This window comes from Streptomyces sp. NBC_01268, from assembly GCF_036240795.1.
Classification (GTDB): domain Bacteria; phylum Actinomycetota; class Actinomycetes; order Streptomycetales; family Streptomycetaceae; genus Streptomyces.
In genome coordinates, this window is sequence record NZ_CP108454.1 from 5,444,766 (window position 1) to 5,559,729 (window position 114,964).

General features: G+C 72.9%; 100 protein-coding genes, 2 tRNA genes and 1 riboswitch (2 of these 103 only partly in view). Of the genes, 64 read left to right on the forward strand and 38 right to left on the reverse strand.

Features of this window, described 5'->3' with window-relative positions:
* From OG309_RS24665 to moeZ, 7 genes are all read left to right on the forward strand, one after another.
* Positions 1-326: the end of an ABC transporter permease gene (locus OG309_RS24665; protein WP_329423807.1), read on the forward strand. Its footprint begins 664 nt before the window's first position; the window shows 326 of its 990 coding nt (coding positions 665-990); the start codon falls outside the window, past its left edge; it ends in the stop codon at positions 324-326.
* Positions 323-2,032, forward strand: a complete 1,710-nt coding sequence (locus OG309_RS24670; protein ID WP_329423809.1) for an ABC transporter ATP-binding protein — start codon at positions 323-325, stop codon at positions 2,030-2,032. The genes OG309_RS24665 and OG309_RS24670 overlap by 4 nt, the downstream gene beginning before the upstream one ends.
* Before the next feature lie 191 nt (positions 2,033-2,223).
* Positions 2,224-4,005, forward strand: a complete 1,782-nt coding sequence (locus OG309_RS24675) for a DUF3492 domain-containing protein (protein WP_329423810.1) — start codon at positions 2,224-2,226, stop codon at positions 4,003-4,005.
* 13 nt (positions 4,006-4,018) lie between these two features.
* The gene (locus OG309_RS24680; protein WP_329423811.1) at positions 4,019-5,263 is read left to right on the forward strand and encodes a hypothetical protein; all 1,245 of its coding nucleotides are present in this window, start codon (positions 4,019-4,021) and stop codon (positions 5,261-5,263) included.
* Positions 5,264-5,390: 127 nt separating this feature from the next.
* Positions 5,391-6,350 (forward strand): NAD-dependent epimerase/dehydratase family protein, encoded by a 960-nt coding sequence (locus OG309_RS24685; protein WP_046910969.1) that lies wholly within the window; start codon positions 5,391-5,393, stop codon positions 6,348-6,350.
* Positions 6,338-7,090, forward strand: coding sequence for a spherulation-specific family 4 protein (locus OG309_RS24690; protein ID WP_329423814.1), 753 nt, complete (start codon positions 6,338-6,340; stop codon positions 7,088-7,090). The genes OG309_RS24685 and OG309_RS24690 overlap by 13 nt, the downstream gene beginning before the upstream one ends.
* A gap of 71 nt (positions 7,091-7,161) precedes the next feature.
* Positions 7,162-8,340 carry an adenylyltransferase/sulfurtransferase MoeZ gene (gene moeZ / locus OG309_RS24695; protein ID WP_329423816.1) on the forward strand — a complete coding sequence of 393 codons (1,179 nt, stop codon included), beginning with the start codon at positions 7,162-7,164 and terminating at the stop codon, positions 8,338-8,340.
* 107 nt (positions 8,341-8,447) lie between these two features.
* On the opposite strand, the gene OG309_RS24700 is transcribed toward moeZ, so the two are convergent.
* The 4 genes from OG309_RS24700 to OG309_RS24715 all read right to left on the reverse strand — a co-directional run bounded on the left by OG309_RS24700 (position 8,448) and on the right by OG309_RS24715 (position 14,618).
* Positions 8,448-10,013 carry an alpha/beta hydrolase gene (locus OG309_RS24700; RefSeq protein ID WP_329423817.1) on the reverse strand — a complete coding sequence of 522 codons (1,566 nt, stop codon included), beginning with the start codon at positions 10,011-10,013 and terminating at the stop codon, positions 8,448-8,450.
* A gap of 54 nt (positions 10,014-10,067) precedes the next feature.
* Positions 10,068-11,642: an alpha/beta hydrolase gene (locus OG309_RS24705; RefSeq protein WP_329423819.1), complete on the reverse strand. Its 1,575-nt coding sequence runs from the start codon at positions 11,640-11,642 to the stop codon at positions 10,068-10,070.
* 119 nt (positions 11,643-11,761) lie between these two features.
* Entirely contained in the window at positions 11,762-14,404 is a 2,643-nt protein-coding gene (locus OG309_RS24710) for a lysylphosphatidylglycerol synthase domain-containing protein (protein WP_329423821.1), read from the reverse strand.
* A gap of 46 nt (positions 14,405-14,450) precedes the next feature.
* A complete protein-coding gene (locus OG309_RS24715; protein ID WP_329423823.1) occupies positions 14,451-14,618 on the reverse strand; it encodes a hypothetical protein in 168 nt (55 codons plus the stop codon).
* 71 nt (positions 14,619-14,689) lie between these two features.
* Between OG309_RS24715 and OG309_RS24720 the strand changes: the two genes are divergently transcribed.
* The 6 genes from OG309_RS24720 (at position 14,690) to nudC (ending at position 25,626) form a co-directional block, all read left to right on the forward strand.
* Complete coding sequence (locus OG309_RS24720; protein ID WP_329423825.1) at positions 14,690-15,040, forward strand: MGMT family protein; 351 nt, start codon at positions 14,690-14,692, stop codon at positions 15,038-15,040.
* Positions 15,041-15,198: 158 nt separating this feature from the next.
* Complete coding sequence (locus tag OG309_RS24725) at positions 15,199-18,717, forward strand: UvrD-helicase domain-containing protein (RefSeq protein ID WP_443067591.1); 3,519 nt, start codon at positions 15,199-15,201, stop codon at positions 18,715-18,717.
* 142 nt (positions 18,718-18,859) lie between these two features.
* A complete protein-coding gene (locus tag OG309_RS24730) occupies positions 18,860-19,675 on the forward strand; it encodes a hypothetical protein (protein WP_329423827.1) in 816 nt (271 codons plus the stop codon).
* 52 nt (positions 19,676-19,727) lie between these two features.
* Complete coding sequence (locus tag OG309_RS24735) at positions 19,728-23,150, forward strand: ATP-dependent DNA helicase (RefSeq protein WP_329423829.1); 3,423 nt, start codon at positions 19,728-19,730, stop codon at positions 23,148-23,150.
* Between the two features lie 10 nt (positions 23,151-23,160).
* Positions 23,161-24,579, forward strand: a complete 1,419-nt coding sequence (locus OG309_RS24740) for a dipeptidase (protein WP_329423831.1) — start codon at positions 23,161-23,163, stop codon at positions 24,577-24,579.
* A gap of 90 nt (positions 24,580-24,669) precedes the next feature.
* The gene (nudC, locus tag OG309_RS24745; RefSeq protein ID WP_329423833.1) at positions 24,670-25,626 is read left to right on the forward strand and encodes an NAD(+) diphosphatase; all 957 of its coding nucleotides are present in this window, start codon (positions 24,670-24,672) and stop codon (positions 25,624-25,626) included.
* A 117-nt stretch (positions 25,627-25,743) separates the two neighbouring features.
* Here nudC and OG309_RS24750 read toward each other — a convergent pair whose 3' ends face one another.
* Positions 25,744-25,986 carry a mycoredoxin gene (locus OG309_RS24750; RefSeq protein ID WP_329423835.1) on the reverse strand — a complete coding sequence of 81 codons (243 nt, stop codon included), beginning with the start codon at positions 25,984-25,986 and terminating at the stop codon, positions 25,744-25,746.
* Positions 25,987-26,147: 161 nt separating this feature from the next.
* On the opposite strand from OG309_RS24750, the gene OG309_RS24755 reads away from it, so the two are divergent.
* From OG309_RS24755 to OG309_RS24775, 5 genes are all read left to right on the forward strand, one after another.
* Positions 26,148-28,331 (forward strand): ATP-dependent DNA helicase UvrD2, encoded by a 2,184-nt coding sequence (locus tag OG309_RS24755; RefSeq protein WP_329423837.1) that lies wholly within the window; start codon positions 26,148-26,150, stop codon positions 28,329-28,331.
* 171 nt (positions 28,332-28,502) lie between these two features.
* A complete protein-coding gene (locus OG309_RS24760; RefSeq protein WP_329423838.1) occupies positions 28,503-28,886 on the forward strand; it encodes a hypothetical protein in 384 nt (127 codons plus the stop codon).
* Between the two features lie 173 nt (positions 28,887-29,059).
* Entirely contained in the window at positions 29,060-29,428 is a 369-nt protein-coding gene (locus OG309_RS24765; RefSeq protein WP_046910982.1) for a WhiB family transcriptional regulator, read from the forward strand.
* On the forward strand, positions 29,425-29,748 hold the full coding sequence (locus OG309_RS24770; protein ID WP_329423840.1) for a hypothetical protein: 324 nt from the start codon (positions 29,425-29,427) through the stop codon (positions 29,746-29,748). Before OG309_RS24765 ends, OG309_RS24770 begins: the two co-directional genes overlap by 4 nt.
* Before the next feature lie 107 nt (positions 29,749-29,855).
* A complete protein-coding gene (locus OG309_RS24775; RefSeq protein ID WP_329423842.1) occupies positions 29,856-30,038 on the forward strand; it encodes a hypothetical protein in 183 nt (60 codons plus the stop codon).
* A 24-nt stretch (positions 30,039-30,062) separates the two neighbouring features.
* On the opposite strand, the gene OG309_RS24780 is transcribed toward OG309_RS24775, so the two are convergent.
* A complete protein-coding gene (locus OG309_RS24780) occupies positions 30,063-31,418 on the reverse strand; it encodes an ABC1 kinase family protein (protein ID WP_329423844.1) in 1,356 nt (451 codons plus the stop codon).
* A gap of 38 nt (positions 31,419-31,456) precedes the next feature.
* Positions 31,457-32,581, reverse strand: coding sequence for a ThiF family adenylyltransferase (locus tag OG309_RS24785; RefSeq protein WP_329423846.1), 1,125 nt, complete (start codon positions 32,579-32,581; stop codon positions 31,457-31,459).
* A gap of 187 nt (positions 32,582-32,768) precedes the next feature.
* Here OG309_RS24785 and OG309_RS24790 point away from each other — a divergent pair, with 187 nt between their 5' ends.
* The 4 genes from OG309_RS24790 to OG309_RS24805 all read left to right on the forward strand — a co-directional run bounded on the left by OG309_RS24790 (position 32,769) and on the right by OG309_RS24805 (position 36,582).
* Entirely contained in the window at positions 32,769-33,344 is a 576-nt protein-coding gene (locus OG309_RS24790; RefSeq protein ID WP_329423848.1) for a M48 metallopeptidase family protein, read from the forward strand.
* Between the two features lie 115 nt (positions 33,345-33,459).
* Entirely contained in the window at positions 33,460-35,112 is a 1,653-nt protein-coding gene (locus tag OG309_RS24795; RefSeq protein WP_329423850.1) for a TerD family protein, read from the forward strand.
* Between the two features lie 14 nt (positions 35,113-35,126).
* Positions 35,127-35,807, forward strand: a complete 681-nt coding sequence (locus tag OG309_RS24800; RefSeq protein WP_329423852.1) for an AIM24 family protein — start codon at positions 35,127-35,129, stop codon at positions 35,805-35,807.
* Between the two features lie 19 nt (positions 35,808-35,826).
* On the forward strand, positions 35,827-36,582 hold the full coding sequence (locus OG309_RS24805) for an AIM24 family protein (RefSeq protein ID WP_329423854.1): 756 nt from the start codon (positions 35,827-35,829) through the stop codon (positions 36,580-36,582).
* A 92-nt stretch (positions 36,583-36,674) separates the two neighbouring features.
* Here the strand turns inward: OG309_RS24805 and OG309_RS24810 are convergent, their stop codons facing one another.
* Positions 36,675-37,199: an NUDIX hydrolase gene (locus OG309_RS24810; RefSeq protein ID WP_329423856.1), complete on the reverse strand. Its 525-nt coding sequence runs from the start codon at positions 37,197-37,199 to the stop codon at positions 36,675-36,677.
* Positions 37,196-38,644: a zinc-dependent metalloprotease gene (locus tag OG309_RS24815; RefSeq protein ID WP_329423858.1), complete on the reverse strand. Its 1,449-nt coding sequence runs from the start codon at positions 38,642-38,644 to the stop codon at positions 37,196-37,198. The genes OG309_RS24810 and OG309_RS24815 overlap by 4 nt, the downstream gene beginning before the upstream one ends.
* A gap of 211 nt (positions 38,645-38,855) precedes the next feature.
* On the opposite strand from OG309_RS24815, the gene OG309_RS24820 reads away from it, so the two are divergent.
* The 4 genes from OG309_RS24820 (at position 38,856) to OG309_RS24835 (ending at position 42,088) form a co-directional block, all read left to right on the forward strand.
* Entirely contained in the window at positions 38,856-39,965 is a 1,110-nt protein-coding gene (locus OG309_RS24820) for an SDR family oxidoreductase (RefSeq protein ID WP_329423860.1), read from the forward strand.
* A 118-nt stretch (positions 39,966-40,083) separates the two neighbouring features.
* Positions 40,084-40,557: a molybdenum cofactor biosynthesis protein MoaE gene (locus OG309_RS24825; protein ID WP_329423862.1), complete on the forward strand. Its 474-nt coding sequence runs from the start codon at positions 40,084-40,086 to the stop codon at positions 40,555-40,557.
* 159 nt (positions 40,558-40,716) lie between these two features.
* Complete coding sequence (locus OG309_RS24830; protein ID WP_329428759.1) at positions 40,717-40,956, forward strand: hypothetical protein; 240 nt, start codon at positions 40,717-40,719, stop codon at positions 40,954-40,956.
* Positions 40,957-40,999: 43 nt separating this feature from the next.
* Positions 41,000-42,088 carry a YlbL family protein gene (locus tag OG309_RS24835; RefSeq protein WP_329423864.1) on the forward strand — a complete coding sequence of 363 codons (1,089 nt, stop codon included), beginning with the start codon at positions 41,000-41,002 and terminating at the stop codon, positions 42,086-42,088.
* An 11-nt stretch (positions 42,089-42,099) separates the two neighbouring features.
* Here OG309_RS24835 and OG309_RS24840 read toward each other — a convergent pair whose 3' ends face one another.
* Positions 42,100-42,654, reverse strand: coding sequence for a PPA1309 family protein (locus OG309_RS24840; protein ID WP_329423866.1), 555 nt, complete (start codon positions 42,652-42,654; stop codon positions 42,100-42,102).
* Positions 42,655-42,853: 199 nt separating this feature from the next.
* On the opposite strand from OG309_RS24840, the gene OG309_RS24845 reads away from it, so the two are divergent.
* The 4 genes from OG309_RS24845 to OG309_RS24860 all read left to right on the forward strand — a co-directional run bounded on the left by OG309_RS24845 (position 42,854) and on the right by OG309_RS24860 (position 48,199).
* Positions 42,854-45,814, forward strand: coding sequence for a UPF0182 family membrane protein (locus tag OG309_RS24845; RefSeq protein ID WP_329428528.1), 2,961 nt, complete (start codon positions 42,854-42,856; stop codon positions 45,812-45,814).
* Positions 45,815-45,865: 51 nt separating this feature from the next.
* Positions 45,866-45,939, forward strand: a tRNA-Met gene (locus tag OG309_RS24850).
* A 205-nt stretch (positions 45,940-46,144) separates the two neighbouring features.
* Complete coding sequence (locus OG309_RS24855; protein WP_329423867.1) at positions 46,145-48,079, forward strand: tetratricopeptide repeat protein; 1,935 nt, start codon at positions 46,145-46,147, stop codon at positions 48,077-48,079.
* A gap of 46 nt (positions 48,080-48,125) precedes the next feature.
* Positions 48,126-48,199: transfer RNA gene (locus tag OG309_RS24860), tRNA-Met, on the forward strand.
* Positions 48,200-48,350: 151 nt separating this feature from the next.
* Here the strand turns inward: OG309_RS24860 and OG309_RS24865 are convergent.
* Positions 48,351-48,770, reverse strand: a complete 420-nt coding sequence (locus OG309_RS24865; protein WP_329423869.1) for a Fur family transcriptional regulator — start codon at positions 48,768-48,770, stop codon at positions 48,351-48,353.
* A gap of 154 nt (positions 48,771-48,924) precedes the next feature.
* Between OG309_RS24865 and OG309_RS24870 the strand changes: the two genes are divergently transcribed.
* Positions 48,925-50,376 carry a catalase gene (locus OG309_RS24870; protein WP_329423870.1) on the forward strand — a complete coding sequence of 484 codons (1,452 nt, stop codon included), beginning with the start codon at positions 48,925-48,927 and terminating at the stop codon, positions 50,374-50,376.
* Between the two features lie 66 nt (positions 50,377-50,442).
* On the opposite strand, the gene OG309_RS24875 is transcribed toward OG309_RS24870, so the two are convergent.
* The gene (locus OG309_RS24875; RefSeq protein ID WP_329423872.1) at positions 50,443-50,832 is read right to left on the reverse strand and encodes a CBS domain-containing protein; all 390 of its coding nucleotides are present in this window, start codon (positions 50,830-50,832) and stop codon (positions 50,443-50,445) included.
* Positions 50,833-51,036: 204 nt separating this feature from the next.
* Between OG309_RS24875 and OG309_RS24880 the strand changes: the two genes are divergently transcribed.
* Positions 51,037-51,561 carry a hypothetical protein gene (locus OG309_RS24880; protein ID WP_329423874.1) on the forward strand — a complete coding sequence of 175 codons (525 nt, stop codon included), beginning with the start codon at positions 51,037-51,039 and terminating at the stop codon, positions 51,559-51,561.
* 90 nt (positions 51,562-51,651) lie between these two features.
* Here OG309_RS24880 and OG309_RS24885 read toward each other — a convergent pair whose 3' ends face one another.
* Complete coding sequence (locus tag OG309_RS24885) at positions 51,652-53,088, reverse strand: AfsR/SARP family transcriptional regulator (RefSeq protein WP_329423875.1); 1,437 nt, start codon at positions 53,086-53,088, stop codon at positions 51,652-51,654.
* A 169-nt stretch (positions 53,089-53,257) separates the two neighbouring features.
* Here OG309_RS24885 and OG309_RS24890 point away from each other — a divergent pair, with 169 nt between their 5' ends.
* The 4 genes from OG309_RS24890 to OG309_RS24905 all read left to right on the forward strand — a co-directional run bounded on the left by OG309_RS24890 (position 53,258) and on the right by OG309_RS24905 (position 59,076).
* Positions 53,258-56,518 (forward strand): AfsR/SARP family transcriptional regulator, encoded by a 3,261-nt coding sequence (locus OG309_RS24890; protein ID WP_329423876.1) that lies wholly within the window; start codon positions 53,258-53,260, stop codon positions 56,516-56,518.
* Positions 56,519-56,645: 127 nt separating this feature from the next.
* On the forward strand, positions 56,646-57,548 hold the full coding sequence (locus tag OG309_RS24895) for a CAP domain-containing protein (RefSeq protein WP_329423878.1): 903 nt from the start codon (positions 56,646-56,648) through the stop codon (positions 57,546-57,548).
* 5 nt (positions 57,549-57,553) lie between these two features.
* The gene (locus OG309_RS24900; RefSeq protein ID WP_329423879.1) at positions 57,554-58,420 is read left to right on the forward strand and encodes a peptidoglycan-binding protein LysM; all 867 of its coding nucleotides are present in this window, start codon (positions 57,554-57,556) and stop codon (positions 58,418-58,420) included.
* A gap of 59 nt (positions 58,421-58,479) precedes the next feature.
* The gene (locus OG309_RS24905) at positions 58,480-59,076 is read left to right on the forward strand and encodes an RICIN domain-containing protein (protein ID WP_329423881.1); all 597 of its coding nucleotides are present in this window, start codon (positions 58,480-58,482) and stop codon (positions 59,074-59,076) included.
* A gap of 37 nt (positions 59,077-59,113) precedes the next feature.
* Here OG309_RS24905 and hisN read toward each other — a convergent pair whose 3' ends face one another.
* Positions 59,114-59,908, reverse strand: coding sequence for a histidinol-phosphatase (gene hisN, locus OG309_RS24910; RefSeq protein ID WP_329423882.1), 795 nt, complete (start codon positions 59,906-59,908; stop codon positions 59,114-59,116).
* Between the two features lie 105 nt (positions 59,909-60,013).
* On the opposite strand from hisN, the gene OG309_RS24915 reads away from it, so the two are divergent.
* The 3 genes from OG309_RS24915 (at position 60,014) to OG309_RS24925 (ending at position 67,527) form a co-directional block, all read left to right on the forward strand.
* Positions 60,014-60,700 carry a TetR/AcrR family transcriptional regulator gene (locus OG309_RS24915; RefSeq protein ID WP_329423883.1) on the forward strand — a complete coding sequence of 229 codons (687 nt, stop codon included), beginning with the start codon at positions 60,014-60,016 and terminating at the stop codon, positions 60,698-60,700.
* A 159-nt stretch (positions 60,701-60,859) separates the two neighbouring features.
* Positions 60,860-67,210 (forward strand): DNRLRE domain-containing protein, encoded by a 6,351-nt coding sequence (locus OG309_RS24920; RefSeq protein ID WP_329423885.1) that lies wholly within the window; start codon positions 60,860-60,862, stop codon positions 67,208-67,210.
* Positions 67,211-67,287: 77 nt separating this feature from the next.
* Complete coding sequence (locus OG309_RS24925) at positions 67,288-67,527, forward strand: hypothetical protein (RefSeq protein ID WP_329423886.1); 240 nt, start codon at positions 67,288-67,290, stop codon at positions 67,525-67,527.
* On the opposite strand, the gene OG309_RS24930 is transcribed toward OG309_RS24925, so the two are convergent.
* The 4 genes from OG309_RS24930 to OG309_RS24945 all read right to left on the reverse strand — a co-directional run bounded on the left by OG309_RS24930 (position 67,493) and on the right by OG309_RS24945 (position 70,967).
* Positions 67,493-67,816: a DMT family transporter gene (locus OG309_RS24930; RefSeq protein WP_132913642.1), complete on the reverse strand. Its 324-nt coding sequence runs from the start codon at positions 67,814-67,816 to the stop codon at positions 67,493-67,495. The two genes, OG309_RS24925 and OG309_RS24930, sit on opposite strands and share 35 nt — an antisense overlap.
* Positions 67,817-67,908: 92 nt before the next feature.
* Complete coding sequence (gene rsgA, locus OG309_RS24935) at positions 67,909-68,919, reverse strand: ribosome small subunit-dependent GTPase A (protein ID WP_329423889.1); 1,011 nt, start codon at positions 68,917-68,919, stop codon at positions 67,909-67,911.
* Positions 68,920-68,922: 3 nt separating this feature from the next.
* On the reverse strand, positions 68,923-70,251 hold the full coding sequence (gene aroA / locus OG309_RS24940) for a 3-phosphoshikimate 1-carboxyvinyltransferase (RefSeq protein ID WP_329423891.1): 1,329 nt from the start codon (positions 70,249-70,251) through the stop codon (positions 68,923-68,925).
* Positions 70,252-70,271: 20 nt separating this feature from the next.
* The gene (locus OG309_RS24945) at positions 70,272-70,967 is read right to left on the reverse strand and encodes a M50 family metallopeptidase (RefSeq protein WP_329423893.1); all 696 of its coding nucleotides are present in this window, start codon (positions 70,965-70,967) and stop codon (positions 70,272-70,274) included.
* 51 nt (positions 70,968-71,018) lie between these two features.
* Between OG309_RS24945 and OG309_RS24950 the strand changes: the two genes are divergently transcribed.
* The 8 genes from OG309_RS24950 (at position 71,019) to def (ending at position 78,391) form a co-directional block, all read left to right on the forward strand.
* On the forward strand, positions 71,019-71,834 hold the full coding sequence (locus OG309_RS24950; RefSeq protein ID WP_329423894.1) for an SOS response-associated peptidase: 816 nt from the start codon (positions 71,019-71,021) through the stop codon (positions 71,832-71,834).
* 125 nt (positions 71,835-71,959) lie between these two features.
* Entirely contained in the window at positions 71,960-72,592 is a 633-nt protein-coding gene (locus OG309_RS24955) for an alpha/beta hydrolase family protein (RefSeq protein ID WP_329423896.1), read from the forward strand.
* Positions 72,593-72,845: 253 nt separating this feature from the next.
* Positions 72,846-73,499, forward strand: coding sequence for a sigma-70 family RNA polymerase sigma factor (locus OG309_RS24960; protein ID WP_046907349.1), 654 nt, complete (start codon positions 72,846-72,848; stop codon positions 73,497-73,499).
* Positions 73,496-73,798: a mycothiol system anti-sigma-R factor gene (gene rsrA / locus OG309_RS24965; RefSeq protein WP_329423897.1), complete on the forward strand. Its 303-nt coding sequence runs from the start codon at positions 73,496-73,498 to the stop codon at positions 73,796-73,798. The genes OG309_RS24960 and rsrA overlap by 4 nt, the downstream gene beginning before the upstream one ends.
* Positions 73,799-73,953: 155 nt before the next feature.
* Positions 73,954-75,375 (forward strand): HD-GYP domain-containing protein, encoded by a 1,422-nt coding sequence (locus OG309_RS24970; protein WP_329428529.1) that lies wholly within the window; start codon positions 73,954-73,956, stop codon positions 75,373-75,375.
* Positions 75,372-76,631 carry an HD-GYP domain-containing protein gene (locus tag OG309_RS24975; protein ID WP_329423899.1) on the forward strand — a complete coding sequence of 420 codons (1,260 nt, stop codon included), beginning with the start codon at positions 75,372-75,374 and terminating at the stop codon, positions 76,629-76,631. Before OG309_RS24970 ends, OG309_RS24975 begins: the two co-directional genes overlap by 4 nt.
* A gap of 79 nt (positions 76,632-76,710) precedes the next feature.
* Complete coding sequence (locus tag OG309_RS24980) at positions 76,711-77,691, forward strand: tetratricopeptide repeat protein (protein WP_329423900.1); 981 nt, start codon at positions 76,711-76,713, stop codon at positions 77,689-77,691.
* A 67-nt stretch (positions 77,692-77,758) separates the two neighbouring features.
* Complete coding sequence (def, locus tag OG309_RS24985; protein ID WP_329423902.1) at positions 77,759-78,391, forward strand: peptide deformylase; 633 nt, start codon at positions 77,759-77,761, stop codon at positions 78,389-78,391.
* Between the two features lie 76 nt (positions 78,392-78,467).
* Here the strand turns inward: def and OG309_RS24990 are convergent, their stop codons facing one another.
* Genes OG309_RS24990 through OG309_RS25005 form a run of 4 tightly spaced genes read right to left on the reverse strand, consistent with a single transcriptional unit; the run spans position 78,468 to position 81,019 of the window.
* Entirely contained in the window at positions 78,468-78,821 is a 354-nt protein-coding gene (locus tag OG309_RS24990; protein ID WP_329423904.1) for an ASCH domain-containing protein, read from the reverse strand.
* Positions 78,818-79,933, reverse strand: a complete 1,116-nt coding sequence (locus OG309_RS24995) for a hypothetical protein (protein WP_329423906.1) — start codon at positions 79,931-79,933, stop codon at positions 78,818-78,820. The genes OG309_RS24990 and OG309_RS24995 overlap by 4 nt, the downstream gene beginning before the upstream one ends.
* Positions 79,934-79,943: 10 nt before the next feature.
* Entirely contained in the window at positions 79,944-80,396 is a 453-nt protein-coding gene (locus OG309_RS25000) for an ATP-binding protein (RefSeq protein WP_329423908.1), read from the reverse strand.
* 23 nt (positions 80,397-80,419) lie between these two features.
* A complete protein-coding gene (locus OG309_RS25005; RefSeq protein ID WP_329423910.1) occupies positions 80,420-81,019 on the reverse strand; it encodes a hypothetical protein in 600 nt (199 codons plus the stop codon).
* Positions 81,020-81,185: 166 nt separating this feature from the next.
* On the opposite strand from OG309_RS25005, the gene OG309_RS25010 reads away from it, so the two are divergent.
* The 3 genes from OG309_RS25010 to OG309_RS25020 all read left to right on the forward strand — a co-directional run bounded on the left by OG309_RS25010 (position 81,186) and on the right by OG309_RS25020 (position 84,807).
* Positions 81,186-81,830, forward strand: coding sequence for a hypothetical protein (locus tag OG309_RS25010; RefSeq protein ID WP_329423911.1), 645 nt, complete (start codon positions 81,186-81,188; stop codon positions 81,828-81,830).
* A complete protein-coding gene (locus tag OG309_RS25015; protein ID WP_329423913.1) occupies positions 81,827-82,645 on the forward strand; it encodes a class I SAM-dependent methyltransferase in 819 nt (272 codons plus the stop codon). The genes OG309_RS25010 and OG309_RS25015 overlap by 4 nt, the downstream gene beginning before the upstream one ends.
* 200 nt (positions 82,646-82,845) lie before the next feature.
* Positions 82,846-84,807 carry a zinc ribbon domain-containing protein gene (locus tag OG309_RS25020; RefSeq protein ID WP_329423915.1) on the forward strand — a complete coding sequence of 654 codons (1,962 nt, stop codon included), beginning with the start codon at positions 82,846-82,848 and terminating at the stop codon, positions 84,805-84,807.
* 16 nt (positions 84,808-84,823) lie between these two features.
* Here OG309_RS25020 and OG309_RS25025 read toward each other — a convergent pair whose 3' ends face one another.
* The 6 genes from OG309_RS25025 to OG309_RS25050 form a co-directional block, all read right to left on the reverse strand.
* Complete coding sequence (locus OG309_RS25025; protein ID WP_329423917.1) at positions 84,824-85,834, reverse strand: ribonucleotide-diphosphate reductase subunit beta; 1,011 nt, start codon at positions 85,832-85,834, stop codon at positions 84,824-84,826.
* Positions 85,834-88,197: a ribonucleoside-diphosphate reductase subunit alpha gene (locus OG309_RS25030; protein WP_329423919.1), complete on the reverse strand. Its 2,364-nt coding sequence runs from the start codon at positions 88,195-88,197 to the stop codon at positions 85,834-85,836. Before OG309_RS25030 ends, OG309_RS25025 begins: the two co-directional genes overlap by 1 nt.
* A gap of 128 nt (positions 88,198-88,325) precedes the next feature.
* A riboswitch (cobalamin riboswitch) is annotated at positions 88,326-88,450 on the reverse strand.
* 58 nt (positions 88,451-88,508) lie between these two features.
* Complete coding sequence (locus OG309_RS25035) at positions 88,509-89,024, reverse strand: GNAT family N-acetyltransferase (RefSeq protein WP_329423921.1); 516 nt, start codon at positions 89,022-89,024, stop codon at positions 88,509-88,511.
* Positions 89,025-89,111: 87 nt separating this feature from the next.
* Positions 89,112-90,737, reverse strand: a complete 1,626-nt coding sequence (gene mctP / locus OG309_RS25040; protein WP_329423922.1) for a monocarboxylate uptake permease MctP — start codon at positions 90,735-90,737, stop codon at positions 89,112-89,114.
* Positions 90,734-90,988: a DUF3311 domain-containing protein gene (locus OG309_RS25045; protein WP_132913612.1), complete on the reverse strand. Its 255-nt coding sequence runs from the start codon at positions 90,986-90,988 to the stop codon at positions 90,734-90,736. The genes mctP and OG309_RS25045 overlap by 4 nt, the downstream gene beginning before the upstream one ends.
* A gap of 103 nt (positions 90,989-91,091) precedes the next feature.
* Positions 91,092-91,856 (reverse strand): GntR family transcriptional regulator, encoded by a 765-nt coding sequence (locus OG309_RS25050; RefSeq protein ID WP_329428531.1) that lies wholly within the window; start codon positions 91,854-91,856, stop codon positions 91,092-91,094.
* A 292-nt stretch (positions 91,857-92,148) separates the two neighbouring features.
* On the opposite strand from OG309_RS25050, the gene OG309_RS25055 reads away from it, so the two are divergent.
* The 4 genes from OG309_RS25055 (at position 92,149) to OG309_RS25070 (ending at position 96,906) form a co-directional block, all read left to right on the forward strand.
* Positions 92,149-93,432: an extracellular solute-binding protein gene (locus OG309_RS25055; RefSeq protein ID WP_329423924.1), complete on the forward strand. Its 1,284-nt coding sequence runs from the start codon at positions 92,149-92,151 to the stop codon at positions 93,430-93,432.
* A 75-nt stretch (positions 93,433-93,507) separates the two neighbouring features.
* Positions 93,508-94,497 carry a carbohydrate ABC transporter permease gene (locus OG309_RS25060; protein WP_329423926.1) on the forward strand — a complete coding sequence of 330 codons (990 nt, stop codon included), beginning with the start codon at positions 93,508-93,510 and terminating at the stop codon, positions 94,495-94,497.
* Between the two features lie 23 nt (positions 94,498-94,520).
* Entirely contained in the window at positions 94,521-95,375 is an 855-nt protein-coding gene (locus OG309_RS25065; RefSeq protein ID WP_329428533.1) for a carbohydrate ABC transporter permease, read from the forward strand.
* Between the two features lie 10 nt (positions 95,376-95,385).
* Positions 95,386-96,906, forward strand: a complete 1,521-nt coding sequence (locus tag OG309_RS25070) for a glycoside hydrolase family 3 protein (protein WP_329423928.1) — start codon at positions 95,386-95,388, stop codon at positions 96,904-96,906.
* Between the two features lie 89 nt (positions 96,907-96,995).
* Here OG309_RS25070 and nagB read toward each other — a convergent pair whose 3' ends face one another.
* Both nagB and OG309_RS25080 read right to left on the reverse strand, forming a co-directional pair.
* A complete protein-coding gene (gene nagB, locus OG309_RS25075; protein WP_329423929.1) occupies positions 96,996-97,781 on the reverse strand; it encodes a glucosamine-6-phosphate deaminase in 786 nt (261 codons plus the stop codon).
* 169 nt (positions 97,782-97,950) lie between these two features.
* Positions 97,951-98,703 carry an SDR family oxidoreductase gene (locus OG309_RS25080; protein ID WP_329423931.1) on the reverse strand — a complete coding sequence of 251 codons (753 nt, stop codon included), beginning with the start codon at positions 98,701-98,703 and terminating at the stop codon, positions 97,951-97,953.
* Positions 98,704-98,785: 82 nt separating this feature from the next.
* Here OG309_RS25080 and OG309_RS25085 point away from each other — a divergent pair, with 82 nt between their 5' ends.
* Positions 98,786-99,388 (forward strand): TetR/AcrR family transcriptional regulator, encoded by a 603-nt coding sequence (locus OG309_RS25085; RefSeq protein WP_329423933.1) that lies wholly within the window; start codon positions 98,786-98,788, stop codon positions 99,386-99,388.
* A gap of 368 nt (positions 99,389-99,756) precedes the next feature.
* Positions 99,757-101,223, forward strand: coding sequence for a sensor histidine kinase (locus OG309_RS25090; RefSeq protein ID WP_329428534.1), 1,467 nt, complete (start codon positions 99,757-99,759; stop codon positions 101,221-101,223).
* 199 nt (positions 101,224-101,422) lie between these two features.
* Here the strand turns inward: OG309_RS25090 and OG309_RS25095 are convergent, their stop codons facing one another.
* A complete protein-coding gene (locus OG309_RS25095) occupies positions 101,423-101,680 on the reverse strand; it encodes a WhiB family transcriptional regulator (RefSeq protein ID WP_003953983.1) in 258 nt (85 codons plus the stop codon).
* A gap of 319 nt (positions 101,681-101,999) precedes the next feature.
* On the reverse strand, positions 102,000-102,968 hold the full coding sequence (locus tag OG309_RS25100; protein ID WP_329423935.1) for a diacylglycerol/lipid kinase family protein: 969 nt from the start codon (positions 102,966-102,968) through the stop codon (positions 102,000-102,002).
* An 85-nt stretch (positions 102,969-103,053) separates the two neighbouring features.
* Here OG309_RS25100 and OG309_RS25105 point away from each other — a divergent pair, with 85 nt between their 5' ends.
* A complete protein-coding gene (locus OG309_RS25105) occupies positions 103,054-103,518 on the forward strand; it encodes a hypothetical protein (protein WP_329423936.1) in 465 nt (154 codons plus the stop codon).
* A gap of 9 nt (positions 103,519-103,527) precedes the next feature.
* Here the strand turns inward: OG309_RS25105 and OG309_RS25110 are convergent, their stop codons facing one another.
* The 3 genes from OG309_RS25110 to OG309_RS25120 all read right to left on the reverse strand — a co-directional run bounded on the left by OG309_RS25110 (position 103,528) and on the right by OG309_RS25120 (position 105,483).
* Complete coding sequence (locus OG309_RS25110) at positions 103,528-104,622, reverse strand: SigB/SigF/SigG family RNA polymerase sigma factor (protein WP_329423937.1); 1,095 nt, start codon at positions 104,620-104,622, stop codon at positions 103,528-103,530.
* Complete coding sequence (locus tag OG309_RS25115) at positions 104,619-105,032, reverse strand: anti-sigma regulatory factor (RefSeq protein WP_015036094.1); 414 nt, start codon at positions 105,030-105,032, stop codon at positions 104,619-104,621. The genes OG309_RS25110 and OG309_RS25115 overlap by 4 nt, the downstream gene beginning before the upstream one ends.
* Positions 105,033-105,222: 190 nt before the next feature.
* Positions 105,223-105,483, reverse strand: a complete 261-nt coding sequence (locus tag OG309_RS25120; protein WP_329423938.1) for a UBP-type zinc finger domain-containing protein — start codon at positions 105,481-105,483, stop codon at positions 105,223-105,225.
* Between the two features lie 78 nt (positions 105,484-105,561).
* On the opposite strand from OG309_RS25120, the gene OG309_RS25125 reads away from it, so the two are divergent.
* Positions 105,562-107,157, forward strand: coding sequence for a Na+/H+ antiporter (locus tag OG309_RS25125; RefSeq protein WP_329423940.1), 1,596 nt, complete (start codon positions 105,562-105,564; stop codon positions 107,155-107,157).
* Here OG309_RS25125 and OG309_RS25130 read toward each other — a convergent pair.
* Positions 107,136-108,044: a 1-aminocyclopropane-1-carboxylate deaminase/D-cysteine desulfhydrase gene (locus OG309_RS25130; protein WP_329423941.1), complete on the reverse strand. Its 909-nt coding sequence runs from the start codon at positions 108,042-108,044 to the stop codon at positions 107,136-107,138. The genes OG309_RS25125 and OG309_RS25130 overlap by 22 nt on opposite strands.
* A 41-nt stretch (positions 108,045-108,085) precedes the next feature.
* Complete coding sequence (locus OG309_RS25135) at positions 108,086-108,676, reverse strand: N-acetylmuramoyl-L-alanine amidase (RefSeq protein WP_329423943.1); 591 nt, start codon at positions 108,674-108,676, stop codon at positions 108,086-108,088.
* 293 nt (positions 108,677-108,969) lie between these two features.
* Here OG309_RS25135 and OG309_RS25140 point away from each other — a divergent pair, with 293 nt between their 5' ends.
* The 5 genes from OG309_RS25140 to OG309_RS25160 all read left to right on the forward strand — a co-directional run bounded on the left by OG309_RS25140 (position 108,970) and on the right by OG309_RS25160 (position 113,192).
* Positions 108,970-110,385: a family 2B encapsulin nanocompartment shell protein gene (locus OG309_RS25140; protein WP_329423945.1), complete on the forward strand. Its 1,416-nt coding sequence runs from the start codon at positions 108,970-108,972 to the stop codon at positions 110,383-110,385.
* Between the two features lie 129 nt (positions 110,386-110,514).
* Entirely contained in the window at positions 110,515-111,564 is a 1,050-nt protein-coding gene (locus OG309_RS25145; RefSeq protein ID WP_329423946.1) for a family 2 encapsulin nanocompartment cargo protein polyprenyl transferase, read from the forward strand.
* Positions 111,565-111,668: 104 nt separating this feature from the next.
* The gene (locus OG309_RS25150; RefSeq protein ID WP_329423948.1) at positions 111,669-112,253 is read left to right on the forward strand and encodes a dihydrofolate reductase family protein; all 585 of its coding nucleotides are present in this window, start codon (positions 111,669-111,671) and stop codon (positions 112,251-112,253) included.
* Positions 112,254-112,279: 26 nt separating this feature from the next.
* Positions 112,280-112,588: a hypothetical protein gene (locus OG309_RS25155; protein ID WP_329423950.1), complete on the forward strand. Its 309-nt coding sequence runs from the start codon at positions 112,280-112,282 to the stop codon at positions 112,586-112,588.
* Positions 112,589-112,769: 181 nt separating this feature from the next.
* Positions 112,770-113,192, forward strand: a complete 423-nt coding sequence (locus OG309_RS25160) for a DUF6304 family protein (protein ID WP_329423951.1) — start codon at positions 112,770-112,772, stop codon at positions 113,190-113,192.
* Between the two features lie 168 nt (positions 113,193-113,360).
* Here the strand turns inward: OG309_RS25160 and snpA are convergent, their stop codons facing one another.
* The gene (gene snpA / locus OG309_RS25165) at positions 113,361-113,999 is read right to left on the reverse strand and encodes a snapalysin (RefSeq protein ID WP_329423953.1); all 639 of its coding nucleotides are present in this window, start codon (positions 113,997-113,999) and stop codon (positions 113,361-113,363) included.
* A gap of 178 nt (positions 114,000-114,177) precedes the next feature.
* Here snpA and OG309_RS25170 point away from each other — a divergent pair, with 178 nt between their 5' ends.
* Positions 114,178-114,964, forward strand: the 5' portion of a protein-coding gene (locus OG309_RS25170; protein ID WP_329423955.1) for a LysR family transcriptional regulator. It continues 167 nt past the right edge of the window; 787 of the gene's 954 nt are visible here — the first part of the coding sequence; the start codon lies at positions 114,178-114,180; its stop codon lies beyond the right edge, outside the window.

Below are 114,964 nucleotides of genomic sequence, written 5' to 3' on the forward strand. Positions count from 1 at the left end.
CGCTCGCCGAGGACCACATCCGCACCTTCCGCGCGTACGGCGTGGGGGAGCGGGCCGTCGTCACCCGGCACGCCCTGCGCGGAGCCGTACCGCCGGTGATCGCGCTCAGCGCGCTCGACCTCGGCACGATGTTCGGCGGCGCCGTGCTCACCGAGTCGCTGTTCGGCATCCCCGGGCTCGGCAAGACCCTGATCGACTCCGTCCGGCACATCGACCTGCCGGTGGTCGTGGGCGTCGTGCTCCTCATGGGAGTCGCCGTGGTCGTCGCGAACGTCGTCGCCGACCTCCTCTACGCGCTCGCCGACCGAAGGGTGGTCCTGACATGAGCGTCCCCGACCCGCACCTGCCCGACGCCGGTGCCCCGCTGGTCACCGTCGACGGCCTCACCGTCGAGTTCGAGGGTGGCGTACGCGCCGTGGACGGGCTGTCCTTCACCCTGGAGGCCGGCCGGGCGCTCGCCCTCGTCGGCGAGTCCGGCAGCGGCAAGTCCACCGTGGCCGGCGCCCTCCTCGGCCTGCACCACGGCACCGGCGCCCGCGTCGGCGGACGCGTCACCGTCGGCGGCGTCGACGTCGGCGCCGCCGGACCGGCCGAACTGCGCCGGCTGCGCGGCGGAGTGGCCGCCATGGTCTTCCAGGACCCGCTCTCCGCGCTCGACCCCTACTACGCGATCGGCGAACAGATCGCCGAGGTGTACCGGATCCACCACCAGGGCTCCCGGAAGGCCGCCCGCGCCCGCGCGGTGGAGGTGCTCGACCGGGTCGGCATCCCCGACGCGGCCCGCCGCGCCCGCTCCCGCCCGCACGAGTTCAGCGGCGGCATGCGCCAGCGCGCCCTCATCGCGATGGCCCTCGCCTGCGCGCCCCGCCTCCTCGTCGCCGACGAACCCACCACCGCCCTCGACGTCACCGTCCAGGCCCAGATCCTCGACCTGCTCCACGAGCTGCGCCGCGAGACCGGCACCGGCCTGCTGCTCGTCACCCACGACGTGGGCGTCGCCGCCGAGAGCGTGGACGAGGTCCTGGTGATGCGCGGCGGACGCGAGGTCGAACGCGGGCCCGTGGCGCGGGTGCTCGGCGCACCCGCGGAGCCGTACACCCGTGAGCTCCTCGCCGCCGTGCCCCGCCTCGACGGGCCGGCGCGGCGGACGGTCCCGGTGCCCGCGCCCGCCGCACCGGCGGCCCCGGCCGGTCCGGCACCGGGCGAGGTGCTGCTCGAAGCCGTCGACCTGCGGCGGGAGTTCGGGCGGGGCAAGGACCGGTTCACCGCCGTCGACGGCGTGTCGCTGACCGTGCGCGCCGGGGAGACGCTGGGCGTCGTCGGCGAGTCCGGCAGCGGCAAGACCACCCTGGGCCGGATGCTGGTGCGGCTCCTCGACCCGACGTCCGGCGGACTCCGTTACGGGGGTACGGAGATCGGCGGACTGTCCGAGAAGGAGCTGCGCCCGCACCGGCGGGAGCTCCAGATGGTGTTCCAGGACCCCGTCTCCTCGCTCAACCCGCGCCGCTCGGTGGGCGAGTCCGTCGCCGACCCGCTGCGCGTGGCGGGCGACCTGGACGACACGCGGATCCGCGACCGGGTGCGCGCACTCCTCGACCGGGTGGGGCTCGACCCCGACCGCTACGACGCCTACCCGCACGAGTTCAGCGGCGGCCAGCGCCAGCGCGTCGGCATCGCCCGCGCACTCGCCGCCGAACCCCGCCTGATCGTCTGCGACGAGCCCGTCTCGGCCCTCGACGTCACCACCCAGGCCCAGGTCACGGCGCTGCTCGCGGACCTCCAGGCCGAACTCGGCCTGGCGCTCGTCTTCATCGCCCACGACCTGTCCGTGGTGCGGCAGGTCAGCGACCGGGTCGCCGTCATGCGCGCCGGCCGGATCGTCGAGCAGGGCACCGTCGACGCGGTGTACGGCAGCCCCCGGGACCCGTACACCCAGCGGCTCCTGGCAGCGGTCCCCTCGCTCGACCCGGTGCTCGCCGCGGACCGCCGGGAACGGCGCCGGACCCTCGGCGAGGAGCTGGCCGCAGCCTGACCGAGCGTGACCGAAGCACCCCGTAGCGCCACGGAACGCTACCGGGGCGGGAAAGTTACGTGCATTCACCCCTTCCGGTGGCGCGACGGACAACCGTCCATCGCGCCACCGGCATATCCGCTTACGTTCTTCCCGCTGCGGGTCACCGGACCGAAAGGTGGCCGCCGACACGGGAGATCGGGGGTGTGCACATGCGGATCGGACTGCTCACGGAAGGTGGCTATCCGTACGCCACGGGTGAGTCCGGGCTTTGGTGCGACCGGCTCGTACGCGGCCTCGCCCCGCACGAGTTCGACGTCTACGCCCTCAGCCAGGACGCCCGCCACGAGGCCGCCGGCCGGCTGCCCCTCCCGCCCAACGTCCGCGAGGTGCGCACCGCCTCGCTCTGGGCCCCCGACGACGACGGGCGCGGCCACGGCCGCCGCGAACGCCGCCGCTTCGAGGCCGCCTTCCGCGAGCTCGCCGCCGGCATCTGCGCCGACCGGCCGGTCACTGCGGCCGGTGCCGAAGAGGCCGGGGCCGGTGCGGCCGCCGGGGGACCGCGGGCCGCCGCGACCGGCGAGAGACCCGGGACCCGACCCGTCGCGGGGGAACCCTGGGGCGAACGGGCCGCCCGGGAGCCGCGGGCGGCGGACGCCGCCGCGGACGCCCCCGAGCGATTCGCCGCCGGGCTCTACGGACTCGCCGAACTCGCCCGCTCCCACGGCGGACTGCGCGCCGCGCTCCGGTCCGAGACCGCCGTGCGGGTCCTGGAGTCCGCGGGCCGGGCCCCCGGAGCGCGCCGCGGCCTCGCCGCCGCCACCGTCCCCGATCACCTCGCCTTCCTCGACCGGCTGGAGCGCGCCCTGCGCCCGCTCTCCCTCGACTGGTACGACGAGGAGGGCGCGGGCCTCGGCCGGGCGGACCTCTGCCACGCCGCCTCGGCCGGGGCGGCGGCGCTCCCCGGCCTCCTGGCCAAACGCTTCTTCGGCACCCCGCTGCTCGTCACCGAGTACGGCGTCCAGCTGCGCGCCCACTACCTCGCCGCCGCCGACGCCCCGCTCGCCACCCCGGTCCGCGCCCTGCTCGCCGCCTTCCACGGGCGGCTCGCCGGCGAGGTCTACCGCCAGGCCGCCCTCCTCACCCCCGGCAACGCCCACGCCCGCCGCTGGCAGGAGCGCTGCGGCGCCGACCGCGCCAAGCTGCGCACCGTCCACCCCGGCATGGCCGCCGAACGCTTCGCCGAGGTCGGCGAGGACGAGGAGAGCGGCGACCCGGCGACCCTCTCCTGGATCGGCCGCGTCGAGCCCGCCAAGGACCTCATCGCCCTGTTGCACGCCTTCGCCGACGTCCGCCGCCGCCAGCCCGACGCCCGGCTGCGGATCATCGCCGCGCCGCTGCGCGAACCCGGCGCCGCCGCGTACCTCGCGCACTGCCGCAACCTCGCCGAACAGCTCTTCCCCGACGAGGCCGCTGGCCGGCACGCCATCGGCGAGAACCCGGTCTCCTTCGAGGAGCTGGGCGGCCCCGAGGCCCCGACCCTGGAGGAGGCCTACGCCTCCAGTGCCGTCGTCGTCCTGTCCAGCGTCGTCGAGGGCTTCCCCGTGAGCCTCGTCGAGGCGATGTTCTGCGCCCGGGCCACCGTCTCCACCGACGTCGGCGCGGTCGTCGAGGTCATCGGCGGCACCGGACTCGTCGTCCCCCCGCGCAACCCCAAGGCGCTCGCCGACGCCTGCCTCGCACTGCTGCGCGACCCCGAGCGCCGGCACCGCCTGGGCGCCGCCGCCCGCGCCCGCGCCCTGGAGCTCTTCACCGTCGAACAGAACCTCGCGGCGTTCCGCGGCATCTACCTCGAACTCCTCTCCCGCGCACCGGTGTGCCGCCGCACCGCCCGGGCCGTGCCCTTCGCACACCCGGCCGAGGCGTACGTGCCGGGCAGCTGGGCGGACCAGCCCGTCACCGCCGCGGCCGGTACGGGAGACCCCGATGCCTGAAGGAGGCACCCCCATGCGCGGCCCCGCCGCACCCACCAGCCCGGGTCCCTGGGATCCCCGCTCCGAGGCCCTGCTCCGGCTCGCCGCCCCGGCCGCGCTCGCCCCGCCGGTCCCGGCCGGCCCCGCCGAAGCGATTCAGCAGCCCGCCCCCGCACTCGGCCCGCGCGCCCCCCGGCGCGCCACCGCCGACCCGGTCAAAGCCCTGATGCACCGCCACCGCGAGCTGTGCGAACGGGCCGTCGACCCGCTGGAGATCGCCGCCGGACTCGAAGCCCACGGCGTCACCGACCGCACCGCCGCGCGCTTCCGGCACCGCGACGTCTTCTCGCTCGCCGAGGAGCTGTACGCCCGGGTGCCCCGCGGCGACTCCGCGCCCGCCCGCCCCGCCCCCGAGGCGCCCGCCCCCGGCGGAACGGCGGCCTGGGCGCTCGCCGCCTGCGCCCCCGGCACCGTCGCCGTGCTCACCACCGCGGGCCTCGCCCTCACCCAGGGGGCGCTGCGCGGCGCGGTCGGCGCGCTCGGGGCCCTCGGCCTCGCCGCCGCCCTCCTCGTCGCCGTACGCCGCGGCCCCCTGCACGCCGACGGGCGCACCGCGCCCGCCGCCCGGCTCTGGACCCTCTGGCTGCTCGCCTACGCGGTGGCCGGCGACGGCCTCCTCGACCAGCTCCTGACCGGCGGCCCCGACGGCGCCGCCTGGAGCCTCGTCACCCCCGGCGGCCCCGCCGCCCCGGCCGACGGCGCCTGGCTCCTCGACACCGGCCCCCTGCTCGCCCTCGCCCTGGCCGTCGCCCCCGCCGCCTGGTGTGCCCGGCTCTTCGCCGTCCGCGCCCGCCGCCGGCTGGCCGCCAGCCGCGGCCTGGCCGACTTCGCGGCGGGCGTCCGACCCCTGCTGCTCTCCACCGTCGCGCTCCCCCTCGCGCTGCTCGCCGGGCTCCTCGCCCTCACCGGCTTCAGCCCCGGCGCGCTCGCCCTCGGCGCCCTGCTGCTGCTCGCCCGGCTCCTCACCGTGCACGGGCCGCCGGAGACCGCAGCCCACGGCCTCGCCGCCGCCTGCGCCGCCGAGGCCCTCTCCCTCGCCCTCGTCCTCGCCGCCCGGCTCCCGGGCTGTGCCTTCCTCGACTCCCCGGTCCGCGCCGCCGTCGACACCTGGGGACCCGCCGCCGTGCCCGCCCTCGCGTGCGGCGCCGCGGCCCTCGCCCTGCTGGCCCACGCCACCACCGCACTCTCCCGGGCCTCGGCGCACGCCACCGCCCGCTGATCCCCGGCGCACCCGCGGGGCCGACGCCGCGGGCGCTCCCCCCTCCACCTGGACCATCCCAAGGAGACCCAACAGACATGACGCGCCAACCCCACGCCACGGCCGGTCGGCACGAAGGGGCCGCACGATGAGGGTGCTGCTGCTCGGAGCCAACGGATTCATCGGCCGCTTCGTCGCCGACCGGTTGCTCGCCGACCCGGCGGTGCACCTCACCGCCCTCGGTCGAGGCGACGACGCCGACGTACGGTTCGACCTCGCGACCGGCAGCCCCGGTGCCCTGACCCGGTTCCTCGACGCCGTCCACCCCGGAGTCGTCGTCAACTGCGCGGGCGCCACCCGCGGTGGAGCCCGCGAGCTGACCCGGCACAACACCGTCGCCGTCGCCACCGTCTGCGAGGCCCTGCGCCGCAGCGGCTGCGGCGCCCGCCTGGTCCAGGTCGGCTGCGCCTCCGAGTACGGGCCCAGCCAGCCCGGCTCGTCCACCGCCGAGGACGCCGTGCCCCGCCCCGGCGGCCCGTACGGCGTGTCCAAGCTGGCCGCGACCGAACTCGTCCTGGGCTCCGGCCTGGACGCCGTCGTCCTGCGGGTCTTCTCACCCGTCGGCCCCGGCACCCCGGCCGGCTCCCCGCTCGGCCGGCTCGCCGAGGCCATGCGCCGCGCCATGCAGGCCGGCGACGGTGAGCTCAAGCTCAGCGGCCTGGGCGTGCAGCGCGACTTCGTGGACGTACGGGACGTCGCCCGCGCCGTCCACGCCGCCTCGCTCTCCGCCGCGCAGGGCGTCGTCAACATCGGCACCGGCCGCGCGGTCCGGCTCCGGGACGCCGCCGCCGTCCTCGCCCGCGTCGCCGGATTCGCCGGCACGCTCCACGAGTTGGACGGGCCGCCGCCGCGCCCGGTCATCGGCGCCCCGCGCACCGAGACCATCGCCGAGCAGCTGGCCGCCGCCCCCTTCCCGTACCCCGACGGCTGCGGGCCCTGGCAGCAGGCCGACGTGCGCACCGCCCGCGACCGGCTCGGCTGGCGGCCGCGGATCAACCTGGAGGAGTCGCTGGCGGACATCTGGATGGAGGCGGCATGCCGCATCTAGCCGCCACCGGCACGGCCCTGGCGATGGGGGTGGGCGTGCCCGGCTACGCCCACCCGCTGCTCGCCCCCGTCGAGTGGGCCGAGCTCACCCGCCCCGGCACCCCCGTCCACTGGGCCGTCCTGAACGTCGCGGAGGGGCCCGGCGCCCGGCCCGACCCGCACTGCCTGGAGGCCGCCGGGAAGCTGCGCAACGCGGGCGTCCGGGTGCTCGGCCACATCGACCTGCGGCACGGCTCCCGCCCCTTCGGCGAGGTCGTCTCGGACGCCCAGCGCTTCCTGGACTGGTACAAGGCCGACGGCTTCTACCTGGACCGCGCCCCCGCCGACCGGGCCGACCTGCCGGCGGTGCGACGGATCTCGGCGACGCTGGAGGCGCTGCTCGACGGGGAGCGGGGGAACCGGGGCGCCCATCTCGTCCTGGGCCACGGCACCCACCCGTACCCCGGCTACGCGGAGGCGGCCGACCAGCTCGTCACCTTCTCCGGGGCCTGGGCGGACTACCGCTGGTCGCAGGTGGCGGAGTGGACGGCCGACTACCCGGCGGGGAAGTTCGTCCACCTGGTCCACGGGGTGCCCCGGACCCATCTGGAGGAGGCCCTGCGGATCGCCCGCTGGCAGGGCGCGGCGACGGTCTTCTTCACCGACCGCCGGGGCCGGCCGGGACAAACCGACCAATTCCACACGCTGCCCGGCTACTGGGACGAAATCGTCTCGCGTATCGGACGGGGTGTCTCGGAATGAGGAGGGGCGTGGCAGTGTTGTCGACAGAACCACCGTAGTGAAATACCGACCAGAGTATTGATGAGGTCTCCGTGTCGCTGCCACCCCTGGTCGAGCCGGCTGCCGAGCTCACCGTTGACGAGGTCCGCAGGTACTCCCGCCACCTGATCATCCCGGACGTCGGGATGGACGGGCAGAAGCGGCTCAAGAACGCGAAGGTGCTCTGTGTGGGCGCGGGCGGCCTCGGCTCGCCCGCTCTCATGTACCTGGCCGCGGCCGGTGTCGGCACGCTCGGCATCGTGGAGTTCGACGAGGTCGACGAGTCGAACCTGCAGCGCCAGATCATCCACAGCCAGGCGGACATCGGCCGTTCCAAGGCGGCGTCCGCGAGGGACTCGGTCCTCGGCATCAACCCGTACGTGAACGTGATCCTCCACGAAGAGCGGCTCGAGGCCGACAACGTGATGGACATCTTCAGCCAGTACGACCTGATCGTCGACGGCACCGACAACTTCGCGACCCGGTACCTGGTCAACGACGCCTGCGTGCTGCTCAACAAGCCGTACGTCTGGGGCTCGATCTACCGCTTCGACGGCCAGGCCTCGGTCTTCTGGTCCGAGTACGGCCCCTGCTACCGCTGCCTCTACCCGGAGCCCCCGCCGCCGGGCATGGTCCCCTCCTGCGCCGAGGGCGGCGTGCTGGGCGTGCTCTGCGCGTCCATCGGCTCCATCCAGGTCACCGAGGCCATCAAGGTCCTGGCCGGCGTGGGCGACCCGCTGGTCGGCCGCCTGATGATCTACGACGCCCTGGAGATGCAGTACCGCCAGGTCAAGGTCCGCAAGGACCCCGGCTGCGCGGTCTGCGGCGAGAACCCGACCGTCACCGAGCTCATCGACTACGAGGCCTTCTGCGGCGTCGTGTCCGAGGAGGCCCAGGAGGCGGCGCTCGGCTCGACGATCACTCCCAAGCAGCTCAAGGAGTGGATCGACGACGGCGAGAACATCGACATCATCGACGTCCGCGAGCCGAACGAGTACGAGATCGTCTCGATCCCCGGCGCGCGCCTGATCCCGAAGAACGAGTTCCTGATGGGCACCGCCCTCCAGGACCTCCCGCAGGACAAGCGGATCGTCCTGCACTGCAAGACGGGTGTCCGCAGTGCGGAGGTCCTCGCCGTGCTCAAGGCCGCGGGCTTCGCGGACGCCGTGCACGTCGGCGGCGGCGTGATCGGCTGGGTCCACCAGATCGAGCCCGAGAAGCCGGTCTACTAGGACCTGCCGGACGGCCGACCGCTCCGAACGGAAGGGCCCGGACCTCGTACGAGGTCCGGGCCCTTCCGCGTGCCGTGCCGCCCTCACCGACGGGTGCCGCCGGGCGCTCAGGAGCACGTCGTGCCGTACGCGGGCACCTTCCCGTCCAGGAGGTACGCGTCGACCGTCCGCGTCACGCACGCGGACGCGCCGTACGCCCCGTGCCCCTCGCCCCGGTTGCTGACGAGCACGCCGACCCCGCTGCCCAGCGCCTTCGCCATCCGCTCCGCACCCTCGTACGGAGTGGCCGGGTCGCCGGTGGTGCCGACGACCAGGATCGGCGCGGCGCCCGGCGCGCGCACGTCCAGGGTCGTGTCCGCGCCCCGCACCGGCCAGTCGGCGCACCAGCCGGCCGTGTCCCAGGCGAGGAACTCGCCGAAGACGGGGGAGAGGCGGCGGAACCCGGGCAGCAGCGCGCGGGCCTGGGCGGGCGTCGGGCGCTCGGCCGAGTCGGCGCAGGAGATGGCCCGTTGGGAGTGGGACTGGGTGGAGTAGTGGCCGGACTCGTCCCGGTCGTCGTACCAGTCGGCGAGCCGCAGGAGCTCCTTGCCGTCGCCGTTCTCCGCCCGGGACAGCGCGCTGGTGAGCAGCGGCCAGCTCTGCTGCGAGTAGAGCGGCATCACCACGCCGGTCAGGGCGAGCGACTGCGTCAGCTTCCGGTCGCCGACGGCGAGCGGCGCCCGGTCGAGCCGCGCGAGCAGCCGCACGATCCGCTCCGAACCGGCCTTCGGGTCCTGCCCGGTGGACCGCAGGTAGTTGTCGAGGGCCCGCTGGAAGCCGATCGTCTGGTTGCGGGCGTGCCCGACGCTGTCGGCGGTCGGGTCCACGACGGCGTCGAGGACGAACCGCCCCACGTTCTTCGGGAAGAGATGGGCGTACGCGGCGCCGAGCTGCGTCCCGTAGGACATGCCGAAGTAGTGCAGCCGGTCGTCGCCGAGGACCTGGCGGACCAGATCGAGGTCGCGGGCCGTGTCGGCGGTCGTGGTGTGCGGCAGCAGCTTCCCGGAGCGGCGGGCGCAGCCGGCCGCGAAGGCCGCGGCGTCGTCGAGGAAACGCTTCTCCTCGGCGGCCGTGTCCGGCGTGGAGTCGACCGTCCGCTCGGCGGCGTCCTGTTCGGCGTCGTCGCGGCAGACCACACCGGCGCTGCGCTGGACCCCGCGCGGGTCGAAGCCGACCAGGTCGAAGCGGCGCCCGAGGCTGCCGTACTCGCTCGCCGCGCGGGGCAGGATGTCGACGCCGGAGGCACCGGGCCCGCCGAAGTTGAACAGCAGCGACCCGAGCCGCCCGTCCTTGTCCCCGGCCTCCTTGCGGATCAGCGCGACCGGGATCGTCTCGCCGTCCGGCCGGGCGTAGTCGAGGGGCACCCGGACGTCCGCGCACCGCCACGCCGAGCCGGGCTCCGCGCCACCCTCGGGGGCCGCGCAGCGCTTCCAGTCGGGGCGCTGCCCGGTGAGCGAGGCCGGCAGCCCGCCGGAGGGCTTGGGGTCGCCGGACGCCGGGGGAGCGGTGGAGGAGGCGGGTGCCGACGGGGGCGCACCGTCCGGGCCGCCGGGGCTCGCGCACCCGGCGGCGAGGATCCCCACGAGGGCGAGCACCGCGCCCCCGGTCTGCCTGCGTCTGCCCGCACCCGACATGAGCGACCCCCCGTGATCCGTACCGGACCGCCATCGTAGGCGGCCGACCCGCGCCTACTGGCAGACGGTCCCGGAGGCCGGCACCCTGCCGCCGAGGAGGTACGCGTCGGTGGCCCCCTTCACACAGGCGTTGCCGCTGCTGTAGGCGCCGTGGCCCTGTCCCTTGTACGTCAGCTCCACGCCGACGCCCTTGCCGAGGGCGTCGACCATCGAGCGGGCTCCCGCGTACGGGGTGGCCGGGTCGCCGGTGTTGCCGATGACCAGGATCGGGGCGGAACCGGCGGCGGCGACGTTCGGGTGCTCCCAGGTGCCGGGCACCGGCCACTGGGCGCAGCTGGACAGCGCCCAGGCCATGAAGTCGCCGAAGACGGCGGAGGCCTGACGGAACTCCGGGACGCGCTCCTTGGCCTGCCCGAGCGTGTAGCGCTGCTTGAAGTCCACGCAGTTGATGGCGGCGTTGGCGGCCTGGATGTTGCTGTAACTGCCCGTCTGGTTGCGCCCGTTCATGGAGTCGGACAGGGCGAGCAGCAGCGCGCCGTTGCCGCCGTCGGCCTCGTCGAGCCCCTGCTCCAGATAGGGCCAGAACTCCTTCGAGTACAGCGCCTGCGCGATGCCGTTGGTGGCCTGTGTCTGGGTGAGCATCCGGTCGCCGATGCCGGGGATCGGCTTCTTGTCGAGCCGGGCGAGCAGCTCGGTGATGAACGCCTCGATCCCGGCGACGCTGTCTCCGGGCAGCACGCACGCGTCGCCCCGGTCCACGCAGTCCCGGGCGAAGTTGTCGAGCGCCAGCTGGAAGCCCTTGGTCTGTCCGAGCGCACCCTCCTCGACCCCGGCGGCGGGGTCGACGACGGCGTCGAACACGGCGCGCCCCACGTTCTTCGGGAAGAGGTGGGCGTAGACGCCGCCGAGCTCGGTCCCGTACGAGATGCCGAAGTAGTGCAGCTTGTCGTCGCCCAGGACCCGCCGCATCAGGTCCATGTCGCGGGCGGCGTTCTCGGTGCCGACGTAGGGGAGTTCGGGCCCGGCGTCCTTCTCGCAGCCGGCCGCGTACTTCTTCTGCGCCTCGTCCAGGGTGCGCTCCTCGGCCGCGTCGTCGGGCGTGAAGTCGAGGGCGTAGTAGGCGTCGAGTTCCTTGTCGGTCGCGCACTCTACGGGTTCGCTGCGGCCGACGCCGCGCGGGTCGAAGGAGACCAGGTCGTAGCGGGAGCGCAGCGACTCGAAGTCGGAGGCGAAGCTGGGCAGGCCGGTGATGCCGGAGCCGCCGGGCCCGCCGAAGTTGAACACCAGCGACCCGATCCGGCGCTGCTGGTCCCGCGCCTTGGCCCGGATCAGGGCCAGATCGACGGTGTCGCCGTCGGGCTTCGCGTAGTCGAGGGGCGCGGTCATGAACGAGCACTCCCACTTCGCGCCGTCCGGCAGCGGCGACGGCGCGGGCCCGCCGCCCTCGGCCGGGGACGGCGGCAGGCACGGGGACCACTCCAGCTTCTGCGCGGCGAGCCGGTCGAGCCCCGAGGGCCCGCTGGACGCGGGGGCCGCGGCACCCGAGTCTCCGCCGTCCGAGCACCCGGCGGCGAGGAGCACGGTGGTCGCGGTGAGCAGGGCGGCGCGCTGAGCTGCGGAGATCGGCATGGACCCATCGTGAGCCGCCCGCCGACCCCCCGCGCGGGAGGTGGTCCATGCGGGTGGCACCCGGCGGGCGGCTCCTGCCTTCCGCTTCCGAAGCCGCCCGAGCGCCCTGCCGCGGGGCCCTACAGCGCCTCGCGCCTGCTCAGCCAGTTGAAGCACAGCCAGCCCGGCAGCACCGGGAGCCACAGCGTCAGCAGGCGGTACAGCAGCACCGCGGGGGTGGCGACCTCGATCGGGAGCCCCACCGCCACCAGGCCGAAGGTGAGCGCGCCCTCGACCGCGCCGACGCCGCCCGGGGTCGGGGCCGCCGAGCCGAGCGCGTTGCCCGCGAGGAAGACGACGGCGACGCTGGCGTAGCTGACGGTCTGGTCGCCGTGCCCGAAGGCGCGGATCGAGGCGTCCAGGCAGAACACGAACGCGCCGGTGAGCAGCAGCATGCCACCGATGCCGGTGACCAGCTTCATGGGCCGCTGGAGCACGTCCAGCATGCGCGGCACCACACCCGCGAAGAGCGAGCGCAGCCGCGTCGAGACGAACTTGCGCATGAACGGGATGGCCGTCACGACGAGGACGAGCACCGCGACCGTCAGCAGGCCCGCGATCACGGTCCTCGACGGCGTGAACGACTGCGACTTCTCCGTGCCGGTGAGGTAGCCGAACGACAGCAGCAGCAGGATGTGCGCCCCGAGCCCGAAGAGCTGCGAGGCGCCGACGCTGGCGACCGCCAGACCCGGGCGCACGCCCGCGCGCTGGAGGAAGCGGGTGTTCAGGGCGACACCGCCGACCGCCGCCGGGGCGACGATCTTCACGAAGGAGCCGGCGACCTGCGCCACCACGGTCCGCCAGAAGCCGACCCGCTCGGGCACGAAGCCGAGCAGGCTCATCGCCGCCGCCACATAGCTGAGGGCGGAGAAGACCACCGCCGCCGCGACCCAACGCCAGTCGGCCTGGCTGACCGTCGACAGCGGGGTACGGGCGATCTGCGAGAGCAGGAAGTACGCGGCGACGGCACCGGCGATCAGGCTGACCAGGGTGCGCGGCTTGATCCGCTCCAGGCGGACCGGCTCCACCGGCGCCTGCGGCCGGATCTTCAGCACCTGGTGCCGGATCTGCGCGAGCAGGTCCTCCTCGCGGGCCTCGTCCAGGGCCTCGTCCAGCGCCCGCTTCTCGGCCTTCTTGTCGGCCTGCCGCTCCGCTCGGGCGACCTTCCGGTCGGTCTCCAGGTTCGCCTGGGCGCGTGCCTCGGCCCGGACCGCCTTGGCCGTCTCGGAGGCGGCGAGCACGGCCTCGCGCTCGCGCGCGGACCGCTCCCGGGCCAGCCGGCGCAGCTCCGCCCGGGTGGAGCGGCTCAGCGCGATCGGCTGGAGCAGCGGCAGACAGTCGGCGATGGGGTCGGGGCCGAGCACCTCGACGGCCGCGGCGACCGCCCGCTCGGCGCCCACCCGCAGGCCCAGGGTGGTGAGCAGCTGGGCGATGTCCATCCGCAGGACCAGGTCGCCGGCGGCGATCTCGCCGCCCCGCAGGTCCGTCAGGATCACCTTGCCGGAACGATCCACCAGAATCGCGTCCCCGGCGAGCCTGCGGTGCGCGATGCGGCGCGACTGCAGGGCCTTCACCTGGCGCCAGGCGCTGCGCACCAGGTCGTCGGTGATCTCGTCGTCGTCCAGCGAGTCCAGGGTCCGGCCGCCGAGGTGCTCGTAGACGAGCATCACGGCGTCCGGGCCGAGCTCGGAGGTGGCGATCAGCTTCGGCGCGTTGGCGCCGGCGGCGATCGCCGCGTAGGCGAGGAGCGCCTCCTGCTCCAGGGCCTGCCGCAGCGAGACGATCGAGCGGCGGGTGGTGATGGTGCGCAGGGTGATGCGCCGCCAGGCCCGGTAGAAGAAGCCGTGGGCCTGCTGCTCGCGGTCGACGACCGTCACGTCGAGCGGCGGCCCGTCCTCCAGGGTCACGATGTAGCGGCGGCCCCGGTCGCTGCTGTCCGCCGAGTCCGGAACGCCCTCGGCACGCAGCGCGGTCACCGGGCGGAAGCCGACCCGGCGCAGGCCCGCGAGGAGCGTCTGCCCGGTCGGCCGGACGTTGGGGGAGCCGACGGCGTACAGCGTCCCGTACGCCACGGTCCAGCCGATCAGCACGGTCAGGATGATCGAGAGGGCGGTGGTGTACCCGGCGACCAGCATGGTGAACGCGTCGAGCAGCAGCACCATCCACAGCACGACCCGCCAGCGCGGTCTTCGGGCCATGCCCACGGCGGTCATGTACGCGATGACCGGCGCGAGGTAGTTGTGCACGGGGTCGGTGAGCCCGCCGCCGGACTGCGGCTGGGTCAGCGCGTCCTGGATGGTGCCGGGGGCGGCGTTGGCCACCCACAGGTCGGTGGCGAGGGTCACGCCGTGGGCGAGGACCGCGGCGAGCACGCCGTCCGCGATCCGCAGCCCGTCGCGTTTGACGAGCCGCTCGATGGCGAAGGCCACCGGCACGAGCAGGACGGCGATCGACGAGACGAGCCCCGCGATCTTGACGAAGACGTCGGGGGCGCCGCCGGCGCCCTTGTTGATGTCCTGTTCCAGTCCCGAGGTCGTGCCGTGGGCGAAGGCGGCGATGGCGAGGACGACGGCGATGGCGAGGACGCCGATCAGCAGGCGCATCAGGTCCGAGGGGCGGTGGACCCGGGCGGCGAGCAGCGGCTCGTCGCCGGAGACGCGCTCGGGCAGGTTGGACGGCGCCTCGCCGGGAGACTGCCCCGGAGGCTGGATGTCGTGCCCCATCACCATGTCCGTCTCTGCATGCCGTGTCGTGGCGGCCGGTGCCGCCTCATCCTCTGTCGCTGACGTCGCTGACGTCGCTGACGTCGCTGACGTCGCTGACGTCGCTGACGTCGCCGATGTTGCCGATGTCGCTGAATTCACCGACGTCGCGCACGTCGCGGCGGTCGCCGCTGCCGCTTCCGTCGCCTGTTCTTGTTCTCGTATCACCAGTCACCGCCCGCACGATGGTGGCATGAAGCGGGGCCGTACGGAGGCATCAGGGGGTTGTCGGTGCGGTGAGGCAGGATGACCCGAATGGAGAACCAGGAGCTGCCCGAGCTGCCCGAATATGCGGAACGGGTCCTTCAGGCCGCCGAGGAGATCCCGCCCGGCCGGGTGATGACCTACGGGGACGTCGCCGAGTACGTGGGGGAGGGCGGCCCGCGCCAGGTCGGCCGGATCATGGCGCTGTACGGCGGTTCGGTGCCCTGGTGGCGTGTGGTGCGGGCGGACGGCGCCCTGCTGCCCGGACACGAGGCACGTGCTCTTGGTCACTACCGCGCCGAGGGCACCCCGCTGCGGCAGCCCCAGGGCGGCGGCACGCCGCGCCTCGACATGCGCCGGGCCCGCTGGGACGGGTCGGCTCCGCAGGGCTGAGCGCGCGCAGGGCGGGACGGCCCCGGGTCGCCGCGGGGATCGCGTACCGTCGAAGTTCGCGCTTCTCACCCGGGCACCCCGAGAGGCCGGCACACCCCGGGCACGCCTCGCACCCCGAGCTGCCCGCCCACCATCCACCAGCAGGACCGGCGACCCACGTGACTTCCTCCTCCACCCTTGCGGCCGTGCGGGGCCCCGGTGCGTACCGGCTGGTGCGGACCGTGCCGGCACCGGTGCGGCCCCCTGTGCTGGACGCAGCGCAGCGCGCGGTGGTTGACCACACGGACGGACCACTGCTGGTCCTCGCCGGACCCGGCACCGGGAAGACGACGACGCTGGTGGAGGCGGTCGCGGCCCGGCTGGAGCGCGGCACCGACCCCGAGCGGATCCTCGTCCTCACCTTCAGCCGCAAGGCGGCCGTCGAGCTCCGCGACCGGATGGCGGCCCGGCTGGGCGGGCGGCGGCCCCCGCAGGCGACGACCTTCCACTCGTACTGCTACGCCCTGATCCGCGCCCACCAGGACGCCGAACTCTTCGCCGAGCCGCTGCGGCTGCTCTCCGGACCCGAGCAGGACCTGGCCGTCCGCGAGCTGCTCGCCGGGCAGATCGACCTGGAGAAGGCGGGCCTCGGCCGGGTCGGGTGGCCCGACGAACTGCGCGCCTGCCTCACCACCCGCGGCTTCGCCGACGAGGTCCGCGCCGTCCTCGCCCGCTCCCGCGAGCTGGGCCTGGGGCCGCGCGCCCTGGAGGAGTTCGCCCGGCGGGTCGGACGCCCCGACTGGCGGGCCGCCGCCGGCTTCCTCGCCGAGTACCTGGACGTCCTCGACCTCCAGGGCGTCCTCGACTACACGGAGCTCGTCCACCGCGCCGTGCTGCTCGCCGACTCCGCCGACCCGGCCGCGCTCCCCTCGTACGACGCGATCTTCGTCGACGAGTACCAGGACACCGACCCGGCGCAGGTCCGGCTGCTGCGCGCGCTCGCGGGCCGGCCGGCCGGGGCCGCCCGGGGCGGCGGCCGGGCGACGGGTGGGCGCACGGTGCTCGCCTTCGGCGACCCGGACCAGTCGATCTACGCCTTCCGCGGCGCCGACGTCAACGGCATCCTCGACTTCCCCGCGACCTTCGGCGGCACGGTCCGCGTCCTCGGCACCTCCCGCCGCTCCGGCGCCGGCCTGCTCGCCGCCACCCGGCTGCTCACCCAGCGCATGCCGCTGCCCCGGCTCCCCGCCGACAAGGCACGGGCCCATCGCGAGCTCACCCCGGTACGGGACGGGGGCCGGGTGGAGGTCTACACGTACCCCACCGCCTCCACCGAGACCGAGAACATCGCCGACCTCCTGCGCCGCGCGCACCTGGAGGACGGCGTCCCCTGGCACGAGATGGGCGTCCTCACCCGCGCCGCCGCCCACCTCCCGTCCCTCCGCCGCGCCCTCACCTCCGCCGGCGTCCCCGTCGAGACCGACGCGGCCGACACCCCCCTGCGCCACGAACCGGCGGTGGCACCCCTGCTCCTCGCCCTGCGGGCGGCGGCCGCCGGCGAGGCGCGCGCGGGTGCGGGCGAGGCGCGCGCGGACGACGACCCGGCCGCCCGCGGGGACGACGCGGACGGCGGTCCCGCCGTGGGCGCCGACGGCGCCGTGGACGGGGGCTCCAGCGGCGCCCACGCCCACGACGGCCGGGAGGAGGGCCCCGACGGCGAGGCACCCGAGGGCCCCGACGGCGACGTGCCCGAGGCCCCTGACGGCGACGCACCCGACGGCGACGCCCACGACGCCCCGTCCGCCGTTGCTCAGCCCGCTCCCGGCTGGCTCGATGTCGAGACCGCCGTCGCGCTGCTCGCCTCGCCGCTCGCCGGCATGGACCCCGCGGACCTGCGGCGGCTCGGGCGGGCACTGCGGGACGAGGAGCGGGCCGGCGGGAACGCGGTGCCCCCGCCCTCGGACGTGCTGCTCGCGCGGGCGCTCGCGGAACCCGAGCGGCTGGTCGCGCACGACCGCTCGTACGCCCGGGCCGCCCGGCGGCTCGGCGAGCTGCTGCGCGCCGCCCGGGCGCGGCTCGCGGCGGGCGGCACCGCCGAGGAGGCGCTGTGGCTGCTCTGGGACGGCACGCCCTGGCCCGGGCGCCTCGAACGGGCCTCCCTGCGCGGCGGCCCCGCCGGCCGCAACGCCGACCGGGACCTCGACGCCGTCTGCGCCCTGTTCGAGACCGCCGCCCGCGCCGAGGACCGGGTCGGCGGACGCGGCGCGCTCAACTTCCTGGAGGAGCTCGACGCCCAGGACATCGCCGCCGACACCCTCACCCGCCGCCACATCCGCCCCGACGCCGTCCGCCTCATGACCGCGCACCGCTCCAAGGGCCTGGAGTGGCGCCTGGTCGTCGTGGCGGGCGTGCAGGAGGGCCTCTGGCCCGACCTGCGGCGGCGCGGCTCCCTCCTGGAGGCCGACCGCATCGGCCGCGACGGCCTCGCCGAGCCGCTGACGCCGGGCGCCCTCCTCGCCGAGGAACGGCGTCTCTTCTACGTCGCCGCCACCCGCGCCCGCGAACGGCTCGTCGTCACCGCCGTCAAGGCCCCCGCCGAGGACGGCGACCAGCCCTCCCGCTTCCTCACCGAACTCGGCCAGGAGCCCAAGGACGTCGCCGGACGCCCCCGCCGCCCCCTCGCCGTCGCCGCCCTCGTCGCCGAGCTGCGCGCCACCACCGTCGACCCCGACGCCTCCCCGCAGCTGCGCGCCGCCGCCGCCGAACGCCTCGCCCGGCTCGCCGCCCTCACCGACGAGGAGGGCACCCCGCTCGTCCCGGCCGCCCACCCCGACCGCTGGTGGGGCCTGGCCGAGCCGACCCGCGGCAGCGTGCCGCTGCGCGACCGCGACCACCCGGTGGCGCTCTCCGGCTCCGCCCTCGACCAGCTCGCCAACACCTGCGCCCTCCAGTGGTTCCTGGGCCGCGAGGTCAAGGCCGACGCCCCCGCCACCGCCGCGCAGGGCTTCGGCAACGTCGTGCACGTCCTGGCCGACGAGGTCGCCTCCGGCCGTACCGCCGCCGACCTCGACGTCCTCATGGCCCGACTGGACTCGGTGTGGGACGGCCTCGCCTTCGACGCGCCCTGGAAGTCCTCCCAGGAGAAGGAGAACGCGCGGGTCGCCCTCGAACGCTTCCTGCGCTGGCACGTCATGGACCGCGCCGGCCGCACCCCCGCGGCCACCGAGCACGACTTCGACGTCACGCTCGCCGCGGGCGCCTACCAGGTGCGCATCCGGGGCTCCATGGACCGCGTCGAGGCCGACGAACAGGGCCGCGCCTACGTCGTCGACTTCAAGACCGGCAAGTCCGCCCCCACCAAGGACGAGGTGGCCCACCACCCGCAGCTCGCCGTCTACCAGCTCGCCGTCCGCGAGGGCGCCGTCGACGAGGTCTTCGGCGGCCGGACACCCGAGCCGGGCGGCGCCGAACTCGTCCAGCTGCGCCAGGCAGCCCCCAAGAAGGAGGGCGGCGACGCCCTCCCGAAGATCCAGGCCCAGGAACCCCTCGCGGGCGAGTGGGTCGGCGACCTGCTGGCCTCGGCGGCGGGCCGCGTCCTCGACGAGCGGTTCACCCCCAGCACCGGCCAGCACTGCACCACCTGCTCCTTCCGCGCCTCGTGCAGCGCCCGCCCGGAGGGCCGGCACGTGGTGGAGTAGGCCCCGCCGCCGCCCGGGCCCCGCCGCCGCGAAGTCGCGCGTACGGGACCGCTCCGGCAGGCTTGGATACCGGGGTCGAACACCGGGGGGACCGTCGGGGAACCCCTGGGCGCCGCCCGGGGGAGTCCGCGAGGAGGCTCGCATGGCGTCCCACACCACCACGTTCCGCGCCGCCGTCACCGCCGTCTGCACCGCCGCGATCGTCGGCGCCGGACCGGCCGCCCTGGCGCAGACGCCAACCTCCGCGGCCCCGCCGTCCGCCGCCCGGGTGCTCGCCCCCTCGCCCGACCCCTTCCAGGGCCTCACCGCCGACCAGATCGGCGACCGGGCGGTGGCCGCCACCCAGTCCGCGACCTCGCTGCGCATGACCGGCCGGGTCGTCTCCGGCGGCGAGCGGCTGGACGTCGACTTCTCGGTCGACGACCGGAAGCAGTGCACCGGCGTGGTGAGGATCGGGGGCGGCGCCGCCGAACTGCGCCAGTCCGCCGGCGTCACCTACATGAAGGGCGACGAGCGCTTCTGGCGGGCGTCCATGACCTCCCAGGGCATGCCCGAACCGCAGATCGCCGCCACCATCGAGCTGCTCAAGGGCCGCTGGCTGAAGATCACCCCCGGTCAGGCCGGCAGCAGCGACCTCAGCGGCGTCTGCGACCTGAAGGCGCTCCTCGCCGACCTCGGCGAGAACGAGGCCGAGCGCAGCGGACTGACCCGAGGGCCCGACGGCGTGGTGTCCGGCACCCCCGTCGCCACCCTCGTGAAGCACAAGCCCGGCGGGGAGACCACCACCGTGTCCGTCTCCGAGCGCGGCAAGCCGTACATCCTCAAGATGGTCAAGACCGGCGGAGACGAACCCGGCGCGATCGTGCTCTCCGAGTACGACAAGCCCGTCAAGGTCGTGATCCCGCCCGCCGACGAGACCGTCGACCTCTCCAAGCTGGACCAGGGCACCCCGGCGTGACGGACGTCTCGCCCGGCCCGGGATGTCGGTGGGCCCCGTTAGCCTCTTTGGAGTGACCGCACGCATCACCGACCCCGAGCAGCTCAAGGAGCTCCTCGGCATCCCGTTCACCCCGGAGCAGACGGCCTGCATCATCGCGCCGCCCGCCCCGCAGGTCATCGTGGCCGGAGCCGGCTCCGGCAAGACCACCGTGATGGCCGCCCGGGTGGTCTGGCTCGTCGGCACGGGCCAGGTAGCCCCCGAGCAGGTCCTCGGGCTCACCTTCACCAACAAGGCCGCCGGCGAGCTCGCCGAGCGCGTGCGCACCGCCCTCGTCCGGGCCGGGGTCACCGACCCCGACGTCATCGACCCCGACGACCCCCCGGGCGAGCCCCGCATCTCGACGTACCACGCCTTCGCCGGGCAGCTCCTCACCGACCACGGCCTGCGCATCGGCCTGGAGCCCACCTCACGGCTGCTCGCCGACGCCACCCGCTACCAGCTCGCCGCCCGCGTGCTGCGCGAGGCCCCCGGCCCGTACCCCGCGCTCACCAAGTCCTTCCCGACCCTGGTCGGCGACCTCCTCGCGCTCGACGCCGAGCTCGCCGAGCACCTCGTCCGCCCGCAGGACCTCAGGGCGTACGACACCGGGCTGCTCGACGCCCTGTCCCGCGCCAAGCTCACCAACGCCGACCTGCGCAAGGTCCCCGAGGCCGCCGCCGCCCGCCGCGAGCTCCTCGACCTCGTCGTGCGCTACCGCGCCGCCAAGCGCTCCCGCGACCTCCTCGACTTCGGCGACCAGATCGCCCTCTCCGCCGAGCTCGCCACCACCCGCCCCGAGGTCGGCGCGATCCTCCGGGACGAGTTCCGGGTCGTCCTCCTCGACGAGTACCAGGACACCTCCGTCGCCCAGCGGCTGCTCCTGTCCGGGCTCTTCGGACAGGGCACCGGGCACGCCGTGACCGCCGTCGGCGACCCCTGCCAGGCCATCTACGGCTGGCGCGGCGCCTCCGTCGCCAACCTCGACGACTTCCCCGAGCACTTCCCGTACCGCGACGGCAGCCCGGCCGCCCGCTACGCCCTCTCCGAGAACCGGCGCAGCGGCGGCCGCCTCCTCGACCTCGCCAACGGGCTCGCCGCCCCCCTGCGCGCCATGCACGCGGGCGTCGAGGCCCTGCGGCCCGCGCCCGGCGCCGAGCACGACGGCGGCGTCCGCATCGCCCTCCTCCCCACCCACGCGGAGGAGATCGACTGGCTCGCCGACTCCCTCGCCCACCTCGTCCGCACCGGCACCGAACCGGGCGAGATCGCCGTCCTGTGCCGCACGGCCGGCGACTTCCCCGCCATCCAGGCCGCCCTCGTCGCCCGGGACGTCCCCGTCGAGGTCGTCGGCCTCTCCGGGCTGCTCCACCTGCCCGAGGTCGCCGACCTCGTCGCCGTCTGCGAGGTCCTCCAGGACCCGGGCGCCAACGCCTCCCTCGTGCGGCTCCTCACCGGCCCCCGCTGGCGCATCGGCCCCCGCGACCTGGCCCTCCTCGGCCGCCGCGCCCGGCTGCTCGTGTACCGGCCCGGAGGCGGACCGGACGACCCCGACCAGCGGCTCGCCGCCGCCGTCGAGGGCGTCGACCCGGCCGAGGTGGTCTCCCTCGCGGACGCCCTCGACACCTTCCTGGACTCCGGCGGCCCGGGCGGCGAGGACGACGGACTGCCCTTCTCGGCCGAGGCCCGGGTCCGCTTCGCCCGCCTCGCCACCGAGCTGCGCGCCCTGCGCACCTCGCTCGCCGACCCCCTCATGGACGTGCTGCACCGGGTGCTCAACGCCACCGGACTGGAGGTCGAGCTCTCCGCCTCCCCGCACGCCCTGGCCGCCCGCCGCCGCGAGACCCTGGCCGGCTTCCTCGACACGGCCGCCGGCTTCGCCTCCCTCGACGGCGAGGCCACCCTCCTCGCCTTCCTCGGCTTCCTGCGCACGGCCGCGCAGTACGAGAAGGGCCTGGACCACGCCCTGCCCGGCGGCGAGAACACCGTCAAGGTGATGACCGCGCACAAGTCCAAGGGGCTGGAGTGGGACGTCGTCGCGGTGCCCGGCCTGGTCGCCGGGCAGTTCCCGTCCGCCCGCGCCCGCGAGTCCTGGACCTCGCAGCCCCAGGTCCTGCCGCACGCCCTGCGCGGCGACGCGGCCACGCTGCCCGCGGTCGACGGCTGGGACTCCAAGGCCCTCGGCGCCTTCAAGACCGCCCTGCGCGAGCACCAGCACACCGAGGAGCTCCGCCTCGGCTACGTGACCTTCACCCGCCCCCGCTCCCTCCTCCTCGGCTCCGCGCACTGGTGGGGCCCGGCCCAGAAGAAGCCCCGCGGCCCCTCCGACTTCCTCCAGGCCCTCTACCGCCACTGCGAGACGGGCCACGGCGAGATCGAGGCCTGGGCCGACGCCCCGGAGGAGGACGCGGAGAACCCCCTCCTCGCGGCCGACCTGACGGACCAGGCCTGGCCCCTGCCGCTGGACGAGGAGAGCCTGAGGCGACGGCGGGAGGCGGCCGAGCAGGTGCTGTCCCGGCTGTGGGCCCACGCCCCCCAGGGGCAGGGGACGCCGGCTCCCCGGTACCAGGGGGCGCCGGTGGCGCCCGCCGCCCAGGACCCGTACGACGAGGACCTGTGGCTCCCGGAGGAGGACTGGACCGAGAGCGCCCCGCACCTGGACGCCACCGCCGCCCACCCGGACGCCCCCGCTACCCACCCGGACGTCCCCGCCCAGCGCCACGAGCCCCTCTCCGCGGAGGACGCCAAGGCCATCGCCTCCTGGGACCGGGACCTCACCGCCCTCACCGCGGAGCTGCACCGGTCCCGCGCCACCACCAGGGACGTCGTCCTCCCCGCGTACCTCTCCGCCTCCCAGGTCCTCCGCCTCGCCGCCGACCCCGACGGCTTCGCGAAGGAGCTGGCCCGGCCCATGCCGAAGCCGCCGCAGCCCGCCGCCCGCCGCGGCACCCGGTTCCACGCCTGGGTGGAGTCGCGGTTCGAGGAGCTGCCGCTGCCCCTGCTCGGCCCGGACGAGCTGCCCGGCGGCGAGGAGTTCGCGGGGGAGCCGGAGATCGTGGACGAGCGGGACCTGGACGCCCTCAAGGAGGCCTTCGGCCGCACGCCGTACGCCCACCGCACCCCGTACCGGGTGGAGATCCCCGTCCACCTCTCGCTCGCGGGGCGGGTGGTCCGGGGCCGGATCGACGCCGTCTACCGGGACCCGGACTCCGGCGCGTACGAGATCGTCGACTGGAAGACCAGCCGGCTGCGCACCGCGGACCCGCTCCAGCTCGCGATCTACCGGCTCGCCTGGGCCGAACAGCACGGACTGGCCCCGGAGGAGGTCGCCGCCGCCTTCGTCTACGTGCGGACGGGGGAGGTCGTGCGCCCCGCGCGGCTGCCGGGCCGGGCCGAGCTGGAGGCGCTGCTGCTCGGCGGGGACTCCCCGGACGGGGACCCCGTCGGCGCCGGATAGGCTCGGAGCCATGAGCCAGACCCCGGACAACGCCGTCCGCACCGCACGGACCGAGACCGTACGCGCGTACGTCGAGCAGCACCGCGCCGCCTTCCTCGACGAGCTCGCCGAGTGGCTGCGCATCCCCTCGGTGTCGGCGCAGCCCGACCGCGCGGACGACGTGCGGCGCAGCGCGGACTGGCTCGCCGACCGGCTGGCCGGGACCGGCTTCCCCACCGTGGAGGTCTGGGAGACGGACGGCGCCCCGGCGGTGTTCGCCGAGTGGGCGTCCGGGGAGCCGGACGCGCCGACCGTGCTGGTCTACGGGCACCACGACGTGCAGCCCGCCGCCCGCGAGGACGGCTGGCACACCGACCCGTTCGAGCCCACGGTCGTCGACGGCCGGATGTACGCGCGGGGCGCCGCCGACGACAAGGGCCAGGTGTTCTTCCACACCCTCGGGGTCCGCGCGCACCTCGCCGCCACCGGCCGCACCGCGCCCGCGGTCAACCTCAAGCTGCTCGTGGAGGGTGAGGAGGAGTCCGGTTCGCCGCACTTCCGCGCCCTCGTGGAGAAGCACGCCGACCGGCTGGCCACCGACATCGTGATCGTCTCCGACACCGGCATGTGGTCCGAGACCACCCCGACCGTGTGCACCGGCATGCGCGGGGTCGCCGACTGCGAGATCGACCTGTACGGCCCCGACCAGGACATCCACTCCGGTTCCTTCGGCGGCGCCGTGCCCAACCCGGCCACCGTCGCCGGCCGGATCGTCGCCGCCCTGCACGACGCGGACGAGCGGGTCGCGATCCCCGGCTTCTACGACGGGGTCACCGAGCTCTCCGACGCCGAGCGGGCGCTCATCGCCGAGCTGCCCTTCGACGAGACCGGCTGGCTGACCACCGCCAGGTCGCACGGCACCCTCGGCGAGGCCGGCTACTCCACCCTGGAGCGCGTCTGGGCCCGCCCCACCGCCGAGGTCAACGGCATCGGCGGCGGCTACCAGGGCCCCGGCGGGAAGACGATCGTCCCCGCCTCCGCCCACCTCAAGCTCTCCTTCCGGCTCGTCGCCGGACAGGACCCGGAGCACATCGAGAGCGCCGTCCGCGGCTGGCTGGCCGGGCTGGTCCCGGCGGGCGTCCGGTACGAGATCGTCTTCGGCGCCCCGACCCGGCCCTGTCTCACACCGCTGGACCACCCGGCCCTGAAGGCCGTGGCCGGGGCGATGAGCCTCGCCTTCGACGGCGCCAAGGTCCGCTACACCCGCGAGGGCGGCTCGGGACCGGCCGCCGACCTCCAGGACGTGCTGGGCGCGCCGGTGCTGTTCCTGGGCATCTCGGTGCCGTCCGACGGCTGGCACGCACCGAACGAGAAGGTCGAGCTCGACCTGCTCATGAAGGGCGTCGAGGCCTCCGCTCACCTGTGGGGCGAGCTGCCCGCCGCCCTCTGAGCGGCCCGGCGGGCCCGAGCGCGGGCCCGCCGGCCGACCGTCCTGACGCCGAACGCAGAAACCACCGATCCGGGGGAGTTGGAAGCACCTGTGAGCACCTTCCGTTACGAGGCCGGGGACCGTCCGATCGGACTGACCGCCCCGAGCGGCATCGACCGCGCCGCCCACCACCGCCTGGACGAGGCGTGGCTGGCGGCCGCCTGGAGCCACCCGACCACCCGGGTGTTCGTGGTCTCGGGGGGACAGGTGCTCATCGACGAGCCCGCCGACGACGCCGACGGCCGGACCGAGCTGGTGATGACCCCGGCCTTCGAGGCCCCGGTCACCGAGACCCACCGCTACTTCCTGGGCACGGACGCCGACGGCGTCTCCTACTTCGCGCTGCAGAAGGACAGCCTGCCGGGCCGCATGGACCAGTCCGCTCGGCCCGCCGGGCTGCGCGAGGCGGGGCTGCTGCTGTCGCCGCGCGACGCGGGCCTGATGGTGCACGCGGTGGCGCTGGAGAACTGGCAGCGGCTGCACCGCTTCTGCTCGCGCTGCGGCGAGCGGACCGTGGTGGCCGCGGCCGGCCACATCCGCCGCTGCCAGGCCTGCGGCGCCGAGCACTACCCGCGCACCGACCCGGCCGTGATCATGCTGGTCACCGACGACCAGGACCGGGCGCTGCTCGGCCGCCAGGTGCACTGGCCCGAGGGCCGCTTCTCCACCCTCGCGGGCTTCGTCGAGCCGGGCGAGTCCATCGAGCAGTCGGTGGCGCGCGAGGTCTTCGAGGAGGCCGGCGTCACGGTCGGCGAGGTCGAGTACGTCGCCAGCCAGCCCTGGCCCTTCCCGTCCAGCCTGATGCTGGGCTTCTTCGCCCGCGCGACCTCCTCGGAGATCGCCGTCGACGGCGAGGAGATCCAGGAGGCCCGCTGGTTCTCCCGCGAGGACCTGGCCGCCGCGTTCGAGTCGGGCGAGGTCCTGCCGCCGTACGGCATCTCGATCGCCTCGCGGCTGATCGAGCTCTGGTACGGGAAGCCGCTGCCGAAGCCGGGCGACGTGGTCTGACACGGCCGGGCCCGCCGAGCGGCCCGAGCCGTGCCCAGGCGCATGCGGAACGCGAACGGCCCCCTCCCGGCACTGCCGGGAGGGGGCCGTTTTCGGCCAAGGGCACGAGGGGCCGGCTCAGACGCCGACCTTCTGCTTGACCTGCGCGAGCGACGGGTTCGTCAGCGTCGAACCGTCCGGGAAGAGCACGGTCGGGACGGTCTGGTTGCCCCCATTGGCCTTCTCCACGAACGCGGCCGACTCGGGGTCCTGCTCGATGTTGACCTCGGTGTACGCGATGCCCTCGCGGTCCATCTGGCTCTTCAGCCGGCGGCAGTAGCCGCACCACGTCGTGCTGTACATCGTCACAGTGCCCTGCATGGCCTGGCGCTCCTCTGTCTCGCGGTCGGGTGCCGAGAGGAGAACGTACGCGGTCCCCCGGCCATTCCCGCATCCGGCCCGTTCCGTATTCGTATGACCGGTGCCACACCCCTGTGGACAGGCCTCCGCATCCACCCCCGGGAACCTGGCAGCATGGCGGAGTGACACCAGCAACGCACTCCACTTTCTTCCCGCAGGTCCCCGAGACGGCCGACGCGGTGCTCGACGGGCTCGACCCCGAGCAGCGCGAGGTCGCCCTGGCCCTGCACGGACCGGTGTGCGTCCTCGCCGGAGCGGGCACGGGCAAGACCCGGGCCATCACCCACCGCATCGCCTACGGGGTGAGGGCGGGCATCCTGGCGCCCGCGAGCGTGCTCGCCGTCACCTTCACCAACCGCGCCGCCGGCGAGATGCGCGGCCGGCTCCGCCAGCTCGGCGCGGGCGGCGTCCAGGCCCGCACCTTCCACTCGGCGGCGCTGCGCCAGCTCCAGTACTTCTGGCCGAAAGCGGTCGGTGGCGAGCTGCCCCGGCTCCTGGAGCGGAAGGTCCAGCTGGTCGCCGACGCGGCCGCCCGCTGCCGGATCCGGCTCGACCGGAACGAGCTGCGGGACGTCACGAGCGAGATCGAGTGGGCCAAGGTCACCCAGACCGTCCCCGCCGACTACCCGGCCGCCGTCGCCAAGTCGGTGCGCGACGCCCCCCGCGACCCGGCCGAGATCGGCCAGGTCTACGCGATGTACGAGCAGCTCAAGCGCGACCGCGACGTCATCGACTTCGAGGACGTGCTGCTGCTCACGGTCGCCATCCTCCAGGACCGGCACGACATCGCCGACCAGATCCGCCGCCAGTACCAGCACTTCGTGGTGGACGAGTACCAGGACGTCTCGCCGCTCCAGCAGCGGCTGCTCGACCTGTGGCTCGGCGAGCGCGACACCCTGTGCGTGGTCGGCGACGCCAGCCAGACCATCTACTCCTTCACCGGCGCCACCCCCGACCACCTGCTGAACTTCCGCACCCGCCACCCGGACGCGACCGTGGTCAAGCTGGTCCGGGACTACCGGTCCACCCCCCAGGTCGTCCACCTGGCCAACGGGCTGCTCAGCCAGGCCCGCGGCCGGGCCGCCGAGCACCGCCTGGAGCTGATCTCCCAGCGCGATCCGGGCCCCGAGCCCGGCTACACCGAGTACGCGGACGAGCCGGCCGAGGCGGAGGGCACCGCCCGCCGCGTCCGGGACCTGATCGCCGCCGGCGTCCCCGCCGGCGAGATCGCCGTGCTCTACCGGATCAACGCCCAGTCCGAGGTCTACGAGCAGGCCCTCGCCGACGCCGGCGTGCCCTACCAGCTGCGCGGAGCCGAGCGCTTCTTCGACCGCGAGGAGGTGCGCAAGGCGGGCGTGGCGCTGCGCGGCGCCGCCCGCGCCGGAGGGAACGACGCGCTCCTCGACGACGTCGAGGACCTGCCGGCCCAGGTCCGCGCGGTGCTCTCCAGCACCGGCTGGACCGAACGGCCGCCGACCGGCTCGGGCGCGGTCCGGGACCGCTGGGAGTCGCTGGCCGCGCTGGTCCGGCTGGCCGAGGACTTCGCCCGGGCCAGGCCCGGCGCCACCCTCTCCGACCTGGTCGCCGAGCTCGACGAGCGGGCCGCCGCCCAGCACGCGCCCACCGTCCAGGGCGTCACGCTGGCCTCGCTGCACGCCGCCAAGGGCCTGGAGTGGGACGCCGTCTTCCTGGTCGGCCTCGCCGAGGGCATGATGCCGATCACCTACGCCAAGACCGACGAGCAGGTCGAGGAGGAGCGCCGGCTGCTCTATGTGGGCGTCACCCGGGCCCGGGTCCACCTGACGCTCTCCTGGGCGCTCTCGCGCTCCCCGGGCGGCCGCGCCTCCCGGCGCCCCACCCGCTTCCTCAAGGGCCTGAGGCCCGGCTCCGGCGCCCTCGGCACGGCCGGCACGGGCGGTGGCGGCGGGATCGAGCGCGGTACGGGCGCCGCCCCCGAGCGGCGCAGGCGGCGCGGCCCGGCCCGTTGCCGGGTCTGCGGCGCCACGCTCACCGAGGCCGGCGAGATGAAGCTGATGCGCTGCGAGGACTGCCCGTCGGACATGGACGAGGGGCTGTACGAGCGCCTGCGCGAGTGGCGCGCGGGACAGGCGGGGCAGCTTGGCCAGCCGGCGTATTGCGTGTTCACCGACAAGACGCTCATGGCGATCGCCGAACGCGTACCGGACTCCGCGGGGGAGCTGGCCGCGATCTCCGGGGTGGGCGCCCGCAAGCTGGACCGCTTCGGAGCCGATGTTCTCGCCATCTGCGCAGGTGAGGACCGTGGAGGAAGCCACGACGAGACCTGAGGAAAACTCGTCGGAAAAATAGTTTGCGCCCGCCCCGCCACGCCCCATAGGTTCTTAACCACGGAAACAGCGGCTTCTTCGAAGCCCTGTCTTCGTGCTGTACTTGTCCAAATGAACATGAGGGTCCGGCTCACCCCGAGCCCTCCGAGACGCCGAGAGGAGGCGATTCCAGTGATCAGCATCATCGAGAACATCAAGACCAGCACCGCCAAAATGACCGATCTCTCGGTCGTCTCCGCCTGCACGCTCGGCTTCTCCGCCGGCGCGCCCGTGTCCTCGGTGGCCCCGGCCTCCTTCGCGTCCTCCGCTCTCCTTGGCAGCGGTCTGTCCGGCGCCGGTATGCCCGTTCTCGGCATGCCCGGTCTGCTGGTCGATCGCCCGGAGCGCAATGAGCGACCGACCAAGGCACTGGAAGCAGGAGTAGTGGGCAAGGCCCAGGCCACGGCCTATGGCTTTGCGGCGACCGGTGCCGGCATTGAGCAGAAGCAGCAGACGACGCAGCACCACACGATGTGGGCCTTCCGTGGGCTCGAACCCTGGAGTGATCCAGTCTGATCGACGATCAGACCGGCGCCTTCAGGGCCGCGGAACCCCACCAGGGATCCGCGGCCCTTCTGTTTGTCCCCGAACGGGGACGACGGAGCGAAGGGGCCTCGGGACCAGTAGCGACCGGTACCAGCAGAAACCCCGGCCCACCGGCCGGAACGACCAGACGAGGAAAAACACCCGTGCAACTCGAAGCGCACGCCCCGTCCGTACCGCCTTCCGAAACGATCCCCCCGCCCGGCCTCACGGAGGACTCCGCCTTGACCCCCCTCACCGCGCTGACCGCGCTCGACGACGCCATCGAGAACCTCGGCGTGCCCGTCCCCTGCCGCTCGTTCGACCCGGAGGTCTTCTTCGCCGAGTCCCCGGCCGATGTCGAGTACGCCAAGTCGCTCTGCCGGACCTGTCCGCTGATGGCGGCCTGCCTCGCGGGCGCCAAGGAGCGCCGGGAGCCCTGGGGCGTCTGGGGCGGCGAGCTCTTCGTCCAGGGCGTGGTCGTGGCCCGCAAGCGGCCCCGTGGCCGTCCGCGCAAGAACCCGGTCGCGGCATGAACGTCACCGGAACCATCGACCGCCCCCTCACGCACGATCCCCAGAAGCAGGCCCCGATGACCTCGCCCGCCCACGAGCCCTCCGGCTCCGCGACCCCAGACGTTTCGATCATCGGCGCCCACCGCTCGCGCCAGAACAGGACCCGTGAAATGCAACTCATCCCAGAAGCCCTGGCCCGTGCCCATATGCACGACCGCCTGCGGGAAGCCGACGCGGAACGCCAGGCCCTGCGCCTGGTCGCCGCCCGGCGCATGCAGCGGCGCGCCGAGCGCGTCTCGATGCGTGCCCGCCGCGCGCTCGCCATGGCCGTCATGCACTGACCCAGGCGACAGCCAGGTAGAACAGAACGCGGGGGCCGGTCCGAACGGACCGGCCCCCGCGGTGCGTTGTCCTGCCGCCGGACGCTCGTCGGGTTATCGTCACGAAGGTGAACGAAGCCCCGGCCCCCGAGGCCGCCTACGTGTGCGCCCGCTGTGGCAGGACCGCCCGGGAGCTGCCCCTCACCTGGACCTGTTCGGTGGAGAACGGCACCCGCGAGTACTTCTGCGAGGAGTGTGCCCGCGCCAACATCAGGGCCATCGAGGGCCGCCTCGACTCCTCCTGGTGGTGAGCGCCGGCCCCGCCGCCCGCCCCGCTACCCGGCCGCCTCCTCCGCGAAGCCGGGCAGCCACGCGGCCAGCTCGTCCCGCAGCCGGACCGTCGCGTTCAGCTGGCACAGCACCCCGATCGTGCTCAGCGTCACCCGGTGTATCAGCAGGTACGAGGGCGGCAGATTCAGCTGCTTGCCCAACTGGTGGGCGGGGGAGCGGGGGTCGGCGATCCGGGCCGCCTGGGTGCGCATCCAGCCGCGGGTGAAGACGAAGGACTCCGCCTCGGCCGGCTCGATGATCGGCAGCAGATACTCCAGGACCTCGTCCGGGTCGAGCGCGATGGACTCCTTCACGAAGCCCTCCGCGCGCAGCAGCTCGTAGACCGTCTCCGCGTCGCCGGCCAGGGTCATCCGCAGACAGGTGCCGATCGTCTCCGGAAGGCCGCCGGGCAGCCGGTCCACGGTGCCGAAGTCCAGCACCCCCAGCCGCCACCCGCCGGGCCCGTCGTCCTCGTCCCCGACGGGTCCGGGCAGCAGCCGGAAGTTGCCCGGGTGCGGATCGGCGTGCAGCAGACCGGTGCGCGCGGGCCCGGAGAAGAGGAAGCGGGCCAGCAGCTGGCCCGCCCGGTCCCGCTGCTCCGGCGTGCCGTCCGCGATCACCTCCGAGAGCGGGACGCCGTCCATCCACTCCGTCACCAGGACCTGCTCCGACTGGTGCACCACCGCGGGGACCACCACGTCCGGGTCGTCCGCGAACTCCTCGGCGTGCTCCCGCTGCGCCTCGGCCTCCAGGGCATAGTCCAGCTCCTCCGCGACACGGTCGCGCAACTCCGCGATCAGCGGCTTGATGTCCATGCCGGGGATCAGCGGGCCGAGCAGCCGGGCGAAGCGGCTCAGCTGGGTCAGGTCCGACAGCAGCGCGTCCCCCGCCCCCGGGTACTGCACCTTCACCGCGACCTCGCGGCCGTCGTGCCACACCGCCCGGTGCACCTGGCCGATCGAGGCCGCGGCCGCGGGCTTCTCCTCGAACTCCAGGAACAGCTCCCGCCACTCCTCGCCCAGCCGCTCCGCGAGCACCGCGTGCACCGTGCGCGTCGGCATCGGCGGCGCCGCCTCCTGCAGTTTGGTGAGCGCCGCCCGGTAGGGCCCCGCGACCTCCTCGGGGAGCGCCGACTCGAAGACGGACATGGCCTGCCCGAACTTCATCGCCCCGCCCTTGAGCTCGCCGAGCACCTTGAACAACTGCTCGGCCGTGCGCTGCTGGAGCTCCCGCGCGACGATCTCCGCGGACTTCCCGCCGATCCGCTTGCCGAGCCCCCACGTGGCCCGGCCCGCGAAGCCCAGAGGCAACGCGGCCAACTTGGCGGTCCGGGTGACCGCCTTCCGGGGAAGATCAGACATGCGCCCTCCAAGTCCCAGACTGCCGTGCCGGGCAGGCCCTACCCCGCCATTGTGTCCTGCGCCCTCGCCGCCGCTGAGGCATGCTCCCCCCTCCGCGCACGCCCGGCCCCGCACGGACACGCCGGATGGGCCCGCACCGGCTCCACGCGCCACTCCAGCAGCGGCAGCGACACCTCCCAGCGGGCCCCGGTGCTCGACGGCGGGTCGCCGTCGAGGAAGGCCAGCGCGTGCGCCGCCGCGAGGCCCGCGACCGCCGTGGCCAGCGCCACGTCGCAGGCCGGCAGCGGATGCGGTGTGCCGGAACGCCACTGGGCGGGCAGCCGGGGCCAGACGGGCTCCCGCTCGCACCGCTCCCGCTGCACGCACCCCGCGCAGGCGGTGGCCCCGGGCAGCACCAGCGGGCCCACCACGCCCGTCGCCTCCAGGACCCCCGCGTACAGATGGGGCGTGCCGGTGGCGACCCAGCCCTCGGCCGACAGCGGGTCGGGCACGTACGCCCCGAGGCCGTCCCGGGGTGTCACCACCACGAGTGAGAGCCCGGGCTCGCCACCGCCGTCACCCGGTCCGGTACGAACCTCCCGCGGCGGGCGCCCGCCGGGTGCCGAGCGCCCCACCAGACGCCGGGCCGCCACCGCGCGCCGCTCGCCTACCGCCTCGGCCGGCAGTCCGCCCGGGGACACCTCCCACGGCGCGACCGTGCCCGCGTCCAGGACCTCCACCCGGCCCACGCCCGCGGCCGAGAGGAGCGCCGCCACCGCCGCGCCGACCCGGCCGGCGCCCCGGACCTGGACCCGCCGGGCCCGTCGCGCGGCGAGCGCCCGCGCCGCCCCGTCCGGAGCACGGTGGACGACGGAGAGCGAGGCCAGGTCCGCGCGCACCGGATCGAGCGCCGGATCCGCCCGCCGCGCCGAGGCGTCGGCGATGAGCCCGGCCGCCGCGAGCCGCCCGAGCAGCGCCTCAAGGTGCCCGTCGGGCAGTCCCAGGGCCCGGGCCTCCGCCCGCAGCAGCTCCGTCCCGCGGGTTCCGTCGAAGAGGCCGATCAGGCTGCCGGTCGTCGTGTCGACCGGGCCCAGGACGACCGCGTGCGCGGGCGTCACCCCGAACTGCACGTACCGCAGATTCCGCCAGGCGCGCCGCAGCGCCGGTTTGACCATCGGATGCATGACCCGCCCCCCGTGAATCCGTAAACGATCTTTCTTCGTCGTGACGCGCCGTCCATCGGTGAGGTCGGCTCCGTTGTCAGATTGCCCGGTCGGTGCGTGCGGAGCGGAAAGTTGTCCACAGGGTCGTGGCATTAATCATTTGAATGGTGCGGGACTTCCCGCGCCGCCAGCGGGTAACGTCGGGCCCGTGCCGGCCGACCCACAGAGCAGCCTGACGAGCAATCCGCCCCGCGGCTCGGGGAGGGGTGCGGTCGAGGTCCGGAGAAGCTCCCGCCGGAGCAGAACCGTCTCCGCCTACCGCGAGGGCGACCGGACCATCGTGCTCATCCCCGCCCGGATGTCGGAGGCGGAGGAGCAGCGCTGGGTCACCGTCATGCTGGACAAGCTGGCGGCCCAGGAGAGCCGCGGCGTCCTCGGCGACCGGGAGCTGACCGAGCGCGCCGAACGCCTGGCCGAGCAGTACTTCGCCGGCCGGGCCCGGCCCAGCTCCGTGCGGTGGGTGACCAACCAGAACACCCGCTGGGGCTCCTGCACCCCCTCCGAGGGCAGCATCCGCCTCTCCCACCGGCTCCAGGGCATGCCCGAGTACGTCGTCGACTACGTGCTCTGCCACGAGCTGGCCCACCTCCTCGTGCCCGGTCACGGGCCGGACTTCTGGCGGCTCCTGGAGGCCTATCCGCGCACCGAGCGGGCCCGCGGCTATCTCGAGGGCGTGGTCGCCGCCGGGCGGCTGCCGCACCTGCCGGCCGCGCGCGAGGAGTGATTCCGGCCAGGCTCCGGTTCTGTACCGAATGCGTCCCGGCTTGTCCGAATGCCACGGACAGCCGTTAGCCTGGCGCGACGCATTCGTGAATCGGGATGGGGGACGGTCGTCACATATGGCCAGGGAATTCCAACGCGGCCACAAGGCCAAGATCAGTGATCTCACGGCGGGCACCGATCTGTACGTGGGCGTGCAGATCGCGGCGCCCGGCCTGAGCTTCGACATCAGCTGCTTCGGCCTCGATGTGGACGAGCGGCTCTCCGACGACCGGTACTTCGTCTTCTTCAACCAGCCGAAGTCCCCCGAGGAGTCCATCCAGCTCCTCGGCGCGCAGGCCGGCGACACCGAGTCCTTCCGCGTCACCCTCGACCGTGTGCCCGCGCACATCCACAAACTGTCGTTCACCGCGACGATCGACGGCGCCGGGCAGATGTCGCAGGTCGGCCCCGGCTGGATCCGGATCGTCGCGGGCGGCGAGGAAGTCGCCCGCTACGCCTTCACCGGCGCGGAGTTCTCCACCGAGCGCGCCGTCATGCTCGGCGACTTCTACCTGAAGGACGTCTGGCGCTTCGCCGCCGTCGGCCAGGGCTTCGACGGCGGACTGGAGGCGCTGCTCAAGAACTTCGGCGGCGAGGTCGCCGAGGAGGAGCCGGCCCCGCAGCAGGCTCCCGCCGGTGCCCCCGGCTTCTCCCCGCCCGCGCAGGCCGCCGCGCCGCCGGCGTTCGGCGCCCCCGCCGCGCCCCCGGCGCCCGCCCCGGCCCCCTCGTTCGGAGCCCCGCAGGCCCCGGCCCCGGCTCCTGCTCCGGCACCCGCGCCGATGCACGCCGCGCCGACGATGGCCGCGCCGCTGGCAGCCCCGGCGCCCGCCCCGGCCCCGCCCGCCCCGGCGCCCGCCCCGGCCCCGCCCGCCCCGGCCCCGGCGCCGTACGGACAGCCGCCGCAGCCCCCGCAGTACGGTCAGGTCCCCGGCCAGACCCCGCCGCCCGGCGCCTACGGCCAGCCCGCCCCCGCCCCGTACGGACAGCCGCCGCAGCCCCCGCAGTACGGCCAGGCCCCCGGCCAGTTCGCCCCGCAGCACGGCATGCCGCAGGGCGTCCCCGCCACCGGTGCCGGGCTCGCCGCCGCGCTCGCGCCGTACAAGGAGGCCGCGACCGGCGCCCGCTGGACGCCGCAGAACCAGCAGCTCATGCGGGTCGACCTCGCCATGGGCGGCGCCCCCGTCCTCGCCCGCCAGGGCTCCATGGTCATGTACCAGGGCAAGGTCGACTTCGCCTACAAGGGAGCGGGATTCGCCGGCCGGATCGTCGGCAACGCCACCGGCCAGGAGATGCAGCTCATGCGCTGCACCGGCCGCGGCCAGGTCTTCCTCGCCGAGAACGGCGCCCATCTGCACCCCATCGAGCTCCAGGGCGACGGCATCTGCGTCTCCGCGGAGAACGTGCTCGCCTTCGACGAGTCGCTCCAGCACGAGGTCCGGCGCATCGAGGGCCACGGCATCCCCGGGGGCGCCCTGTTCACCATGCAGTTCCAGGGCACCGGCACCGTCATCGTGAAGACCCAGGGCGTGCCCGTCGTGCTGCCCGTCACGCCGACCACCTTCGCCGACTGCAACGCCGTCGTCGCCTGGTCGTCCGCCTCCCAGGTGATCCTCTCCAGCCAGGTCCGGCTGCGCCGCAACGCGTACCCCGGCCACAGCGGGGAGACCGTCAACCTCCAGTTCCGGGGAGCCCCCGGCAACTTCATCGTCGTCCAGCCCTACGAGGTCTGAGGGAGCCCGGAACCATGAACCAGCAACTCGCGGGCTACGCCCCGACCCCCGTCACGGCCCGCATGGAGAACCACGGGCGCTCCATGCTCAAGGTCGCCATGGCCAGCGGCCAGGACCTCTACGCGCGCACCGGCTCGATGGTCGCCTACGAGGGCTTCATCACCTACGAGCCCAACCCGCCGGCCGTCCGCCAGGTCGCCCAGCAGTGGCTCACCGGCGAGGGCGCCCCGGTCATGAAGTGCTCCGGCGACGGACTGCTCTACCTGGCCGACTACGGCGCCGACGTCGTCGTCATCAACCTCGCCAACGAGTCCCTCTCCGTCAACGGCAGCAACCTGCTCGCCTTCGACGCGCACCTCCAGTGGGGCGTCGAGCGGGTCAAGGGCCTCGCCAAGTTCGCCGGGCAGGGCCTGTTCAACGTCCAGGTCGCGGGCACCGGCTGGGTCGCGCTCACCTCGCGCGGCACGCCGATCGTCGTCGACTGCGGCCGCGGCGAGGACGAGACCTACGTCGATCCGGACGCGCTGGTCGCCTGGTCCCCGGCGCTCAAGGTCAAGGGCAAGCGCAGCTTCAAGGCCTCCTCCCTCATCGGGCGGGGCAGCGGCGAGGCCTTCCAGATGGCCTTCTCCGGCCAGGGCATCGTCGTCGTACAGCCGAGCGAGGACAGCTCCGACCGCCTTCGGGCCCGGGGCTGAGGGGGAGCGAGAACACACCATGCAGAGCCCGCTTTTCAACCACGCCGAACAGCAGAGCCAGGAGCGGTACGTCATCCAGAACCCGCAGCTGCTGCGGGTCACCCTGGGCGGCCAGGACGACATCCTGGCCCGCAAGGGAGCGATGGTCGCCTACCAGGGCCTCGTCGACTTCGACGGCGAGTACCAGACCTCCAACCAGCGCCGGGCCCGCGCCCGCACCGGTGAGGGACTCGACCTCATGCGCTGCTCCGGCCAGGGCACCGTCTACTTCGCCAACCTCGCGCAGAACATCCACGTGATGGAGGTCGAGCAGGAGGGGCTGACCGTCGACAGCTCGTACGTCCTCGCGCTCGACTCGACGCTGCACACCGAGGTCATCGCCGTCGACAGCCAGTACGGGGTCTCCGGCACCGGCAAGTACCAGCTGAACATCTCCGGCCGCGGCAAGGTCGCCCTGATGACCTCAGGCCAGCCGCTGATGATGCAGGTCACGCCCGACAAGTACGTGAGCGCCGACGCGGACGCGATCGTCGCCTGGTCCACCGGGCTGCGGGTCCAGATGCAGGCGCAGACGCACAACTCCGGCGTCCGGCACCGCCGGGGCGGCACCGGCGAGGGCTGGGAGCTCAGCTTCCTCGGCCAGGGCTTCGCGCTCGTCCAGCCCAGCGAGGTCATGCCGCCGCAGCACGCCGCCATCGGGCAGGGCCTCGCCGCCCAGTACGGCGTCGGCCAGCACGGCGCCCACGCCCAGAACCAGAACAACGCCTGGAGCTGACGTACGCGGACGGGTAAGGGGCGGTCGCCATGGCGACCGCCCCTTACCCATGTCCCGCGTGGTGCCGTTCCCCGCGTTCCCGCCGTTCCCCGCTACGCGAGTCGCGCCAGCGTGCGCTCCAGCAGCCGCACCACCGACGTGTCCGCCACGTCCGCCACCTCGTCGTACGCGAACCAGCGCAGGTCCAGCGACTCCTCGCTGATCTCCGCCTGGGCCCCGGCCGGGGCCAGCGCCGCGTACTGCACGTCCAGGTGCCAGTGGCAGGGCGCCGGGATCGGGTGCCGGTCGAGCCGCACCGGGCCGCCCGGCAGCAGCGTCAGGCCCGCGATGCCGGACTCCTCCGTCGCCTCCCGCAGCGCCGCCGCCTCGACCGTCGGGTCGCCCGGCTCGCAGTGGCCGCCCATCTGCAGCCACATGTTCAGCTTCTTGTGCAGGGTGAGCAGCACCCGCCCGCGCGACGGGTCGATCACGAGCGCGCTGCTCGTGAGGTGACCGGCCGTGCAGGGCTTGTACATGCCGTCCTCGTGCTCCGCGAGGTGCGCCAGATAGGCGTCACGGAGCTCCGGCTGGTCCTCGTACCCCTTCAGGACGAGGACCGCGTCGTCGCGCAGCGTCACTCCTTGCCGCCCTCGGACTCGCCCTTGCCCTGCTCCCCGGGGGTCTCGCCGTCGCCCTTCGCGGCCTCGCCGAGCATCTTGTCCAGCTCGGAGAAGTCCAGGTGCTCACGGTGGACGAAGCCGTCCGGGTCGTCCAGGTCGGTCGCCGTCGGCAGCATGTCAGGGTGCTCCCACAGCGCGTCCCGGCCGTCCGTCCCGCGCGCGTCCGTGAGCGAGGCCCACAGCCGGGCCGCGTCCCGCAGCCGACGCGGACGCAGCTCCAGGCCGATCAGCGTGGCGAAGGTCTGCTCCGCGGGGCCACCCGTCGCCCGGCGCCGGCGCAGCGTCTCGCGCAGCGCGTCCGCCGAGGTCAGCCGGGACTTCGCGGCCTCGTGGACGACCGCGTCCACCCAGCCCTCGACCAGCGCGAGCGCCGTCTCCAGACGGGCCAGGGCCGCCTTCTGCTCCGGCGTGTCCTCCGGCTGGAACATGCCCTGCTGGAGTGCCTCCTGCAGCTGCTCGGGGTGGGTCGGGTCCAGCTGGCCCACCGCCTCCTCCAGCTTGGAGGTGTCGACCTTGATCCCGCGGGCGTAGCCCTCGACGGCGCCGAACAGGTGCGAGCGCAGCCACGGCACGTGCGCGAAGAGACGCTGGTGGGCGGCCTCGCGCAGGGCCAGGTAGAGCCGGACCTCCTCCGGGGGGACACCCAGGTCCTTGCCGAAGGCCTCCACGTTCAGCGGCAGCAGCGCCGCGCGGCCGGCCGGACCGAGCGGCAGCCCGACGTCCGTCGAGCCGACGACCTCGCCCGCGAGCGCGCCCACGGCCTGCCCGATCTGCTGGCCGAACATGGCGCCGCCCATGGAGCGCATCATGCCGATCAGCGGGCCCGCCATGGCCTGCATCTCCTGCGGGAGCACGTCACCCATCGCCGTGCCGACCCGCTCCGCGACCGGGTCGACCAGCTGCTGCCAGGCCGGGAGGGTCGCCTCGACCCACTCGGCACGGCTCCAGGCCACCGCCGTGTTCGCACCCGAGGGGAGCGAGGTCGCCTGGTCCAGCCACAGGTCGGCGAGGCGCACCGCCTCCTCGACCGCCGCCTTCTCGGACGGGCCGACGCTGGCGTCCTTGGTGCCGTCGGGCGTGCCCTGGGCGACGACCTGGCGCGCGATCTGCTTGGCCATGTCCCAGTTGACCGGGCCGCCCTCGTAGCTGAGCATCTGGCCGAGCTGCTGGAACGCCGCGCCCAGGTCCTGGGGGTTCAGCGACCCGAACATCGCGGCGAACGGGTTGTCCGCGCCGCCGGGGCCGCCGGCGCCGCCCATGCCGGGCAGCCCGCCGAAACCGAACGGGTCGCCGCCCTGGCCACCGGACCCCTGGCCACCTCCGGCGGGGTCCTTCTTCTTGCCTTCGTCGCCGTTCTCCGGCTCCTCCGGCGGAAGGCCGAATCCGAATGGGGTGTCACTCACAGGTTTCCTCGGCTCGTAGGGCCGCCGGCTTCTCTTCCGACGGCGGGTTCTCGGCTCGGCTCGCCTCCCCGACTACACACCACCAGCGTAGACATCCGTGCCGGATCCGGGCTCGGTGCTCCGCCGGGCCGTGGGCTGCGGCAGGATGGACGCCACCTGGTACGTACGCGTCATTAACGTACGTACTGAAGACAACCGCTGGAGACGCCCGGTGAGTTCCCCAGATCCTCAGGTTCGCGCAGCGCGAAACCACTCGGCCAGGTCCGCCGCGCGCGGCCCCGTCGTCGCGGTCACCGGTGCCGCGACCGGCGTCGGCGACCTCCTGACCAGGCGCCTTGCCGCCTCCGACGAGATCAAGCAGGTCGTCGCGATCGACGAGCGCCGGGGCGAGGTGGCCGAGGCGCAGTGGCACATCCTCGACGTACGCGATCCGGCCATCGCGGAGAAGCTCCGCGGCGTGGACGTGGTCGTGCACCTCGCCGTCGACCTCGACCTGGAGACCGACCCGGCCGCACGGACCGCCTACAACGTGCGCGGCACGCAGACCGTCCTCACCGCCGCCGCCGCGGCCGGGGTCCACCGGGTGGTGCTCTGCACCTCCACGATGGTCTACGGGGCCCTGCCCGACAACGACATCCCGCTCTCCGAGGACGCCGAGCTGCGCGCCACCGCCGAGGCCACGGGCGTCGGCGACCTCCTGGAGATCGAGCGCCTGGGCCGCCGCGCCCCGCGCGCCCACCCCGGACTCCACGTGACCGTGGTGCGGCCCGCCGTCCTGATCGGCGGTACGGACACGGCGCTGACCCGCTACTTCGAGTCGCCCCGGCTCCTCGTCGTCGCCGGATCCCGCCCCACCTGGCAGTTCTGCCACGTGGACGACCTGGTCAGCGCGCTGGAGTACGCGGCGCTGGAGAAGGTCGACGGCGAGTTCGCGGTCGGCTGCGAGGGCTGGCTGGAGCAGGAGGAGGTCGAGGAGCTGTCCGGCATCCGCCGGATGGAGCTGCCCTCGGCCGTCGCCCTGGGCGCGGCGGCCCGGCTGCACCGGATCGGGCTCACCCCGTCCCCGGCGGGCGACCTCGCGTACACGATGCACCCCTGGGTGGTCAGCGTCGGGCGGCTGCACGACGCCGGCTGGCGGCCGCGGTGGACCAACGAGGAGGTGCTCGCCGCGCTCCTGGAGGAGGTCCAGGGCCGGCACACCGTCGCCGGACGCCGGCTCGGGCGCAAGGACGCGACGGCGGCCGGTGCGGCCGGCGCGACGGTGGCGCTGCTCGGCACGGCGGCCCTGGTCCGGCAGATGCGGAAGCGGCGGGGGCTGTAGGCGCGGTCAGCGGGCCGGATCCGCGGGCGGCGCCTGTAGGACCCTCCTACGGCGGGTCGGCGCGGCCGGTCGAAAACGCTATTCCGCGTTGTCCGCGCGGTGCGGCACGATGGTGGGCATGGCACACACGCACGCCCACCCGAGCGACCACCCCGGCGAGCTGGGCGGGGACGACCCGATCAAGCTCCTCGCGATCCGTGACACCGCGCTCTCGGTCGACGAGGTCTTCCGCGCGGTCGGCGACGACGCCGCCGGCGGCATGACGCTCTTCGTGGGCACGGTGCGCAACCACGACGGGGGTGCCGACGTCGACGCCCTGGGCTACTCCTGCCACCCCTCCGCCGAGGCGGAGATGCGCCGGGTCGCCGAGAAGGTCGTGGCCGACTACCCGGTCCGCGCCCTGGCCGCCGTCCACCGTGTGGGTGACCTCCGTGTGGGTGACATCGCGGTCGTCGTCGCCGTCTCCTGCCCGCACCGGGGCGAGGCCTTCGAGGCCTGCCGCAAGCTCATCGACGACCTCAAGCACGAGGTCCCGATCTGGAAGCACCAGACCTTCTCGGACGGTACCGAGGAGTGGGTGGGTGCCTGCTGAGGCCTGGTGGGTGCCTGCCGATCGCGCAAGGCGCCACGCCGACGACCCGTAGTCGAACGCCCCGATTTGCGTAACCGCCCCCCAGGTACGAGCGTTGATTCCGCGGATGAATAATCTGCTGATCAACTCACTGGGGACCATTGGGGATGGGAGGTCGGGATGGCAGCGCTCGCCTGGTTGCTGATTCCGCTTTTCGCAGTCGTCGGCGCGGCGATATGGGGAAGCTGGGCTTCACGCAACAAGACCATCGGGGACGTCGCCGAGCTCGCGGGCTACGCGCGGTTCAGGGACGCCATGGAGCGCTCCCACGTGCCCGCTTCCGCTTCGGTCCGCCCGGAGCACGAGACGGCCCCCGCGGCCGCCGCGCCGACCCCGGCCGCGAGCTCCACCACCGGCTGAGCCCCGAAGGCGCACTCACAGGCCGGTCCCGTACTGTCGTTCCATGCCACGCCGCACCGCGACGATGCTCGCCTCCACCCTGGTCCTGATCACGCTGCTCTGCGTGGGCGTCCTCATTCCGGTGCCGTACTCGGAGATGAGCCCCGGTCCGACGGTGAACACCCTCGGCGAGGCGCGCGGAGAGCCGGTCCTCCAGATCTCGGGTCGTCAGACCTACCCGACCACCGGCCACCTCAACATGACGACGGTCCGTGTCACCGGCGCGGACTACAACATGAACGCGGTCGAGGCCGTCTACGGCTGGCTCGCCCACGACAGCGTGGTCGTCCCGCACGACACGCTCTACCCGGACGGCAAGACCGAGGAGCAGTCGAGCCAGGAGAACGCCGAGGAGTTCAGCCAGTCCCAGGAGAGCGCCAAGGTCGCCGCCCTCAAGGAGCTGGGCATCCCGGTGACCACCCGGGTCGTCGTCGCCACCGTCGTCAAGGACACCCCCGCCGAGGGCAAGCTGCACGCGGGCGACGTGATCCGCGCGGTCGACGGCGTGGCCGTCAAGGAGCCGGGCGACGTCGCCAAGCAGGTCACCAAGCGCAAGCCCGGTCAGGACGTGGAGTTCACGATCGTCCCCGCCAAGGAGGCGGCGGCCGCGGAGAAGGCCCACAAGGACGCCACGGCGACGAAGAAGGTGGTCCTCACCACCGCGAAGTCGCAGGAGGGCGACCGGGCCATCGTCGGCATCCAGGCCGGCACCGACCACGTCTTCCCGTTCACCATCGACATCAACCTGGCCGACGTCGGCGGCCCCAGCGCCGGTCTGATGTTCGCGCTGGGCATCGTCGACAAGCTGACCCCCGAGTCCCTCACCAGCGGCAAGTTCATCGCCGGCACCGGCACCATCGACGACAAGGGCAAGGTCGGCCCGATCGGCGGCATCGAGATGAAGCTGGTCGGCGCGCGCGACGCGGGTGCCGAGTACTTCCTCACCCCGGCCGACAACTGCGCGGCCGCGGCCGCCGACACCCCGGACGGACTCACCCTCGTCAAGGTGGGCACCATCGGCGACGCGACGAAGGCGCTGGAGCAGCTGCGCAAGGGCGACACCGCCTCGCTGCCCAGCTGCTCCAAGAGCTGACCCGGGCCCCGTTACGAGGCGAAGGTCGCCGACAGCGCGTCCGCGAGGCCCGGCACCAGGTCGGGCCCGGTGAGCACCTCGTTCGGCGAGTCCTTCTCGCGCAGCCGGATCGCCGCCTCGCGGGAGCCGTCGCGCAGCACGGCCACGGTCATCCGGACCTCCTGGCGGTCCGGGTGCCGGGCCACCCACTTGGCGAGCGCGGCCCCGCCCAGGTCCTTGGGCACGGCGGCCTCGGCGGACGGCGGCAGCATCATCCGCTCCACGGTCAGCGCGCAGCCGGTGACCGCGGACGGCCAGGCGATGGTCCCGAGGAACTCGTCGAGGGCCTTGCCGCGCGGCAGCTGGTCCTGCTCGATCGGGGTGTAGCCGGCGGCGGCGGTGCCGCCGAGGCCGAGCTGGGAGGCGAGCGAGGGCTCCTGGGCGCGCAGCTTGGCGGTGTCGACCAGGGCGAAGAGGCGGGCCGGCTGGTCCCAGCCGAGGCCCGACGCGTACTCGTCGATCTCGAGCACGGCGCGGGTGAGGGGGCTCGAGGCCATCTGGGGGCCGGAGGGGGAAACGTTGGACATGGACAACATCCTGCCTGGTCTTTCGCCGAAGTCCCGCCGAAGTGCCCGCCGAGGTCTTTCCCGGGCAGCCGAGAGGACGGGAAACGGCGGCCGCTCCGGGAACTCGGTAAAGCCTCAGTAAGTTGCATCAGTGGGCTCTACGATCGCGGAGCCTGCTTATCGACGCATCAACCTCGAGGGGCGCACGTTGGCTTTCCAGATGCCGGACCGCGGCGGCGGCACAGGTCCGTCCGGGCCAAGGATCAGAGTCGGCCGGCCGTCCCGGCGGGCCCGTACGCTGCTCATGACCCTGGGCGTGCTGGCTGTTCTCGCCATGGTGTTCGTGATGTTCGCGGGATTCTGGACGGACTGGCTCTGGTTCCGTTCCGTCCATTACTCGTCCGTTTTCACCACCACGCTGTGGACCAAGATCGGCCTTTTCCTGGTCTTCGGTCTGCTCATGGCCCTGGCCGTCGGCCTGAACATCTGGCTGGCGTACCGGCTGCGGCCGCCGCTGAGCGCGATGTCGCTGGAGCAGCAGAGCCTCGACCGCTACCGGATGGGGCTCGCCCCCTTCAAGAAGTGGGTGCTGCTCGCCGTCACGGCCCTGGTGGGCCTGATCGCCGGCGCCTCCGCCTCCGGGCAGTGGCGCACCTGGCTGATGTGGGTGAACGGGGTCTCCTTCGGGCAGAAGGACCCGCAGTTCCAGCTGGACGTGTCGTTCTACGCGTTCGACCTGCCCTGGTACCGCTTCCTGCTCGCCTTCGGCTTCGGCGCCACCGTGCTCTCGCTGATCGCGGCGGCCCTCACGCACTACCTGTACGGCGGACTGCGCGTCACCAGCCCGGGCGCCCGCGCCACGGCGGCGGCGACCGGGCACCTGTCGGTGCTGCTCGGCGTCTTCGTGTCGCTGAAGGCCGTGGCGTACTGGCTGGACCGGTACGGCCTGGCGGTGAAGTCCAGCGACTTCAAGGCCACCGGCAACTGGACCGGTCTGCGGTACGTGGACGCCAACGCCTACCTTCCGGCGAAGACGATCCTGTTCTGCATCGCGGTGATCTGCGCGCTGCTGTTCTTCGCCACCCTGTGGCGGCGCACCTGGCAGCTGCCGGTGATCGGCTTCGGCCTGATGGTGCTCTCGGCGATCCTGATCGGCGGCCTGTACCCGGCCATCGTGCAGAAGTTCCAGGTCCAGCCGAACGAGCAGGCCAAGGAAGCGCCGTACATCAAGAAGAACATCGACGCGACGCGCAAGGCGTACGACATCGACTCCACCGAGGCGGAGAACTACTCGGGGAAGTCGACGGTCAAGGCCAAGGACCAGCTCCGCGCGGACGCCGACACGGCGGCCAGCTACCGGCTGATCGACCCGAACATCGTGTCGCCGACCTTCCAGCAGCTGGAGCAGAAGCGGAAGTACTACCAGTTCCCGCTGACCCTCGACGTCGACCGCTACCAGGGCAAGGACACCGTCGTCGGCCTGCGTGAGCTCAACATCAAGGGCATCCCGAAGCGGAACTGGATCAACGACCACTTCACCTACACCCACGGCTACGGCGCGATCATGGCCACGGGTACCCAGACGGACGCCAACGGCTCGCCGATCTTCACCGAGTCCGGCCTGCCGACCACGGGCATGCTCGGCCCGTACGAGCAGCGCATCTACTACGGCGAGAAGACCGACCAGTACTCGATCGTGGGCGGGCCCCAGAAGGAGCTCGACTACGAGGCGAACGGCGAGAAGACCACCAGCTACAAGGGCGACAGCGGCGTCAGCCTCTCCAGCGCCTTCAACCGCGCCGCCTACGCGGTCGCGTTCAGCGAGCCGCAGATCCTCTACTCGGGGGCCATCGGCGACGGCTCGCGGATCCTGTACAACCGCACGCCCAAGGAGCGCGTCGAGGCGGTCGCCCCCTGGCTGACCATCGACGGCGACGCCTACCCGGCGGTCGTGGACGGACGCATCCAGTGGATCGTCGACGCCTACACCACCACCAACGGCTACCCGTACGCCTCGCGCACCACCCTCGGCGACACCACGGCCGACTCCCTGACGGTCGGCAACCAGCAGCGCGCGGTCGTCGCCCAGCAGAACCAGGTCAACTACATCCGCAACTCGGTGAAGGCCACCGTCGACGCCTACGACGGCACGGTGAACCTCTACCAGTGGGACGAGCAGGACCCCGTCCTCAAGACCTGGATGAAGGCCTTCCCCGGCACGGTCAAGGACCGCGGGCAGATCGACGCCGACCTCATGAAGCACCTGCGGTACCCGCAGGACATGTTCAAGGTCCAGCGCGAGCTGCTCACCCGGTACCACGTGCAGGACCCGGCCCAGTTCTACAGCGGCTCGGACGCCTGGCAGGTGCCGGACGACCCGACCAACAAGGACGGCAACGCGGTGCCGCCGTACTACCTGAGCATGAAGATGCCCGGGGAGTCGGCCGAGCAGTTCTCCCTGACGACGACCTTCACCCCGGCGGGCCGGCCCAACCTGGGCGCCTTCATGGCGGTGGACGCCGACGCCAACAGCAAGGACTACGGCAAGATAAGGCTGCTGAGAGTCACCTCGGACGTCCCAGGACCCCAGCAGGTGCAGAACAAGCTCAACAGCCTTCCGTCCGTGGCGACCTTCGTCCGGGACATGAAGGGTGCCGACTCCGACATCCTCTACGGCAACCTGCTGACGGTGCCGCTCGACGGCGGCTTCCTCTACGTCGAGCCGGTGTACGCCCAGGGCCGCAACGCGCAGTACCCGCTGCTGAAGAAGGTCGCGGTGTCCTACGTGGACGCGGACCAGCCGGACGGGGACACGACCAAGGACACCACGGTGTTCGAGGACAACCTGACGGCCGCCCTCAACGCGGTCTTCGGGGTCGAGGGGAACACCCCGCCGCCGACGCAGCCGCCGGGCACCACCAAGCCGCCGCAGCCGGCGACCAACGACGCCGCGCTGAAGCAGGCCATCGCGGACGCGCAGAAGGCGTACGACGACGGTGAGGCCGCGCTCCAGAAGGGCGACTGGACGGCGTACGGCAAGTCCCAGGAGGCGCTGCAGGATGCGCTCCAGCGCGCGGCGGACGCCGGGGCGAAACTGCAGAGCGGCCCCGGAGGCGCCAAGCCCGCGCCGAAGACGACCCCGAGCACGACGGCGAGCCCGCCCGCCGTCCCGGGCGGCTGACGGAAGCCGTTTAGGCTCCACCTCCGCGTCGTGATACGTTGTGTTCACCGACGCGGGGTGGAGCAGCTCGGTAGCTCGCTGGGCTCATAACCCAGAGGTCGCAGGTTCAAATCCTGTCCCCGCTACTGAAGAGGAAGGCCCGGATCCATCTGGATTCGGGCCTTCGTCATGTCCTGGGAGCGCGGCGCGCGCCCCGAAGAGCGGTGCGGAGGGGGCGAGTTGGGACGATCCGTGTTTGACTTGTCTCCCTGTGGGCATGTCGACAAAACGCTGAAGTGACCTCACCGGCTGAGCTATACCAGGTGTACGCGGGTTGCGGGTGGTGCGACGATGGTATTTATGGGGGACAGGGCAACTCTGTTGGAGACAGGGCGGTTTGTGCAGCGGCATCCGAGAAACGCCGCAGACGACATCATCGAGGCCGCGGGGGCCGTCGATGAGACCGTCGACACCACCGCCGACCACGAGAACGAGGCCGAGACCGAGGCCCGCCACCGACGCGCCGCCGAGAACGGCGACGCCGCGTCGATGAGCGTCCTCGGCGCACTGCTGCTGCGCCGCGGCGACCTGGACGGCGCCGAGCCGTATCTGCGCGGTGCCACCGCCGAGGGCGACCGCGCCGCCGCGAACAACCTGGGCGTGCTGCTGCATCAGCGCGGCTACCCGGACGAGGCCGCCGGCTGGTGGCGGGTCGCCGCCGTCGCCGGCTCCGCGGCCGCCGCGCACGCCCTCGGCCGCCACCACCGCGAGCGCGGCGACGAGCCCGGCGCCGAGTACTGGCTGCGCCAGTCCGCCGAGCAGGGCCACGCCCTCGGCGCGTACGCCCTCGCCGACCTCCTGGAGCACCGCAGCGACGTCGGCGCCGAACGCTGGCTGCGCGCCGCCGCCGAGCAGGGACACCGCGAGGCCGCCTACCGGCTCGCCCTCTCCCTGGAGCGGCGCGCGACCGAGCCGGCCCGCGGCCCGCACACCTACGACACCGCCACCGGACTGCGGACCGCCGCCGACGGCCCCGCTCCCGCTCCCGCCGCCGACGGTGCCGCCGCGCCCGAGAGCGGGCTCACCGAGGCCGAGCAGTGGTTCCGGCAGTCCGCCGCGCGCGGTCACCGGCGGGCCGCCCTGCACCTGGGCGCCCTCCTGGAGAAGCGCGGGGAGCTCAAGGAGGCCGGGCGCTGGTACCTGACCTCCGCCAAGGACGGCGAGGCCAAGGCGGCCTGCGCGCTCGGCTTCCTGCTGCGCGACGCCGGCGACGAGGAGAGCGCCGCCGTGTGGTGGCTGCGCGCCGCCCAGGACGGCGACGGCAACGCCGCCAACGCGCTCGGCGCGCTGCACGCCGCCCGGGGCGAGCAGCAGACCGCCGAGCGCTGGTACCGCGCCGCCATGGACGCGGGCGACGTCAACGGCGCCTACAACCTCGGCCTGCTCTGCGCCGCGCAGGAGCGCACCTCCCAGGCCGAGCAGTGGTACCGCCGCGCGGCCTACGCCGGTCACCGGGAGGCGGCCAACGCGCTCGCCGTGCTGCTCCTGCAGGCCGGTGACGCCGGCGGCGCCGAGCCCTGGTTCTCCAAGGCAGCCGAGGCCGGCAGCGTCGACGCCGCCTTCAACCTCGGCATCCTCCACGCCGGCCGCGACGACGACCGTACGGCGCTGAGCTGGTACGAGCGGGCCGCGGCCGCCGGGCACACCGAGGCCGCGCTCCAGGTCGGCATCGCCTGCCTGCGCGACGGCGACGAGCAGGGCGCCGAGCGGCACCTGCGGTGCGCCGCGGGCGGCGGCAGCGCCGAGGCGGCGTTCCGGCTCGCCTCGGTCCTCGACGCGCGCCGCCCCGAGCCCGGCCCGCCGGTGCTCGGCGCGCCGCGCGAGGAGAAGAGCGAGTGCGAGGAGTGGTACGAGCGGGCCGCCCAGCAGGGCCACCGCCGTGCCCAGGTGCGCGTCGGCATGCTCGCCGCCGGGCGCGGCGACGTCGCCGAGGCGGCCCGCTGGTACCGGGAGGCGGCCGAGGCCGGCTCCCGCAACGGGGCCTTCAACCTGGGCCTGCTGCTCGCCCGCGAGGGCGGCGAGCGGGAGGCGGCCCTGTGGTGGACGCGCGCCGCGCACGCCGGCCACGGCCGGGCCGCGCTGCGCCTCGCCCTGCTCGCGGCACGCCGCGGGGAGCTGACCGAGGGGCGCCGCTGGTGCGCCCGCGCGGTGGAGCTCGGCCCCGCGGAGGTGGCGGAGCGGGCGGCCCGGCTCAGCGAGGCACTGCACCAGGAGCTCACCGCCTAACGGATTTGCCCTGCTCGGAACGGTCCCGTAAGGTTGGGTTCACCGACGCGGGGTGGAGCAGCTCGGTAGCTCGCTGGGCTCATAACCCAGAGGTCGCAGGTTCAAATCCTGTCCCCGCTACTCAGTAGCACGAAGGCCCGGATCCGGAAACGGATCCGGGCCTTCGTCGTTCCCGGGCGTGGCGTGGCGTAGGCGCACGGGAAAGCCCCCGCCGGTCCGGCGGGGGCTTTCTGTGTCCGTGGGTTCCGAGTGTCCTGCGTCTCCCGTGCGCCTACGCGGAGGTCGCACAGCTCGGGCAGATGCCCCGGTAGGTGACCTCGACGTTGGAGATGGTGAAGCCGAAGCGCTCCGTGGCCGGCAGGTCGGCCAGCGGGTCGCCGGCCGGGTGCACGTCGCGGATGGCACCGCACCGGCCGCAGACCAGGTGCTGGTGCGGCCGGTGGGCGTTCGGGTCGTAGCGTTTGGCGCGGCCGTCGGTCGCGACCTCCAGCACCTCACCGAGCGTGACCATCTCGCCCAGCGTGTTGTACACGGTGGCCCGGGAGATCTCGGGCAGCCTCGAAACGGCGCGGGCGTGGACCTCGTCGGCGGTCAGGTGCACGTGATCCCCGTCGAGGACCTCGGCCACGACACGCCGCTGCGCGGTCATCCGCCAGCCGCGGCCGCGCAGTCGTTCCAACAGGTCACTCATGGGGGTCAGCCTAACAGTCAGGGGAAGCGTGTCCCGAACGGGTGTGACTTTGGAAGCAAGCTTGACTTAGACAATGTCTATTGTAGGGTCGGATACGGCAACGGCTCAGGACAGGGCTCGCAGGTTTGCAGCACAACCGACGCAGGAGGCGCACGTGACGCAGGGACCGCTCACCACCGAGGCCGGGGCGCCGGTCGCCGACAACCAGAACAGCGAGACCGCGGGCATCGGCGGTCCGGTCCTCCTCCAGGACCAGCTGCTCCTGGAGAAGCTGGCCCACTTCAACCGCGAGCGCATCCCGGAGCGCGTCGTCCACGCGCGCGGCGCGGGCGCCTACGGCACCTTCACGGTGACGGCCGACGTCACGGCGTACACCAGGGCCGCGTTCCTCTCCGAGGTCGGCAAGCAGACCGAGACCTTCCTGCGCTTCTCCACCGTCGCGGGCAACCTCGGCGCGGCCGACGCCGTGCGCGACCCGCGCGGCTGGGCGCTGAAGTTCTACACCGAGGAGGGCAACTACGACCTCGTCGGCAACAACACCCCGGTGTTCTTCATCAAGGACGCCATCAAGTTCCCCGACTTCATCCACACCCAGAAGCGCGACCCGTACACCGGCTCGCAGGAGGCGGACAACGTCTGGGACTTCTGGGGGCTGAGCCCCGAGTCCACGCACCAGGTGACCTGGCTCTTCGGCGACCGCGGCATCCCCGCCTCGTACCGCCACATGAACGGCTACGGCTCGCACACCTTCCAGTGGAACAACGAGGCCGGCGAGGTCTTCTGGGTCAAGTACCACTTCAAGACCGACCAGGGCATCAGGAACCTCACCCAGGCCGAGGCCAACAGGCTGGCCGGCGAGGACCCCGACTCGCACCAGCGCGACCTGCGCGAGTCCATCGAGCGCGGCGACTTCCCGACCTGGACCGTGCAGGTGCAGATCATGCCGGCGGCCGACGCGGCGAACTACCGCTTCAACCCCTTCGACCTCACCAAGGTGTGGCCGCACGAGGACTACCCGCCGATCGAGATCGGCAGGCTGGAGCTCAACCGCAACCCGCAGAACGTCTTCGCCGAGGTCGAGCAGTCGATCTTCTCCCCGGCACACTTCGTGCCCGGCATCGGCCCGTCCCCGGACAAGATGCTCCAGGGCCGCCTCTTCGCCTACGGCGACGCCCACCGCTACCGCGTCGGCATCAACGCCGACCACCTGCCGGTGAACCGCCCGCACGCCACCGAGGCGCGCACCCACGCGCGGGACGGCTTCCTCTACGACGGCCGGCACGCCGGCGCGAAGAACTACGAGCCGAACAGCTTCGGCGGCCCGCACCAGACCGACCGCCCGCTGTGGTCCGGCTCCGCCGTCACCGGGCTCACCGGCGACCACGCCGCCCCCTCGCACGCCGAGGACGACGACTTCGTCCAGGCCGGCGACCTGTACCGCCTGATGTCCGAGGACGAGAAGGGCCGCCTGGTCGAGAACCTGGCGGGCTTCATCGCCAAGGTCTCGCGCGACGACATCGCCGAGCGCGCGATCGACAACTTCCGCAAGGCGGACGGTGACTTCGGCAAGCGGCTCGACGCCGCCGTCCAGGCCCTGCGCGGCTGAGGGCGCTTGTCGTAGGCAGTAGAGGGCCGGACCCCCGTATCCGTACGGGAGTCCGGCCCTCTCGCGTCATCCGGCGACGCTCTGCACGGGCATCCAGCACCGGATGATGTCGCGTACGGAGACGATGCCGACCGGGCCGTGGTCGTCCAGGACCACGAGATGGCGGAAGCCGCCCCGGGTCATCGCCTCCGCGGCCTCGTCCAGCGTCCAGGTGGGCGCGGCGAAGACGACGTCCCTGGTGGTGTGGGCGTCCGCGGTCTCGTGGTCGGGATCCCGGTCCCGGCCGATGGCGTTGAGGATGTCGCGCTCGGTGAGGATGCCGAGCCCGCAGGTGTCGGTGTCGAGGACGATGGCGGCGCCGACGCGTCGCGCCGACATCAGACGGGCCGCCTGGCGGAGGGTATGGGCCGGGCCGATGGTGAGGACCACCGTGCTCATGGCGTCACGGACGAGCATGGAGGGGACCACCTCCTGTTCGAGAACTCTTTCACAAGTTCACAAGTGGGGGGAGTCTCAGAGTGGCACCGGCCCGCGCTCCCAACAAGGGGGCGCGCGTGGCACGGAGGGGAGCACGCCTGTCCCGCGAGCGGACGTTCATCGTTTGTCTACCGCCGCCGACGATGATCGCCACGCAAGCCGGACCACAGAAAGGCGACGGGGATGACGATCGTGAAGAAGGCGCTGCGCAGGACGGCGGGGGCCGTGGCGGCCGGGCTGCTGGCGATGACCGGGACGCTCGCGGGATCGGGCACGGCACAGGCCGCGTACGACCCCGGCACCCACACCATCTGGGGCGACGAGCCGCTCTACCCGGGCTGGCACGTCAGCACCGACTACGCCCGGCTGATCATGCAGGGCGACGGCAACCTGGTCTTCTACCGCACCCAGACCGCGGGCGACTGGTCCCGCGCCACCCCCATGTGGGCCTCCAACACCGTCGGCTGCGGCGCCAAGGCGGTCATGAGGAACGACGGGCGGCTCGTCGTCTACGCCGCCGACGGACAGCGCGAGTGCTCCTCCCGCGGCTGGTACAAGGGCGGCAGCGCCTACGCCTGCCTCCAGGTCACCAACGAGCAGGGGCTCAGCATCTGGTACACGAACCGCCAGTGCGGCACCTTCCCCAGCATCAGCGCGCGGAGCTTCACCAACACCACGCGCGACATCGTCTACTCGGACCTCTACTGACCCACGGGGCCCGCGCCCCCTGACGCCCGCCCTCCGCACCCCCGAACGTGGCCCCGGCCGGATCCCCTCTCCGGCCGGGGCCACCGTGCGTCAGGCCGAGAGCCGGCCCACCAGGTCCGCCACCGACCACTGCGGCCGGGCCGCCAGGCGCGCCGCCGCCGAACGCAGCCGGGCCGGCAGATGCCCGCACAGCGCGGCCAGTTCGCGCGCCGCGCCGGACTCGCGGTGGATCCGGTCCGGACCCGCGATCCGGGCCAGCAGCTCGTACGCGTCGTCCGGCTCCAGCGGCCCGATCCGCAGCCTGGCCACTTCCGCCGCCAGCTCCCCGCCGGTCTCCGTCACCAGCGCCGCGCACCCCGCCACACCCGGCAACAGCGCCCCCGGCTCCGGTGCCCCGTCGAGCAGCACCAGCACCCGGCGGCCCGCCAGCGCAGCGCGGTAGCGGGCGCCCAGCGCCCCCGCGCACGCGCCCTCGGGCGGCCGCTCGCCCAACGACCGCAGAAAACCGGCCATCACCTCCCGTACGTCCCCGGCGGCATCGCCCCGCGCGTACAACTGCCCGTCGGGGAAGGCGTCCCGCACCCGGTGCGCCAGATGCACCGCCAGCGTCGACGTGCCCGTCCCGTACGGCCCCGAGAGCGCCACCACCGGGCTGCCCGCCCCGGCCCGCAGCAGCCGCTCCGCCTCCCGGACCTGCGCCCCGCGCCCCACCAGGTCGGGGATGTCCGGCGGGAGCTGGCACGGCCGCAGCGGGCGGCGCGGCGGCACCGGCACCGCCAGCGACCGGTCGTCCCGGCGGATCCGCCCGTACAGCGCGGTCACCGGACCGCCCGGGTCGATCCCCAGCCGCCGGTCGAGCCGCTCGCGCAGCGCGGCGAACAGCGCCAGGGCCTCCGGCCGGCGCCCGCACCGGTACAGCGCGAGCAGACAGAGCCGGTGCGCCTCCTCGTCCTCCGGGTGCGCCGCCACCAGCTCGCGCAGCGCGGGCAGCGCCTCGGCGTGCCGCCCCAGGGCCAGTTCCGCCTTGTACAGCGTCATGCGCGCCGCGTGCCGGGAGGCCGCGAGCCGGTCCCGGGTGCGTCGCGCGAGCGGCCCCGGCACCCCGTCGAGCGGGGTCCCGGTCCACCGGCCGAGGGCCGTCCGCGCCAGCTCCCGGGCCTCCTCCGGGGCACCGCGCAGCACGGCCGCGGCGCGGGCGGCCTCGTCCTCGTACCGGAAGACGTCCACCGCCTCGCGGGCCACGGCCAGCCGGTAGCCGCCCGAGGAACCGAGCAGCGCGTCCGGTGCCGCGTCGAGCGCCTTGCGCAGCCGGTGGGCGTGCGTGCCGATCTGGCCGACCGGGTCCTTGGGCCACTCCTCCTCGTCCTCGCCCCACAGCGCGGCGATCAGCCGCTGCGTGGGAACGAGTTCGCCGGGCGCGAGCAGCAGGGCGCACAACAGCGCGCGCTGCTGCGGTCGGCCCAGCGCGCGCTCGTGTCCGTCGTGCCACGCGCGGAGCGGTCCGAGAATGGCGAATTCGAGTCCCATGACACCCCCGTCAGCCATGAGTCCGTCGCAGGTTGCGTGCCGCATCATAGGCGGCCGGACCACGCGCCCCGATGGGGTTGCGCGCCGTGGGCGCGTCGCGCGCAGGAGGGCGGTCCGCGGGGGAAAAGCACAGGTCATGAGGGATGGGGCAGGGGAAGTGACGGGCGTCATGGGCAGCCGTTCTACGGGGCAGCAGGGGACCGCGGGAGCCATGGGGGAGGAGCGCACCACGGGACGGCCGGGGAGCGCGGGGGAGACCGGGGAGGCGGGACGGCAGGGGGAACCGGGAAGGCTGAAGTTCGCGCTGCTCGGACCCCTGCGGGCCTGGTACGGGGACGAGGAGATCGACCTCGGCAGGCCGCAGCAGCGGGCCCTGCTCGCCGTCCTGCTCGACGCGCCCGGACGCACGGTCGCGCACGGCGTCCTCGCCGAGGGCGTCTGGGGCGAGGGCGCCGCCCCCGCCGACCCCCGCAAGGCCCTCCAACTCCTCGTCTACCGCCTCCGCTCCGCCTTCCGCCCCCACCTCCCCGAGTCCCCGATCGTCCGGGTCGGCGACGGCTACGCCCTCCGGGCCCCGGGCGCCCGCACGGACACGGCCGAGTGGCGCCGGCTGCTGGCGGCGGCGGGAGGCGACGCGCGAGGACCGGAGGGGAACGGGGGCGGCCGGGCAGGCGCGTCGGCCGCGGCCGACGCCGGCCCGCGGGGCCCGGCGGGCGGTCCGGGAAGTCGGCCGGTGCCGGTGGCCGACGGCGTTCAGAGGTCGGCGGCCCACGGGGACGGCCCGGACGGCGGTCCGGTGTCGGGGGCCGACGGTGCTCCGGGGCCGGTGGCGGAGCCGGGCGGCCCGGACGGCGGGGTCCTCCCGCGTGCCGCCGGTCCCGCCGGTGTGCGCGAACTGCTGCGGGCCGCGCTGGGGTTGTGGGCGGGGGAGCCGCTGGCCGGGCTCGGGGGGCCGCATGTCGAGGCCGTGCGGGCGCGGCTCGGCGAGGAGCGGCTCCGGGCGCTGGAATGGCGGCTGGAGCTGGACGCCGAGCTGGCCGACCGGGCCGATCTCACGGCCGAGGCCGCCGCGCTGTGTCTGGAGCACCCGGGCCGCCCCCGACTCGTCGCCGTCCTGATGCGCGCCCTGCACCGGGCCGGGCGCACGGCCGAGGCGCTCGCCGTGTTCGAGGACGCCCGGGGCGACCTGCCGCCGGGCGACCAGGGGCCGGACTCGCCCGCCGGGCTCCAGCTGCGGATCCTGCGCGACGACCCCGCGCTGCTGCCCGCGCCCGCGGCGCAGCCCGGACCCGCCTGGCGGGCTCCCGAGCAGCTCCCGGCGGACCTCCCGGACTTCACCGGGCGCGGCGGCTCCGTGGACGCCCTCGCGGAGCGGCTCGCGGGGGCGGGCGGCCGGGCCGTCGTGGTGTCGGCGCTCGACGGCATGGGCGGCGTCGGCAAGACCACGCTCGCCGTGCACGCGGCCCGCCGGGCGGCCGGCCGCTTCCCCGACGGGCAGCTCTTCGCCGATCTGCGCGGTGCCGACCGGGCGCCGCGCGAACCCGCCGCCGTCCTCGCCGAGTTCCTGCGCGCCCTCGGGGTCGCCGCCGAGGAGGTGCCGCCCGGCACGGCCGAGCGCTCGGCCTGCTACCGCTCGGCGCTGAGCGGCCGCCGCGTGCTCGTCGTCCTGGACAACGCGGCCGGGCCCGAGCAGGTCGAACCGCTGCTGCCCGGCTCCGCCGACTGCGCGGTCCTGGTCACCAGCCGCACCCGGCTGCCCGGCCTCGCCGGCGCCCACCAGCTGCGGATCGACCCGCTCCCGGCCGCCGAGGCCACCGAGCTGTTCACCCGGATCGCGGGCGCCGGGCGGGTCGCGGCGGAGCCCGGCCGCGTCGAGGAGATCGTCACGGCCTGCGGCCGGCTGCCGCTCGCCGTCCGGATCGCCGCGTCCCGGCTCGCCGCCGACCCGGGCATGAGCCTCGCCGCGCTCGCCGAGGGGCTGCGCGACGAGCGGCGGCTGGCGGCGCTCGACGACGGGGAGCGCGCCGTCGAGGCGACTTTCGCGCTCTCGTACCACCGGCTCACGCCCGAGGCCGCCCGTGCCTTCCGGCTGCTCTCGCTGCCCGACGCGCCGGACATCGCGCTGCCGTGCGCCGCCGCGCTCCTCGACCGCACCGAGGCGGAGGCGGACGAAGTCCTCGAAGGGCTCGTCGACCTCAACCTGCTCCAGTCGCCGGGCTTCGGACGCTACGGCTTCCACGACCTGGTCCGCGCCTACGCCCGCGACCGGGCCGCCGAGGAGGAGACCGCGGGCGCGCGCACCGCGGCGGCGGGCCGGCTGCTCGACTTCTGCCTGGCGACCGCCCGTAACGCCGACACGGCCGCCCGCTCCGTCGACCCGGCCGAGCAGAGCCTCCTGGACACCCCCGTCGACCGCCCGGGACGGGCCCTCGCCGACGGCGCCGCCGCCGTCCGCTGGATGCGCGAACAGGCGGCCGTGCACGCCGCCGCCGTCGCCCTGGCCTGCGCGGACGAGGAGCTGCCGCTCGCCCGGGCGGCCGAACTCGTCGACAAGATGGGCTCGGTCCTCTTCGAACGCACCCAGACCGCCGTCATCGCCGCGCTCGCGGCCCAGGTCGCCGAGGCCGCGCAGGCCCGGGGCGCCGACGGGCCGCAGGCCCTCGCCCGGTACGTGCGCGGGAACATGCTCTGGCACGTCAACCGGTACGAGGAGTCGCGCGCCGAGATCGCCCGCGCGGTCGGCCTCTGCGACGCCGGTACGGGCGGCGGCGCCGGGCCCGCCGCCCGGGTCCGGGCCAAGGCGCTGCTCACCCTGGCCGGCAACGCGCGCATCCACGGGCGTCACGCCGAGGCCGCCGAGCACGCGGGCCGGGCCGCCGGGGCGTTCCGGCTGCTCGGCGCCGAGCGGGCCGAGGGCAGCGCGCTCGGGGAGTTCGCCTTCAACGCCGCCCACACCGGCCGCCTCGACGAGGCCCGGGCCGCCGCCGAACGCGGGGCCCGGCTGATGAGCGGCACCGGACCGGTGTCCGCCGCGACCGGGCGCTACTACCTGGCCCGGGTGCTGCGCCTGTGCGGGGACCCGGAGGCGGCGCTCGGGCACGCGGTCGGGGCGCGCGAGGAGTTCGCGCGGCTCCAGGTCGCCGTGTTCGAGGCGGCGGCGGGCGACCTGGCCGCCCGGCTGCACGCCGAGTCCGGCCGGGCCACGCTCGCCGCGGAGGCCGCGGAGGCGGTGCTGCCGCTCGCCCGCAAGACCAGCGCCGCCCTGGAGGCCGCCCTGCTGCACACGCTCGGCGCGGCGCTCGCCTCCCTCGGCCGCCCGCGCCGGGCCCGGGCCTGCCTCCAGGACGCGGCGGAGGTGTACGGACGCCTCGGCATCGCGGACGAGGAGGCGGCCGTACGGGCCCTGCTCGGGGGCCTGCCGACGCCCTGAGGAGCCGCCCGCCCCCCGGCGCACCCGCTCTACCCGCCCTTCCGCTACGCGCGTTGACCGCTTGTCTACCGGGGTCCGTGACCGTATGGCCCGTCAGGTCAGCGACACGACAGGGAGACGACACGACATGACGACGCAGCCGCAGAACGGACAGGTTCTGACACTCGTCGCGGGCAACGGCAGGGCCGCCGACGTCAACGCCAGCCAGGCGAACGACGGCAACCGCATCCACGCCTGGGCGCCGAACGGGACCGCCGCCCAGGGCTGGGTGTTCTGGGCGAAGGAGAACGGCACCTGGCTCCTGGAGACCCAGCTCACCCACAACACCCACGGGCCCGGCCAGGCCATGGTGATGGACTACAACTTCTCCAACTTCACCACCCACCTGGTCCGCGAACACGGCCAGGACAACCAGCGCTGGCACCTGGAGGACGGCGGCAACGGGCGCGTCCTGCTGCGCAGCGCCCGCGGCAACGAGGGCGCCGCCTACCTCACGGCCGACGGCCAGGGCGCGGCGCTCGGTGTGTGGCGGCGCGACCCCGCCAACCAGGGCCAGCTCTGGCAGCTCGTCCCGGCCGGCCAGACCGGCGGCGGCAGCCGACCCCAGCCCCAGCCCCAGCCGCAGCCGCAGCCCCAGCCGGGCGGCGGTGACTTCCGCGGCGAGATGCTCGCCGCGGTCAACCAGGAGCGGCGCCGCGTCGGCGCCCCCGACCTGCGGCTCGACGACCGGCTCTCGGCCGCCGCGCAGCGGCACGCCAACGACATGGCCGCGAACGACCTCACCCAGCACAACGGCACCGACGGCTCCGACTTCAGCCGCCGCATCAGCGACGCCGGATACCCGGGCAACACCGCCCGCGCGGAGAACGTCACCCCCGGCAACAGCGTCGCCGAGGCCATGCGGATGTGGATGGACAGCACCCCGCACCGCAACAACATCCTCGGCGGCTCCTACCGCGCCATCGGCATCGGCTACAGCCCGCGCCAGCGCGGCAACTGGGGCCGGTACGTGCAGACCTTCGGGAGCTGAGCCCGATGGGAACGGCATGGATCCCCGGCGCCGTGCGCCTCGGTGACGGGGCGATCGGCGGGCCGATGGACACCCCGGAGCTGCCGCCCCGGGTCGTCTGGCACACCACCGAGAGCGGCGCGGGGAACGCGGCCTTCGACGCCGTCGGCGCGTACCTGATCAAGCAGGGCAGCGAACCGCACCTGCTGTACGACCCCACCACCGACAAGCTGGGCCAGTTCGGGCCGCTCGACCGCAGCGCCCGGGCGCTGCGCAACGACGGCGACACCCGCACCAACCGGACCGGCCGCGTCTGCGTCCAGATCGAGGTCCTGGCGCGCGCCGCGACCCCGTTCACCGGCTACTGGAAGCCGGGCCCGCGCTTCGCCGCCCTCATGGCGGCCGTGCGCTCCTGGGGCGTGCCCGACGTGTGGGCCGGTCGGGGGCGCTCGCGCCCCGACTGGCGCGGCAAGGGCGGGCACTTCGGCCACGTCCACGTACCGGGCAACGACCACTGGGACCCTGGCGCCATCGACCCGGCGGCCCTCTTCGCCGCCGCCGGCGGCGCCGGGGCGAAGCAGCGACCGGGCCAGAACCACCTGCGGTCCGTGGTGAGCCTCGCCCGGGTGCTCGCCGCGGCCCGCACCGACCCGGCCGCCGCCCAGGGCGCGGCGGCGCACCGCGCCGACGTGCTCCCCGTGGAGCGCGCCCTGGCCGCCGAGGGGCTGCTGCCCGCCCAGTGGGCGGACGGCTCCTTCGGGACCAGGACGGTGACCGCGTACGCCGCCTGGCAGCGCCGCTGCGGCTTCGGCGGCGCGGACGCCGACGGGCTGCCCGGCCGCACCACCCTGGAGCGCCTGGGCCACGCCCACGGCTTCCAGGTCACCGCGTGACGCCCACCCGAGGGACCCGTGCGCCGAACGGCGGCACGGCACCGATGAGCACGGCACCGATGAGCACGTCACCCCACCGCACGTACGACGAAAGGACCACCATGACCACCTTCCGTACCCTCGCCGCCGGCGTCGGCGTCGCCGTGACCGTCGCGGGGGCGGCCCTGGCGACCGCCCCGGCGGCCCTGGCCGCGCAGAGCACCGACTGCGGTTCGCTCCCGCCGTCCCTCACCACCCGCACCGAGGTGGCGACCTACCGCGGCGGCGCGCTCGACCTGCCGTACAACAACGAGGCCGACGGCCAGCGGGTCGGCACCTTCACGCCCAACGCGTCGCCCGCGCAGACCTGGACGGTGTGGCGCTACTGCGACGGCACCAGCGCCATCAGCCACGGCTACGACAAGGTCCTGGAGGCCGGCGGCACCAACGACCTGGCCATCCCGCAGCTGGGGTCGGCGACCCGTGACGGCCTCAACAGCCCGTGGGGCGGCGTGGCCCCCGCCCAGAAGTGGCACCTGATCGACGGCGGCAACGGCTGGCGGATGGCCAAGAACGCGGTCACCGGCCAGTGCCTGAAGAGCAACGGGGTCGGCTACCTGAACTCCATGGCCGGCTGCGACCAGAACGACGCCGGGCAGTGGTGGCGGCTGGGCTGACGTCCGGCCGCCCCGCCACCGGGGAACGGGGGGCCGCTCAGCCGCCGAGGTAGCTGAGCAGCTCCCCGTGCAGCAGTCCGTTCGACGCCACCGCGTTGCCGCTGTGCGGGCCGTGGCGTCCGTCGAGGCCGGTGAAGGTGCCGCCGGCCTCCTGGACCACGATCGCGGTGGCCGCCATGTCCCACAGCGACAGCTCGGGCTCCGCGCACAGGTCCACCGAGCCCTCGGCGACCATCATGTACGGCCAGAAGTCGCCGTACGCGCGGGTCCGCCAGACGGCGCGGCTGAGGTCGAGGAAGCCGTCCAGCCGGCCGCGCTCCTCCCAGCCGGTCAGGCTGGAGTACGCGAAGGACGCGTCCTCCAGGCGCCCGACCTTCGACACCCCGATCCGGGACGCCGAGGCGAGGCTGCGGCCCGTGTACGCGCCGAGGCCCTTCGCCGCCCACCAGCGGCGTCCGAGCGCGGGCGCGGAGACCACGCCCACGACGGGCTGGAAGCCGGTCTCGCCGGCCTCCATCAGGGAGATCAGGGTCGCCCACACGGGCACCCCGCGCACGTAGTTCTTGGTGCCGTCGATGGGGTCGATCACCCAGCGGCGCGGGCCGGTGCCCTCGACGCCGTACTCCTCGCCGAGGACCGCGTCGCGCGGCCTCGCCCGCTGCAACTGCTTGCGGATCAGCTCCTCGGCGGCCTTGTCGGCCTCGCTGACCGGGGTCATGTCGGGCTTGGTCTCGACCTTGAGGTCGAGCGCCTGGAACCGGTCCATCGTGGCCGCGTCCGCGGCATCCGCGAGGACATGGGCCAGACGCAGATCGTCGTGGTATTCGGCCATGTCGAAACTCTATCCCCCGGACACGGGTCGCCCTGCGGCGGGCCTTGACAGTGCGTGGTCGCACGTCAACGCTGAGCGCAGTACCGACCCGGCTGGGAGGCGACGATGCCGACTGCCCGCGAAACCCTCCTCGACACGGCCCTGGCGGCCCTGGGCGAGCAGCACTGGTCCGCGGTGCGGATGGTCGACGTCGCCGTCCGGGCGCGGGTCTCCCGGCAGACCCTCTACAACGAGTTCGGCAGCAAGGAGGGGCTGGCCCGCGCCCTCGTGCGGCGCGAGGCCGACCGGTACCTGCGGGGCGTCGAGGCCGTGCTCGCCGAGCCCGGGTCGCCGGCCCGCGGGCTGCTGGCCGTCGCCGAGTGGACGGTCGCCGCGGCCGCCGCCCGGCCCGTGCTGCGGGCCCTGCTCACCGGCGCCTGGGACGAGCGGCTGCCCGCCCCGCGGCCGGTGCGCGCCGGGGCCCGGCTCGCCCCCGTACCGGAGCAGCGGCGCGCCGACGCGGGGGTGCCCTCACCGGGGGAGCTGCTCGGCCAGGCGCGGGACCGGGCGGCGGCGCTGATCACGCGGGGCCCGAGCGGCCCGGACGGCCCGAGCCGCGAAGGGGACGCCGGGGACGCGGCGGCCGTCGTTCGCTCGTGCGAGCTGGCGCTGCGTCTCGCGCTGTCCTTCGTGGTCGCGTCCACGGGCCGGGAAGCGGAGGGCGATCGGGTACGCCTTGTCCGCGACGCGCTGTTCCCTGCGGCTATGCACCAGGTGGCGGGAGTTCGACCGCCGATGCCGCCCGGCGACTGACCGGATACCCGCGGGAAACCTCAAGTCTTCCTCTGAACAGGCCCGTTGGCGGCTGCTTCGCTGTGTGCGAGTGGAACGATCGCCGACGCATTCCTTTGTTGTCATGTTCAGGCTACCGAGGGAGATTCGGTGTCAACCGACAAGTGGAACCGCCCACCCATGAACGAAAGTCCACCCGAGGAAGGTTTCTCGGGCCTGCATCCCCTCCGCGGCAGAGCCGGAAGACTGGCCGCCGTCGCCGGTGTCGTGGCGGCCACCCTGGTCGTCGAGACCGCCCTCGTGGTGGGGACCGGAGGCGAGGCCTTCGCCGTGTCCCTGTCCACGATGACCACCCCCCAGGCCGTGGCGAAGCCGCCCAGGACCCCCGCCGCCACCGAGGCCGCGGACCTCCCGTCGGCGCAGGTCGCCGCCCGGCTCTCCGGCAAGCGGGTCGAGGCCCTCTCGGAGCGGACCGAGACCACCACCGCGTGGGCCAACCCCGACGGCACGGTCACCCTGGAGGCGGCCACCGGACCGCAGCGCTACAAGGACCCCCTGGGCAACTGGCGCACGGTCGACGTCGCCCTGGTCAAGCACCCCGACGGCAGCGTCGGCGCCGTCGACCACCCGCTCGGCCTCACCCTGGCCGGGAAGACCCCGGCCGCGACCGCGGCGAGGATCGAGCGGTCCGGCGGCCGGGCGGGCGAGAAGAAGACCCCCTCGGTGCCGCTGGTCCGGCTCGACGACCGCCACGGCAGGCAGATATCCGTCAACTGGCGCGGCGCGCTGGCCGATCCGACGGTCAAGGGCACCGAGGCGCGCTACGCCGAGGCCCTGCCGTACACCGACCTGGTCGTCGAGTCGACCCGTACCGGCTACGAGCAGTTCCTGGAGCTCAAGGACAAGCGGGCGGTCGGCGCCAACGGCTCGGTCACCCTGACCCTGGACGCCAAGGGCCTCAAGGCGAAGAAGAACGCCGACGGGTCGATCACCTTCGCCGACGCCAGGAACGGGCGCACCGCCGGCGTCGTCCCGGCCCCCGTCATGTGGGACGCCCGGATCGACCCGCGCAGCGGCGAACGCACCCACACCGCCCCGGTGGGCCTCGCGCTCACCCAGAACGGCGACAGCGTCGACGTCACCCTGACCCCGGACGCGGCCTTCCTGGCCGACCCGAAGACCGTCTTCCCGGTCACCGTCGACCCGGCGGTCTCCGTCGGCACCAGCTTCGACACCTTCGTCCAGGAGGGCTACGGCACCGACCAGTCGGCCGCCACCGAGCTGAAGCTGGGGAACAACGGATCGGCGCAGAAGGCCCGTTCCTTCCTCTCCTTCCCGATGGCCCAGATCTCCGGCAAGGTCATCCAGTCCGCGAAGCTGAACCTGTGGGCCACCCACTCCTGGTCGTGCACGGCCAAGTCGTGGGAGGTGTGGACCACCGGTGCCGCGAGCACCGCCACCCGCTGGACCGCCCAGCCGGCCTGGACCACCAAGCAGGCCACCAGCACGCAGACCAAGGGCTACTCCTCGGCCTGCGCCGACGGCTGGGTCAACACCGACGTCACCGCGATGGTCCAGAGCTGGGCCTCCAACGGCAACGGCAGCAACCACCTCGGCATCCGCGCCACCGACGAGACCGATCCGTACGGCTGGAAGCGCTTCAGCTCCGGCAACGCCGCCTCCAACACCCCGTACCTGTCGGTCACGTACAACACCAAGCCGAGCGTGGTCGCCGCGGTCTCCCCGGTGGACGGCTCGGCCACCAACGACACCACGCCGACCGTCACCGGCAAGTCCACGGACGCCGACGGCAACACCGTCCAGCTGAGCTACGAGCTCTGGGCCGCCAACGGCTCCGCCGCCCTGCAGACCGGCACCTCCGGCTTCGTCGCCTCGGGCGCCGACGCCCCGTGGACCCCCGCGACGGCGCTCGCGCCCGGCTCCTACAAGTGGCGGGCCACCGCGTCCGACGGCTCGGTGTCGAGCGCCTGGTCCGCCTGGCAGAACTTCACCGTCGACACCACCGCCCCGGCGACCACGGCGATCTCGTCGAGCGACTTCCCGGCCGACACCTGGTCCGGGACGCCCGACGCGAACGGCGACGTCTCCGGCGCGTTCACCTTCACCCCGCCGGCGACGGACGCCAAGGAGGTGCAGTACGCGCTCGACGGGGGCGCCTGGACCACCCTCGGCGTCGCCGGGGTCACCGCCTCCGCCACCCTCACCGTGACCGCGGGCAAGCACACCCTGACCGCGCGCACCCGTGACGCGGCCGGCAACGTCTCCGGGCAGACCAGCCACGTCTTCTACGCCGGTTCCGGCGCGGCGCTCAACGCCCCGGCCGCGGGCGACCGCCCGGCCCGCCGCACCGCGCTCACCGCGACCGGCAAGGACACCTACACCGGCGTCACCTACCAGTACCGGCGCGGCGAGACCGACCCGTGGAAGGACGTGCCGGTCGCCCACGTGACCAGGGCCGCCGACGGATCCGCCGTCGCCGCCTGGCCGCTGGCCGCCCCGGCCGGCAAGCCGGCCGCGCTGAACTGGGACATCACCACCACCCTCGCCGAGGACGGCGCGGTCGACGTCCGCGCGCTGTTCACCGACGGCACGACGTCGGCGGGCTCGCCGGCCAACACCGTCGCCCTGGACCGCACCGCGGGCACCGCGCCCACCGAGGAGGTCGGGCCGGGCGAGGTCAACCTGATCACGGGTGACTTCACGCTCTCGGAGACGGACGTCTCCCTCTTCGACCTGTCCGTCAGCCGTACCGCCTCCTCCCGCAACCCGGCCACCGGCGGGTCGCAGGAGGGCCAGGTCGCGATCTTCGGCAAGGAGTGGAGCGCCGGCACCGTCGCCGAGGAGAGCGAGTCCGACTGGGCGTACATCAAGCAGACGACCGCCACCTCGCTCGCGCTCGTCGACGTGGAGGGCGAGGAGACCGGCTTCACCGCGACCAGCGGCGGCGGCTGGAAGCCCGAGCCCGGCGCCGAGGAGCTCACCCTCACCGGCTCCACCGGCGGCTCCCTCACCATGAAGGACACCGAGGGCACCGTCACCGTCTTCACCAAGCCGGACGCGGCCGCCACCGCCTGGCAGGTCGCCACCACGGGCATGGAGGGCCTGGCCGACACCACCACCACGGTGGTCTCCGAGACCGTGACCGTCGGCGGCAAGAAGCTGGCCCGGCCGAAGCTGGTCGTCGCCCCCACCTCCGCCGTCCCGGCCACCACCTGCGCCGCGACGCCGTCCACCAAGGGCTGCCGCGCGCTGGAGTACGTCTACGCGACCGCCACCACGGCCACCGGCTACTCCGACGCCACCGAGTTCGGCGACTTCGCCGGGCAGGTCAAGGAGATCCGCGCCTGGTCCACCGAGCCGGGCGCGGCGACGGCCACCTCCAAGGCCCTCGCGAGCTACCGCTACGACCTCTCGGGCCGGCTGCGCCAGCAGTGGAACCCGACCCTGTCCCAGGCCACCCAGACCCAGTACTCGTACGACGGCGCGGGCCGGATCTTCTGGGTGCAGTCCCAGGGCGAGCTGCCCTGGAACCTGGACTACGGCAAGGCGGGCAGCAGCCCCGTCGCCGGCGACGGCATGCTCCTGAAGGTGCGCCGCCCGGCCCTCGTCCAGGGCTCGGCCGACCAGACCAGCGGCGAGGCCGCCACGAGCATCGTCTACGACGTCCCGCTCACCGGCACCGCGGCCCCGTACGCCATGGGCACCCAGGACGTCGCCGCCTGGGGCCAGACCGACGTGCCCACCGACGCGACCGCGGTCTTCCCCGCGGACTCCGTCCCGGCCGCGCACGCCGGCTCCGGCCTGACCGCGGGCGACTACCGGCGCGCCACGCTCACCTACACGGACGTCTCCGGCCGCGAGGTGAACACCGCGAGCCCCGGCGGCCACATCTCCACCACCGAGTTCGACGAGCACGGCAACACCGTGCGGGAACTCTCCCCGGGCAACCGGACGGTGGCGCTCGGCCTGACCGCCGCCGACCGGGCCGTCCAGAACGAGCTCGGCATCGCCACCCGCTCCGCCAACGAGCGCGCCGACCTGCTCGCCACCCGCTCGGTCTTCGACGAGTCGGGCACCCGCGAGCTCCAGGAGCTCGGCCCGCTGCACCGCGCCACGCTCACCGAGGACCTCGTCTCCGGCGGCGCCACCGTGCTCAAGGCCGGCGACGCCACCGCCGTGCGCTCCTGGACGGTCAACGAGTACGACGCGGGCCGCCCCACGGACGGCACCGCCACCGTCCAGGACAAGCCCACCAAGGTCACCGTGGGCGGCCAGATCCTCGCGTACCCCGCCGTCCAGGCCGAGCCCCTCGTCACCCAGACGCTCTACGACTGGGTCAAGGGCCTGCCGGTCAAGGTGATCCGCGACCCGTCGGGGCTCGCGCTGACCAGCCAGATCGAGTACGACGCCAAGGGCCGCACCGTCAAGGAGCTGCTCCCCGGCTCCACCGGCACCGACGCCGCCGCCCGGGTCACCACCTACTGGTCCGCGAGCGGCACCGGCACCTGTGCCGGCCGCCCCGAGTGGGCCGACAAGGTCTGCTCCACCGGCCCGGCCGGGGCGATCACCGGCGGCGGTTCGAACCCGACCCAGCTGCCCACGGTCACCACCGAGTACAGCTGGTGGGGCGCCCCCGCCAAGGTGACCACCACCGCCAACGGCACCACCCGCACCGTCACCACCAGCTACGACGCGGCCGGCCGGCCGGTCACGACCGCCACCACCGGCGGCCTCGGCGCCGCGGTGCCCGACACCACCACCGAGTACAACGGCGAGACCGGCCGCGAGGTCAAGACCACCTCGCCGTCGGGCGGGACGATCTGGAAGTCCTACGACAAGCTGGGCCGGCTGATCTCCTACACCGACGCCGACGGCGGCGAGACCAGGACCGAGTACGACCTGCTCGACCGCCCGGTCAAGGTCACCGACTCGGCGCCGTCCACCGTCACCTACACGTACGACCACACCGTCGAGCCGCGCGGTCTGCTGGTGCGGACCACCGACTCCGTCGCCGGTTCCTTCGAGGCCCGGTACGACGCCGACGGCAGCGTCATCAGCCAGAAGCTCCCCGGCGGCTACACCCAGACGATCACCGAGGACACCACCGGCGCCGAGACCAAGCGGCTCTACACCCGTGACGCCGACGGCACGACCGTCGCCTCCGACACGGTCGACGAGTCGGTCCACGGCCAGGTCCTCCGGCACTCCGGCTGGTCCGCCCAGAGCAACGCCTACGACAAGGCGGGCCGGCTCAGCACCGTTCTCGACACCGTCGGCGACGTCTGCACCCGCCGCGGCTACGCCTTCGACAAGCGCACCAACCGCACCGGCCTGACCACGGCGACCGGCACCCCCGGCGCCGCCTGCCCGACCACCGGAGGGACCACCGCCACCCACACCTTCGACAGCGCCGACCGGATCGTCGACAGCGGCTACGTCTACGACGGCTTCGGCCGCACCACCGCCCTGCCCGGCAGCGCGCTGGAGTACTACACGAGCGACCTGGTCCGCCGCCAGACCTCCGGCACCCTGCGCCAGACCTGGAGCCTGGACGCCGCCCACCGCTTCCGCGGCTGGACGGTCGAGTCCTCGGCCGACGGCACCTGGACGCAGACCTCGTCCAAGGTGAACCACTACGACGGGGACGACGACAACCCCCGCTGGGTCACCGAGGACGTCGCCTCCGGCAAGCTCACCCGCAACGTCGACTCCGCCGACGGCGAGCTCGCCGCCACCACCGGCGCGAGCGGCGACACCGTCCTCCAGCTGACCAACATCCACGGCGACGTCGCCCTCCAGCTCCCGCTGAACCAGGCCGACGCACCGCAGGTGCTCGACAGCGACGAGTACGGCAACGCGCGCACCGGCCAGCCCGTCACCCGCTACGGCTGGCTCGGCGGAAAGCAGCGCTCCAGCGAGACCGTCACCGGCCTCACCCTGATGGGCGTCCGGCTCTACAACCCGGCCACCGGCCGCTTCCTCTCGCTCGACCCGGTCTACGGCGGCAGCGCCAACGCGTACGACTACGTCAACGCGGACCCGCTGAACTCCTATGACCTCGACGGCAAGTGGGGCTGCGGCTGGTGCAAGAAGGCCTGGAAGAAGTTCAAGAAGAGCAAGATCGGCCGGCACATCCGCAGGCACCGCGGCAAGTACGCCTGGGCCGCGGGCATCGGCCTCGGCATCATCGGAGGCGCCTGCGTCGCGGCCACCGCGGGCATCTGCGCCGGAGCGGGCGGCCTGCTCATCGGCGCCGCGTTCGGCGCGGCCGGCGGAGCGGCCAGGTACCGCATCGGCACCGCGAAGCGGAACCGGCGCGGCTACTGGAAGAACGGGCTCTACGGCGCCGCGAGCGTCTTCGGGCCCGGTGTGTACAGCCGTTGGCGGCTGCGCGGTGCCCCGCAGAGCGCCAAGCGCTGGATCGAGGGATTCCGGCGCGAGCGGAGCTGGGGCAAGCACCGTCGCAAGGTCAAGGTCCACTGGGGGTTCGGAACCCGCTGGATCCGATGAGCCGTTAGCTTCGTGACCGAGGGCCGGCCGTGCCGCACGCGGTGCGGCCGGCCCCTTCGCACACCGGAGGTTCCACCATGACGGACACCCGAGAGCCCTCGGGCGCCCTGCGCCTCGCCCTGCGGGTCGACGCGTTCACCTCGACGTCCCGGGGCGTCATCACCATGACCGCGGTGCTGCTCGCCCTGGTGTTCACCGGCACCACCGCGGGCGTCGTCGCCGCCGTCGTGCTCTTCCTGGCCTGGTGCGCCATCGGCTACGTCGGCCGCAGGCGGCAGAAGCTCAGTGGGCGGACCCCGACAGCTGGAGACCGATGACGCCCACGATCACCAGCGAGATCGAGACGATCTTGAGCGTGGAGACCAGGTCGCCCAGGAAGACCATCCCGTAGATCGCCGTCCCGGCCGCCCCGATCCCCGTCCACACCGCGTACGCCGGACCCACGTCCAGCTTGCGCAGCGCCAGCGTCAGCAGGCCGAAACTGCCCAGGGCGAAGGCCGCGAAGGCGACCGTCGGCCACAGCCGGGTGAAACCGTGCGAGAGCTTGAGGCAGACCGCGAACCCCGTCTCCAGAATCCCCGCGACCACCACCAGCAGCCACGCCATCGTCAGTGCCTCCCACGCCGTCGGTGACTGCTTCGTCTCACTTGGTGCGATTATGCACTTACCAGACGTGGGCGCCCGCAAACGTGCGCGAATCAGTCGCCTTCGCGTCGCTCCCGGGTCGCCAGCAGCCGCCGCAGCGAGTACAGCCGGGCCTGATCGGCGTGGCCCTCCTCCACCCAGGCGTCCAGCGCGCACTCCGCCTCGTCGTGGCTGCACGCCCGCGGGCAGTTCTCCGTCCCCGGTTCCAGGTCCGGGAAGGCGTGGATGACCCGCGACGGGTCCACGTGGTGCAGGCCGAAGGACCGCACACCGGGCGTGTCGATGACCCAGCCGCCGGCCTTGTCCAGCGGCAGCGCGAGCGCCGAGGTCGTGGTGTGCCGGCCCCGGCCGGTCACCGCGTTCACGTGTCCGGTGACCCGCCGCCGCTCCTCCGGCACCAGCGCGTTCACCAGCGTCGTCTTGCCGACGCCCGAGTGCCCCACGAACGCCGTCACCCGGTCGCCCAGGTGCTCCCGCACCCGGTCCGCCGCCTCGCCGTCGTACAGCTCCTCGCGGTTGACCACCACGTACGGGATGTCCAGCGCGCCGTACAGCTCCAACAGCTTCGCCGGCGGCGCCAGGTCCGACTTCGTGAGGACCAGGAAGGGGGAGAGCCCGCCGTCGTACGCCGCGACCAGGCAGCGGTCGATCAGCCGGGGGCGCGGCTCCGGGTCGGCCAGCGCGGTCACGATCGCGAGCTGGTCGGCGTTGGCCACCACCACCCGCTCGAACGGGTCGTCGTCGTCGGCCGTGCGGCGCAGCACCGAGCTGCGCTCGCCGATCCGCACGATCCGCGCCAGGGTGTCCTTCTCGCCGGACAGATCGCCCACCAGGGAGACCCGGTCGCCCACGACGGCGGCCTTGCGGCCCAGCTCGCGGGCCTTCATCGCCATCACGACCCGGTCGTCGACCAGACAGGTCAGCCGGCCACGGTCGACGGTGAGGACCATGCCCTCGACGGCGTCCTCGTGCTTGGGGCGGATGGTGGTACGGGGACGGTTGCCCTTGCGGTTGGGCCGCTGGCGGATGTCGTCCTCGTCGGTGTGCTTCCCGTAACGCCGCATGGCTCAGGCTCCGAGCATTTCGGTCCACATCCTCGGGAAGTCGGGCAAGGTCTTCTCCGTCGTCGCCACGTTCTCGATCTCCACGCCCGCGACGGCCAGGCCGACGATCGCGCCCGCGGTCGCCATCCGGTGGTCGTGGTACGTGTGGAAGACGCCGCCGCGCAGCGGGCGCGGGCGGATGTGCAGCCCGTCCTCGGTCTCCGTCACGTCACCGCCGAGCCCGTTGATCTCCTTGGTCAGGGCGGCGAGCCGGTCGGTCTCGTGGAGCCGCAGGTGGGCGACGCCGCGCAGGGTCGAGGGGGAGTCGGCGAGGGCCGCGACCGCCGCGATGCCGGGGGTCAGCTCGCCGACCTCGCCCAGGTCCACGTCGATGCCGTGGATCCGGCCGGTGCCGGTGAAGGTCAGACCCCGGTCGGTCAGCTCGCAGGAGCCGCCCATCTCGGTGAAGATCTCCCGCAGCGCGTCACCGGGCTGGGTGGTGCGCGCCGGCCAGTCCGGCACGGTCACCCGGCCGCCGGTGACCAGGGCGGCGGCCAGGAACGGCTGCGCGTTGGACAGGTCGGGCTCGACCACCAGGTCCCGCCCGAGCAGCGCGGACGGCGCCACCCGCCACACGTCGGGCCGCCCGCCGTGCTCCGGCTCGTCGACCTGCGCGCCGACCGAGCGCAGCATGTCGACGGTCATCCGGATGTGCGGCAGCGAGGGCAGCCGGCCGCCGACGTGCCGTACCTCCACGCCCTGGTTGAAGCGCGCGCCCGACAGCAGCAGGGCGCTGACGAACTGGGAGGACGAGGAGGCGTCGATCTCCACGACACCGCCCTCCAGGGAGCCGCCGCCGTGCACCGTCATCGGCAGCGCGCCGCGCCCGTCGTCGTCGATGCGGGCGCCGAGCGCGCGCAGCGCGTCGATGACCCCGTGCAGCGGGCGCTCGTGGGAGCGCGGGTCGCCGTCGAAGCGGACCGGCCCTTCGGCGAGGGCCGCGACCGGCGGCAGGAAGCGCATGACCGTGCCGGCGTTGCCGACGTCCACGGTCGCGGGGCCGCGCAGCCCGGCCGGGATGACCCGCCAGGCCTCGCCGGTGCCGTCCGGGCCCACGCCTTCCTCGATCTTCACGCCGAGGGTGCGCAGCGCCTCCGCCATCAGCAGGGTGTCGCGCGAGCGCAGCGGGCGGCGCACCCAGCCCGGCTCGGCGGCCAGCGCGGCGAGCACCAGGGCGCGATTGGTGACCGACTTCGATCCGGGCACGGTGACGGTGGCGTCCACGGCACCGTCGGCATGGGGGGCGGGCCAGAGGCCGGTGAGTGGATCGGTGTGCGCGGAGCTTTCGGTCATGCCCTCACTTTACGGGGGGACTACAGGCCCAGGAGCCAGCGTCCTCCGCCGATCAGGGAGCAGATCGAGACGGCGTGGAAGAAGAAGAGCCACAGCGCGGGATGCACATGGGTGAGCCGGCCGAGCTGGTCCGCGTCGGAGTCGGGCGCGCCTCCGTGCCGCCGCTTCGCCTGCAGTTCGAAGGCCGGCCGGACCCCGCCGAGCAACAGGAACCAGACCACCGCGTACGCGAAGGCCGACTGGACGTCCGGGCCGGTGATCCAGGACACCAGCAGGAACACGCCGCCGGTGAGCAGCACGGTGAAGATCCCGTACGCGTTGCGGACCATCACCAGCATCGCCACGAGCAGCGCGGTGGCCAGCCACAGCAGCAGCGTGATCCGGTGGGCGGACAGGAGCGCGGCGCCGCCGAGGCCCAGCAGCGGGGCGGCCGTGTAGCCGGCCGCGGCGGTGAGGATCATGCCGATGCCGGTGGGCCGTCCGCGCGAGACGGTCAGCCCGCTGGTGTCGGAGTGCAGCCGGATCGACTGGAGCCGCCGCCCCGTGGCGAGCGCGACCAGACCGTGGCCGCCCTCGTGGGCGATGGTGATCGCGTTGCGGGACAGGCGCCATATCGGGCGGGGCAGGACCGCGGCCAGCGCGGCGAGAGCCGTGGCGATCACGATCCACTGCGCGGGCGCGGCCTGCGCGTCGAACAGGCCGTGGGGGAGGCTCATCGTGGGGAAGGGCTCCTCGTGGGGGGTCGGGATCGTGGCAGTGTGGCACGCATGTGCGGACGGTATGCGGCGAGCAGGCGCCCCGAGGACCTGGTGGACGCCTTCGAGGTCGAGAAGTGGGAGCCGGAGGAGACCCTGGCCCCCGACTGGAACGTGGCCCCGACCAAGGAGGTCTACGCGATTCTGGAGCGTCCTCTGAAAGACGCGGAATCGCGCCGCCCGGTTCGCCAGATGCACGCCCTGAAGTGGGGGCTCGTGCCGTCCTGGGCGAAGAGCCCGGAGGGCGCCGCCCGGATGATCAACGCCCGCGCCGAGACCCTGCACGAGAAGCCCTCCTTCAAGAAGGCCTTCGCGGCCCGCCGTTGCATCCTGCCCGCCGACGGCTATTACGAGTGGGTGACCGGCGCGGGCGAGCGCGACCTGGAGGTGGAGGGGAAGCGGAAGCGGCCCCGCAAGCAGCCGTACTTCGTGACCCCCGCCGACGGCTCCGTCTTCGCGATGGCCGGCATATACGAGTTCTGGCGCGACCGGACCCTCCCCGACGCCCACCCCTCGGCCTGGTGGGTCACCTGCTCCGTCGTGACCACCGAGGCCGAGACCACGCCGCTGGGCGTCGCCCCCGCCGAGGGGCCCCGCTCGCTCGCCGACATCCACCCCCGGATGCCGCTGATGCTCACGCCCGACCACTGGGACGCCTGGCTGGACCCGCACCCCGCCGGCCCCGACGAGCTGCGCGCGCTGCTCGCCCCGCCGCCCGGGGGCCTGATGCGGGCCTACCCGGTGGCGACGGCGGTCAGCAACGTGCGCAACAACGGCCCCGAGCTGCTCACGGAGCTGGAGGGCCCGGAGGAGGGCACCCTCTTCTGAGGACCGCCGTACGCGGGTCTCCGTACACGGCTCTCTCCACGGGTCTGCACGGCTCTCCGTGCACGGCTCTCCGTGCGCGGGTCCCGCACGCCGGTTTTCCGTCCCCCGCGCGGCAGGATGGGCCCGTGACCAAGACCGAGATCGTTGCGACCGACGCCGGGGACGCCCGGATCACCTGGGCCGCCGCCGAGAAGCCCTGGGCCGTGCTCGCCGTCAGCCACGGCGCCGGCGGCGGCATCGAGGCCCGCGACCTGGTGGCCCTGGCCGCCGCGCTGCCCGCGCGGGGCGTGACCGTGGCCCTCGTCGAGCAGCCCTGGCGGGTGGCCGGCAAGAAGGTCGCCCCCGCGCCCAAGACCCTCGACACCGGCTGGCGCGGCCTGTGGCCCGCCCTCGCCGCCCCGGGCCTGCCGGTGATCGCCGGCGGCCGCAGCGCCGGCGCCCGGGTCGCCTGCCGCACCGCCACCGAGCTGGGCGCCGCCGCGGTGCTCGCGCTCGGCTTCCCGCTGCACCCGCCGGGCCGGCCGGAGCGCTCCCGGGCCGCCGAGCTCCTCGGCTCCGGCGTCCCCACCCTCGTCGTGCAGGGCGGCAACGACCCCTTCGGGCGGCCGGCCGAGTTCCCCGACGGCCCCTACACGCTCGCCGAGGTGCCGTACGGCGACCACGGCTTCGCCGTCCCCAAGCGCGCCCCGCTCTCCCAGGAGGAGGCCGTCGAGGTGATCGTGCGTGAAGTCACCGCGTGGATCACGTCACTTCGGTGACCGGGCGTCCCCCGCGGGAATGCCGGGCCCGGGACCGCTGTTGTGAGGGACATCGGTGCTCAGAGCAAAGGAAGAGGGAGTCCGTCGCATGGGTTCGACCATATGCCCCGAGCGTGCGCAGGCCGCTGACCTGGACTGGACTGTCCTGCCCGCGCCGAGGGTCGCCCCTGTTCGGGCGGCGGACGGAGTGGTTCCTCGTCTATCCTCCGAAGCGAGCGGGTCCGCGTTCGGGTTCGCCGCAGCGCTGGAGGAGGTGGGTCCGGTCACTGGGACCGACACAGGGACCGACGACGGCCCCGAGGAGACGACCGAGGAGCGCAACGCGCGCTTCGAGCGGGACGCCCTCGGCTACCTCGACCAGATGTACTCGGCCGCGCTGCGCATGACGCGCAATCCCGCGGACGCGGAGGACCTGGTGCAGGAGACCTACGCCAAGGCGTACGGATCCTTCCACCAGTTCCGCGAGGGCACCAACCTCAAGGCGTGGCTGTACCGGATCCTCACGAACACCTTCATCAACTCGTACCGCAAGAAGCAGCGCGAGCCGCAGCGCTCGGCCGCCGAGGAGATCGAGGACTGGCAGCTCGCCCGCGCCGAGTCGCACATGTCGACCGGTCTGCGTTCGGCCGAGTCGCAGGCCCTCGACCACCTGCCGGACTCGGACGTGAAGGAAGCGCTGCAGGCGATCCCCGAGGAGTTCCGCATCGCCGTCTATCTGGCCGATGTAGAGGGCTTTGCGTACAAGGAGATCGCGGACATCATGGGTACACCCATCGGTACGGTGATGTCCCGGCTGCACCGGGGCCGCCGCCAGCTGCGCGGCATGCTCGAGGACTACGCCCGCGACCGCGGGCTGGTTCCCGCGGGCGCCGGAGAGTCGCACGATCTGAAAGGCTCGGGCTCATGAGCTGCGGAGATCCGCACGAGACGGACTGCTCAGAGGTCCTGGACCATCTCTACGAGTTCCTCGACAGAGAGATGCCCGACACCGACTGCACCAAGTTCGAGGTGCACTTCGAGGAGTGCTCCCCGTGCCTGGAGAAGTACGGCCTCGAACAGGCGGTGAAGAAGCTGGTCAAGCGCTGCTGCGGCAGCGATGACGTCCCGGTCGACCTGCGCGCCAAGGTGATGGGCCGCATCGACCTCATCCGTTCGGGTCACACGGTGCCCGAGCAGGACGTCACGGCCGCGCCCCAGGAGCAGTAGCACCCGGGCGGCGGCACCACAGCACACCAGAACGAAGGCCGGGCGAACGCGTCGCCCGGCCTTCGGTGTGTCCATCGGTTTGTATCACCCGATGGTGCGAATCGCCCCCGGCGGCCCGACGGCGGCCGCCCAACTCGCTTAGCGTGACCGGCGTGATGGGCGTCAAGGGCATTCCGCGAACGGCACGCGCGTACATCGGCTGCGCCCTGCTCGCCGCCACCGCGGCCGTCCTGCCCGCGCTGCGCCCCGACGCCGCCACGCCCTGGCGCGCCGTACTCCTGCTCGCCGCCCTCTACGCGGTCTGCGAACTGCCCGCCCGCTGCTCCCTCGCCGCCCGGGCCCTCGGACAGGCCCCCGGCGGCGCGGCCCCGCTCACCGCCGGCTCCTTCTTCCCCGTCCTGATCGCCGCCGCGCTGCTCCTGCCGCCCGCCGCCGCCGCGCTCACCGCGCTGCCCGGCGCCGTCCTCGGCCGCGTGGAACGGCCCCCCGCCGGGGCCCGGCGCGCCTGGCGGGCCGCCCAGCTGGCCCTCGCCGTCTGGGCCGCGTCGCACGCCGCCCGGCTCTTCCGCTGCCACGCCGCCCTCGGACTCGGGCCCGACACCCCCGACTTCCCGTACGCGCTGCTGCCCGCGGGCGCCGCCGCGCTCGCCCTCTGCCTCGCCCTCACCGTCCTCGACGGCGGCATCCGCGCCACCGCCGAACAGCTCCCGCCCCGGGCCGCCTGGCGCGGACTGCTCGGCCGGGCCCTCGCCCCGCACGCCGTGCACGGGCTCGCCGGACTGATGATGGCCGTGCTCTGGCGCAGCCCGTACGGGCCGGTCGCAGCCCTCTTCGTCCTGCTGCCCATGTACATCTCCTGCTGGGTCTTCGCCCAGTACCACCGTGAGCGGGCCGCCCACCAGGCCACCATCCGGGCCCTCGTCCAGGCCGTCGACATCAAGGACCGCTACACCCGCGGCCACAGCGAACGGGTCGGCCACGCCTCCGTCCTGATCGCCCGGGAGCTCGGCATGGCCGAGGAGCGCCTGGAGGTCGTCCGCTTCGCCGGCATCCTCCACGACGTCGGCAAACTGGGCGTCCCCACCCGGGTGTTGCGCAAGGACGGGCCGCTCACCCCCGAGGAGCGCCGGATCATCGAGCTCCACCCCGAGTACGGGCACGAGATGGTCCGCGGCATCGGCTTCCTCGGCGAGGCCCGCACCGCGATCCTCCACCACCACGAACGCATGGACGGCAGCGGCTACCCGTACGGGCTCAAGGGCCGCGAGATCCCCGAGTACGCCCGGGTCGTCGCCGTCGCCGACGCCTTCGACGCCATGACCTCCACCCGCTCCTACAGCCGCGCCCGGCCCGTCGGGACCGCCCTGGCCGAGCTGGAGCGCTGCGCCGGCACCCAGTTCGACCCGCGGATGGTCGACGCCCTCGCCCGCGCCCTCGCCCGGGAGGGCTGGCAGACCGAGGTCACCGCCGACGAGACCACCGCCCCACTGCCCGGAGCCCGCACCCCGCCGCCCGACGGGACCGCCGCGCCGCCCCCGCCCGCCGTGCGCGCCCGGTCCGCGCAGGAGCACGCGTGAGCACCGGCCGTGCCACCGTCGGCGCCGTGCGCGCCCTCGCCCTGCTGCTGACCCTCGCCGGCATCGGCGCCACGCTCTGGCAGGGCGTCGACGACCCCGGCGCCGCCCTCGCCTTCGGCACCCTCATCGCCCTGGGCGAGCTGACCCGCTGGGGCGCCCGGCCCGGTGAACGGGAACCCGCCCCGCTCGCCGCCGCCGGAGCCCTCGCCTACGCCCTGCTCGGCGAGAACGCCGGCCACAGCACCACCCACGGCGTCCTGCAGACCGTCGCCGTCACCGTCGCGGGCGGCCTCGCCGGGATCGTCCCGCACGTGGCCCGGGGCCGCGGGCCCGACCCCGACCAGCTGGCCCGCCGCGTCCTCACCGTCGGCTTCGCCGCCCTCTGCTTCCAGCCGCTCTTCAACACCGGCGCCGTCACCGCCCGCCTCGGCCACGGCCCCTCGTACGCCCTGTTCCTGCTCCTGCTGCTCCTCCTCACGGCCCTCTGCGACGCCGTCCTCGCCGCCCTGCTGCACCGCGCCCGCACCGGTCACCCCTACGGCCCGCTCCTGCGCGACCGGCTGCGCGCCCTGCCCGGCATCGGCTCCGCGGTCTGCGCCACCGGCACCGTCATGGCCCTCGGCGTGGCCGTCGCCGGACTGTGGGCGCTGCCCGTCTTCGCCGTGCCGCTGCTCCTCACCCAGGTCTCCTACCGGCGGTACGCGGCCGTGCGCACCACCGACCGGCAGACCATCGCCTCGCTGGCCCGGGCCACCGAGATCGCCGGCTGCACCCCGCAGGGCCACGCCCGCCGGGTCGCCGAGCTGAGCCGGGCCGTCGGCCGCGAGCTGGGCCTCTCCGGCGCCGAGCTGACCGTCCTCGAATACGCGGCGCTCATGCACGACATCGGACAGCTCTCCCTGGTCGACCCCGTCGAGGGCGGTGCCACCGCCCTGCTGCCCGCCGAGGAACAGCGCAGGATCGCCCTGCTCGGCGGGGCCGTGGTCCGGCAGACCGGGGTCGCGACGGCCGTCGCGATCGTCGTGGAACGCCAGGCCGACCCGTACCGGGACCAGCCGCTGCCCGCCCGGATCGTCCGGGCCGTCAACGCCTACGACGACCTCGCCGCCACCACCGCGGGCGGCGGCCTCGGCGCCCTGGAACGCCTCCGGCTCGGCACCGCCCGCGACTACCACCCCGATGTCGTCGAATCCCTCGCCAGGGTGCTCGCCCGCGGCGGTGCCCCCAGGGGCATCGCCCCAGTCCCACCGGGGTAACCCATGGGTAATGAGCGCGCGTCCGACCGGGCATGGTTGGATGCGAACAAGAGGGTGAAGCGACCGGCAGGCGGGAATCGTGAGGATCTTCGGGAAGGTACGGCATCGGCCCTCCGCCTCGTGGCGGCAGGCCACCGACCGCGCGTTCACGCTGATCGGTGACGGCCGGTACGAGGACGCGGGCGCACTGTTGACGCGTGCGGCGGACCTGGAGCCCTGGCTCTCGGAGTCCTGGTTCAACCTGGCCCTGCTGCACAAGTTCCGGCACGACTGGGAGCAGGCCCGGGCCGCCGGGCTGCGCGCGGTCGCCCTGCTCGACAAGGAGACCGGCGCCCCCGACTGGTGGAACGTCGGCATCGCCGCCACCGCGCTCCAGGACTGGCCGCTGGCCCGCCGCGCCTGGCAGGCCTACGGGCTGAAGGTCCCGGGCGCCGCCGCCGGCACCGGCGAGCCGGCCGGCATGGAGCTCGGCAGCGCGGCCGTGCGGCTCTCCCCGGAGGGCGAGGCCGAGGTCGTGTGGGGCCGCCGGCTCGACCCGGCCCGGATCGAGGTCCTGTCCATCCCGCTGCCGTCCTCGGGCCGCCGCTGGGGCGAGGTCGTCCTGCACGACGGCGTGCCGAACGGCGAGCGGACCACCAGCGCGGGCCCCTCGTACCCCGTCTTCGACGAGATCGAGCTGTGGGCGCCGTCGCCGGTCCCGACCTGGGTGGTCCTCCTGGAGGCCGCCACCGAGGCCGACCGGGACGCCCTGGAGCAGCTCGCCGCCGACGCCGGCTTCGCGGCCGAGGACTGGTCCTCCTCCGTGCGGCTGCTCTGCCGGGCCTGCTCGGAGTCGACCATGCCCAGCGCCGAGGGCGAGGGCGAGCACCTGGACCCCCACGACCACAGCGAACCGGGCCACCCGGGCCCGCTCGGCCACCGCTCGCCCGGCGAGCTGTGGGTGCCGGAGCGCGAGTGCGGCATCGCCGCCCCGCCCGGCCTGGTCCGCGGGCTGCTCGACGGCTGGGTCGCGGACAGCCCGGACAGCCGTGAGTGGCGTGATCTCGAAGAGGTCTGCTGAGGCGACGGCCCAGGGCCCGTAGGCTGTCCTCCGACGGAATCGGGTTTTCAGAAGGGCGCGGCCGGACATGGCGCAGCAGGAGACGGACCAGCAGGTCGAGAACGACGGTTTCGTCGTGGACACGGAGGAGTGCGAGGAGCGTGAGCTCGCGCACCGTGAGCGGGGCACCTCGCGTCCGATCACGGTCTTCGGCAACCCCGTGCTCCACCGGGAGTGCAAGGACGTCACCGAGTTCGGCGACGAGCTGGCCCAGCTGATCGACGACATGTTCGCCAGCCAGAAGACCGCCGAGGGCGTCGGCCTGGCCGCCAACCAGATCGGCGTGGACCAGAAGGTCTTCGTCTACGACTGCATGGACGACGAGGGCGTCCGGCACGTCGGCCACGTGGTCAACCCGGTCCTGCAGGAGCTGCCCGCCGACCGCCGCGTCCTCGACGAGTCCAACGAGGGCTGCCTCTCGGTGCCCACCGCGTACGCCGAGCTCGCCCGTCCGGACTACGCCGAGGTCCACGGCCAGGACTCCCAGGGCAACGCGATCAAGGTGCGCGGCACCGGCTACTTCGCCCGCTGCCTCCAGCACGAGACGGACCACCTGTACGGCTACCTGTACATCGACCGCCTCTCCAAGCGGGACCGCAAGGACGCCCTGCGCCAGATGGAAGAGGGCACCCCGCGCTACCCGGTCGTCGCGAACGACTGACCCGGGCTTCCCCGGATACGCCGAAGGGCCCCGCTCGTTTGACTACGAGCTGGGCCCGTTCTGTTTTTGCGAGCTGTTAGGTGGCGCGCTTGATCTCGATGGCGAGGGCTCCGAGGGCTTCCTTATCGGGGCCGTAGATCGTGCGGATGTTGGCGAGTTGCTGGTCGCGGGTGGCGGTCGGGTTGCTGTTGGACGGGCCCTCGCCGTCGAGGAGGGCTTCGAAGTCGGGGTACTCGGTGACCCGGAGGACCTCGACATCGCAGGTCTCGTCCGTGCCCTTGATGCGGAAGCGGATGGTGTCGCCGGCGGCGAGGTCCGCGAGGTGCGGGTACTTGACCCGCACTTCGATGGTCTTGGTGCCTGCGGCGACGAGTTCGAAGTACTGGCGGTAGAGGTTGAGCTCGCGGACGCGGGCGGTGCGGTCGGTCATCGGGAGGGAACGCTCCTGGGGGACGGTGCGGTGATCAGGCGGCCGATCTCGGCGGCCGAGTACGAGCGGAAGAAGTGGCGGGGGTCGGAGAGCAGCGTCTCGGTCATGGCGAGCAGTTGGTCGGCGTACTCGGTGACGGTGCCGGGCCACTGCCGGGTGTCGAGCATCCAGGGGGCGGCTCCCTCGGGCAAGGGGGCACGGCCTTCTCGTATGAGGGATTTCGACAGCTTGGCGCCGGTGTCGGTGACGACCTGGGGGCAGAACAGGCGGGCCGGGAGCTGGGTGCGTGTGAGGCCCACGGCCTGGAGGGCCTCGTCGACGAGGTGTGAGCCGAAGACCCAGTCGCCGCCCTTGATCATGACGTGCAGTGTGCCCTGGGGACTGGTCAGGGCGAGTTCCTTGACCAGGTTGCGGTAGAGGGTGGCCAGGTCGAGGTAGCCGCCGGTGGTGGGTGTGAGGGTGGCCTCGTACGGGCCGTGGTGGAGGCAGACGGCGGAGATTCGCGCCGACTCGGGGTTAGCGAGATGGACCCGGGTGCGTTCGGCGTGCTTCTCGGCCCAGCCACAGCCGGGGTGCGGGCAGGGGACGCGGAGGTGCGGGGTGCCGGTGGAGGGGGCGAGCCACCAGCGGGCGGCGTCGATGCGGGGGAGGAGCCGGAGCCACGTGCGGCGGTAGTGCTTGCTGGCCTGTTGCTGTGTGTACGTCTCGATGTGGTGCGGGATGCCCAAGAGCCTGGACAGAGTGGTGAAGAGGGGCTGGTAGAGGGTGGTGACGAGGTCGATCAGGGCCTGCTCGCCGAGGGCTTGGGCGTAGGCGCGCTGGTAGCGGTGGCCGCTGACCGGGTCGGTGGCCAGCTCGTGCGGGGCGTTGTCGAGGGCACTGAACAGCACCTCGGTGGGGAGGCCGAAGCGGTCACGCAGGCGGGCGGCCATGGCGAAGGCCAGGGACTGCACGAGTGAGGTGCCGATGTGCGGGGCGCCGTTGATCTGGGTGCCGACGACCAACACGATGCGCTCGGGCGGGGCGGCCAGGATGCGCGGGGTCAGGACGTCCTCGGCGTGGAGGAGGGCGTTGGCGAGGACGGTGTTCGGCGAGACGGGGTGCGTGGTCATGTTGTGGCCCCTAGGGTTCGGTGCTTCGGTCGAACGCAGCCCAGACGCACTTTCCGGGCCCCGTCCTCTCCTTCACGCCCCAGCTGTTCGCCGTAGCCGAGACGATCAGCAGGCCGCGACCGTCGACGGCGGACTCCTCGGGAACGCGCTGCGTCGGCGTGTTCTCGCCGCTGTCGTGGATCTCGATCCGCAGTTCCTCGTCGAGGGACTCGACGCGTACGAGGACGAGGCGGCCCACGGGCGCCCCGTGGAGCACGGCGTTGGTGACGAGTTCCGAGGTGCACAGCCTCATGTCGTCGAGGCGGCTCGTCTCACCCCATTCGGTCAGCGTGGCGGCGACGAAGTCGCGAGCGGTACGCGGGGTGGTCCGGCGGCGGGGGAACAGCATGGTGCGGTGCCGACCCGTGCCCGGAAGGAGGTCCGGGGCGGCGTCGGTCGCCTGGTTGGTGAGTCTGCTTGCCATGGTCAACAGCAAAGCGGCTTAACTCATTTGGGTCGGGAGCCAGCACGGGGGCCAAGGCAGGGGCCACTATGGGGGCCAGAGGTCACGTGTTCCTGGGGGACGGCATGGGCGACACCGGGATCGGCGCCTTGCTCGTCCGGCTGCGCACCGCGCGCGGCTGGAGCCAGCAGAGGGTCGCCGACGAGTACAACGTCCTGGAGGGGCGTTCGGCGAAGACCGGCAAGGAGATCGGACGCTACGAGCGCGAAGCGCGGATCCCCATTCCCTATGCCCGGAAGTACCTGGCGCAGGTCTTCGGTATCGACGTCGCGCAACTCGACCAGGCTGTGGCAGTCAGCAAGGGCCGGCGGGACGACCCCGGCGGCGGCGAGGTCGCGCTGCCCGCGCCGGCGCCTGCGGCTTCTTGTGCCGGTGGTGATCGCCTGTCCGAGGACGCAGCGCGTTCGGCGGACTTCGCCCGCTTCATCGCGCAGCGGAACGCCGACGAGTTCGTCGTAGAGCAGCTGGAGGCGGATGTCGGCAGGCTCGCCCGTACGTACGTCAGCCACCCGTTGATGGAGCAGTACGTCGAGATCAGGCGGATACGGGACGGGGTGTTCGAGCTGCTGCGCGGGCGCCAGCACCCCCGGCAGACCACTGACCTACCTCTCCGCTGCTCGCCTCTGCGGCCTGTCCGCGCACGTCTGCCTCGATCTCGGCGACTACGACTCTGCCGCCACCCATGCCCGTACCGCACGGGCCTGTGCCGAGGCGGCCGGGCACGAGGGGATGCTGGCCTGGGTACGGGCCGTGGAGTCGTTGATCGCGTACTGGACAGGGCGGTACGAGCAGGCGGCCCGGCTGGCCCAGGTCGGCCGGCGGCACAGGGCGAGCGGCAGCATCGGCGCACGGCTGGCGAGTCTGGAGGCGCGGGCGTTGGCGATAGTCGGCGACTCGGCAGGGGCGCTCGCCGCCCTGGCGGACGCCGAACGATCCCGTGAGGCGGTCTCGGGGCGGGACGAGATGCCAGGAGTCTTCGACTTCCCAGTCGCCAAGCAGTTCGCGTACGCCGGAACGACCCTTCTGGCCGTAGGCGGACAGCAGCACGTTCAGAAGGCCATCTTCAGCGCGGGGACGGCAATTCGGCTCTATCGCAGTGCGGATGGTGATGACCAGTCCGTGGGAGACCTCTTCGCCTCGCACCTCGACCTCGCCCGCGGCCATCTGCTCCTGGACGACCTGGATGGCGCCGAGGAGATGCTCGGCTTTGTCCTTATGGCCTCGCCGGAGCGCATGTCGGCCAGCATCGTGCGCCGGCTCACCGTTCTCGGGCGGGAGCTGGAAGGGCCGCAGTACGGTGGAGCCGCTCAGGCGGTACACCTGCGCGACCGACTCCAGCACACGGCCGTCCGTGCGTCCCTTCCCGCCGCCCATCCTCCGGAGTTGCCGACGTGACCGACCTGTCCGCCGCCCACGATGCCGCTGTCACCGACCGGGCCCGCCTGGCGGGCAGCGCCTACAACGGAGACCGGGACCTGGCTGCACGGCAGTCGCTCTACCAGTGGCAGACGCCCCGGTACGACCTGCCCGGCCTCGTCGCCGATCAGCTGGGCGACGTACGCGGCCGGGTTGTCGACATCGGCTGCGGCAACGGCAAGTTCATCCAGCGACTTCGACAGGACCGTCCGGACCTGTCCCTGCTCGGCCTCGACATCGCGCCCGGCATCCTTGCCGGCGTCCCCGGCCCGGTCGCCGTGGCGGACGCCACGCGGCTTCCGCTGGCGGCCGGGAGCGTCGACGCCGTTCTCGCGCTGCACATGCTCTACCACGTACCCGACATTCCCCAGGCGGTCAGGGAGCTGGCCCGGGTCGTGGCCAGCGACGGGCTGGTGGTCGCCTCCACCAACAGCGACCGCGACAAGGCCGAACTCGACGACCTCTGGCAGCGGGCCGCCGGCGACGTCCTCGGCATCGATCGTGGTCCGGCCCGCATCTCGCTCAGCGCCCGCTTCTCCCTGGAGAAGGCCCCGGCCTTCCTCCGTGAGGAGTTCAGCCGTGTGGAGGTCGCCGAACTGCCGGGGACCATCACGGTCCGCGACCCCGAGCCGGTCATCGCCCACATGGTCTCCTATCGCGCCTGGTCGGATCAGCACGACGTGCCCTTTGACGCGACCATTGACCGGGCCCGTGCCCTCGTCGCCGGCCACATCGACCGCAACGGCGCGTACGAGATCACCTGCCTCGGCGGCATCCTCGTCTGCCAGCGGTGACTGGCACTCACCACGTTCATGGACGCATGCACGAATGAACGTGTGTTCCCGTGTTCGCGCATTCTGGTGAGCCTGTGCGCAATGTGCCTGGGTGTACGGGGTGCCCTCTAGGTTGGGCGTGTTGGGCTCGGGTCGCGCCAAGGGAGACGGTTGTGCTGGCTGCTCAAGCGTCACAGCGGTTCCGGGGGCGGAATCGGGGGGTGAAGTGGACCAAGCCCGACGATGGAATGGTGTCGGTAATGGTGCTGCCTCTGGCCGTCACCGACCCTGCTGACCTGGAGCGGCTGGAGAAGCTGTTCGGCGCGATGTGGAGCATCAAGCGGGCACTCCAACGGGACGCCCGCGCCAAAGTGGACGCATACTGGGCCGCCAGGCATGAGCGGGGTCGCGAGGGAGCGAACAGAGTGCGGCAGCGCCTTGGGCTTACCCGAGAGGCGTTGGAGCGGCGCGCGTACAAGCACTTGGAGGACGCTGGGCATCTGAAGCACCACGTCTCCAAGGCATTGGCCATGCACATGGCTGACGAAGTATGGAACGGCGTATCCCGCCATCTGGTCACGGACTCCACCGGCCAGAGGCACGGACGCCCGAAGGTCGGTCGATGGCACGACTTCACGCGGATTCCAGGCCGAGCCCGGTCCCACACCACCGCGAACAAGTGGGAGACGTTCCGGCTGGCCGGTACTTTGCGGGGCCACACCAAGGCCTACACGGGCTGCAACCGGCATGAGCTGATGCAGCCCCGCCGGATGCCGAAGCCTTCGAAACCTACCGGCAACGTGCCCACGGGCAGGAACACAGCCTCGGGCAAGCCAGGAACGCGGAAGGCGACCTGGTGGGACCACACCGGCCCGCTTGCCGTGGTTTTCGTCGGCGGCCCCGACTCTCAGCGGGGCGAGCTCGTGCTCCCCGTTCGCGTCCCGCAGGGCCCAGGCCAGCGGGCCCACGCCGAGCACTTTCTCGCCGCCTCTGGGCGTTGGCACAAGGTGGACCTTGTCCGTCGCCACAAGGCTTCCGCGTCAGGCGGCTGGGTCTATGAAGCGCACCTGATGGTCCTCGGTCCCGGATATGCGTCTCCCGCCGTACAAGAGATGCGCAGGCAGGCGACTGCTCTGGACAGGGTCGGAGGCGTGGATGGCAACGTGTCCAACCTGTCGATCGTGTCCTTCCCGACCAGCTTGGATCCGGTCGACGGCGGCCCGGCGTCCTCGGAGATCACGCTCACCAACGCGGAAGAGAGCCGGCTGGAGACGGAGGCGAAGAAGCGGCGGGGGCGTGCGCGGGCGCTGGAACGCTCCCGTCGTTCCACCAACCGCACGCAGTACGGGTTATCGAAGAAGCAGCAAAGCCGGGCCGAACGAAGGCTCTGCAAGGGGTTGCCTGCCAAGTCCGTCGCTGTGCCCGGCGGCGCCCGTGCGGCACGCTCCGATGGGGTGCCGAAGCGGGCACACAAGCGCGACCTTCTGTCTGCCAGATACCTTGAGCTGCGCGCCCGGCAGGCCGAAGAAGCGACCAGCGCCGCCGAGTACCGGCGCTACCGCGCTCGCCAGCTCGCGCGCGAGATCGTCGCTGTCCACAGCCCGAACCTAACGGTGGAAGATTGCGACGTCCGTACCTGGTATCGACTGTGGGGGAAGAGCCTGTCGCGGACCACACCAGGCTTGCTCATCAAAGCCCTGGAGATCGAATGTCGGGCAGCAGGCGGCCGTCTTGCACGCGTCTCCACCTGGTCCACCGCTCTGTCTCAGCACTGCCTGTGCGGCGAGCGTGTCACGAAGACCCTGCGAGACCGCGAACACAGATGCACCGCCTGTGGCCTCGTAGGCAAGCGCGACCTCGTATCCGCCGCTCTTGCCGCGTTCGTCCGCCCTACCGACGCGGCAGTTCCTACCACCACGCGCCTGGATACCATCGCGTCCCGAATCGCGCAGATCGTCTTCAACGAAGGGCTGGAAGAAGCCCTGCGGGAGTCAACCACACCGTGCCAGAACATCCCTCGGGGTGCTGGCCGCGTGGCAGTCCCACGGCAACGTGGCACCTCTGCTCCCCGAACCGCCGAACGGCGAGGCCGAGCAACCCCAGATGAGACACGCCCTCGGCGTGACCACACTGGAGCGCCCGGCCCCCGCCACGGCTGCGATCCGCAGCTCACCCTTTGGTGAAATGACGGACCGAGTCTTAGAAGTCCTCGTCCAGGTCCACCGAGCCCTCGACCGCCACCTGGTAGGCGGACGGGCGGCGCTCGAAGAAGTTGGTCAGCTCCTGGACGCCCTGGAGCTCCATGAACGCGAACGGGTTCTCCGAGCCGAACACCGGCGCGAAGCCCAGGCGGGTGAGCCGCTGGTCGGCGACGCACTGGAGGTACTCGCGCATCGACTCGGTGTTCATGCCCGGCAGGCCCTCACCGCACAGGTCGCGGCCGAACTGGAGCTCCGCCTCGACGGCCTCCCGCAGCATCGCGGTGACCTGCGCCTGGAGCTCGTCGTCGAAGAGCTCGGGCTCCTCCTTGCGGACGGTGTCCACGACCTCGAAGGCGAAGTTCATGTGCATCGTCTCGTCGCGGAACACCCAGTTGGTGCCGGTCGCCAGGCCGTGCAGCAGACCGCGGGACCGGAACCAGTACACGTACGCGAAGGCGCCGTAGAAGAACAGGCCCTCGATGCAGGCGGCGAAGCAGATCAGGTTGAGCAGGAAGCGCCGGCGGTCGGCCTGCGTCTCCAGACGGTCGATCTTCTCGACCGAGTCCATCCACCTGAAGCAGAACTGCGCCTTCTCGCGGATCGACGGGATGTTCTCGACGGCCGCGAAGGCCGCCGCCCGGTCCTCCGGGTCGGGGAGGTAGGTGTCGAGCAGCGTCAGATAGAACTGGACGTGCACGGCCTCCTCGAAGAGCTGGCGCGAGAGGTAGAGCCGCGCCTCGGGCGAGTTGATGTGCTTGTAGAGCGTCAGGACCAGGTTGTTGGCCACGATCGAGTCGCCGGTCGCGAAGAAGGCGACCAGGCGGCCGATCATGTGCTGCTCACCCGGGGTGAGCTTGGCGAGGTCGGCGACGTCCGAGTGGAGGTCGACCTCCTCCACGGTCCAGGTGTTCTTGATCGCGTCCCGGTAGCGCTCGTAGAAGTCCGGGTAGCGCATGGGACGGAGGGTCAGTTCGAAGCCCGGGTCGAGCAGGTTCTTGGTCTCGGACATCACTGGCAGGCCTCGCAGGACTCGGGGTTCTCAAGGGAGCAGGCGACGGCGTCGGGGTCGGCGACCTGCTGGACGGGGATGGTGGCGGCGGCCTGCGCGGCGCGGGCGATCCGGGTCGCCGGGCGCGAGCGCAGGTAGTACGTGGTCTTCAGGCCCTGCTTCCAGGCGTACGCGTACATCGACGACAGCTTGCCGATGGTCGGCGTCTCCAGGAACAGGTTCAGCGACTGCGCCTGGTCCAGGAACGGGGTGCGGGCGGCGGCCATGTCGATCAGGCCGCGCTGCGGGATCTCCCAGGCCGTGCGGTACAGCTCGCGCACTTCGGCCGGCACCCAGGTGAAGCCGGCCACCGAGCCGTTGGCGTCGCGCAGCGCCTCACGGGTCTGCGCGTCCCACACGCCGAGGCGCTTCAGCTCGTCCACGAGGTACGAGTTGACCTGGAGGAACTCGCCGGACAGCGTCTCGCGCTTGAACAGGTTGGAGACCTGCGGCTCGATGCACTCGTAGACGCCGGCGATCGAGGCGATGGTCGCGGTCGGCGCGATGGCGAGGAGGAGGCTGTTGCGCATGCCGACGGCGGCGATCCGCTCGCGCAGCGCGGCCCAGCGCTCCGGCCAGTTCAGCTCGACGTCGAAGTGGTCCGGGTGCAGCACACCGCGGGCCGTGCGGGTCTTGTCCCAGGCGGGCAGCGGGCCGTTGCGCTCGGCGAGGTCGGCGGAGGCCTCGTACGCGGCCAGCATGATCCGCTCGGCGATCCGGGTGGACAGCGCGCGGGCCTCGGCCGAGTCGAAGGGCAGCTTCAGCTTGAAGAAGACGTCCTGGAGGCCCATCGCGCCCAGGCCCACCGGACGCCAGCGGGCGTTGGAGCGGCCGGCCTGCTCGGTCGGGTAGAAGTTGATGTCGACGACCCGGTCGAGGAAGGTGACGGCGGTGCGCACGGTCTCGTCGAGCCGCGCCCAGTCGATCTGCCCGCCGTCGGCTCCTTCCCGGACGAAGGCGCCGAGGTTGACCGAGCCGAGGTTGCAGACGGCCGTCTCGCCGTCGTCGGTGACCTCGATGATCTCGGTGCAGAGGTTCGAGGAGTGGACGACGGAGCCCGGCTCGGCGGTCTGGTTGGCGGTCCGGTTGGAGGCGTCCTTGAAGGTCATCCAGCCGTTGCCGGTCTGCGCGAGGGTGCGCATCATCCGGCCGTACAGGTCACGGGCCGGCATGGACTTCTTGGCCAGGCCCGCCGCCTCCGCCTTGTGGTACGCGGCGTCGAACTCCTCGCCGTACAGGTCGACCAGCTCGGGCACGTCGGCCGGCGAGAAGAGCGACCACTCGGCGTCCGCGTTGACCCGGCGCATGAACTCGTCCGGGATCCAGTGCGCCAGGTTCAGGTTGTGCGTACGGCGGGCGTCCTCGCCGGTGTTGTCGCGGAGCTCCAGGAACTCCTCGATGTCCGCGTGCCAGGTCTCCAGGTAGACCGCGGCGGCGCCCTTGCGGCGGCCGCCCTGGTTCACCGCGGCGACGGAGGCGTCCAGCGTCTTCAGGAACGGCACGATGCCGTTGGAGTGCCCGTTGGTGCCGCGGATCAGCGAACCCCGGGCGCGGATGCGGGAGTACGACAGGCCGATGCCGCCCGCGTGCTTCGACAGGCGCGCGACCTGGTGGTAGCGGTCGTAGATGGAGTCCAGCTCGTCCTGCGGGGAGTCCAGCAGGTAGCAGGAGGACATCTGCGGGTGGCGGGTGCCGGAGTTGAAGAGCGTGGGGGAGGAGGGCAGGTAGTCGAGCCGGCTCATCAGCCCGTACAGCGCCGCCACCTCGTCCACGGCGCGCACCGACTCGTCCTCGGCCAGACCGCACGCGACGCGCAGCATGAAGTGCTGCGGGGTCTCGATGACCTGGCGGGTGATCGGGTGCCGCAGCAGGTAGCGGGAGTAGAGGGTGCGCAGGCCGAAGTAGCCGAAGCGGTCGTCACCGGCCGCGTCGATCAGCGCGTCGAGGCGCGCGGTGTGCGTGGCGACGAACGCGGCCGTGCGGTCGGCGATCAGGCCCTCGCGGTGGCCGACGGCGACGGAGGCCGAGAAGGAGAGCGCGCCCTGGCCCGCCGCCTCGTCGGTGATGGTGAGGGTGAGCAGCCGGGCGGCGAGCCGGGAGTACGCCGGGTCCTCGGCGATGAGTCCGGCGGCGGCCTCGGTGGCCAGCTCGCGCAGCTCCGCCTCGTCCGAACCGGCGCTGCGGCCGCGCAGGGCGGCGGCGGCGACCTTGCCGGGGTCGGTGTCCGGGAGGTCGGCGGTGAGATCGGTCAGGACCCGCAGCAGCACGGTGCCGGGGCCGTCGGTCTCGATCGCTGCGGCCGGATCGGCGGGCGCGATGGTCACGTGGGGGCTCTCCCTCGCTCGGCTCGGAGCCAGGACGGGAGGCGGGAACGGGCGGCCGTACGCACGGCGGCGCCGCGTCCACCGGCCCACTCCGCGAGGCCCGGACGTCTGTGGCACCCGGAACGGACGGACCGGGCGCGCTGTCGGCAGGTCTTCGGACTCACCCTGGGCGCGAAAGCGCGCAAAACACACCGTTGCGGGACAGTTCCGGATTTCCACCGGATTCCCCTGCGGCGACAGCGAGGACGAGCATACATGTGGGGGGCGCCGCTCGCGGCACCCCCCACATGTTGTGTCGGTCGGAGTGGAGCTCAGAGCTCCAGAACGTAGGTGAAGAGCGTGAAGTCCAGCCCCTGGACGGGATTCCAGTCCCGCTCGGGGGAGCGTACGAAGCCCAGTCGCTCATAGACACGGTGGGCGGTGGTCATCGTCCGCTGGGTGGAGAGCACGATCCGCGCGCACCCCTCGACGGCCCGCGCCCGGTCCACACAGGCCCGCACGAGGGCCTCCCCGACGCCCCGGCCGCGCGCCGCGTGCGCGACCGCCAGCATGCGGAACTCGGCCTCGCCCTCCCGGGCGATGTCGGCCCACTCGGCGCCGCCGGCGGTGAAGGTCACCCCGCCGAGGACCGTGCCGGCCGCGTCCGTGGTGTCGACGGCCACGAGCACCTCGGCCTCGGCGTCGCGCCTGGCAACGTCCCGCAGCAGGTGCAGGTACGCGTCGTCCTCGCCGAAGCTGAGGAACCCGTCGTCGAGATAGGCCCGCGCGGTGATCTCGCCGAGGGCCGCGTACTCCTCGGGCCGTACCGCCCTGATCGTGAAGTCCATGCACGGCAGTCTGCCCCCCGGCGCGGCTCCGCCCGCCCCGGATGACCGGAGGCGGGCGGAGACGGTGGAGCCGACGGCCCGCGGGGCTCAGTGCCCGGCGGTCCCGACCTTCGGCAGCTCGGTGGCGACACCCGCGTCGCCGGCGTCCGCCGTGTAGTCCTCGGGCGAGGTCTCGTCGACGCCGTCGGGCGCCTTGAGCGCCTTCAGGACGAAGGTGAGGACCACGGTGACGACCAGGTTGAGCACGAAGGCGGTGAGGCCGATGTAGCCGATCTCGCCGATGCCGGGGATCTCGGCCGAGGAGCCGCCGAAGTGCTTCTGGGTGGGGCTGGCCACGCCGTACGCGGCGGCGGTGCCGTAGACCATGCCGACGGCCCAGCCGGCGAGCAGCGCCCAGCGGTGGAACCAGCGGGTGAACAGGCCGCCGACGAGGGCGGGGAAGGTCTGCAGGATCCAGATGCCGCCGAGCAGCTGGAAGTTGATGGCGACGGTCTTGTCCATGGTGAGGACGAAGACCAGCGCGCCGACCTTCACCAGCAGCGAGACCAGCTTGGAGACCTTGGTCTCCTGCTCGGGCGTCGCGTTCGGCTTGAGGAAGTCCTTGTAGATGTTCCTCGTGAACAGGTTGGCCGCCGCGATCGACATGATCGCGGCCGGGACCAGGGCGCCGATGCCGATGGCGGCGAAGGCCACGCCCGCGAACCACGAGGGGAACATGTCCTCGAAGAGCTGCGGGATGGCGAGCTGCCCGTTGGTGACCTTCACGCCGGCGGCGATCGCCATGAAGCCGAGCAGCGCGAGCAGGCCCAGCATCAGCGAGTACAGCGGCAGGATCGTGGTGTTGCGGCGGATCACCTCGCGGCTCCTGGAGGAGAGCGTCGCGGTGATCGAGTGCGGGTACATGAAGAGCGCCAGCGCCGAGCCGAGGGCCAGCGTCGCGTACGTCCACTGGCCGGCCTCGCCGGGCACGAGCGCGCCCTTGGGCTTGCCGGTGGCCGGGTTGACCGTCTGGTAGGCCTCGCCCGCCTTGGCGAAGATCTCGTCGAAGCCGCCCAGCTTGATCGGGATGTAGATGATCGCCACCGCGATGACGATGTAGATCAGGGTGTCCTTGACGAAGGCGATGAGCGCCGGGGCGCGCAGACCGGAGGAGTACGTGTACGCCGCGAGGACGCCGAAGGCGATGAGCAGCGGCAGGTCCTTGACGAACCAGTTGGTGCCCTCGCCGCCGCCGACGCCCATCACGTCCAGGACGGCCTGGATGCCGACGAGCTGGAGGGCGATGTACGGCATGGTGGCGAGGATGCCGGTGACGGCGACCGCCAGCGACAGGCCCTTGGAGCCGAAGCGGCCGCGGACGAAGTCGGAGGTGGTGACGTAACCGTGCTTGTGGGACACCGACCACAGGCGGGGCAGGAAGGTGAAGATCAGCGGGTAGACCAGGATCGTGTACGGCACGGCGAAGAAGCCGGCCGCGCCCGCCGCGTAGATGGCCGCCGGGACGGCGACGAAGGTGTACGCGGTGTAGAGGTCGCCGCCGAGCAGGAACCAGGTGACCCAGGTGCCGAACGAACGGCCGCCCAGGCCCCATTCGTCGAGGCTGTTCTCGTTCTCGGCCTTGCGCCACTTGGCGGCCAGGAAGCCCATGACCGTGACGGCCAGGAAGAAGAAGACGAAGACGCCGAGCGCGACGCCGTTCACGCCGTCCTTCATCGCGCGTCACCTCCCTTGCGGGCGCGCTGGTCGCGCTTCCAGAGCTGGTACGCGAGCATCGTCAGTCCGGTGGAGACGACCACCCAGAGCATCTGGTACCAGTAGAAGAACGGGATGCCGATGAAGGTGGGGTCCACCTTCGCGTACGAGCTCACCCAGAGCATCGCCACGAACGGCGCGAGCAGGCAGAGCGCGATCACCACCCTCGATGGCGTGATGACCGGTTGTTTCCCTTGTGTCGCTTCTGACATGGTGAAACCGTCCCCTCACTGATCACCTCGTAAGACGGGGAAATCTAGGGGACGGTCTCGCTGTTAGGAACCCCTGTCCGTATAACGGATCGGCCGTGCCGGGTCAGCCGTTGGGACGCTGCAGTCGGGCGACGAACTTGTAGCGGTCGCCGCGGTAGACCGAACGCACCCATTCGACCGGTTCGCCCTGCGCGTCGAGGGAGTGCCGGGAGAGCATCAGCATCGGCAGGCCCACGTCCGTACCGAGCAGGCCGGCCTCGCGCGGGGTGGCCAGCGAGGTCTCGATGGTCTCCTCGGCCTCGGCCAGGTGCACGTCGTACACCTCGGCGAGGGCCGTGTAGAGCGAGGTGTACTTCACCAGCGAACGCCGCAGCGCCGGGAAGCGCTTCGCGGACAGGTGGGTGGTCTCGATGGCCATCGGCTCGCCGCTCGCCAGGCGCAGGCGCTCGATCCGCAGCACCCGGCCGCCGGCGGTGATGTCGAGCAGCCCGGCGAGGGTGTCGTCGGCCGTGACGTACCCGATGTCGAGGAGCTGCGAGGTGGGCTCCAGGCCCTGCGCGCGCATGTCCTCGGTGTACGAGGTGAGCTGGAGCGCCTGGGAGACCTTGGGCTTGGCCACGAAGGTGCCCTTGCCCTGGATCCGCTCCAGGCGGCCCTCGACCACCAGTTCCTGCAGTGCCTGGCGCACGGTGGTGCGCGAGGTGTCGAACTCGGCGGCGAGGGTGCGCTCGGGCGGGACCGGGGTGCCGGGCGGCAGGGTGTCCGTCATGTCGAGCAAGTGCCGCTTCAGTCGGTAGTACTTGGGCACGCGCGCGGTGCGGGTGGCGGCGCCGCCCTCTGTCTCCGTGCTGCCCGCGTCCGTGGCCATGGCCTGCCTTCCCGACTCCTGTGCTGCTGCCGTCACCGGCTCCTCCGTCTGTCGCGGCTCACATGGTGGCACGGACCGGTCACGGGTCGTCGCCCTCCCTCAGGTGTCGGTCCGATAACGGACCCGACTGCCCTTCTTATACACCCTTGACACCCCTAAAGGTCTAGGCCAAGCTCCGGGTACTGGTCTACACCATTAAAGACCAGGTCCCAGCCCCACGAGCATTACTCGACGTATGTCTGTATGTCTTCGCGCGGTGGGCAGGGGTTGCAGCATCCCTGAGGAGGGTGGCGTGAAGCGCAAGCTCATCGCGGCGATCGGCGTCGCGGGCATGATGGTCAGCATTGCCGCGTGTGGTGGCTCGGACGACAAGGGCGGGGCGAAGGCCGGCGGCGACGCCAAGGAGCTCACCGTCTGGCTGACGGTCGACGCCCAGAACAACTGGCCCGAGCTGGTCAAGGCCGCCGACGACGCGGTGACCAAGAAGCACCCGGGCATCAAGATCAAGCACGAGTACTACGGCTGGCCGGACAAGAACACCAAGCTGGACGCGGTGCTCGCCACGGACAAGGCCCCGGACGTTGTCGAGATGGGCAACTCCGAGATGATCAGCTACATGGCCAAGGGCGCCTTCGCCGAGGTCGACCCGTCGAAGTTCGAGAACTCCGACAAGTGGCTGGACGCCCTCAAGGACTCGGTCACCTACAACGGCAAGACCTACGGTGTCCCCTACTACGCCGGTGGCCGCGTGGGCACCTGGCGCAAGGACATCGCCGCCGAGGCGGGCGTCAAGGCCGCCCCGAAGACCTGGGCCGAGCTGACCGCGGCGCTCGACGCCATCCAGAAGAAGAAGGGCGACAAGTTCAGCGCCTGGTACCAGCCGTCGCCGGACTGGTACGCCGCGATGTCCTTCGTCTACGAGGCCGGCGGCTCCATCGCCAAGCAGGACGGCGAGACCTGGAAGTCGAACCTCTCCTCGGCCGAGTCCGTCAAGGGCCTCACCGAGTACAAGAACATCGTCGACAAGTACATGCACGGCGACAAGACGAAGGACGAGTCCGACCGTCCCGTCGTCTTCGGCCAGGGCAAGTCCGCGACGATCTTCGCCGCCGGCTGGGAGGGCGCCACCGCCGCCGACCCGAAGTCCGACAAGGTCGGCGGGCTGAAGGACAAGCTGGAGAACTTCGTCATGCCGGGCCCGTCCGGCAAGAACCTCCCGGTCTTCCTCGGCGGCTCGGACCTGGCCATCCCGGTCAAGTCCAAGGCCCAGGGCGTGGCCGGCGAGTGGATCGCCGCCTTCACCGGCGCCGAGGGCCAGAAGGGCCTCATCGCCAAGGGCAACCTGCCCAACAACAAGGCGGACCTCGCCCCGCTGAAGAACGACCCGGCCACCGCCGTCCCGGCGACCGCCGCCGAGTCCAGCTGGTTCGTGCCGACCGCTCCCGGCTGGGGCCAGGTCGAGAAGGCGCAGACCCTCAAGACGATGCTCATCGAGATCGCCAACGGCAAGAAGTCGGTCGAGCAGGCGGCCAAGGACGCCGACGCCGCGATCGACAAGGTCATCAACACCAAGTGACCTATGGGCAGGGCCCCGCCACCACGGCGGGGCCCTGCCGCCCGTACCACGAGAGGGATCGCTGAGGAGCACGGGATGAGTGCCGCAGACACAACCACCGCGAAGGTGCCGCCGGTGCGGCAATCGCCATCATCCGGCTCCCAAGCCGGTACGCCCGCCCCGCGCGGGAAGTCCAAGAGCGGGGCCGGGATCCCATGGCTGCTCCTCGCGCCATGTCTGCTCGTGCTCCTCCTGGTGCTCGGCTATCCGCTGATCCGCCTGGTCACCCTCTCGTTCCAGAAGTTCGGGCAGCCGCAGCTGTGGGGCTTCCAGGAGGCCGAGTCGGCGGGCCTGTCGAACTTCACCAACATCCTCGGCGACCCCGAGTTCTGGACCGTCGTCCTGCGCACCGTGCTCTTCGCGGCCGGCGCCGTGGTCGTCACGATGGTCCTCGGCATGGCCATCGCCCTGCTCCTGCAGCGCGTCTCCAGCTGGGTCAAGGTGCTCATCAACATCGTCCTCGTGGCGAGCTGGGGCATGCCGATCATCGTCGCCACCGCCATCTTCAAGTGGCTCTTCGACGCCGACTACGGCGTCCTCAACTGGCTGCTCAGCCGCATCCCCGGCGTGGACATGATCGGCCACAACTGGTTCGCCAGCGGCCCGCAGGGCCTCGCCGTGATCATGCTCCTGGTGGTCTGGGGCGCCGTGCCCTTCGTCGTCATCACCCTGAGCGCCGGCCTCACGCAGGTGCCCAAGGAGCTCGAAGAGGCCGCCCGCCTGGACGGCGCCGGCGCCTGGAAGGTCTTCCGCTACGTCACCCTGCCGATCATGAAGCCGATCCTCGTCATGCTGACGACGCTGTCGGTGATCTGGGACATGGGTGTCTTCCCGCAGGTCTACGTGATGCGCAACGGCCACCCCGAGGCCGAGTTCCAGCTGCTCACCACGTACTCGTTCGACAAGGCGTTCGTCGTCAACGACTACGGCACCGGCTCCGCGATCGCGCTCGTCACGGTCCTGCTGCTGCTGGGCGTCGTGGCGGTCTACATGCGCCAGATGCTCAAGATCGGAGATGTGGAGTGAGCGCAGCGAACGCACAGGGCGGCGTGAGCACCGCCAAGGTCTCCGCGGCCCCGCGCCGCCGGCGCAAGTCGAAGCTGGGCTGGAACCTTCTCGGTCTCCTCGTCTTCGTCACGGCCGGCTTCCCGGTCTACTGGATGCTCAACACGGCCTTCAAGCCGGCCAAGGACGCGATCGACCCCGATCCGCACTTCTTCCCGTCCACCTTCACCCTTGAGAACTTCAAGCGTGCCCTGGACATCGCGGACTTCTGGGGACCGGTCACCCGCAGCCTGCTCGTCTCGTCCGTCGTGGTGGTCATCGGCATCGCGGTCGGCCTGCTCGCCGCCCTCGCCATCTCCCGCTTCGCCTTCCGCGGCCGCAAGATCGTCATCGTCGGCATCCTCGCGGTCCAGATGGTCCCGCTCGTCGCGATGATCATCCCGGTCTTCCTGATGCTCAACGACCTCGGGCAGTACGACAAGCTCACCGGCCTGATCATCACCTACCTGACCTTCATCCTGCCCTTCACGGTGTGGACGCTGCGCGGGTTCATCGTCAACATCCCCAAGGAGCTGGAGGAGGCCGCGCAGGTCGACGGCTGCACGCCCACCGGCGCGTTCCTCCGGGTCGTCTTCCCGCTGCTCGCCCCCGGCATGGTCGCCACCTCGGTCTACGGCTTCATCCAGGCCTGGAACGAGTACCTCTACGCCCTGATGCTGATGAGCCAGCAGAACCAGACGGCCACCGTCTGGCTCTCCAACTTCATCACCAAGAACGGCACCGAGTACGCCCCGATGATGGCCGGCTCGACCATGATGGCCGTCCCCATCGTGATCCTCTTCCTCCTCGTCCAGCGCAAGATGGCCGCTGGCCTGACGGCCGGCGCAGTGAAGGGATGACGTCCGCACCATGACCATTCTCGAAAGCGCCTCGGACACCCTGACCCGGGACGCCCTCACCGTCCTCCAGCCGGGCTTCGTCGGTACCACCGCCCCCGACTGGCTGCTCCGCCGCATCGGCGAGGGGCTCTCCTCGGTCGGCCTCTTCGGCCGCAACATCGACACCCCGGAGCAGCTCGCCGCGCTCACCGCGCGGCTGCGCGCCGAGCGCGACGACGTCCTGGTCGCCATCGACGAGGAAGGCGGCGACGTCACCCGCCTGGAGGTCAAGCAGGGCTCCTCGTTCCCCGGCAACTACGCGCTGGGCAGCGTCGACGACGTCGAGCTCACCCGGGCCGTGGCCCGCGAGCTCGGCCGCCGGCTCGCCGAGTGCGGGGTCGACCTCAACTGGGCGCCGTCCGCCGACGTGAACTCCAACGCCGACAACCCGGTCATCGGGGTGCGCTCCTTCGGCGCCGACCCCGAGCTGGTCGCCCGGCACACCGTGGCCTACGTCGACGGCCTCCAGGCCGTGGGCGTCGCCGCCTGCACCAAGCACTTCCCGGGACACGGCGACACCAACGTCGACTCGCACCACGCGCTGCCCCGCATCGATGTGGACCTCGACACACTGCACGCCCGTGAGCTGGTACCTTTCCGCGCCGCCATCGCCGCGGGTACCAAAGCCGTCATGAGCGCGCATATCCTGCTCTCCGCGCTCGACCCGAACCGTCCGGCCACCCTGAGCCCGCAGATCCTCACCGGTCTGCTCCGCCGGGAGCTGGGCTTCGACGGGCTGATCGTCACCGACGGCATGGAGATGCAGGCCATCTCGTCGACGTACGGCATCGAGCGCGGATCCGTCCTCGCGATCGCCGCGGGCGCCGACGCCATCTGCGTCGGCGGCGGGCTGGCCGACGAGGACACCGTACTGCGCCTGCGCGACGCGCTGGTGAACGCGGTACGGACCGGTGAACTGCCCGAGGAGCGTCTGGCCGACGCCGCGGCGCGCGTGCGCGCCCTGGCGGCCTGGACTCAGGCGCACCGGGCCAGGGGGGCTGTTTCGGGGCCGGGCGCGGCAGTGCAGGAGGGGACCGCGCCCGGCACCGACGTGGGCCTCGTCGCGGCCCGCCGGGCCCTGCGGGTGACCCCGGGGGAGCGGCCGTACCAGCCGATCAGCAGCGCGCCCTACGTGGCCTCCTTCACCCCCGTCGCCAACTTCGCGGTCGGCGACGAGACCCCCTGGGGCATCGCCGCCGAGCTGGAGCGGCTCCTCCCGGGCACCGCGACCGGCTCCTACGGCACCGACGCCTCCCTGGACGAGCTCCTGGCCGCCGCCGGGGACCGGCGCGTGGTCGCGGTCGTACGCGACGCCCACCGGCACCCGTGGATGACGAAGGCCCTGGACGCCCTGCTCGCGGCCCGCCCGGACACCGTGGTGGTCGAGATGGGCCTGAACGAGTCGGAGCCCCGAGGGGCCCTGCACATCGCCACGCACGGCGCCGCCCGTGTCTGCGGCCGCGCCGCGGCGGAGGCCGTCGTCGGCCGCTAGTCCCGCGCTCCGCGCAAGCGGAAGGGGCCCGGCACCTGGATCAGGTGCCGGGCCCCTTCGCGTACCCGCCCGTGCGGGTACGGCGGGGACTAGATGCCCTGCCAGGACGGCTTGTTCGCGAAGGTGTGGCGGAAGTAGTCGGCCAGCTTCAGCTTGGAGGCGGCGGCCTCGTCCACGACCACGGTCGCGTGCGGGTGCAGCTGGAGCGCGGAGGCCGGCACGAGCGCCGCGACCGGGCCCTCGACGGTCTGCGCCACGGCCTCGGCCTTGCCCTCGCCGGTGGCGAGCAGCACCAGGTGGCGGGCCTCCAGGATGGTGCCGATGCCCTGGGTGATGACGTGGTGCGGCACCTGGTCGATGTCGTTGTCGAAGAAGCGCGCGTTGTCCACCCGGGTCTGCTCGGTGAGCGTCTTGATCCGGGTGCGGGAGGCGAGCGAGGAGCAGGGCTCGTTGAAACCGATGTGCCCGTCGGTGCCGATCCCGAGGATCTGGAGGTCGACGCCGCCGGCCTCGCTCAGCGCCCGGTCGTAGGCCTCGCAGGCCGCCAGGACGTCCTCGGCGGAGCCGTCGGGGCCCATGAAGGCGTCCTGGGAGAGCCCGAGCGGCTCGACGACCTGGCGCAGCACCGTGGACCGGTAGGACTCGGGGTGTCCGGCGGGCAGCCCCACGTACTCGTCCAGCTGGGCGATGCGGGCCCGGGAGGCGTCCACGGACCCGGCCGCGACCTGGGCGGTCAGGGCGTCGTAGATGGGCAGCGGGGTCGATCCGGTGGCCACGCCGAGCAGCGCGTCGGGCTTGCGGCGCAGGAGGTCGGCGATGCCGTCCGCGATGAGCTCGCCGCCCGCCTTGGCGTCCTTGACGATGACAACTTCCACGCTGTGCCTGCCGATCTGGTGAGGGGCTGGAAAGGAGCCGGGTGGTATAGACCAATCGAACCCAAATCTAGCAGAGCCGAGCCCGTCCGCCCATGCGTTCCGGCCCATCCCGTCCATCGTCGGCCGCACCTGTCCCACCAGCCACTCGGAGCCCTCCTGTCCCGGCGTCTCAGGCCAGCGAGCCTCCCGTCGCGTCGATCCACTGCCCCGTCACCCAGCGCCCGTCGTGGGAGGCCAGGAAGGCCACCACGTCGGCTATGTCGGCCGGCTCCCCGACCTTCCCCAGGGCCGACATCGCCGCCGCCCCCGCCCAGGCCTCCTCGTTCCCCCGGAGCCAGCCCGCGTTGATGTCGGTGTCGACGATGCCCGGCGCCACCGCGTTGACCGTGATCCCGCGCGGGCCGAGGACCTTCGACAGATAGCGGGTGAACGTGTCGAGCGCGCTCTTCGACATCGCGTACGCGATGAGCTCCGGCATCACCGCGGCGTGCGAGAGCCCCGTCGACACGTTCACGATCCGGCCGCCGTCGCGCAGCCGCTCCACGCCCAGCCGGGACAGGAAGAACGGCGCCTTCGTGTTGACCGCGAAGATCCGCTCGTACTCCTCCTCGCCGATCGAGGAGAAGGGGGCCGAGGCGCCGATCCCCGCGTTGTTCACCAGGATGTCCAGGCCGTCCGCGTGGGCGTCGAAGGCCGCCCACAACGCCTCCGCGTCCCCCGGCACGCCCAGCTCCTGCCCGATCGCGAAGGCGTCGCCGCCCGCGGCCAGGATCGTGGCGACCGTCTCCTTCGCTGCCCCCTCGTTGCTGCCGTAGTGCACGCCGACCCTCGCCCCGTCCCGGGCCAGGCGCTCCGCGACAGCCCGCCCGATGCCCCGGCTGCCGCCCGTGACCAGTGCCGTCTTCCCCTTGAGCACGCCCATGACGGCGCCCCCTCACATGTGTAGCGGTCGTTACGAAAAGAACCGTACCACCTTCCGTAGCGTCCGCTATAGAATTAAGGCCATGACCTCGAAACAGCGCGGCCGGCCCCGTTCCTTCGACCGCCCGACGGCGTTGGAGCAGGCCACCATGGCCTTCTGGGAACACGGCTACGAGACGACCTCCGTCTCCGACCTCACCCGGGCGATGGGCATCAGCGCGCCGAGCCTCTACGCGGCCTTCGGCGACAAGAAGACCCTCTTCGAGGAGGTCGTGGAGGAGTACGCGCGCTCGTACGGGGCCTTCGGCGGGCGCGCCTTCGCGGAGGAGCCGACCGCCCGCGGCGCGATCGGCCGCATGCTCAGGGAGGCGGCGGGGGAGTACACGGACCCGGCCCACCCGCGGGGCTGCCTGATGATCTCGGCCGCGATCAACTGCTCGACGCCCGAGGTCGAGGAGGCGCTGCGCGCGCGCCGCAACGCGAACATCTCGGCGTTCGAGGCCCGGATCCGCCGGGACGTCGAGAGCGGCGAGCTGCCCGCGGACACCGACGCCCCGGCCCTCGCCCGCTTCAGCGGCGCCGTCCTCCAGGGCATGTCCCAGCAGGCCCGCGACGGCGCCGGCCGTCAGGAGCTGGAGGCGCTGGCGGAGACGGCGATGCTGGCGTGGCCCGCGCCCGGAGCCTGAGCCGGGAGGGGCGGAGGTCCGCGCCGGCAGGGCCTCCGCAAGGCCCCGGAAACACCCGCGGGCCGCGGCGCCTGACGGGACCCTCAACCCGTCCGGCACCGCAGCCCGGAGTTACTCGGCCGGGGGTGTGCGGTTCCCTCGGCCGTATGGGAGGTCTCGGCGCAGTCAGGGCAGAGAGCGCCGGGTACCTCGTCCACCCTCCTGTGCGGGGAGAGTGGAGGCTCCTGTAAAGCATTGTGGACTAGACCATTCTCGTCTGTCCATCCATAGGAACCGGGTCCTTCCGGGCCCATCCTCCAACACGGAGGCCCGGAGATCCAGGTTCACCGCCCTGTAATTCCGCGGGTACGCTCGCACACGTGCCCTCCATGAACGACCTCGTCCGCCAGCACACCGCTCTGAGCGAGTCCGACCTCGACTGGCTCCACATGCTGGTGTCGGAGTGGCAGCTGCTCTCCGACCTCTCCTTCGCCGACCTCGTCCTGTGGGTCCCGACCCTCGACGGCACCCGGTACGTCTCCGTCGCCCAGATGCGGCCGAACACCGGCCCCACCTCGTACCAGGACGACATGGTCGGGCATCTGGTCCCGCGCGGCCGACGCCCGCTCCTGGACGCCGCCCTGGACGAGGGCCGGATCGTGCGCGAGGGCGACCCCGAGTGGCGCGAGGAGGTCCCGGTCCGGGTCGAGTCCATCCCCGTGCGCCGCGAGGGCCGCGTCCTCGGCGTCATCGCCCGCAACACCAACCTGCTCACCGTCCGGACCCCGTCCCGGCTGGAGCTCACCTACCTCCAGTCCGCCTCCGACCTGGCCCAGATGATCGCCGCGGGCAGCTTCCCCTTCCCCGGCGAGCAGGTCGACATGGACTCCTCGCCGCGGGCCGGCGACGGACTGATGCGGCTCGACGCCGACGGCGTCGTCCAGTACGCCTCGCCCAACGCCCTCTCCGCGTACCACCGGCTCGGCCTCGCCGCCGACCTCACCGGCCAGCACCTCGGCCAGATCACCGCCGAACTCGCCCCCTCCCGCGGCCCGGTCGACGAGGCCCTGGCCACGATGGCCTCCGGCTACGCCCCGCGCGAGTTCGAGGTCGAGGGCAACGGCGGCTCGATCCAGCTGCGCGCGATCCCGCTCAAGCCCAAGGGCACCCGGATCGGTTCGCTGGTCCTGCTCCGGGACGTCACCGAACTGCGCCGACGCGAGCGCGAGTTGATCACCAAGGACGCCACCATCCGGGAGATCCACCACCGGGTGAAGAACAACCTCCAGACGGTGGCAGCCCTGTTGCGGCTCCAGGCCCGCCGGATGGACTCGGAGGGCGGGCGCGAGGCCCTCAACGAGGCCGTGCGGCGCGTCGGTTCGATCGCCATCGTCCACGAGACGCTGTCCCAGAACCTGGACGAGCGGGTCGAGTTCGACGAGATCGCGGACCGGGTGATCGCGATGGTCGCCGAGATCTCCCCGGGCAAGGTGACCTGCCGGCGCAACGGCCGCTTCGGCATCCTGGACGCCGAGGTCGCCACCCCGCTCGCCATGGTCCTGACCGAGATCCTGCAGAACGCCCTGGAGCACGCCTTCGCGCCGGGGGAGCAGGGCACCGTCGAGGTCACCGCCGTCCGCGGCGAGCCCCGCGCCGACGCCCGTCTGCTGATCACGGTCAAGGACGACGGCCGCGGTCTGCCCGAGGGCTTCGACCCGCAGCGGGCCGGCAACCTCGGACTGCAGATCGTGCGGACGCTGGTCGAGGGCGAGCTCGGCGGCGGCTTCGACATGCAGCCGGGCGCCGAGGGCGGCACCCGCGTCGTGCTCGACATCCCCGTGAAGTCCCAGAAGTAGCGCCCGTCCGGCGGGAGTTGAGAGGCGGATCACACCGGCTGCCGATCACGCCGGCTGCCCGATCACAGCAGCGAGCCCCGGACCGAAGGGAATCGGTCCGGGGCTCGAATGCTGTGGGTTACTGCTGCGCGCTGCGGCTCGGGGGCGGTGATTGCGTACACGACGTACGCGCCGCTTGCCTCAGGCTGTCACAGGTGGCTCAGGCGCTGGCGTTGCGCGCCCGGTTGCGGGCGGCGCGACGCTTCATCGCGCGGCGCTCGTCCTCGCTGAGGCCACCCCAGACGCCGGAGTCCTGGCCGGACTCGAGCGCCCACTGCAGGCACTGCTCCATGACGGGGCAGCGACGGCAGACGGCCTTGGCTTCCTCGATCTGCAGCAGCGCAGGACCGGTGTTGCCGATGGGGAAGAACAGCTCGGGGTCTTCCTCACGACAAACGGCGTTGTGACGCCAGTCCATGGCTGCTACCTCTCTTGGTTATTACGTGCAAGTTGCTTGTGAATGTGAACGCTTTCACGAATCCCCCCGCAAGGGAAGGGCCGACTGCCAGGTGAACTGGTGTGGTCCTGGGTTTTGAGGAGGGGTTCTGGCTCTCAGTGGAGGCCGGTCTTGCGGGCCGTCCCGATCGCCAAGAAGAGACTCGCAAACCTCGGCAACGGATACAACCCCTTCTGGAAAGTTTTTTTTGATTCCTCGGTGTCGGCTCCGTCACAGCCGTACTTCTAGGGGGTGGATGGCAGCCTAAACGTTCGAGTGGAAGGACTTTCGACCCTTCCGGTCACACAATCACACGCAGTGCACGGCGTACGCCTGTGAACGTCACGCTCGTACGCAGCCCCAGGTGGTCTCCGTCCATCTGGAGCGGCAGGGGCACCTTCGAATGCAAGGTGAAGTCGGTCAGGTCGTGCAGGGTCAGCGCGTGCTTCCCGTGCGGCCCCCGCTCGGGGGTGGAAGTGAGCAGCTGGGTCGCGTACCGGGCGACCGAAGGGGCCGAGAGCCGGCTCAGTCCGAGCACGTCGAGGGCCGTCTCGAAGGAGGCCTCCGGCGACGCGTACACCGGACGATTCCCCAGGTAGGTCCAGGGAGAGGTGTTGCAGATTATGGAGAGGACCAGATCCTCCACAGGATCCTCACCCGGCCGGTCCAGCGTGATCGTGCCGTGCCGCCGGTTCTGCTCGCCCAGGAACTGGCGCACCACCTGACGCAGATAGAGCGCGTGGGTCGAACGCTTGCCGCGCTCCCGCTGCTGTTCGACCCGGCCGATCACGCTCGCGTCGAATCCGAACCCGGCACAGAACGTGAACCAGCGTTCGGGCACCGCCTCGTCCTCCGTGCCCGGCGTACCGGACGCGAGCCCCAGACTCACCGTCCGTGCCCGCCGCTCACGCAGCGCGTCGAGCAGCGCCCCGGTCGCCTCCACGGCGTCGTTGGGCAGTCCGAGTGCCCGCGCGAACACGTTGGTCGAGCCGCCCGGCACCACCGCGAGCCCCGGCAGCCGGTCCGGATCGGGCCCCGCGTGCAGCAGCCCGTTGACCACCTCGTTGACCGTGCCGTCGCCGCCGAGCGCCACCACCAGGTCGATGTCGTCCGAGTCGGCGGCCCTGCGCCCCAGGTCGCGGGCGTGGCCGCGGTACTCGGTCGTGATCGCCTCCAGCTTCATCTCGCTGGCGAGCGCGTGGATCAGCACATCCCGTGTGCGGGCACTGGTGGTGGTTGCTGCCGGGTTGACCACGAGAAGCGCGCGCATGGTCGCCAGGGTACCTACCCGGCGGTACCCCGGCCCAGCCGCCCGCGCCCCGCACCTCGCCGCGGGCCCCGGCTACCCTGCCTGCATGAGCAGTGCCGAGAGTGCCCAGAGCCCCGAGAGTGCAGACATGAGCGGTACGGAGCGGAGCCCGCGCGCCGGGCGCCTGGCCGCCGCCGCGGCCGTGGCCGGCGTCGAGGGCCTCGCCCTCCTGGCCGGCGGCCTCTCCATGCTGGTGACCGTCCTGGCCGACGGGCCCGACGACCTCACCTCGGCCGTCATGGGCGCGGCGACCCTCGTCGCCCTCGGCCTCATCCCGCTCGCCGCCGCCCGCGGTCTGTGGCTGCGCCGCTCCTGGGCCCGGGGCCCCGCGGTCATCACCCAGATCCTCGCCCTGCCGGTCGCCTGGCAGCTGCTCCAGGCGAACAGCGTCATGATCCCGGCCGGCATCGCGCTCGCCGCGCTCGCCGTGACCGGGCTCGTCCTGCTGGTGAGCCCGTCCACGACCGAGGCGCTCGGCATCCGGCGCCCCGGCCAGGACTCGCCCCGGTAGGCCCGGGGCCTACTCCTCGACCAGCAGCTTCTCCCGCAGCTGCGCCAGCGTCCGCGCGAGCAGCCGGGAGACGTGCATCTGCGAGATGCCGACCTCCTGCGCGATCTGCGACTGGGTCATGTTCCCGAAGAAACGCAGCAGCAGGATCCGCTTCTCGCGCGGCGGCAGGTCCTCCAGGAGCGGCTTGAGCGACTCCCGGTACTCGACGCCCTCCAGCGCCTCGTCCTCCGCGCCCAGGGTGTCCGCGACCGCGGGCGACTCGTCGTCCGTGTCCGGCACGTCCAGGGAGAGCGTCGAGTAGGCGTTCGCCGACTCCAGGCCCTCCAGGACCTCCTCCTCCGAGATCCCGAGCCGCTCCGCGAGCTCGTGCACCGTCGGAGAGCGGCCGTGCTGCTGGGAGAGCTCCGCCGTCGCCGTCGTCAGCGAGAGCCGCAGCTCCTGGAGGCGCCGGGGGACCCGCACCGCCCAGCCCTTGTCCCGGAAGTGGCGCTTGATCTCGCCGACCACCGTCGGGGTCGCGTACGTGGAGAACTCCACGCCCCGGTCCGGGTCGAACCGGTCCACCGACTTGATGAGGCCGATCGTGGCGACCTGGGTCAGGTCGTCCAGCGGCTCGCCGCGGTTGCGGAAGCGACGGGCCAGGTGCTCCACCAGCGGCAGGTGCATCCGCACCAGCCGGTCGCGCAGCGCGGCCTTCTCCGCGGAGCCCTCCGGAAGGGCGCGCAGCTCGATGAAGAGCGCCCGCGCCCCGCTGCGGTCGTGCGGATGCGGGGTCTCCGGGGGTTCGGGAGCCTCGTCGGCCTCCTTCGCCTCGTCGGCCTCCTTCGCCTCGTCGGCCTCCTTCGCCTCGTCGGCCTCCGACGTCCCGGAGGCCTCCGGCGACCCGTCGGCCTCCGACGGCTCAGGCGTCTCCTGGTCCGCGGCAGCCTCCGGGGGTCCCGGAACCTCGTTGTGCTGGTCCTGCTCGCTCATCTGGTCCGCCTGCTCCGCGTGATCCGTAGCGACCTCGACTTCAGTCTCGACCGAGACCGACCCGGCCTCGGCATCCGGATGCGGCCGTGCCTGCTGCTCAGGGATGCCGGCCGTCGCGTCCCCGCGCCTCACGCCGGGCCTGGCCCCGCGCCGCGCTGTTTGTACAGGCTGATGGAGACCGTACGGTCCTCCGCCACGGACGACTCCACCTTGCCGGCCAGTGCCGACAGCACCGTCCACGCGAAGGTGTCCCGCTCGGGGGCCCGGCCGTCGGTCGTCGGGGCCGAGACCGTGACGTCGAGCGAGTCGTCCACCAGACGGAAGACGCAGCTCAGCACCGACCCCGGCACGGCCTGCTGGAGCAGGATCGCGCACGCCTCGTCGACGGCGATGCGCAGGTCCTCGATCTCGTCGAGGGTGAAGTCCAAGCGCGCCGCGAGACCGGCCGTGGCCGTACGCAGCACGGACAGGTAGGCACCCGCAGCGGGCAGCCGGACTTCCACGAAGTCCTGGGTCCCGGGCTCGCCTGCGATCTGGGACACCCTCACCTCCAAGGTGGCACAAGCTCTTTCGGGGTCCGGGGAAGAACCCCCCGAACCAGGCGGTACGCAGTGGGTTGCGCAGTCCGCCGAGACGCTATCGCGATCCGTCCCGCCGTGTCGCCGGGGGCCCTGAGGACCGGCCCCCGCCCGGCGGCCGCGGAGACCCGCGGAGGGGTGACGTACCCAGCCGTCAGACGATCGAACCGTCCACGAAGCACCAGCGCCAGCGCTCGTTCGGCTCGAAGGTGCGCATCACCGGGTGGCCGGTCGAGGCGAAGTGCGCCGTCGCGTGCCGGCCCAGCGAGGAGTCGCAGCAGCCCACGTGCCCACAGCTGAGACAGAGCCGCAGCTGGACGGGGTGGGTTCCGTCGGCCAGGCACTCCGGACAGGTGGCGTGCAGCGGCGCCGGTTCGGGGCGCGGCATTTCGGCAACGTGCGGGCACTCGCTCATGATGGCCAGGTTACGTTGTGGCGGGCGTGACGTGGCGGGAGTGACGCAAGAGCACGGACGGGACGGGCGACGGACGGCATGGACGCACTGCAACTGGTGGCACTGGTCGCGGCGAGCGCCGCGGTGGCGGGGTTCGCCCGGCGCACACCGGTACCGGCGCCGCTGCTCCTCGTCGCCGTCGGACTCGCCTGTGCCTATCTGCCGGGGGTGCCGGACTACACCCTCGACCCGCACATCGTGCTGCCCCTCATCCTGCCCCCGCTGCTCTACACGGCCGCCGTCGAGTCCTCGTACCTGGACCTGCGGGCCAACATCCGGCCGGTCGCCCTGCTCTCCGTCGGCTACGTGCTCTTCGCGACGGTCGCGGTCGGCTGGCTCGCGTACGTCCTCGTGCCCGACCTCCCGCTGACCGCGGCGCTCGTCCTCGGCGCGGTCGTCGCCCCGCCGGACGCCGTCGCCGCCACCGCGATCGCGCGGAAGCTGGGCCTGCCGAACCGGATCACCACCATCCTCCAGGGCGAGTCCCTGGTGAACGACGCCACCGCCATCACCGCGTACAAGGTGGCGCTCGCCGCCGCCGTGGGGGAGGGCATCAGCTGGGCCGGGGGCTTCGGCGAGTTCCTGCTCGCGGCGGTCGGCGGCATCGGCGTCGGCCTGGTCCTGATGGTGCCCATCCACTGGCTCCGCACGCACCTGCGCGAGGCCCTGCTGCAGAACACCCTCTCGCTGCTCATCCCCTTCGTCGCCTACGCCGCCGCCGAGGAGGTCGGGGCCTCCGGAGTGCTCGCCGTCGTCGTGGTCGGCCTCTTCCTCGGCCACAAGAACTGGAAGGTCGACTTCGCCACCCGGCTCCAGGAGGAGGCGGTCTGGAAGATGGTCGCCTTCGTCCTGGAGTCCGCCGTCTTCGCGCTGATCGGCCTCCAGCTGCCGTACGTCGTCCAGGGCCTCGGCCGGTACGGCATCGGGGAGGCGGCCTGGTACGCGGCCGGGGTCTTCGTGGCCGTGGTCGTGGTCCGCTTCGTCTGGGTCTACCCGGCCACGTTCCTGCCCCGCTGGATGTCCGCGCGGATCCGCGAGCGCGAGCCCGAGGTGGACTGGCGGGCACCGCTGGTCGTCGGCTGGGCCGGCATGCGCGGGGTCGTCTCGCTCGCCATCGCCTTCTCCATCCCCGTCGTCGCCGACGGCGTCGAGTTCCCGGCCCGCAACCTGGTGCTCTTCCTGACCTTCACCACCGTGATCGGCACCCTCGTCGTCCAGGGCCTCACCCTGCCGCCGCTCATCCGCGTCCTGAAGCTGCCGGGCCGCGACCGCTACCAGGAGACCCTGGCCGAGGCGCAGGCCCAGAGCGAGGCCTCGCAGGCTGCCGAGGAGCGGCTCGACGCGCTCCTCACCGACCCGGCCAACACCCTCCCGCCGCCCCTCGCCGACCGGCTCCGCACCGTCCTGGAACGGCGCCGCAACGCCGTCTGGGAGCGGCTCGGCGCGGTCAACGAGCTCACCGGCGAGACCGCCGACGACACCTACCGGCGACTGGCCCGCGAGATGATCGACGCCGAACGCGAGGTGTTCGTACAGCTGCGCGACGCACGCCGTATCGACGACGAGATGATGCGCACCCTGCTGCGCCGCCTCGACCTGGAGGAGGCCGCGGCCTACCGCGAGGAGTCCGCCTGAGGCTCCGGGGAGCCGGTGACCACGGCGGCGATCCGGGTGCCGGGGGCGAAGGCGCCCTCCTCGGCGAGCTTCCCGAGTCCGTACAGCAATTTGGCGACATACAGCCGCTCGATGGCGAGTCCATGCCGCGCCCCGAAGGCCTCCGCGAAGGCGTCGAGCTCCGGGGTCGTACGGGCGTAACCGCCGCAGTGGAAGCGCTCGTCGAGCCGCCAGTCCCCGCGCGGGCCGCCGAACGCGGCCTCCTGGAGGGCGTGGACCTCGGCGCCCAGGAAGCCGCCCCTGAGGACCGGGACGCCCAGCACCGGGCCCGGGAAGCCGGCCGCGAGCCCCGCCAGGGTGCCCCCCGTCCCGCAGGCGACGGCGGCCACGTCGGCCGCGCCCGCCAGCTCGCGGCCGAGCTCCACGCAGCCCTCGACGGCGAGCGCGTTGCTGCCGCCCTCGGGCACCACGTACACGTCCTCGGGGACCTGCTCCAGGAGCCGGGCCAGGACGGCGGGCTCGCGCTTGGCGCGGTACGTGGCGCGGTCCACGAACAGCAGGCGCATGCCGTCGGCCGCGCACCGCGCGAGCGAGGGGTTCAACGGCCGGCCGGCCAGCTCGTCGCCGCGCACGACGCCGACGGTGCGGAAGCCGAGCAGTCGGCCCGCGGCGGCCGTCGCGCGCAGGTGGTTGGAGTACGCGCCGCCGAAGGTGAGCACCGGGCGCCCCCCGGCCGCCCGGAGGTTGAGCGCCAGCTTGCGCCACTTGTTGCCGGGCAGGGCCGGGTGGATCAGGTCGTCGCGCTTGAGCAGCAGCGTCAGGCCGTGCCGGGCGAAGCGCTCGTCCTCGACCGGCTCCAGGGGGGACGGGAGCCGGGGCCGCAGGGGTTCGAGGTCGGGCACGTTCACCCGGCCATTCTCCCGCCTCCCGGACCGTCCGGGGCGGCGGGTCAGCGCAGGCGTTCGGCGATCCGCTCGCGCATCGACGCCATGGTGAAGCCGCGCGGATCGACCTTGCCGGGCTGCCACTCCAGGTGCCCGATCACCGAGCGCTGGGTCCAGCCGTGCACCCGGCACACGGCCGCCGCGGCCTTGGCGATGGCGTCGAGCTGGACCTTGGGCCACGGGTCCACGCCGTTGCCGAGGTTCTCGCACTCGAAGCCGTAGAAGTGCCGGTTGCCGTCGGTGGTGGCCTCGTTGTCCGGGGGCAGGCCCTTCTCGGCGATGACCGCCCGCAGCACCTCGTCGTCGCCGAGACCGGCGTGGTTGGCCCTGCCGTAGCCGACCAGGTGGACGCTGCCGTCCTTGGCGATCACGCCGTGGCAGAGCGGTCCGGGCAGCGACGGGTAACCGTCCCGGCAGATGCGGACGGTGTTGCTGGTGCCCCGGGTGACGGTGTGGTGGATCATCACGCCGTGCACGGGGCCCCAGGGGCCCTTGTGGTTGCGGTTGTGGGTGCGCCAGTCGCCGACCTCGACGACGTCGAGTCCCTCGTCGCGCAGCGCGTCGAGGAAACGGTTCGCGGACATGGGTGAGGACATGACCGGCTCCTTTCAGCAGGGGGATACCGGTGACTCCGGAGTACCGGAGCCGCGCGCTCCGCTGCCATGCGTTCGGACCGTGTGCGAGCGGATCAGGACAAAGGGGGGTGAGACGGCGTGAAGGGGCGCGAAGGGCGCGCGGACGGGCGCGCACCGGAGTGCGCTGTTCGAGTGGAAATCGCGCGCCATGCCCAGCCGGACGCCGCCCACACCCACTCTTTTGTGTAATGGCGCGGCGACTCTCCGTGCTGAAAGGCTCTCTCTCGCAGATCTGTCATACGAGAGGGAGTTCCATGTCCGTTGGTTCGGTTGACGACGAGGTCCGAGCGGACCGGACGCCGCCGCAGAAGAGTCTCGGCACGGCCGCTGCGCGGAACCTCGCGTCCACCACCAAGTCGGTCCCGCAGATGCAGGAGATCTCCTCCCGCTGGCTGCTGCGCGCACTGCCCTGGGTGCAGGTCCACGGCGGCACCTACCGGGTCAACCGCAGGCTCAGCTACGCGGTGGGCGACGGACGCGTCACCTTCGTCCAGACCGGGGAGCGGGTCGCCGTCATCCCGGCCGAGCTGGGCGAGCTCCCCGCCCTGCGCGGATACGAGGACGAGGAGGCCCTCGCCGAGCTGGCCGGCCGCTGCCGCCAGCGCGCGTTCGCGGCGGGCGAGGTCATCGCCACCCGCGGCGAGAGCACCGACCGGGTCCTCCTCCTCGCCCACGGCAGGGTCGAGCAGGTCGGCTCCGGGCCGTACGGGGACGAGGCCGTCCTCGGCAGCTTCGCCGACGGCGCCTACTTCGGCGAGGAGGCCCTCGTCGACGGGGAGGCCACCTGGGAGTGGACCGCCCGCGCGGCCACCGCCTGCACCGTCCTGGAGCTCACCCGCGCCGACGTGCTCGCCCTCGCCGAGCGTGCGGACTCCCTCGCCGCCCAGCTCGCGGGCGTCGCCGCACTGCCCCGGCAGCGCACCAACTCCTTCGGCGAGGCCGCCATCTCCCTCTCCGCGGGCCATGTCGGCGAAGCCGTCGTCCCGCACACGTACGTGGACTACGAGGCCTCCCCGCGCGAGTACGCGCTGAGCGTCGCCCAGACCGTCCTGAAGGTCCACTCCCGCGTGGCCGACCTCTACAACCACCCGATGAACCAGACCGAGCAGCAGATGCGGCTCACCGTCCAGGCCCTGCGCGAGCGCCAGGAGCACGAGCTGGTCAACCACCGGGAGTTCGGCCTCCTCGCCAACTGCGACTACGGGCAGCGGATCCAGCCCCACGACGGCGTGCCCGGCCCGGACGACCTGGACGAGCTGCTCTCCCGTCGCCGCGGCTCCAAGCTGTTCCTCGCCCACCCGCGCGCCATCGCCGCCTTCGGGCGCGAGCTCAACCGGCGGGGCCTGGTGCCCGAGTCCATCGACGTCGACGGCAGCCGGATCCAGGCCTGGCGCGGGGTGCCGATCTTCCCGTGCGACAAGATCCCGGTCACGGGCGCCAGCACGACCTCGATCATCTGCATGCGTACCGGAGAGTCTGACCAGGGGGTGATCGGACTCCACCAGACCGGTCTCGCCGACGAGATCGAGCCCGGCCTCTCGGCCCGCTTCATGGGCATCGACGAGCAGGCCATCTCCTCCTACCTGGTCAGCACGTACTACTCGGCCGCCGTCCTCGTCCCCGACGCCCTGGGCGTCCTGGAGAACGTGGAGATCAGCCGCCGGCACTGACCCGGCGCCGGGGCGGGGGCCTGCCGACGGGCCCCCGCCCCTCCGTACCGACACCCGTACCGACGTCCGTACGCGGCCCACTGACCGGGGCCGCCGACCGGACCCTGAGAAAGCGACAGCGAAGAAGACATGACCACGATCAGCGTGGACGCCGCGCCCGGGGGACAGGGTGCCGTGCTGCTCCTGGACCGGACGCGGAGCGTCGTCGACCCCCAACTGCGGAACACCGTCGAGTCGTTGCCCGACTCGATACGGCGGGTGGCGATGTACCACTTCGGCTGGGAGCACGCGGACGGGAGCCCCGCCGAGGGGGCCGGCGGCAAGGCGATCCGCCCGGCCCTCGTGCTCGCGGCGACCCGTGCCTTCGGAGTGGACCCCGAGCCCGCGGTCAAGGCCGCCGCCGCCGTGGAGCTGGCGCACAACTTCACCCTGCTCCACGACGACATCGTCGACGAGGACCCGACCCGCCGTCACCGGGCCACGGCCTGGACGGTGTTCGGCATCCCCGACGCGCTGATGGCGGGCGACGCCATGTCCGCGCTCGCCCTGAGGCTGCTCGCCGAGGACCCGCACCCCGCCTCGACGGCCGCCGCGGCCCGGCTGGCCGCCTGCATCATCGAGCTCTGCGCGGGACAGCAGGCGGACTGCGCCTTCGAGCGGCGCGGGCCGCGCGAGGTCGGCCTGGACGAGGTGGTGGCGATGGCCACCGCCAAGACCGGCGCCCTGCTCGGCTGCGCCTGCGCGGTGGGCGCGCTCTACGCGGGCGTGGGGGAGGAGGAGGTCGCGGCGATGGACGCGTTCGGCCGGGAGGCCGGGCTCGCGTTCCAGCTGATCGACGACCTGATCGGCATCTGGGGCGACCCGGGCCGTACCGGCAAGCCGGCCGGCGCCGACCTCGTCGCCCGCAAGAAGTCGCTGCCCGTCGTGGCGGCGCTGGTCTCCGGCACCCCGGCGGGCGAGGAGCTGGCCGAGCTGTACGCGCGCCCGGTGCTCGACGCCGAAGCCGTACGGGCCGCGGCGGACGCGGTGGAGCGGGCCGGGGCCCGGGACTGGGCCCAGGCCCAGGCGGCCGAGCGGATGTCCCGCGCGGTGGAGCAGCTCTCCCGGGCGGTGCCGGACCTGTCGGCGGCCGGGGACCTGCTGGCGCTCGCGGAGTTCGTGACGCGGCGCACGCGCTGACCCCGGTGGGGGGTGCACGACAAGGGCTTGCGCAACCACTACAGATGGAGCACTATGGGCGCAGTGGTCAGCACGGCCACGCCCCCTAGGAAAGAGATCCCGGCTTGCGCAAGCTCACGTACTACGTCGCCTGCACCCTCGACGGCTTCATCGGCGACCCCCACGGCGACGCCTCCTCCATGTTCCAGTTCATGGACGAGGAGTACGCCGCTTTCATGAACACCGAGTACCCGGACACGATCCCCACCGCCTTCCGCGAGGTCGTCGGCCTCGCGGACGTGCCCAACAAGCGCTTCGACACGGTCATCCAGGGCCTCGGCTCGTACCGCCTCGCCCTGGACGCCGGCATCACCAGCCCGTACGGCCACCTGCGCGAGATCGTCGCGACCCGCTCGCTCACCGAGTCGCCCGACCCGAACGTCGAGCTGGTCGCCGGTGACCTGGTCGCCCGGGTCCGCGAGCTCAAGGCCGAGGACAGCTCCCTCGGCATCTGGGTCTGCGGCGGGGCCCAGGTCGCGGGACAGCTGGTCGACGAGATCGACGAGCTCGTCATCAAGTCGTACCCGCAGGTCTACGGCGCCGGAATGCCGATGTTCGGCGCCGACTTCGGCATCCGCGACTTCGCGCTGGAGGGCGTGCGCAGCTTCTCCAACGGGGTCGTCGTGCGGACGTACACCAAGAAGCGGTGACGGGCGCCGCGCCCTAGGCTGGAGGCATGGCCGACACGGCATCGCACACCACGCGGGACCCCCGGGGCGAGCACCCCTGCCCGGCCTGCGGGCAGCCCCGGAGCGTCCTCGCGCAGCGGCACAAGGTCCTCGGGGCCTGGGTGCCGGAGTGGGAGGTCCAGCCGTGCCGCAACCCGCGGTGCGAGCGGTACGAGCCCGAGGACGCCGGAGCCGACACCGGGCCGGGGGCAGGCACCGGAGTCGGAGCCGGACCGGGGCGAGGCTCCGGAGCCGGAGACGACACGGGCACCGGCACCGGAGCGGGTCCCGACCCCGGAACGGCCGTCGGGGCCTGACCGGCCGGCCGGTGCCGAGCGGTCCCCCCGGACCCTCGGCGCGCCCCTCGCGGGGCACGGCGCGGAAGCCGCGAGCACGCACGTGACCGGCAAGAACGGCGAGAGCGGCGAGATCGGGAGAAGTCCGGCCCCGGGGTGACCGGGCGCGCGCCGGAGCCGGTCATACCGCTACAGTCCGCGCATGTCATCGGAGTCGACAGAAGTCTGGACCGGTTGGTACCGGGACCGCCTCGGAGCGGAAGCGATCGTCATCGCGGCCGACGGGGGCCATGTGGCCACCCGGATCAGGGGAATCGAGTACAAGGGCGCCGGCTTCGCCGCGCTGCGTGCCGTGGACGAGGGCGGGCAGGCCCTCGGCGGATGCGTGCTGGAGTGGGACCTCCCGCTCCCCGTGGTCGCGGACGGCGCGACCCAACAGGCCACCCTCAGCTGCCTGCTGACGCTCCATGAACGGGCGGACCTGAGCCTGACCCTGCACTACGGGGGCACGGCCTTCGAATCCGGCATAGCCGGGGCCGACTTCGACGAGGCCCTCGCCCGGGTCGGGCGCCAGCTCCCGCCCGGTACCGAGCTCGTCCGGAGGCTGCTCCGCGCCGCCGCCTGACCTGCACGGACGGGTTCAGGAAACCACCACCGGGCGAGACCGTCCCGGCCCCGGGGAGGGGGTCGGGACGGTCTCGCCCGGTTCTCTGTCCTCCTGGACCGTCACGAGGTCACGACGGCCACGACGGCCACGAGGATCACGGGGATCACGGGGTCACGAGGGCACGGGTCACGGGGCCTTGAACGCCGAGGCCAGGCCGTAGCGCCACAGCTGGTCGACGCGGGACCGCTCCTGCGAGTTCGGGTAGGCGTTCTGGCAGGAGGTGCCGGGCCCGCCACCGGACATCAGCTCGCTGCACGGGCCGCTGTAGTGGTCGGGGAGGCCGAGCACGTGCCCGGTCTCGTGGGCGGTCACGCGGGTGGAGTTGTACTGCTGGTTCTGCCGGTAGTCGAGGAAGATGTAGCCGTTGCCGTGCCCGTCGGTGCTCGCGTACGAGCCCCGCGAGTCGTTGCCCTCGTAGTAGGCGAAGTCGGGGTTCGACCCCTCCACCAGACGCACGTTGGCGACGGAGCTGTTCCAGATCTGCGCGGACTGCGATATCTGACTGCGGAACCGCGGGGCGTTGGCCGAGCTGTAGACCACGGTGACGGCGGCGGCACCAGGCGCGGCGGCCCGCTTCTTCGCCACGGACTTCATGACGGCGTCGAAGAACGCCTGGTTGGCCTTGGCCTCCGCGCTCGACCCGGCGTAGCCGGCGTACGGGGCGGGCGACGCGTCCGCCGTGGCGGGAACGGCGCCGAGGGAGAGGGTGAGGCCGGCACCGAGGGCGGCGGTCAGTAAGGACGTGAGGATCTTCGGGTGTCGCATGGGGGGCTCCTCCTGTGGGGTTGAGGAGAGTGTCGGGGGAGCCGGGGCGCGTGGGAATGATGTCAGCACCCGATAACACCAACACATCACCCTTCCGCCAACTCCCCTGCACACACCGGTGGTTGAGGAGGAGAGGCCATCTGGTGCCCCCGGCCCCTCCCGTCCTAATCTCGGCTCCATGGAGCTGGAGGTCAGGCACCTGCGGGCGCTCTGCGCCATCGCGGACACCGGCAGTCTGCACAAGGCCGCGCGCCAACTGGGCGTCAGTCAGCCCTCGTTGACCACCCAACTGCGCCGCATCGAGAACGCCCTGGGCGCCGAACTCTTCTCCCGCACCCGCACCGGCTGCCACCCCACCCCGCTGGGCCGCACGGTCCTCGGCCGGGCGCGCCCCCTCGTCGACGGCATGACTGCGCTCATCACCGAGACCCGGGCCGCCGCGGCCCGCACCGGCGGCCCCGCGCTCCGGGTCGGCTCCACCGCGAGCCGCGCTCTCCCCGGCTGGCTCCGCCGGCTCCGCCAGGGACTGCCGGGCCGCGACATCGCCCTGCGCGTGGACGTCTCGGCCCACGCCCTGCTGCGCACGGTCGAGGCCGGCCGGCTGGACCTGGCCTTCGTGCACGAGGTCGAGGGCTGCCCGCTGCGGGTCCCGCCGGGCCTCAAGGGGCGCGTCCTCGTCGAACGGGAACCCCAGTTCATCTCCATGGCCCGCGACCATCCGGCGGCCGGGCGGGAGGTCGTGGAACTCGCCGACCTCGCCGGCGACCGGTGGGCCGTCGACCCGGCCGTCGACGGCGAATGGGACGGCCTGCACCGCGTGTTGCGCGCGGCGGGCCTCGACCCGCCCCTGCTGCACGCCGACTACCACACCGCCGCCTCGCTCATCGTCCTCGGCGAGGCCGTCGCCCCCTGCCAGCCCACCTCGGGCCCGCGCGAGGACATGGCCGTCCGGCCGCTGCGCGGCG

Coding starts and splice junctions, on each gene's coding strand:
- OG309_RS24670 (WP_329423809.1), top strand. CDS start 323: ATGAGCGTCCCCGACCCGCACCTGCCCGACGCCGGTGCCCCGCTGGTC.
- OG309_RS24675 (WP_329423810.1), top strand. CDS start 2,224: ATGCGGATCGGACTGCTCACGGAAGGTGGCTATCCGTACGCCACGGGT.
- OG309_RS24680 (WP_329423811.1), top strand. CDS start 4,019: ATGCGCGGCCCCGCCGCACCCACCAGCCCGGGTCCCTGGGATCCCCGC.
- OG309_RS24685 (WP_046910969.1), top strand. CDS start 5,391: ATGAGGGTGCTGCTGCTCGGAGCCAACGGATTCATCGGCCGCTTCGTC.
- OG309_RS24690 (WP_329423814.1), top strand. CDS start 6,338: ATGCCGCATCTAGCCGCCACCGGCACGGCCCTGGCGATGGGGGTGGGC.
- OG309_RS24700 (WP_329423817.1), bottom strand. CDS start 10,013: ATGTCGGGTGCGGGCAGACGCAGGCAGACCGGGGGCGCGGTGCTCGCC.
- OG309_RS24705 (WP_329423819.1), bottom strand. CDS start 11,642: ATGCCGATCTCCGCAGCTCAGCGCGCCGCCCTGCTCACCGCGACCACC.
- OG309_RS24710 (WP_329423821.1), bottom strand. CDS start 14,404: ATGGGGCACGACATCCAGCCTCCGGGGCAGTCTCCCGGCGAGGCGCCG.
- OG309_RS24720 (WP_329423825.1), top strand. CDS start 14,690: ATGACCCGAATGGAGAACCAGGAGCTGCCCGAGCTGCCCGAATATGCG.
- OG309_RS24730 (WP_329423827.1), top strand. CDS start 18,860: ATGGCGTCCCACACCACCACGTTCCGCGCCGCCGTCACCGCCGTCTGC.
- OG309_RS24740 (WP_329423831.1), top strand. CDS start 23,161: ATGAGCCAGACCCCGGACAACGCCGTCCGCACCGCACGGACCGAGACC.
- OG309_RS24750 (WP_329423835.1), bottom strand. CDS start 25,986: ATGCAGGGCACTGTGACGATGTACAGCACGACGTGGTGCGGCTACTGC.
- OG309_RS24770 (WP_329423840.1), top strand. CDS start 29,425: ATGAACGTCACCGGAACCATCGACCGCCCCCTCACGCACGATCCCCAG.
- OG309_RS24780 (WP_329423844.1), bottom strand. CDS start 31,418: ATGTCTGATCTTCCCCGGAAGGCGGTCACCCGGACCGCCAAGTTGGCC.
- OG309_RS24785 (WP_329423846.1), bottom strand. CDS start 32,581: ATGCATCCGATGGTCAAACCGGCGCTGCGGCGCGCCTGGCGGAATCTG.
- OG309_RS24795 (WP_329423850.1), top strand. CDS start 33,460: ATGGCCAGGGAATTCCAACGCGGCCACAAGGCCAAGATCAGTGATCTC.
- OG309_RS24800 (WP_329423852.1), top strand. CDS start 35,127: ATGAACCAGCAACTCGCGGGCTACGCCCCGACCCCCGTCACGGCCCGC.
- OG309_RS24805 (WP_329423854.1), top strand. CDS start 35,827: ATGCAGAGCCCGCTTTTCAACCACGCCGAACAGCAGAGCCAGGAGCGG.
- OG309_RS24825 (WP_329423862.1), top strand. CDS start 40,084: ATGGCACACACGCACGCCCACCCGAGCGACCACCCCGGCGAGCTGGGC.
- OG309_RS24830 (WP_329428759.1), top strand. CDS start 40,717: ATGGCAGCGCTCGCCTGGTTGCTGATTCCGCTTTTCGCAGTCGTCGGC.
- OG309_RS24835 (WP_329423864.1), top strand. CDS start 41,000: ATGCCACGCCGCACCGCGACGATGCTCGCCTCCACCCTGGTCCTGATC.
- OG309_RS24840 (WP_329423866.1), bottom strand. CDS start 42,654: ATGTCCAACGTTTCCCCCTCCGGCCCCCAGATGGCCTCGAGCCCCCTC.
- OG309_RS24845 (WP_329428528.1), top strand. CDS start 42,854: ATGCCGGACCGCGGCGGCGGCACAGGTCCGTCCGGGCCAAGGATCAGA.
- OG309_RS24855 (WP_329423867.1), top strand. CDS start 46,145: ATGGTATTTATGGGGGACAGGGCAACTCTGTTGGAGACAGGGCGGTTT.
- OG309_RS24865 (WP_329423869.1), bottom strand. CDS start 48,770: ATGAGTGACCTGTTGGAACGACTGCGCGGCCGCGGCTGGCGGATGACC.
- OG309_RS24875 (WP_329423872.1), bottom strand. CDS start 50,832: ATGCTCGTCCGTGACGCCATGAGCACGGTGGTCCTCACCATCGGCCCG.
- OG309_RS24880 (WP_329423874.1), top strand. CDS start 51,037: ATGACGATCGTGAAGAAGGCGCTGCGCAGGACGGCGGGGGCCGTGGCG.
- OG309_RS24885 (WP_329423875.1), bottom strand. CDS start 53,088: ATGGGACTCGAATTCGCCATTCTCGGACCGCTCCGCGCGTGGCACGAC.
- OG309_RS24890 (WP_329423876.1), top strand. CDS start 53,258: ATGGGCAGCCGTTCTACGGGGCAGCAGGGGACCGCGGGAGCCATGGGG.
- OG309_RS24895 (WP_329423878.1), top strand. CDS start 56,646: ATGACGACGCAGCCGCAGAACGGACAGGTTCTGACACTCGTCGCGGGC.
- OG309_RS24900 (WP_329423879.1), top strand. CDS start 57,554: ATGGGAACGGCATGGATCCCCGGCGCCGTGCGCCTCGGTGACGGGGCG.
- OG309_RS24905 (WP_329423881.1), top strand. CDS start 58,480: ATGAGCACGTCACCCCACCGCACGTACGACGAAAGGACCACCATGACC.
- hisN (WP_329423882.1), bottom strand. CDS start 59,908: ATGGCCGAATACCACGACGATCTGCGTCTGGCCCATGTCCTCGCGGAT.
- OG309_RS24915 (WP_329423883.1), top strand. CDS start 60,014: ATGCCGACTGCCCGCGAAACCCTCCTCGACACGGCCCTGGCGGCCCTG.
- OG309_RS24920 (WP_329423885.1), top strand. CDS start 60,860: ATGAACGAAAGTCCACCCGAGGAAGGTTTCTCGGGCCTGCATCCCCTC.
- OG309_RS24925 (WP_329423886.1), top strand. CDS start 67,288: ATGACGGACACCCGAGAGCCCTCGGGCGCCCTGCGCCTCGCCCTGCGG.
- OG309_RS24930 (WP_132913642.1), bottom strand. CDS start 67,816: ATGGCGTGGCTGCTGGTGGTGGTCGCGGGGATTCTGGAGACGGGGTTC.
- rsgA (WP_329423889.1), bottom strand. CDS start 68,919: ATGCGGCGTTACGGGAAGCACACCGACGAGGACGACATCCGCCAGCGG.
- aroA (WP_329423891.1), bottom strand. CDS start 70,251: ATGACCGAAAGCTCCGCGCACACCGATCCACTCACCGGCCTCTGGCCC.
- OG309_RS24945 (WP_329423893.1), bottom strand. CDS start 70,967: ATGAGCCTCCCCCACGGCCTGTTCGACGCGCAGGCCGCGCCCGCGCAG.
- OG309_RS24950 (WP_329423894.1), top strand. CDS start 71,019: ATGTGCGGACGGTATGCGGCGAGCAGGCGCCCCGAGGACCTGGTGGAC.
- rsrA (WP_329423897.1), top strand. CDS start 73,496: ATGAGCTGCGGAGATCCGCACGAGACGGACTGCTCAGAGGTCCTGGAC.
- OG309_RS24970 (WP_329428529.1), top strand. CDS start 73,954: ATGGGCGTCAAGGGCATTCCGCGAACGGCACGCGCGTACATCGGCTGC.
- def (WP_329423902.1), top strand. CDS start 77,759: ATGGCGCAGCAGGAGACGGACCAGCAGGTCGAGAACGACGGTTTCGTC.
- OG309_RS24990 (WP_329423904.1), bottom strand. CDS start 78,821: ATGACCGACCGCACCGCCCGCGTCCGCGAGCTCAACCTCTACCGCCAG.
- OG309_RS24995 (WP_329423906.1), bottom strand. CDS start 79,933: ATGACCACGCACCCCGTCTCGCCGAACACCGTCCTCGCCAACGCCCTC.
- OG309_RS25000 (WP_329423908.1), bottom strand. CDS start 80,396: ATGGCAAGCAGACTCACCAACCAGGCGACCGACGCCGCCCCGGACCTC.
- OG309_RS25025 (WP_329423917.1), bottom strand. CDS start 85,834: ATGTCCGAGACCAAGAACCTGCTCGACCCGGGCTTCGAACTGACCCTC.
- OG309_RS25035 (WP_329423921.1), bottom strand. CDS start 89,024: ATGGACTTCACGATCAGGGCGGTACGGCCCGAGGAGTACGCGGCCCTC.
- mctP (WP_329423922.1), bottom strand. CDS start 90,737: ATGAAGGACGGCGTGAACGGCGTCGCGCTCGGCGTCTTCGTCTTCTTC.
- OG309_RS25045 (WP_132913612.1), bottom strand. CDS start 90,988: ATGTCAGAAGCGACACAAGGGAAACAACCGGTCATCACGCCATCGAGG.
- OG309_RS25050 (WP_329428531.1), bottom strand. CDS start 91,856: ATGGCCACGGACGCGGGCAGCACGGAGACAGAGGGCGGCGCCGCCACC.
- OG309_RS25060 (WP_329423926.1), top strand. CDS start 93,508: ATGAGTGCCGCAGACACAACCACCGCGAAGGTGCCGCCGGTGCGGCAA.
- OG309_RS25070 (WP_329423928.1), top strand. CDS start 95,386: ATGACCATTCTCGAAAGCGCCTCGGACACCCTGACCCGGGACGCCCTC.
- OG309_RS25080 (WP_329423931.1), bottom strand. CDS start 98,703: ATGGGCGTGCTCAAGGGGAAGACGGCACTGGTCACGGGCGGCAGCCGG.
- OG309_RS25085 (WP_329423933.1), top strand. CDS start 98,786: ATGACCTCGAAACAGCGCGGCCGGCCCCGTTCCTTCGACCGCCCGACG.
- OG309_RS25090 (WP_329428534.1), top strand. CDS start 99,757: ATGAACGACCTCGTCCGCCAGCACACCGCTCTGAGCGAGTCCGACCTC.
- OG309_RS25095 (WP_003953983.1), bottom strand. CDS start 101,680: ATGGACTGGCGTCACAACGCCGTTTGTCGTGAGGAAGACCCCGAGCTG.
- OG309_RS25100 (WP_329423935.1), bottom strand. CDS start 102,968: ATGCGCGCGCTTCTCGTGGTCAACCCGGCAGCAACCACCACCAGTGCC.
- OG309_RS25105 (WP_329423936.1), top strand. CDS start 103,054: ATGAGCAGTGCCGAGAGTGCCCAGAGCCCCGAGAGTGCAGACATGAGC.
- OG309_RS25120 (WP_329423938.1), bottom strand. CDS start 105,483: ATGAGCGAGTGCCCGCACGTTGCCGAAATGCCGCGCCCCGAACCGGCG.
- OG309_RS25125 (WP_329423940.1), top strand. CDS start 105,562: ATGGACGCACTGCAACTGGTGGCACTGGTCGCGGCGAGCGCCGCGGTG.
- OG309_RS25135 (WP_329423943.1), bottom strand. CDS start 108,676: ATGTCCTCACCCATGTCCGCGAACCGTTTCCTCGACGCGCTGCGCGAC.
- OG309_RS25140 (WP_329423945.1), top strand. CDS start 108,970: ATGTCCGTTGGTTCGGTTGACGACGAGGTCCGAGCGGACCGGACGCCG.
- OG309_RS25145 (WP_329423946.1), top strand. CDS start 110,515: ATGACCACGATCAGCGTGGACGCCGCGCCCGGGGGACAGGGTGCCGTG.
- OG309_RS25155 (WP_329423950.1), top strand. CDS start 112,280: ATGGCCGACACGGCATCGCACACCACGCGGGACCCCCGGGGCGAGCAC.
- OG309_RS25160 (WP_329423951.1), top strand. CDS start 112,770: ATGTCATCGGAGTCGACAGAAGTCTGGACCGGTTGGTACCGGGACCGC.
- snpA (WP_329423953.1), bottom strand. CDS start 113,999: ATGCGACACCCGAAGATCCTCACGTCCTTACTGACCGCCGCCCTCGGT.